Origin of the sequence: Stenotrophomonas acidaminiphila (genome assembly GCF_014109845.1) — a bacterium.
Lineage (GTDB): Bacteria > Pseudomonadota > Gammaproteobacteria > Xanthomonadales > Xanthomonadaceae > Stenotrophomonas > Stenotrophomonas acidaminiphila.
The window spans coordinates 1,924,068-2,039,410 of sequence record NZ_CP043567.1 but is presented as its reverse complement, the minus strand read 5'-3'; the positions used below and the strand labels follow the sequence as shown (position 1 = coordinate 2,039,410).

The window sequence follows — 115,343 nt, the reverse complement described above, 5'->3', positions numbered from 1 at the left end:
TGCACCGGGTACGGCTGCGGGCGTGGCGCATCGGCCGCTTCCGCGGCGCATACATAGGCGGTGTCGAGCGCACGGCCGAGGCGGCCGCTGAAAACCCGGGTGGCGCGGGTATGTTCCGGTTCCACCGCGGGCAGCGCCTGCTTCCAGGCCTCGGCGATGGTGGATTCGTCGGTGGCCAGGAACGCCGTGCCCACCTGCACCGCGCTGGCACCGAGCAGCAGCGCGGCGGCCACGCCACGGCCATCGCCGATGCCACCGGCCGCGACCACCGGCACCTCGAGGCGATCGGCCAGGCGCGGCAGCAGTGCGAACAGGCCACTCGCCTGCGCCTCGGCGCGCGCGTCCACGAACGCACCGCGATGACCACCGGCCTCCATGCCCTGCGCGACCACCGCGTCGGCCCCGGCCGCCTGCGCCTGCAAGGCCTCGTCCAGCGTGGTGGCACAGGCGAACCAGGCGATGCCGGCGGCCTTCAGGCGCGAGACCTGCGCCGCGGAGAACACGCCCATGATGGTCGAGGCCACCGCCGGCCGTGCCGCGACCAGGGCGTCGAACTGCGCATCGAAATCGGCCGGTGCGGCATCGCCGGCACTGGCCGGCACCGCCGGCCCCCAGCGTTGCAGGAACGCGCGGGTCGCCGCTTCGGCCGCTGCGTCGCGGACCGGCGGCGGATCCGGCACCCAGACATTGACCTGGGCCGGTCCGTGCGACTGCCGGCGGAAGTCGTCCATCCATTGCCCGATCTGCGCCGGCGTGGACAGCACCGCGCCCATCGCGCCCATGCCGCCGGCGCTGGCGACGGCCGCGGACAGGGCCACCGGGCAGGCGCCGGCCATCGGTGCCAGCAGGACCGGCAGCCCGACCCCGAAGCGCTGGCAGAAGCGGTCCACGCGTTGGCGGATGTCCGGGGTCATGCCGCACTCCAATCGGGAGCCGCCATCATCGCCGAGCCTTTGCGCCTGCGCCAATGGCGGCGCGCGCTGCCGGGCTCAGCGGAACGGCAGGCCGCCCTTGCCGCCCATCGCGCCGAACATGCCCTTCATGTTGCGCAGCATGCCCTTCATGCCGCCGCCGGACAGCTTGCCCATCATCTTTTCCATCTGCATGTACTGCTTCATCAGCTTGTTGACGTCGGCCGGCTGGGTGCCGGAGCCGCGTGCGATCCGCGCCCGGCGCGAGCCGTTGAGCAGGCCCGGGTTGCGGCGTTCCTTCTTGGTCATCGAATTGATGATGGCGATCATGCGCGGCACTTCCCTGCTCTGCTGCACCTGCTGCTTGAGGTGCTCGGGGATCTGCCCCAGGCCCGGCAGCTTGTCCATCAAGCCGCCGATGCCGCCCATGTTCTGCATCTGCTCGAGCTGGTCGCGCATGTCGTTGAGGTCGAATTTCTTGCCCTTGGCGACCTTCTCGGCCAGCTTCTGCGCCTTGTCCTTGTCGACCTGCTGCTCGACCTGCTCGACCAGCGTCAACACGTCGCCCATGTCCAGGATGCGGCTGGCCACGCGCTCGGGATGGAACACGTCCAGGCCGTCGACCTTCTCGCCGGTACCGGTGAACTTGATCGGCTTGCCGGTGATGTAGCGCACGCTCAGCGCGGCGCCGCCGCGGGCGTCGCCGTCGGTCTTGGTCAGCACCACGCCGGTCAACGGCAGCGCTTCGCCGAACGCCTTGGCGGTGTTGGCCGCGTCCTGGCCGGTCATCGAATCGACCACGAACAGGGTTTCGGCCGGGTTCACCGCCGCGTGCAGGGCCTTGATCTCGGCCATCATCGCTTCGTCGATGGCCAGGCGGCCGGCGGTATCGACCAGCAGCACGTCGACGAAGGACCTGCGGGCGTCGTCGATGGCGGCGCGCACGATGTCCACCGGCTTCTGCTCGGCCGACGACGGGAAGAACAGCACGCCGACCTGCTCGGCCAGCGTCTTCAGCTGCTCGATCGCGGCCGGGCGGTACACGTCCGCCGACACCACCATCACCTTCTTCTTGCGCTTTTCCTTCAGGTGCCTGGCGAGCTTGCCGACCGTGGTGGTCTTGCCCGCGCCCTGCAGGCCCGCCATCAGGATGATCGCCGGCGCCGGCACGTTGAGGTTCAGGTCGGCGGCCTGCGAGCCCATCACCGCGGTGAGCTCGTCGCGCACGACCTTGATCAGCGCCTGGCCCGGGGTCAGCGACTTGAGCACCTCCTGGCCGACCGCGCGCACCTTGATCTTCTCGATCAGCGCCTGCACCACCGGCAGCGCGACATCGGCCTCCAGCAGCGCGATGCGCACCTCGCGGGTCGCCTCGCGGATGTTCTCCTCGGTCAGGCGGCCACGGCCGCGCAGGCGCTCGATGGTGCCGGAAAGGCGCTGGGTCAGGGACTCGAACATGCGGTGCAACCTGCGGGAACGTTGGCAAAGAGGCCAAATTATAGCGGCCACCGGCGCCTGCCGCCGCCCCGTCGCGGCGCGCATCGCCAGCGGCGGGCGCGTATGCGAAACTGTGCCGATGACAATCGTTCTCATCGCGACCGCGCTGTACCTGCTGTCCACCGGACTGCTCGTCCATGGCCTGGCGGCCGAACGTGCCGCCGGGTCGCGCACCTGGCTGTGGCCGGCGGCCGCGGCGGTGGTGCTGCACGGCAGCTACCACCTGCTGGTGGCGATGCGCACCAGTGGCGGGCCGGACATGCATTTCTTCGCCGCGCTGTCGCTGGTGGCACTGGGCATGGCCGCGCTCACCACCGTGGTCGGCGCGCGCGGGCGCATGGCGGCGCTGGGCGTGCTGGTGTTCCCGATGGCCGCGCTGCTGCTGCTGGCCTACCACGGCTACGGCCACGAACCGAGCAGGGCGCTGGGCTGGCGGCTGGCCACCCATGCCTGGCTGGCGCTGCTGGCCTACGCGACGCTGAGCATCGCCGCACTGCTGGCGATCATGCTGTGGCTGCAGGAACGGGCGCTGCGCCGGCGCGACTTCCGCCCGTGGCTGCGCGCACTGCCGCCGCTGACCGACCTGGAGGCGCTGCTGTTCCGCACCATCACCGTCGGCTTCTGCCTGCTGACCCTGACCCTGGTCACCGGGGTGCTGTTCGTGGACGACCTGCTGGCGCAGAAGCTGGTGCACAAGACCGTGCTCAGCGTGCTGTCCTGGCTGGTGTTCGGCACGCTGATGATCGGCCGCCGCCGGCATGGCTGGCGCGGGGTGAAGGCCGTGCACTGGACGCTGAGCGCGATGGTGCTGCTGTTGCTGGCCTTCTTCGGCAGCCAGTTCGTGATCGAACTGGTGTTCGGGCACCCACGCTGACCCTGGCGCCGATGCCGCCCCGGCGGCCTCAGGGAAACGGCCGCGCCAGCAGCGCGCGCATGGATTGCCCGCGGTGGGTGACCAGGTCCTCCAGCCGCCAGCAGCCATCGGCCTGGCGGCGCATCGCCAACCGCGTCAGGTGCGGCTCGCCCCATACCGGGAAGCGCACTTCCACCGTGCCGGCTGCCGGCGACTGCGCCCGCCACCGGTAGCCGGGTTCGGCATCCACCTCGCCATCCTGGCCGTCCAGCCAGGGGTCATGGTCAAGCCGGCAGATGCCCTGCTCGCGCTGCTGGCAATCACGCTCGGCCGCGATCACCCGCGCGAACCCCGGGGCCAGCAGGGCATCGGGCGTGTCGAGGAAGCGCGCGGACGTCCCGGCCTCGAACAATGCCCGTGCCACCGCCAGCGGCGCCGCGCAAGCGGGTGCGGCCAGCGCCGCCGGCGCCGACAGCAGCCCCAGCACCCCGATCCCGACCACGGCCCGGGCCATGCGCATCGATGCGCTCCCCCGGCGGCGCATCGCCGATCCTGCGCGCGCCACTCAGGCCGCCTCGATCGCTTCGGCCAGCCGCTCGACCGCGATCACCTCCATGCCCTTGACCGAACCGGCCTTGGGCGCGTTGGCGCGGGGTACGATGGCGCGCTTGAAACCATGGGTGGCCGCTTCGCGCAGGCGCTCCTCGCCATTGGGTACCGGGCGGATCTCGCCGGACAGCCCGACCTCGCCGAAGGCGATGGTCTTCTCCGCCAACGGCTGGTCGCGCAGCGACGACAGCACCGCCAGCAGCACCGGCAGGTCGACCGCGGTCTCCTGCACGCGGATGCCGCCGACCACGTTGATGAACACGTCCTGGTCGCCGACCATCACCCCGCCATGGCGGTGCAGCACCGCCAGCAGCATCGCCAGGCGGTTCTGCTCCAGTCCCACCGCGACCCGGCGCGGGTTGGACAGCGGCGAGGAATCGACCAGCGCCTGCACCTCCACCAGCAGCGGCCGGGTGCCCTCGCGGGTGACCATCACGCAGCTGCCGGGCTGGCGCGTGCTGCCGCCGGACAGGAAGATGGCCGAGGGGTTGGGCACTTCCTTCAGCCCTTTCTCGCCCATCGCGAACACGCCCAGTTCGTTGACCGCGCCGAAGCGGTTCTTGAACGCGCGCAGCACCCGGAAGCGGCTGCCGCTCTCGCCCTCGAAGTACAGCACCGCGTCGACCATGTGCTCGAGCACGCGCGGGCCGGCGATGCCGCCCTCCTTGGTGACGTGGCCGACCAGGAACACCGCGGTGCCGGTCTCCTTGGCAAAGCGCACCAGCCGTGCCGCGCTCTCGCGCACCTGGCTGACCGAGCCCGGCGCGGCGGTCAGCGTCTCGGTCCACAGCGTCTGCACCGAGTCGGCGACGATCAGCCTGGGGCGCGCCGCGGCGGCGTGCTGCAGGATCAGTTCGACGCCGGTCTCGGCCAGCGCGTCCAGCCCGTCCAGCGGCAGGTCCAGGCGCACCGCGCGCCCGGCCACCTGCGCCAGGGATTCCTCGCCGGTCACGTACAGCACCGGCAGGCTGCCGGCCATCCTCGCCAGCGCCTGCAGCAGCAGGGTCGATTTGCCGATGCCGGGGTCGCCGCCGACCAGCACCACCGCGCCTTCGACCAGGCCGCCGCCCAGCACCCGGTCGAACTCGCCGATGCCGGTGGACACCCGCGCATGCTCGCTCTGCTGCACGTCCTTGAGCGCGGTGATCTTCGGCGGCTCGAGCTTGCCGGCCCAGCCGCCGCGGCGCGCGGCCGGCGCCTTCACCGCGGCCGCGCTTTCCAGCACCACCTCGGCCAGGACGTTCCAGGCGCCGCATTCGCCGCACTGGCCCTGCCATTTGCTGTACTCGGCGCCGCATTCGCTGCAGACATAGGCGGTGCGGTTCTTCGCCATCGGGGTTCCTTCGCTGGGGGCCGGCACAGGATACCCGCCAGCCGTCGCAGCCGATGCGACCCTCCCGACTAAAGAAGCACACCCACGCGCCGCTGTCTGGTGCACTCTTGCTTCGACGAACCGCCGGACGCTCCCCGCATGGTTGGCACCTACAACCCGACCCTGGTCGTCTTTTCCCTGCTGGTCGCCATCCTCGCCTCGTACACCGCCCTGGACATGGCCGGACGCCTGGCCACGGCACGCGGGCGCAGCCTGTATGGCTGGATGGCCGGCGGCGCCCTGGCGATGGGCCTGGGCATCTGGTCGATGCACTTCATCGCCATGCTGGCCTTCCACCTGCCGATCCCGGTCGGCTACGACCTGGCCATCACCCTGTACTCGATGGCCGCTTCGATCGGCGCATCGGCCCATGCCATGTGGCTGGCGTCGCGGCCGCACCTGCCGTTGCCGCGGCTGGCGGCCGGCGCGGTGCTGATGGGCAGCGGCATCGCCGCCATGCACTACCTGGGCATGGCGGCGATGCGCATGCAGCCGGGCATCGACTACGACCCGCTGTGGTTCGCCGCCTCGATCCTGGTCGCCATCGGCGCGTCCGGCGCGGCGCTGTGGATCGCGCTGCGGCTGCGCCGCGAGAGCCGCCATACGTGGCCGCTGCGCGTGGCCGCCTCGCTGGTGATGGGCCTGGCGATCGTCGGCATGCACTACACCGGCATGGCCGCCGCGACCTTCGCGCCCGGCAGCATCTGCGCGGCCGCGGTCGATGGCGGGCTGGAAACCCGTTGGCTGGCGGTGCTGGTGATCGTGGCCACCGTGGCCATCATCGGCATCACCCTGGTCGCCTCGCTGTTCGACCGGCGCCTGCACCACCGCACCGGCCGCCTGGCCGACTCGCTGGCGCGCGCCAACCAGGAACTGGTGGAAGCGGCGCTGCACGACCCGCTTACCCGCCTGCCCAACCGCATGCTGCTGCAGGACCGGATCGAACAGGCGATGGAGAACGCGCAACGCCACGGCACCTCGGTCGCGGTGCTGTTCTGCGACCTGGATGGCTTCAAGCTGGTCAACGACGCCTACGGCCACCAGTTCGGCGACCGCCTGCTGGCGCGCGTGGCCGAGCGGGTGCGCGGACTGCTGCAGCCGCAGGACACCCTCGCCCGCCTCGGCGGCGACGAGTTCGTCGCGGTACTCGGGGTGGAATCGACCGACGATGCGGTGGTGGTCGCCGAGCGCATCACCGCGGCGGTGGCCGAGCCGCTGCTGATCGACGGCGCCGAACTGCAGCTCAGCGCCAGCCTGGGCATCGCGCTGTACCCGGACGATGCCACCAGCGAGCGCGAACTGATGGCGCACGCCGACACGGCGATGCACCACACCAAGCAGTCGGGCCGCGACGGCTACACGTTCTTCACCCCGGCGATGCAGGCCAGCGCCAGCCGCCGCCTGCGCCTGCTGCAGGACCTGCGCCGGGCGATCGCGCGCGACGAGCTGCTGCTGCACTACCAGCCCAAGTTCCCGGCCAGCGGCCAGCCGGTGATCGGCGCCGAGGCGCTGCTGCGCTGGCAGCACCCGGAACTCGGCCTGCTGGGCCCGGATACGTTCATCCCCATCGCCGAGCGCAGCGGCCTGATCCTGGCCATCGGCGACTGGGTGCTGGACCGCGCCTGCGCCCAGCTGCGCGCCTGGCATGACGCCGGCCATCCCGGCTGGTCGATGGCGGTGAACCTGTCGCCGCTGCAGTTCGCCTCGCCGGCACTGGTGGAGACGGTGCGCGAGACGCTCCGGCGGCATGCGCTGGCCCCCGGCCACCTGACCCTGGAGGTCACCGAGACCACGGCGATGAAGGATGTCGAGGACAGCCTGCAACGGCTCAACACGCTGACCGCGATGGGGGTGAAGATCGCCATCGACGACTTCGGAACCGGTTATTCCAGCCTGCTGTACCTCAAGCGCATGCCGGCCTCGGAACTGAAGATCGACCGTGCGTTCGTGCGCGACCTGGAACACAACCCTGAGGATGCGGCCATCGTTTCGGCGATCGTCGCGCTCGGCCGCTCGCTGCAGTTGCAGGTCGTGGCCGAAGGCGTGGAGAGCGAGGCCCAGCGCGCGTTCCTGGACCAGCTCGGCTGCGACCTGCTGCAGGGCTACCACCTCGGCCGGCCGATGGATGCGGAGACCTTCCTGCACCGGGCCGGCTGAGCCCAGTCACGCACCCGGCCGGTGCCGCCCGGACACGCGCCGGCCCGGCGCCCGCGACGCACGCGCAACGAAAAGGCCGCCCCGGAGGGCGGCCCTGCTTTCGATCGCGGCGTCGTGGGACGTCAGTGCATCATGTGGTAGTTCATGTTCCACATGACCCACAGCGTGCCGGCGACGATGATACCGATCACCACCACGGTGAACAGGCCGGCATTGACGTTCCAGCGCGCGGCCGAGGAGCGGTCCAGGTGCAGGAAGAACACCAGGTGGACCAGCAGCTGCAGCAGGCCGGAGACCAGGATCACCATCGCCGTGGCGAAGGTCGAGGACAGGCCGCCGCTCATCACCACCCAGAACGGGATGATGGTCAGGATGGCCGCCAGCACGAAGCCGATCAGGTAGGACTTGACGCTGCCGTGGCTCTCGCCGCCGGCACCGTGGGCGTGGTTGTCATGTGCGGACATCAGAGGGCTCCCGACAGGTAGACGACAGAGAACACGCCGATCCAGACCAGGTCCAGGAAGTGCCAGAACAGGCTCAGGCACGCCATGCGGGTCTTGTTGGTCTGGGTCAGGCCGTTGCGCTTGAGCTGGATGAACATCACCAGCAGCCACAGCAGGCCGGCGCTGACGTGCAGGCCGTGGGTACCGACCAGGGCGAAGAACGCCGACAGGAAGGCGCTGTGGTCCGGGCCGTAGCCCTGGTGCACCAGGTGGTTGAACTCCCAGATCTCCATGGCCATGAAGCCGGCGCCCAGCAGCCAGGTGATGACCAGCCAGGTGAACATCAGGCCGACCTTCTTCTGGTGCATGGCGATCATGCCCAGGCCGAAGGTCAGCGACGAGATCAGCAGCAGCGCGGTCTCGCCGGCCACGAACTTGAGGTCGAACAGCTCCTTGGCGCCCGGGCCGCCGTTGGTACCGCCGGCCAGCACCACGTAGGTGACGAACAGCGAGGCGAAGATGAGCAGGTCGCTCATCAGGTACACCCAGAAACCGAAGATGGTCTTCTCGCCGGTGTCGTGGTGGTGCTCGTGGTCGTGGCCATGGTCCGCCGCGTGCGCGGCGTGGCCATGGTTCAGCGTGTGGGCGGTCGTGCTCATGCCTTCACCTCGGTCTTCACCAGCCCCTGCGCTTCCAGGTGGCGGCGATGTTCGTTTTCGATGCGTTCCACTTCGGCGGCCGGCACCCAGTAATCCACGTCATTGTCGAACGTGCGGTAGATGAAGGTGCCGATCATGCCGACCAGGCCGACGATGGCCAGCCACCAGATGTGCCAGATCATCGCGAAGCCGAACACCAGGCTGAAGGCGCCGATCACCACGCCGGTACCGGTGTTGCGCGGCATGTGGATGTCGCTGTAGCGGGCCGGCTTCGGCCAGGCTTCGCCACGCTGCTTGCGCTCCCAGAAATCGTCCAGTTCCTCGCCCTTGGGCAGCACGGCGAAGTTGTAGAACTGCACCGGCGAAGCGGTTTCCCACTCCAGCGTGCGCGCATCCCACGGGTCGCCGGTCAGGTCCACGTTCTTCTTGCGGTCGCGGATGGACACGATGATCTGGATCACCTGGCACAGGATGCCGGCGCCGATGATGAACGCACCGATCGCGGCGACCACGAAGTACGGCTGGTAGTCGGCGTTCGGATAGCTCTGCAGGCGGCGGGTGACGCCCATGAAGCCCAGCACGTACAGCGGCATGAAGGCCACGTAGAAGCCGATGAACCAGCACCAGAACGCGCGCTTGCCCCAGGTCTCGTCCAGCTTGAAGCCGAACATCTTCGGGAACCAGTAGGTGATGCCGGCGAACATGCCGAACACCACGCCGCCGATGATCACGTTGTGGAAGTGGGCGATCAGGAACAGCGAGTTGTGCAGCACGAAGTCGATGGCCGGGATCGCCAGCATCACGCCGGTCATGCCGCCGATGACGAAGGTGACCATGAAGCCGATGGTCCACAGCACCGGCGAGGTGAAGTGCACGCGGCCGCGGTACATCGTGAACAGCCAGTTGAAGATCTTCACGCCGGTCGGGATCGAGATGATCATCGTCGTGATGCCGAAGAAGGCATTGACGTTGGCGCCCGAACCCATGGTGAAGAAGTGGTGCAGCCACACGATGAACGACAGCACGCCGATGCAGGCGGTGGCGTACACCATGCCCTTGTAGCCGAACAGGGTCTTGCGCGAGAAGGTGGCGATGACCTCGGAGAATACGCCGAACGCCGGCAGCACCAGGATGTAGACCTCCGGGTGGCCCCAGATCCAGATCAGGTTGATGTACAGCATGGCGTTGCCGCCGCCGTCATTGGTGAAGAAGTGCATGCCCAGGTAGCGGTCCAGGGTCAGCAGCACCAGGGTGACGGTCAGCACCGGGAACGCGGCGATGATCAGCACGTTGGTCACCAGCGCGGTCCAGCTGAACACCGGCATGTGCATCAGCTTCATGCCCGGGGTGCGCATCTTGAGGATGGTGATGAAGAAGTTGATGCCGCTCAGGGTGGTACCCAGGCCGGAGACCTGCAGGCCCCAGATGTAGTAATCCACGCCGACGCCGGGACTGTATTCCTTGCCCGACAGGGGCGGGAACGCCAGCCAGCCGGTCTGCGCGAATTCACCCACGCCCAGCGAGATCATCACCAGGCCCGCACCGGCCACGAACAGCCAGAAGCTGAGCGAGTTCAGGAACGGGAAGGCGACGTCGCGCGCGCCGATCTGCAGCGGCACGACCAGGTTCATCAGGCCGGTGATCAGCGGCATCGCCACGAAGAAGATCATGATCACGCCGTGGGCGGTGAAGATCTGGTCGTAGTGATGCGGTGGCAGGTAGCCCTCGGCGCCACCGGCGGCGACGGCCTGCTGCAGGCGCATCATGACCGCGTCGGCGAAGCCGCGCAGCATCATGATGAAGGCGACGATCAGGTACATCGCGCCGATCTTCTTGTGGTCCACCGAGGTGAACCACTCGTTCCACAGGTAGCCCCACAGCCTGGCGCGGGTGATCAGGCCCAGCACCAGCAGGCCGATCAGCCCGGCCGCGCCGAGCGTGATCATGATGATCGGCTCGTGGTACGGGACCGCTTCGATAGTCAGTTTGCCCAGCATTGTCATTCTCCCGAGGCGCCGTGCCCGGCGTGGGCGGCGTGCTCGTCAGCGTTGTGTCCGGCGTCATCGGCGGCGTGCGGCCGGCTGTCGCCCGCGTCGTGGCCCTCATGGCCCTCATGGCCCGCGTGCGCGGCGGCGTCCTGCGGCACGGCCGCGTGGTCGTGCTTCTTCATGCCGAAGTGGTGGTTCTCGCCCATGTGGCGGGCCAGGATCCAGTCGAACAGGCCGGCTTCGGTGCGGCCGTAATAGGTCACCGGATACCAGTCGTGGTTCTTCTCGGCGCCCAGTTCGGTGAACGCGGCCTTGTCCAGCAGCCTGTCGCTGGCGCGGACCTTGTCCAGCCAGGCGCGGTACTGCTCGTCGCTCACCGCGTGCGCGGTGAAATGCATCTTGTTGAAGCCCGAGCCACTGTAGTGCGAGGCCATGCCCTCGAACGCGCCGGCCTCGTTGGCGATCAGGTGCAGCTTGGTCTGCATGCCCGCCATCGAATAGACCATGCTGCCCAGGCTCGGGATGAAGAACGCGCTCATCACCGTGTCGGAGGTGATCTTCAGGTTCAGCGGCGCATCGACCGGAAAGGTCAGCTCGTTGACCACGGCCACCTTCTCTTCCGGGTAGACGAACAGCCACTTCCAGTCCATCGAGATCGCCTCGACCACCACCGGGGCGTGCTCGGATTCGATCGGCCGGTACGGGTCCAGCGCGTGCGAGGAACGCCAGGTCAGCACCGCCAGCACCAGCACGATCATGCACGGGATCGACCACACCACCACTTCGATGGCGGTGGAATGCGACCACTTGGGCTCGTAGCGGGCCTTGGTGTTGGAGGCGCGGTACTTCCACGCGAACGCCAGGGTCATCACGATCACGGGGACGACGACCAGCAGCATCAGCACCGTGGCGGTGATCAGCAGGGTCTTCTCGTCCTGGCCGATCTGGCCTTTGGGGTTGAGGATGGCCGCGTCGCAGCCCGCCAGCAGCGCGGACAGGACAAGCAGCATGCCCGGACGCAGGCTGCGTCCAAGTGATTTCAACGGAATCATCGGTCGATCCAATTGCGAGGGGGGGCCTGGTCCGGCACTCCCTTGCACGCTTGCGCGAAACGACCACCCGGCGATGAACCGCCGGGGAAAACGTATACGGGACTGCCGGATTCAGCGCGGCAATTCTAGGCTTCGCCCATCACTTTAGAAAGGCATTGACAATGATCCAGCGCAGCTGGAGCCCGATTCAGCATGCGACATGTTGTCGCACCCACGCACAGGGCGTGCGTTCATGCCGCCTCCCGGTGGCCGGCGCCGGCCACCGGGGGGGCTTTGTGCATCAGAAGCGGTAACCGACGCCCAGCATGACCCCGTTCACGGTCTGGCCGTCGCGGCGTTCACCGACGTAGTCGAACATCACCGACAGGCGCTCGCTGGCACGGCTGCTGACGCCCAGGTTCCACGACAGCAGCTGCTCGCCCACGGCCTGGCTGGCCGCACCGAAGGTCAGGTCCGGCGCCGCGGCGAAGGCCGAGGTGAAGCGGGCCTGCGAATCGCCCAGCTCCTGCTGCCACAGCACGCGCGCGTGCGGGGTGATGCGCTCGCCGTTGCTGCCGTGGAAGCTCTTGAACAGCTGCAGGCCCGCGCCGACGCGCACGCTCTCCAGGCTGCCGCTGCGACCGGTCAGCGCGCCGACGGCCTGGCCTTCGTTGAAGCGGGCGTTGGACAGGCGGGTGTAGTCGACCACCGGCAGCAGCGGCTGCACCACGGTGCCACCGGCGGTGGTGAACGACAGGCCGTGCTCCAGGCGCGCCGACAGCGCGTCGCTGTCGTACTTGGCGCGCAGCGGGGCGTCCAGGCCCTCGATGCCGGCAATGCCGCGGCGGGTGTCGTGGCTCAGGTCGGTGTAGCGCACCGACGCTGCCACGTAGCCCTTGGCATAGGCCGCATCCAGGTAGCCGCCGATGTCCAGGGCACGGACGTCGCCGTGGAAATCCGAGCCGTCGCGGCCCTTGGCCGACATGTCGGCCGCGGCCACGCTCACGCCCAGCGCCACCTTGTCGTCGGCCACGCGGGTGTCGGCGCCGATCACGATGCCACCGATGTTCTGCTTCATCCCGGCAACATCGCCCTGCGCCTTGATCCGGCCCTGGGTGCTGAAGCCGCGGCCCCAGATACCGACGCCACGACGGCTGTCGCCGCCCTGCATGCCGCCCTCGCCTTCGCCATTGGCGGCCGGCTCGACCAGGTGCATGGCCAGCTGGCTGAACAGGCTGCTGCTGCCCATGCCCGGCTGCGCCGACGCCGCCTGCGCCGCACGCGCGGCCAGGCCATCGGCATCGCCACCGTTGCTGCGCATGTCGAACTGGTGGTGCTGGATGACGTTGCCGATGCTGTCGACCAGCGCGGCGTCAGCCAGCTGCAGGGTGGCGTGCGCGTCGCCGCGCAGCGCACCGGCCTGCTGCCGGATCACGTCGCGGTCGGAGAACTGCAGCGCGCCCAGCAGCGGCTTCATGCCGGCGCGACCGCTGTTGGCGGCCGCCGCCAGCGCGCGGCCCAGGCCATCGCCGGACTGCGTGTTGGCGAACAGCCCGGTCTGCTCGAAGCCGGTGTTGGCGGTCAGCCACAGGCCATCGGCGCTCTGGTGCACGTTGAAGCTGAGCAGCGAGTTGGCGCGCGGGCGGAACACCTCGCCGTCGACGATGCTGGCGCTGTAGGCGTCATCGCCCAGGCGCGCGACCTGCTGGAAGCCCTTGTAGGGACCGGCCATGTAGATCGGGCCGTCGATCAGCTCGCGGGTGTAGTCCGCGCCATAGAAGCCCTCGGCCACGTTCAGTGCCAGCTGCGCGCCCGGCGCCACGACCAGCGCGCCTTCGTTCATGCCGCCGTCGAAGAACCCGCCCACGCGCAGGCGGCCAGCCGCCGCGCCACCGGCCTCGGTCACGTCGAAGGCCACCAGCGAACCCGGCTGGATGTTGACGTAGCCGTGGGTGGTGAGGTCGCCGCCGCGCGGCATCAGCAGGCCGTTGATGACCACGCGGCTGAAGCCGTCCTCGCGCCACGACGGGCCGGTGATGCCGAGCATGGCATCCGAATCGATGGTCGCCGAGCCGATGTCGCCATGCCCGACCAGCGCGCCGTCACGCTGCACGCGCAGCTCGGTGGTGCGCAGGGCGCCGCCTTCCAGCACGATGGCGCCGCTGTCCACGCGCATCAGGTCGGCGCCGGTGGTGGCCGCGGTCCGCCATACCGCACCGTTGCCGATGCTGATCACGCCGGCCGAGTCGGCCAGGGCCGAGGCGTCGAGCTGGTCCAGGCGCAGCTTGGAGCCCAGCAGCGCCTGGATCCCCGGGTCGCTCAGGTAATCCTGGAGCGAGAACTGGCCGATGCCGTTGGGGCCGTTCTGCGCCAGGTTGTAGAGGGTGACGGCCAGGTTGATGTAGGTGGTGCCGTAGTCGGCATCGGTCCAGCGCGCGAAATCGTCGTCCACCAGCGCCTGCAGCAGCCTGCCGGTACGCAGGTAGCCGGGATTGATGTCGCCGGTCACGTTGGACGTCACCCGCAGGGTGTCGCCCGGGTTGTTGTAGTCGGCCGAGGTCATGATGTTGTTGTTGAACATGTCCTGGCCCGGGAAGGTCTCCTCCGCGCGGCCGGTACCGTCCGGATCGAAGCTGACCGAGTCGCCGCTGGTGCGCGCCGGGTCGGCGAACACCAGCAGTCCGTTGGGCTGGGTCACCTGGAACAGCGCCTTATACAGCAGTTCCTCGTCCATGCCGCCGCCGTAGTTGCCGGCGTAGATGCCGAACATGCGCGGCGACGGCCCGTAGGTCACGCGGCCGCCGGAGCTGGCGGCGTGGATCTGCACCGAGTCGACTTCGGTCGGCAGGTCACCGGCCATGTAACGCTCGACGCCACCGGACTGCATGATCGAGCAGGAGGAGATGCAGCGGCCGGAAACGATGGTGTTCAGCCCGGCGGTACGGATCACCGCCTGCAGCCATTCGCCGCTGATCAGCGCGCCGCCGTTGGACGTGCGCAGCACCACCTCGCGGAACGGCCGCCCTTCGGCCTCGGCCTTGGCCAGCATCGCCGGCAGCGCCACGATGTCGGCCAGGGTGACATCGCCGCTCAGGAAGATGCGGTCACCGTTGACGTGGACCGTCATCGCGTTCGCGTCTCCGGCCACGCCGAAGGCGGCGGTGGCCAGCAGTCCGGACAGCGCCATACTCAATACCGATCGTTTCATTCGCACTTCTCTCTCCATGGTTGCAGCGGTATCCCGCTCATCCCGCGCCTGCGGGACCACAGCAGAACGCGAGGGAGCGCCGATCACCCCCAGTCCCACCGCCCATCAATCCTGAACACGTTCACCAACGCACCCGGAATGCCCCCGGATGCTTCCCGTCGGCGCCGCGCTGCGTACACTCTCCGGCACACTTCGCTTCGGGATACTCCGACTGTCCGCTTCCCGTGCCCCGGTCGATGGCGTCACGCGCGCCCCTGCCGGCGATGGCTTCTCGCTGTTCCTGCGCACGCAGCGCGAGCCGCTGCGCGTCTTCCTGCGCGCACGCGGCGCCAGTGAGGAGGACGCCGAGGACATCGTGCAGGACTGCATGGAGCGGCTGATCCGCTACCGCGAGCATCCGCACGCAGAACTGAAACTGCTGCTGTACCGGATCGCGCGCAACCGCCTGGCCGACCGCGGCCGCTCGCCACACGCCGCGCCGCACCTGCCACTGGCCGAACAGGACCTGCCGAGCGAAGCGCCGTTCTCCACGCCCGGGCCGCTGCGCCAAGCCGAATCGGGACAGATGCTCAACGCCCTGCGCCAGGCGCTGCTGAAACTGCCCGAGCGCTGCCGCGAGGTCTACCTGCTCAACCGCATCACCGGCATGAGCTACAGCCAGATCGCCCGCCACCGCGGCATCACCGCCAAGACCGTGGAAAAGCACGTCGCGCGTGCGCTGCAGGGGCTGCGCCGGGAACTGGGGGCCGACGCGTTCGGCATGGGCGGGGACGAATGACCGGGCGCGATACACCGCCCCGCGACGCGCTGTTCGCCCGCGCCGCAGCCTGGGTGGCACGGCTGGACGCCGCCGACTGCACCCGCGCCGAACGCGCGGCCTTCGAGGAATGGCTGGCCGCCGACCCGGCGCGGGTGCGCGCCTGGGCCGAGGCCGAACGGCTGCACGCGTGCGCCGCGACGCTGCGCGATGACCCCTGGCTGCGCGCCGGCGCCCGCCACGTGGTCCGGCGGCCCCTGTACCGGAGGCCCCTGTTCGGGATGGCCGCGGCCGCCGCGCTGTGCCTGGCGGTGGGAACCGGCTGGGTACTGGCTACCGATGGCAACCCCACCCCGCATACCTACGTCAACAGCGGCTTCGCGCCCCAACGCCAGCAGCTCGAGGACGGCAGCGTCGTGGTACTCGACGCCCGCACCACCCTGACCGCGCGGTTCGGCTGGCGCCGGCGCGGCATCGAACTGCAGCAGGGCCGGATGCAACTGCAGGTGGCGCCGTCGCCGCGGGCGATGCGGGTGCAGGCGGGCAACAGCGTGCTGCGCGATATCGGCACCACCTTCCAGGTCGAACTGCTGGATGACGGGCGCATCGACATCGCCCTGCTCGACGGCGCCCTGGAAATCGACAGCCGCGGCACGCAGGGCATGCACGCCGCCCTGCGGCCGGGACAACAACTGCAGGTGCTGCCGTCGGGCCGCATCGAGCCGGCCCACCCGCTTCCGCAGCCGCAGGCCGAAGCCTGGCCACAGGGGCGGCTGCTGTTCGACGCCACGCCGTTGCCGGTGGTGATCGCCAGGATGAACCGCTACACCGCCACGCCGCTGGCCATCGGCGATCCGGCGCTGGCGCCGCTGGCCGTGAGCGGCACGTTCGCCGCCGGCGACCAGGCTGCGCTGCTGTCCGCGCTGGAACTGGGCTGGTCGGTCACCGCACGCGCGCGCGCCGACGGTACGCTCGAGCTGCGCGGCGTGCGCTGAGCACCACGATGGGCATGCTGATCGACCGCCTGCGCCCGACCCTGCTGTGTCTGGCATTGCTGGCGGCGTCGCCGGCCATGGCCGCGCCGTCAGGCAAGGCGGTGGACTACCAGGTCGCGCGCGGCCCGCTGGTACAGGCCCTGCGCGAATGGTCGCGGCAGGGCGACACCCCGTTGTTGTTCGACGCCCGCGAACTGGCCGGGCTGGACAGCGCCGGCGTCAACGGCACGCTGCCGCCCGCGGCCGCACTGGAACGGCTGCTGCAGGGGCTGCCGGTCAGGCTGGCGCGCTCGCCCGGGGGAATATTCACCGTGCGCCGCCAGCAGGCACCGCCCCGCCCCGCCCCCGGACCCACCGCTGCACCTGCGGCCGCGGCCGCGCCAGCGGTGACCGCACCGGACGTCGAACTGGCGCCGCTGCATGTCACCGGCAGCCGCCTGCCGCGCACGTCGCTGCAGGCCACGATGCAGGTGGAGGTGATCGAGCGCGAGGACATACGCCGCAGCGGCTACGGCTCGCTGTTCGACCTGCTGCGCCACCTGCCCGGCATGAACGGGCGGCCGCCGGTGGATGCCGCGCGCGACGGCGATTCGCCCTACCTGCCCGGTGGCGCCGCCGCGGCCACCAGCCTGGACGGCATGGGCCCGCGCGCCACCCTGTTCCTGGTCAACGGCCGGCGCCTGCCGCGCTACCCCATGGTGTCGCTGCAGCAGGGCGCCCTCACCGACCTGGGCGGGCTGCCGCTGAGCTTCGTCGAACGCATCGAACTGGTCCGTGGCGGCGCCTCGGCCATCTACGGCGCCGATGCCATGGCCGGCGTGGTCAACATCGTGCTGCGCGACCACGCCGACGGCCCCGAAGCCATGCTGCAGACCGGCACCAGCAACCAGGGCGACGGCGCCCAGTACCGGATGCAGGCCGCCACCGGCAATGGCGGTGCAGGCGACGACTGGTTCCTCGGCATCGACCTGCAGCAGACCGACCACGTCGCCGGCGACCGCCGCGCCTGGCACCGCGAACGGCAACGCTATCCGATCGGCCTGCTGACCCGCGACGGGTACTACCTGCCGGCCTACCTGTGCCCGTCGGGCATGCGCGAGGACAGCGGCTGCTGGTACGACAGTTCGCGCCCGCGCTCGCTGCAGCCAGCCTCCTCCTCCGCCGCCGCCTACGGCCATTGGCGGCACGACGCGGGCAACGGCCTGCACGCCCATGCCGAACTGCGCGCCAGCCTTGCCCGCCAGCGCTACGAACTGGGGCCGACGGCGGCGGCCCTGCGCCTGGCCGATGGCAGCCTGATCAACCATGTGTTCCAGGAAGGCGGCAGCGTGCGCCCGGCGATCCGCAGCCTCGAACTGGACCTTGCAGCCGGCATCGGCCGCGACCGCGGCGACGCCGGCTGGGAAGCGGGGCTGAGCCGGCAACGCAGCGAAACCACGCTGTCGACCGAGGGCGCGGTGCGTAGCGCGCGGCTGTTCGATGCCGTGGCGAACGGCTACATCCCGGGATTCACACCGCTGGACCCGGCCCTGGGCGAGCAGTTGTTCCCGCGCAGCCGCAACCGCGGCCGCACCGACCAGTGGCTGGGGTGGTGGGGCATGCGCCACGCCCTGGGCACGCTTGCAGGCGGTACCGCGCAACTGGCCACCGGCATCGACCTGCGCCACGAAACCTGGACCTCGCGCCCGGACCGGCTGCTCGAGGACGGCGAACTGGCGCTGGGCCTGCCCACCGACCGGCGCCGGCTTTCCAGCCAGAGCAATGCCGGCTATGTCGAACTGGGCCTGCCGCTGGCCGAACCGCTGCGCCTGGACCTGGCCGGCCGCCTGGACCACGATGCCGGCGAACTATCGTTCTCGCCCCGCGCCGGCCTGCGCTGGAATCCCTCGCCAGCCTGGTCGCTGCTGCTCTCCAGCGGCCGTGGCTACCGCGCGCCGAGCCTGTTCGAACGGCGCCGCCCGCCAGGCTACTTTGGCGCCGAAGCCATAGCGTGGTCGCCCGCGCTGCCGGCCTGCGCGCACCCCGCTGGCAACGCCTGCCTGGTGGACGTACAGGTGGTGGAGAACACCGGCGTGCGGGCCGAAACCTCGCGCAACCAGAGCCTGGGCGCCATCTGGAGCCCAACGCCCGCACTCAGCCTGTCGCTCACCCACAACCGCGTCGAACTGCGCAACGAGATCCTGGCCCTGCGCCCGGCCGATGCCGGCTGGAACGCGGATACCTGGCTGCTCGACGAACGCGGCCGGTTGCAGTCGCTGCGCCTGTATTTCGACAACATCGGGCGCACCGTGTCGCGCAACTGGGTGCTGCACGGCGACTACCTGCGCACCTCCGCCGCCGGCCAGTGGCGCCTGTCGCTGGACGCGGTCCACCAGCAGACGCTGCGCCGCCGCGAGCGCGCCGGCGGCCGCTGGATCGACCTGCGCGGCCACGCCACGCCCGGCACCGCGGCCAATGCCTCGCTGCACTGGCAGGGTGCGCGCTGGGGCAGTGCGCTGCATGCACGCTATGCCGCCAGCACCCGGGCCTGGCCGGCCGCCGGCAGCTGCCCCGCGGCGCAGCGCGGCAATGACCAGTGCAGCAACCCGGCGCAGCTGCGCTGGAACCTGCACCTGGATCGCCGCATCGGCACGCGCATGACCGCCGCGCTGGACGTCCTCAACCTGCTCGACACCCAGCCGGTGAACTACCTGCCCGGCAACGGCGGCCTGTCCGCAGGCCTGGACGATCCGCTGGGGCGCTATTTCCAGCTCACCCTGCAGTTCCACTGACCGCCGCCGGCCGGCACGCGCGGCAAAACAAAAGGCCAGGCGCGAACGCCTGGCCTCTGGTTCGATACTGGTGCCGGAAACAGGAGTCGAACCTGCGACCTACGCATTAAGAACCCAGCCGAGTGACCCACTAGCGAGCCGAGCAACTAACAACCGATCGGACAAGACCGACTCCGGCGGAGCGGACGGGCATGCACCGGTGCCACCGACGCGCTGTGCAAGGCCATCCTGATATTTGTTCAGAGCACCCCTAGGAATGTCCGGAAAAATACACTGCCTCGTCAATCATCTTTCTCAAGTGCGCAAGTGTAGGCAGGAAGCCAGAGAAGTCCATGTCGTTAAACGGCGATGCGCCAGCATTGACCATTGCAGCAAAGTCGGCCTTCGATAGCGTCAACGATTTGGCGGGATCCTTTGGGTCGAACACTCGGTCAGAGAGCACAAGAGCGGTCTTCTTGGGGTACTGCCGCCTCAAAGCTCCATTCGAGTGAATACCCTCAGCATCAAACTCATCCGAGAAGTACAGGCGTCTGCCCTCTGATGTGACCTTGGAGGAATCACTTCTCCTGTAAAGTGATTCGATGCAGTAATTCCCAGTTACGTGTTTTGGCCTAGAAAGGCATGCAGCAAAGACCATTCTTCCGAGTCGAACGTGCGAACCCTCGTTCAGTGAAATTTCCTTGAGGAAGCTCGGGTTGTCGTGGTCAAATATCCCAATGGTCAGCTCTTCGACGTCAACCTTATTGATCCGATGGAGCGTCTTGATCATGTCCTTATCACCGACATCTCCCTGGTAGTTGTGGAATCTCAGTGCCACATTAGAGAAATCGACCCGATCGGAACAGTGGCGCAATGCGGCCTCTAGATGTAGCAAGTCTGTTGGACCCTCCGCCATAATGCGGACCGGAAAGCTAGGATCCACCCTAGGAAGCATTGGCCGCAGTGTTGGGTATCCCCGATGCAGTGACGCGATATGTCTAGTGCCGGAGCGGGAGTCAATATAAGCCGCGAAACTAGCTTTTCCGCGGATCAGCTGATCCAGTGACTCTGTCACGCCCTTCCTTGATGCCTTAGGACGTATCCACGTATTGACGATCTCAGTAGCCTGCGCATCTTCCATCCTGCTGCGAAGATGAAGCAGTGTGCGGAGCTGTCGCTTCCACTGCCTCGGAACATTCACGTGCGAATTGACGATGAGGCCTGTGATCATTTGGCGAGAGTTGGACTTAGATAACTTAAACTTCTTCAAATTCAACTTGAAGCCATTCTTCTCAAAAATCCGGGATACTTCTGCTCCTGGCACGTCACCCAGCAAGTCATTTTGCTCGACCAAGGGGAACAAGTGCTTTCGCATGTTGGTAGAGAAGCAGACGTCATCGGCATAACGTGTGACCGTGATTCGATGCTTACGCGAAAACCCCGCGAGATCCAGATCCAGAGAGCGACAGATGATGTTTGATATGGCGGGAGAGGAAGGAGATCCCTGCGGTAATTCACCGTCTTTGCAGCAAAGTTGGGCCAGCATTGTTGCCACGTCCAGAGGCAGGCCAAATGGGGCTGCCGCAAACATGCCCCGCACCCTGCCAAAATTGATGCTGGGAAAGAATCCTTTGATATCCGCTGTAACGACGGTAGAACGTCGCCTATGTCTGTAGGCGTGATCAAAAATGCCACGACCTGGAATATAGCCTTTCGACAAGTTGCGCGGAGGCGAGATGTCATAAAGTACGCTCGCTATTTGCGTCTGAGCATACTTCAGGGCTTTACGCGGCGCTGATATCAGTCGAGATCCTCCATTTCTCTTTGGAATCAAGAAGTTCGTGTACTTCTTACTCGCGGGCAGCCGATACAGAATGTAGATCAGCGTTGACTCTTTGATGCCAATCCAGTTGGCAAGATCCGCCCTGCTTTTGATGGATCTAAACGCGATCGCGTTTGGCGAGAGCAATGAGGCCTTCTTGATAGGAGGTGGTGAGGCTGACATGGGCATCAACTTACCGCGTAATGTAACGTTAAGTGCGCAAAGTCCACATCGGGACAGCGACGACGCTCTTGGACCAGCAGGTCCGTTCAATGCCGACGAATGCATCGGCCAACAACATGTCCATGCCGCCTCACCAGCTCAGATGATAGTTCACTACAATCGCAGACGAAACAAAAACCAGCTCAGCGGTGACCCCGGGGATGCTCGATCAGTGAGGCAGTTAGGCGCTTCCATGTAAGTTGGAATGAAGCCAAGTTATCAACACAAACCCGCTCTATTCGCGTGGACGCGAACCATCCGCAAAGGACAGCATGGATGCCCACCAATGACCAGCCTGCAGCGAATCGCTCACCAACCAACGAGCTCCGACATCCGCCCAAAACAAAAAAGCCCCGACTTGGGCCGGGGCTTTTCAACAACTGGTGCCGGAAACAGGAGTCGAACCTGCGACCTACGCATTACGAATGCGCCGCTCTACCAACTGAGCTATTCCGGCGGAGCCGCCAATTGTAGGGGCTGGCCGGCGATGTGGTCAATCGACCAGGCGCAGGCGCAGTTCCTTGGGCAGCGCGAACACCATCGACTCCGGCTCGCCGGCCAGTTCGGCGACGCCGCCGGCACCGAGTTCGCGCAGGCGCTCGATCACGCCATCGACCAGCACCTGCGGCGCCGAGGCGCCGGCGGTCAGGCCGACGCGCTGCTTGCCGGCCACCCACTGCGGGTTGATCTCGTGCGCGCCGTCGATCAGGTACGACTCCACGCCCTCGCGGCGGGCCAGTTCGGCCAGGCGGTTGGAGTTGGAACTGTTCGGCGAACCGACCACCAGCACCAGGTCGCACTGCTGCGCCAGTTCGCGCACCGCGTCCTGGCGGTTCTGCGTGGCGTAGCAGATGTCGTCGTTCTTCGGCCCCTGGATGGCGGGGAACTTGGCCCGCAGCGCGGCGATCACGCTGCGGGTGTCGTCCACCGACAGCGTGGTCTGGGTGGTGTAGGCCAGGTTCTCGGGCTGGCCGACGCGCAGCGCGGCGACATCGTCCTCGTCCTCGACCAGGTAGATGGCACCGGCGCCCTCTTCACTGCGCCACTGCCCCATCGTGCCCTCGACCTCGGGGTGGCCCTCGTGGCCGATCAGCACCACGTCGCGACCCGCGCGGCAATGGCGCGCGACCTCGAAATGCACCTTGGTCACCAGCGGGCAGGTCGCGTCGAACACCTTGAGCCCGCGCCGCCCGGCCTCGTCGCGCACCGCCTGCGACACGCCGTGGGCGCTGAAGATCACCGTGTTGCCGTCCGGCACCTCGTGCAGCTCCTCGACGAAGATCGCGCCGCGCTGCTTCAGGTCGTCGACCACGAAGCGGTTGTGCACGACTTCGTGGCGCACGTAGATGGGGGCGCCCAGCGTCTCGATCGCGCGCTTGACGATCTCGATGGCGCGGTCGACGCCGGCACAGAAGCCGCGGGGGTTGGCAAGCAATACGTCCATGCGGCGATTCTAATGGCGACGGCGGGAAATAAGGGGAACGGGACCGAAACCGTGCCGCGTCATCCCGCCTTCCCGGGCCCGCGCCTGCGCCCCTCGAACAGCCCGGACAGGGCGATGCCGATGGCGCCGGCCACGATCGCCGAATCGGCGATGTTGAACGACGGCCAGTAGTGGTCGCCGACGTACCACTGGATGAAGTCCACCACGTGGCCGTGGACCTGGCGGTCGATGACGTTGCCGATGGCGCCGCCGATCACCAGCGCGTACGGCAGCGCCGCGCGCCAGTTGCCGCGCGCGGTGCGCGACAGCCAGAACGCCATCAAACCGCTGATGCCCAGCGCCAGCGCGGTGAAGAACCACAGCTGCCAGCCGCCGGCGTCGCTGAGGAAGCTGAATGCCGCGCCGGTGTTGTAGGTGCGGTACCAGTTCCAGAAGCCGTCGATCACCGGCACCGGCGTGAACTCGGGCAGGCTGGCCAGCACCCAGGCCTTGCTCCACTGGTCCAGGCCGATGACCGCCACCGACACCAGCAGCCAGATCAATGCGTTGGGTTTGACAGCCTTTGCTTGCATGTAATGCGCCTGTAGTGGAGTGCCATGGAACGGAGGTGCGCCATCGCGCCCATCCGTTCCGGGTAACGCGCGGGTCAGAACCAGCGGCGGTCTTCGCCGGCGCCATCGATGTTGCCGACGCAGCGGCCGCACAGCTCCGGGTGCGCGGGATCGCCGCCGACGTCGCCGCGATGGTGCCAGCAGCGCACGCACTTGGCCTTCTCGGTCGGCTGGGCGCTGACGAACACCTCGTCGGTGGTCGCCGGGCGCACGCTCACGTCGCCGCTGATGAACAGGAAACGCAGTTCATCGGCCAGCGGCTGCCAGCGCACCGCCTGTTCCTGGCTGGCGGCCACGGTGATCTCGGCCTCCAGCGCGGCACCGATGGCGCCATTGGCGCGCATCGGCTCCAGCACCTTGGCCACCTGCTCGCGCAGGGCCAGCAGTTGCTCGAAGTCGGCGGCGGACAACTGCGCGTCGGCCGGCAGCGGCGCCAGGCCGTCGTACCAGGTGGTGAACAGCACGTTGCCGGCATGCTCGCCCGGCAGGTAGCCCCACAGTTCGTCGGCGGTGAAGGTCAGGATCGGCGCGACCCAGCGCACGAACGCCTCGGCGATGCGGTACATCGCGCTCTGCGCCGAACGGCGGCCGCGCGAATCGGCCGGCATCGTGTACAGGCGGTCCTTGGTCACGTCCAGGTACAGCGAGCCCAGGTCGACGCTGCAGAAGTTCAGCAGCAGCTGCACGATCTCGGCCATGTTGTAGCTGGCGTAGGCGGCCTTGATCTTCTCCTGCAGCTCGAACGCGCGGTGCACGATCCAGCGGTCCAGCGCCACCATGTCCTCCAGCGGGCGCAGGTGCAGGGACGGATCGAAGCCGTCGAGGTTGCCGAGCAGGAAGCGCGCGGTGTTGCGCAGGCGCCGGTAGGCGTCGGCATTGCGCTTGAGGATTTCCTGCGACAGCGACATCTCGTTGCTGTAGTCGGCCGAGGCGATCCACAGGCGCAGGATGTCCGCGCCCAGGGTGCGCATGATTTCCTGCGGCTCGATGCCGTTGCCCAGCGACTTGGACATCTTGCGGCCGTGCTCGTCCACGGTGAAGCCGTGGGTCAGGCACTGGCGGTACGGGGCATGCCGGTCGATGGCCACGCCGGTCAGCAGCGAGGACTGGAACCAGCCGCGATGCTGGTCCGAGCCTTCCAGGTACAGGTCGGCCGGCTTGCCGAAGCCGCGCGCCAGCAGCACGCCCTCGTGGGTGACGCCCGAGTCGAACCAGACATCGAGGATGTCGGTGACCTTTTCGTACCGCGCGGCCTCGTCGCCGAGCAGCTCGGCCGGGTCCAGCGAATACCACACGTCGATGCCGCCTTCCTGCACGCGATCGGCCACCTGCTGCATCAGTTCGACGGTGCGCGGGTGCGGCAGTCCGGTTTCGCGGTGGGTGAACAGCGCGATCGGCACGCCCCAGGTGCGCTGGCGGCTGATGCACCAGTCCGGGCGGCCATCGACCATGCTGGCGATGCGCGCCTTGCCCCAGGCCGGGAACCAGCCGACGTTGTCGATGGCGGCCATCGCATCGGCGCGCAGCCCGGCCTTGTCCATCGAGATGAACCACTGCGGGGTGGCGCGGAACACCACCGGCGTCTTGTGGCGCCAGCAGTGCGGGTAGCTGTGCTGGATCTCGGCGAACGCCAGCAGCGCGCCATTGCCGCGCAGCACGTCGACGATCAGCGGCTGCGCCTTCCACAGGTGCATGCCGGCCAGCGCCACGTCGCCGGCCGGCGGCGTGGACGGCAGGTAGACGCCGCGGCCGTCGACCGGGTTGATCTGGCCGGCGGTGTACGCATCCATCACCCCGTACTGCTGGCTGACCGCGAAATCCTCCTGGCCGTGGCCGGGCGCGGTATGCACCGCGCCGGTGCCGTCGGCGTCGGACACGTGCTCGCCGTTGAGCAGCGGGATGTCGCGGTCGGCGTAGAACGGGTGCGCCAGCAGCTGGTTCTCCAGCGCTGCGCCTTTGGCATGGCCGTGCACGACCATCCCGGCCACGCCATAGCGGGCCAGCGACCGCTCGGCCAGCGCCGCGGCCAGGACCAGCCAGCGCGGCCGGCCGTCACGGGCCGGGCCTTCGACCAGCGCGTACTCGATGTCCGCGCCCAGCGACACCGCCAGCGAGGCCGGCAGGGTCCACGGGGTGGTGGTCCAGATCGGCACCGCCACTTCCACGCCGGCCGGCAGCTCGACCCCGAAGCGGGCCGCCAATGCCCTGGAATCGCGTGCGGCGTAGGCCACGTCGATCGCCGGCGAGGTCTTGTCCTGGTATTCGATCTCGGCCTCGGCCAGCGCCGAGCCGCAGTCGAAGCACCAGTGCACCGGCTTGGCGCCGCGCACCAGGTGCCCGTTGGCGACGATCTTGGCCAGCGCGCGGATCTCGTTGGCCTCGAAGTCGAAGCTCAGCGTCTTGTACGGGTTGTCCCAGTCGCCGATCACGCCCAGGCGCTTGAAATCGGCGCGCTGCAGGTTGATCTGCTCCTCGGCGTACTCGCGGCACTTCTGGCGGAACTGCTCGGCATCGAGCTTGGTACCGACCTTGCCCCACTTCTTCTCGACCGCGATCTCGATCGGCAGGCCATGGCAGTCCCAGCCCGGCACGTAGGGCGCGTCGTAGCCGTCCAGGTAGCGCGACTTGACGATGATGTCCTTGAGGATCTTGTTGACCGCATGGCCCAGGTGGATCTGGCCGTTGGCATACGGCGGGCCGTCGTGCAGCACGAACAGCGGCCGCCCCTGGGCGTTCTCGCGAAGCTGCGCGTAGATGCCCTGCTCTTCCCAGCGCGCCAGGATGCCCGGCTCGCGCTTGGGCAGGTCGCCGCGCATCGGGAATTCCGTTGCCGGCAGGTGGAGGGTAGCTTTGTAGTCTTGGGTCACGGGTACTTACCCTTGCGCGGCTGTTATTGAAGAGTCCGCACAGGGATGTGCGGGCTGTTGCGAGGGACTCGCATTTCCGGCGTCCGCACAGGGATGTGCGGGCTGTTGCGAGGGACTCGCATGTTCGTTGAGGAGGGTGCGCGCCTGTTCGGCATCGCGGTGCATCTGCGCGGTCAACGCCGGCAGATCGTTGAACTTCTCTTCGTCACGCAGTTTGGCGACGAATTCGACCTCGATGTGGCGGCCGTACAGGTCGCCCTGGAAATCGAACAGGTGGGCTTCCAGCAACGGCTCCACGCCCTGCACGGTCGGGCGCGTGCCGAAGCTGGACACCGACGGCCACGGCCCGCCGCGCCCGGAATCGCCGGACACGCCGTGCACCCAGGTGGCGTAGATCCCTGAAAGTGCGGGCGTCCGCGGGAAACGCAAGTTGGCGGTCGGGAAGCCCAGGGTGCGCCCGAGCTGCTGCCCGCGCACCACCCGGCCACCGATCGCATACGGACGGCCCAGCAGGTCGGCGGCATGCTCGAATTCGCCGGCCACCAGCAGCTCGCGGATGCGGGTACTGGAAATGCGCTCGCCGTTCAGGTGCACCGGCGCGATCTCGCCGGCAACGAAGCCCAGCTCGGCGCCCATGGCCTGCAGCAGCGCCAGGTCGCCACCGCGGCGGTGGCCGAAGTGGAACCTGGGACCGATCCATACCTCGCGCGCGCCCAGCCGGCGCACCAGCATGTCGCGCACGAAATCCTCGGCGGTGATGGCCGCCATCTTCGCGTCGAAGCGCAGCAGGCCGACGCTGTCGATGCCCAGCCCGCGCAGCGTGGCCACCTTGTCGCGGGCCAGCATCAGCCGCGGCGGCGGGGTGTCGCGGGCGAAGAACTCGCGCGGCAGCGGCTCGAAGGCCAGCGCCACCGCCGGCACGCCGAGCGCGCGCGCGCGCTCGGCCGCGTGGCGCACCAGCGCCCGGTGACCCCTGTGCAGGCCATCGAAGGCACCAATGCAGACCACGCTTCCCTGCGGGAACAACACCCCGCCTTCGACGTCTCTAAACAGCCTGCTCATTCAAACCCGGATCCGGCCCTTGCGGGCCGGCGCTTTGCCATGTGTAGCCGGGAAGTATAGCGGCGGCGCGGGCACGGCCGCCTCACTGCCCGCGCAGGTCGCGCGGGCGGAAGCCCATGGCGAGCATCGCCAGCAGGTAGGTCAGGCCACCGCCGCCGACCAGCAGCGCCAGGCCGCCGATGCGCTGCCACTTGTCCATGCCGCCGAAGCCCGGCAGCCAGTGCAGCAGCGCCAGCAGCACCGCGCTCATGGCCATGCAGGCCAGCACCAGCCGCAGCACGTAACCGCCCCACCCCGGGCGCCGCCGGTAAACCCCGGTCCTGCCCAGCCAGTACCAGAGCAGCGCCAGGTTCAGGTAGCTGGACAGCGCACTGGCGATGCCCAGCGCCAGGTGCAGGCCCGGCTGCGCCGCCAGCGCCGCCATCACGCCCTGCGCCTTCAGCACTTCGGGCACCATCACCTGGTACAGCACCGCCAGCAGGATGAAGTTGAACACCATGTTGGCCACCAGCGCGGCCACGCCGGCGCGTACCGGGGTCTTGGTGTCCTGCCGCGAATAGAACGCCGGCAGCACCACCTTCAGCAGCGCGAACGCCGGCAGGCCGAAGCTCAGGCCGTAGACCGACAGCGCGGTCATGCGGGTGTCGAAGTCGGTGAACTCGCGGTACTGGAACAGGGTGGCGATCAGCGGCTGGGCGAGCAGCAGCAGGCCGAGCATGGCCGGCACCGCGATCAGCAGGGTCATGCGCAGGCCCCAGTCCAGCGCGTTGGAGAAGCCCTCGCCGTCGGTCTTGACGTGGTGCCGGGCCAGCGCCGGCAGGATCACCGTGCCCAGCGCCACGCCGAACACCCCCAGCGGCAGCTCCAGGAAACGGTCGGCCAGCGACAGCCAGGACTGCGAGCCGTCGCTGAGCCGGGCCGCGATCACCGTGTCCAGCATCAGGTTGATCTGCGCCACCGAGGAACCGAACAGGGTCGGCACCATCAGGGTCAGCACCCTGCGCACGTCGGGATGGTTCCAGCCCCAGCGCGGCAGGGTCAGCAGGTCGATGCCCTTCAGCGACGGCAACTGGAACAGCAACTGCAGCACGCCGGCCGCCAGCACCGCCCAGCCCAGCGCCAGGATCGGCACCTCCAGCCGCGGCGCCAGCCACAGCGCGCCGGCGATCATGCACAGGTTGAGGATCACCGGGGTCAGCGCCGGCATCGCGAACTTCTGGAAGCTGTTCAGCGCCCCGCCGGCCAGCGCGGTCAGCGACACGAACAGCAGGAACGGGAAGGTCAGCCGCAGCAGGTCCACCAGCAGGCCATACTTGACCGGGTCGGCGGCATCGGCGTCGGCGAACAGCCAGGCGATCTGCGGGGTGAAGATCAGGCCCAGCGCGGTCAGCACCAGCAGGACCCCGCCCAGGGTGCCGGACACCCGCGCCATGAGCTCGCGCAGGTCGGCGTGCGGGCGGGTCTCCTTCACTTCGGTGAACACCGGCACGAAAGCGGTGGCGAACGAGCCCTCGGCGAACAGCCGGCGCAGGAAGTTGGGCACGCGGAACGCCACCCAGAACGCATCCGTCGTGGCATTGGCGCCGAAGGTGATGGAAATCGCCTGGTCGCGGACGAGTCCCAGCACCCGCGAGATCATCGTCATGCTGCTGAACGACAGCAGCCCCCGCAACATGCGCGGTGAACTCACCCACGGCCCCCTTGACAACTTGACTTGACGTTCATTCGGCCAACCATCATACTTGCGTGCTTGCTGTTCCCACCATACCGATTTTCAGGAAACCACCACCGTGGCCAATATCAAGTCCGCCAAGAAGCGCGCCAAGCAGACCGTTGTGCGCAACGCGCGTAACACGGCTCAGCGTTCGATGCTGCGCACCGCCGTCAAGAAGGTGATCAAGGCTCTGGATGCCAATGACGCCGCCGGCGCCGAGGCTGCCTTTGCTGTCGCCCAGCCGATTCTCGACCGTTTCAGCGCCCGTGGCCTGATCCACAAGAACAAGGCCGCCCGTCACAAGAGCCGCCTGACCGCCCGCATCAAGGCCCTCAAGGCCGCCTGATCGGCGCGATCACCGGGAGCCGCCTGGCCCCCGATGCGAAAAACCCGGCCGCGGCCGGGTTTTTTGTGCCCGCCCTCCAGGCTGGCCACCCTTCAAACCATCGGCAGGCGATGCCGGAAACCGCTCCCGGCGGCTTGCTTGTGCTCGCCATCCGGCGACGACCACCGTCCGGGGCCATCCCGGCCAGGAATGTCAAAGCCACTCCCGGCGGGCTTCTGTTGCCCGGCTCCGCCAGGCAGCGGCAGGAATGGCCGCCGCCGCGCGGGACCGCTTCCGGGAAGCAGCGGCACCGCAGAAACCACCGCGGAGGAACGAACGGCGCGGCGCCGGCAGCAATGAAAAACCCGGCCGTGGCCGGGTTTTCCTGTGTGCCGGAGCGGCGGTCGCCTCAGCCCTGCGCCTCGCGCGCCTCGGCCTCGAGCAGCTTCTGCTGGTCGAAGAAGGCCATGATGTCCTTCATGATCGGCCAGGTACCCTCGCGGCCCAGCGCCGAGACCAGGTACCACGGACCGGTCCAGCCCAGCTCCTTGACCACCTGTTCGGCCGCGGCCCGCGCCTCGTCCTCGAACATCAGGTCGGCCTTGTTCAGCACCAGCCAGCGCGGCTTCTCCAGCAGCTCCGGGTCATGCTTGCCCAGTTCGCGCTCGATCGCACGCACCTGCTCGACCGGGGAGACGCCTTCCACGCCCCCCTCCATCGGCGAGATGTCGACCAGGTGCAGCAGCAACCGGGTGCGCTGCAGGTGGCGCAGGAACTGCGCGCCCAGGCCGGCGCCATCGGCCGCACCTTCGATCAGGCCAGGGATGTCGGCGATCACGAAGCTGCGGTAGTTCTCCACCTTGACCACGCCCAGGTTCGGGTACAGCGTGGTGAACGGGTAGTCGGCCACCTTCGGCGTCGCCGCCGAGACCGCCCGGATCAGGGTGCTCTTGCCGGCATTCGGGAAGCCCAGCAGGCCGACGTCGGCCAGCAGCTTCAGCTCCAGCTTGAGCAGGCGCTGCTCGCCCTCCTCACCCGGCAGCGCCTGGCGCGGCGCGCGGTTGGTGGAGCTCTTGAAGTGCATGTTGCCCAGGCCGCCCTTGCCGCCCTTGGCCACCAGCAGGCGGTCGCCATGGCGGGTCATGTCGCCGATCACCTCGTCGGTGTCGACGTTGATGACCACGGTGCCGACCGGCACGGTGATGACCAGGTCTTCGCCACCCTTGCCGTAGGCCTGGCGGCCCATGCCGTTCTCGCCGCGCTGCGCCTTGAAGATGCGCTCGTGGCGGAAGTCGACCAGGGTGTTCAGGTTTTCATCGGCGCGCAGCCAGACGCTGCCGCCGTCGCCGCCATCGCCACCGTCGGGACCGCCGAGCGGAATGAACTTCTCGCGGCGGAAACCGACGCAGCCATTGCCGCCATTGCCGGCGATTACAGAGATTTCGGCTTCATCAACGAGTTTCATCTTGGTATCGCAAGGTTCTCAGAATTACTTCGGCCCGCAGCACCGGCGCGTCCTGCGCCGCGCCGGCGGCGCGGTACAGGCGCACGATGCGGCGGGGGTTGCCCCGCCCGTCGGGCAGGAAATAGTGATTGGAGACGCGGTATTCCGCACCTTCCAGCAGTTCCGCGTCGTCCAGTGGATGCCCCTGCGCATCGCGCGCCAGGACCTGGCGGCGCTTGCGGACGGGGGCGCCATCGGGCGCGACGCTGGTTGATTCTTCCAGCTCGACCCGGTTGGACGCGCCAAGGGTCAGGCTTCTTTCAAAATCTTCGCGACCCTCGATGCCCGGACGGCGTCCTTTGTAGCTCAGGGTACGCGTGGCGCCAGCATAGCGGACCGTGCCCTCGCCCATCGGCCAGTCCGGCTGCCCACTGCCTTGCGGCGCCCGCAGCCAGATCCGTACCGTGGCCGGCGGCGGGCGCTCGCCCTCGCCATAGGCCATGTGGACTTCCCAGCCGCGACTCCCGTCCCAGCTGAAGACCATCGTGCGCAGCCAGCCCCCGGCATCGAAATCGCCACGGGCACTGCTGCGCTCGACGCCTTCGGCGCCAGGCACCGGCTGCCAGCCCTGCGCATCGACCAACAGGGCCTGCAGCTGCGGCGAGCCCGGCGGAAGCACCAGGGTTTCAGCCTGCAACGAGGCCAGCGGCCCGGCAACGACCAGGGTGTCACGGTCGCTGGGAATATCGGCCGCGCATCCCGCGCAGGCCAGCAGGCCGCACAGCAGGGCCACAGCCCGGTAACGGATCACCCTTCCCTGCCTCCTGCCCACACGCGGCCTGCGGATCATCTGGAAACGAGAAGCCCCGCCGAAGCGGGGCTTTCGTCGGCGGCGCCCACGCCGTGGCCCGGGCACCCGTGCGTGCGGGAGATCAGACTTCCACGACGACGCTGACGGTGCGGCGCTTCTTCGGGCCCTTCACCGCGAACTCGACCTTGCCGTCGACCAGCGCGAACAGCGTGTGGTCACGACCCAGGCCGACGCCGGCGCCCGGATGGAACTGGGTGCCGCGCTGACGCACGATGATGTTGCCGGCTTCGATGGCCTGGCCACCGAAGATCTTGACGCCCAGGTACTTCGGGTTGGAGTCGCGGCCGTTGCGCGAGGAGCCTACGCCCTTTTTATGTGCCATGACGGATTCTCCTTGGATTAGCCGGCGATGCCGGTGATTTCGATTTCGGTGTAGTACTGGCGGTGACCCTGGCGCTTCATGTGGTGCTTGCGCCGGCGGAACTTGATGATCTTCACCTTGTCGGCGCGGCCGTGGGCCACGACCTTGGCGGTCACCGAAGCGCCCTTCAGGGCATCGCCGATCTTGATGCCATCGGCATCGCCGAGCATCAGGACGGTGTCGAACTTGATCTCGCTGCCGGCTTCGGCTTCGAGCTTCTCAACGCGGAGGGTCTCACCCTGCGCGACGCGGTACTGCTTACCGCCGGTTACCAGGACTGCATACATGGGATGTCTCTTCTGTAGTTATTCTCAGGAGCTGCCCACCATCGAGGGCGGACAGAAGCGGGATTTTACCGACACCCTGCCGTCCGGGTCAAGTCGCCCCCGGGGCGGAAAACCGTGCCTGAACAATGGCCTGCGCCGGGCCCGGGCGCGGGCATGGGCGCTGGCAATTCCGGCAATTGCCCCCAAATCCCAAGCTCGCTAGGCTGATCGACTGCCGTCAGCTGCATCCCCTGCCCCCTCCGCGCCCGGTACCCGACGTGCGCGGCCAAGAACGGACCTCCCATGGCGATGGATTTCATCCGCATCCGCGGCGCGCGGACGCACAACCTCAAGAACATCGACCTCGACCTGCCCCGCGACAAGCTGATCGTGATCACCGGCCTGTCCGGCTCGGGCAAGTCCTCGCTGGCGTTCGACACCATCTACGCCGAGGGCCAGCGCCGCTACGTCGAGTCGCTGTCGGCCTACGCGCGGCAGTTCCTGAGCGTGATGGAGAAGCCGGACCTGGACCACATCGAGGGCCTGTCGCCGGCGATCTCGATCGAGCAGAAGTCCACCAGCCACAACCCGCGCTCGACCGTGGGCACCATCACCGAGATCTACGACTACCTGCGCCTGCTCTATGCCCGCGTCGGCAGCCCGCGCTGCCCCGACCACGGCTACCCGCTGGAAGCGCAGACCGTCAGCCAGATGGTCGACCAGGTGCTGGCGCTGGACCCGGAACAACGCTACATGCTGCTGGCGCCGGTGATCCGCGAGCGCAAGGGCGAGCACGTGCAGGTGTTCGACCAGCTGCGCGCGCAGGGCTTCGTGCGCGTGCGCGTGGACGGCGAACTGCACGAAATCGACGCGGTACCGCCGCTGGCGCTGCGCCAGAAGCACACCATCGAGGCGGTGATCGACCGCTTCCGCCCGCGCGAGGACCTCAAGCAGCGCCTGGCCGAGAGCTTCGAGACCGCGCTCAAGCTGGGCGACGGCATGGCCACCGTGCAGTCGCTGGACGACGCGCAGGCGGCGCCGCAGCTGTTCTCGTCCAAGTACTCCTGCCCGGTCTGCGACTACGCGTTGCCGGAGCTGGAGCCGCGCCTGTTCTCGTTCAACTCGCCGGTCGGCGCCTGCCCCGGCTGCGACGGCCTGGGCATGGCCGAGTTCTTCGACCCCTCGCGCGTGGTGGTGCACCCGGAGCTGTCGCTGGCCGCCGGCGCGGTGCGCGGCTGGGACCGCCGCAACGCCTACTATTTCCAGCTGATCGCCTCGCTGGCCAAGCACTACAGGTTCGATGTCGACGCGCCGTGGCAATCGCTGCCCGCGGACGTGCGCCAGGCCGTGCTGTACGGCAGCGGCGAAGACCAGATCACCTTCACCTACTTCACCGAGAACGGCGGCCGCAGCCAGCGCAAGCACCGTTTCGAGGGCATCATCCCCAACCTGGAGCGCCGCTACCGCGAGACCGAATCGCCGGCGGTGCGCGAGGAACTGGCCAAATTCATCAGCGAACGGCCCTGCCCCGAGTGCGGCGGCGCGCGCCTGAACAAGGCGGCGCGCAACGTGTTCGTCGCCGACCGCCCGCTGCCGGAGCTGGCGGTATTGCCGATCGACGAGGCCAAGCGCTTCTTCGGCGAACTCAGCCTGCCGGGCTGGCGCGGCGAGATCGCCGCCAAGATCGTCAAGGAAATCAGCGAACGGCTCGGCTTCCTGGTCGACGTGGGCCTGGACTACCTCACCCTGGAGCGCAAGGCCGATACGCTGTCCGGCGGCGAGGCGCAGCGCATCCGCCTGGCCTCGCAGATCGGCGCCGGCCTGGTCGGGGTGATGTACGTGCTCGACGAGCCGTCCATCGGCCTGCACCAGCGCGACAACGAGCGCCTGCTCGGCACCCTCACCCGCCTGCGCGACCTCGGCAACACGGTGATCGTGGTCGAGCATGACGAGGATGCGATCCGCCTGGCCGACCACGTGGTGGACATCGGCCCCGGCGCCGGCGTGCACGGCGGCGAGGTGGTCGGCGAAGGCCGGCTGGAGGACATCCTCTCGGCACCGCGCTCGCTGACCGGGCAGTACCTGTCGGGCAAGCGCAGCATCGAGATCCCGACGCGGCGCCACACGCCGAACCCGAAGATGACGCTGCACCTGCGCGGCGCCAGCGGCAACAACCTCAAGGGCGTGGACCTGGACATCCCGGCCGGGTTGCTGACCTGCATCACCGGCGTGTCCGGCTCGGGCAAGTCCACGCTGATCAACGACACCCTGTTCTCGCTGGCGGCCAACGAGATCAACGGTTCCTCGCACCCGGTCGCACCGTACCGCGAGGTCGAGGGCCTGGACCTGTTCGACAAGGTGGTGGACATCGACCAGTCGCCGATCGGCCGCACCCCGCGCTCCAACCCGGCCACCTATACCGGACTGTTCACCCCGCTGCGCGAGCTGTACGCACAGGTGCCGGAAGCGCGCGCGCGCGGCTATTCGCCCGGCCGCTTCAGCTTCAACGTGCGCGGCGGTCGCTGCGAGGCCTGCCAGGGCGACGGCCTGATCAAGGTGGAGATGCACTTCCTGCCGGACGTGTACGTGCCCTGCGACGTCTGCCACGGCAAGCGCTACAACCGCGAGACGCTGGAGATCCTGTACAAGGGCTACAACATCAACGACGTGCTGGAAATGACCGTCGAGGATGCGCTGAAGCTGTTCGAGCCGGTGCCGGCCATCGCCCGCAAGCTGGAAACCCTGGTCGACGTGGGCCTGAGCTACATCAAGCTGGGCCAGAGCGCGACCACGCTGTCCGGCGGCGAGGCGCAGCGCGTGAAGCTGTCCAAGGAACTGTCGCGGCGCGATACCGGGCGCACCCTGTACATCCTCGACGAGCCGACCACCGGCCTGCACTTCCACGACATCGAAGCCCTGCTCGGCGTGCTGCACAAGCTGCGCGACGAGGGCAACACCGTGGTGGTGATCGAGCACAACCTGGACGTGATCAAGACCGCCGACTGGATCGTCGACCTCGGCCCCGAGGGCGGCCACCGCGGCGGCACCGTCCTGGTCACCGGCACGCCGGAAGACGTGGCGGCCTGCCCGCAGTCGTACACCGGCCAGTTCCTGGCCAGGCTGCTGCCCTCCACCAGTGCGCGCCCGGAGCAGCCCGCGGCCGTGGCCAACAAGCCCGACGCGCGGCCGCCGCGCAAGGAAAAGCCCGCAAAGAAAGCGACCGCGAATAAGGCCGCCGCCCCCCGCAACAGGAAGGTTTCGTGATGAGCACCGAACACAAGCAGCTGGCCCGCGTACCGATCAGCGTGCGCTGGCGCGACATGGACTCGATGGGCCACGTCAACAACGCCAAGTACGTGTCCTACCTGGAGGAGGCGCGCGTGCGCTGGATGCTGGGCGTGGAAGGCGTGTCGATGAACGACCGCATCGCCCCGGTGGTGGCCAACACCAACATCAACTACCGGCTGCCGATCGTGTGGCCCGACGACATCGTGGTCGAGCTGTTCGTCGAGCGCCTGGGCACCAGCAGCGTGACCATCGGCCACCGCATCGTCGACCAGAAGGACCCGGGCAAGCTGTACTCCGACGGCAACGTGGTGGTGGTGTGGATGGACACCCAGACCGGCCGCAGCGCGCCACTGCCCGAGGCCGTGCGCGCCGCGTCGAGCTGAGCCGCGCGCCGCGGCGGCGAAGGACCGCCAACAGGACGAAGGGGCCGCGATGCGGCCCCTTGTCGTTTCCGGCAGCGGTGCGTGGGGTCAGTCTTCCAGCAGCGGCTTGCGCGGCATCTTCTCTTCGCGCATGGCGGCGTTGTAGGCGAACGCGGCGACGATCGCCGCGGCCTGCTTCAGGTCTTCGGCCTCGGCGTGGTCCCAGGTGTCCAGGTTGCTGTGGTGGACATTGCTGAAGTAGTCCAGCCGGTCCTGGATGAACTGGAAGCCCGGCAGGCCGACCCGGTCGAAGCTGATGTGGTCGGTGCTGCCGGTGTTGCGGCTGGCCACGGTGGCGGCGCCGACGTCGTTGAACGGCTTCAGCCAGGCCTCGAAGATCGGCATCGCGGCGATGTTCTCCTGGGCGTAGATGCCGCGGAAGCGGCCCGAGCCGTTGTCCATGTTGAAGTACACCGAGAACTTCTCGTAGTCGCGCAGCTTCTGCAGCGGGCCGGTCGGCGCGCGCAGCGAGGCCGGCAGCGCCTTCTGCGCCGGATCGGTCGGCTCGGGATAGTGCGCGAAGTGCTTTGCCACATACGCCTGCGAACCGATCAGGCCCTGCTCCTCGCCACTCCACAGCGCCACGCGGATGGTGCGCCGGGGCTTGGCGCCCACCGCCTTGAGGATGCGCATGGCTTCCATCATCACCGCCACGCCGGCAGCGTTGTCGGCCGCGCCGGTGCCGGTGTGCCAGGAATCCATGTGCGCGCCGAGCATCACGATCTCGTCGGCCTTGCCGCTGCCGCGGATCTCGGCGATGGTGTTGTGGCCCGGCTGGTCGGCGTCGTCGGTGAAACGCGCATCGACGTTGACCCGCAGCTTCACCGGCTGCTTGCGCTCGAGCGCGCGCGCCAGCTGGTTGTAGTGCTCGGCGATCATCGCCAGTTCGGGGATGCCCACCGGCTCGCCGGCCTTGCGCGAACCGCCGCCGCCGACACGGATGATGCCGTTGTCCCAACCGCTGATGCTGATCGAGGCCAGCGCGCCCTCTTCGGCAAGGAAGGCGTTGGTGGCGCGCACCAGTTCCTGGCGCTCGGCGTACTCCTTGACCCGCTTGGCGCGGTCCTTGTCCGCGGACGCGGACTTGGGAATGGTGAACTCCTGCAGCCCCTCCAGCGAGGTGGCGTCATGCCGGTGCGAGTCGGCTTCGATGCCGCGCTTGTACTCGCGCGCGTCGCCCAGCAGCAGGATCTTGCCGCGCAGCTTGCCCTTGTACTTTTCCAGGTCGGCCAGCTTCTTGATGTCGACCTTGACCACCTCGCCTTCGACCGTGCCGTGGGTGCCCGGCGTCCACGCCTTGGGCAGCGCATACAGCTGGGTCAGGCGTGGCTCCAGCATCTCCACGCTGGCCGACTCGAACTCCCAGCCGCGGCCGAAGTCGTCGAACGCCTCGTCATGCGCGCTGGTCAGTCCCCATTCGCCGAACTTCTGCCGGGTCCAGGCGTTGGCCCGGGTCATGGCCGGCGAATTGGTCAGGCGCGGACCGATGCTCTCGGTGAGGTAGGAAAAGGTGTCCATCACCTGCGAGCGGTGGAACGCTTCCTGGCGGATCTTGCCCACCATGTCCAGGTCCACCTGCTCGGTCGCGCCCGCGCCACCGACGAACGCCAGCCCCATGCCCAGTACCAGCAAGCACCGCTTGATCATCATTTCCCCCGGCCCGCGGCCGATCACGACAAAGGCCCGAGTCTAGCCAGCGCCGGGAGCGGCCGAGCCGGCCAATGGTCATGGTCGCGCATGGGCCGCGGGCCTGCGCACCACCGGCGCGGGCTCAGCCCGGCGATACCACGGCGCGTTGCAGCGATGGCCGCCACTGCCCCGGCCAGTCGCGGTCGTTGGCCACCTGCGCGTGCGCGCGGCTGGCCTCGAAGGCGGCGAAATCCAGTTCTGCCAGCGCCCAGGGCTGGCCATCAGCGGTCCGCGCCAGCATGCCGTCGTCGGGGAAGCCGCGGTCCATCGGCGCATACACCGTCGCCTCCCCGGTATTGACGTCCAGCGCCGGGCTCCAGCCGGCCATGCCGGCGGTCACCGCCTGCGCGACGAACATGCGGTTCTCCAGCGCCCGCGCCAGGCAGCCCACGCGCACGCGGGTGGCGCCGGCCTCGGTGTCGGTGCAGCTGGGCACCACCAGCAGGCGCGCGCCGGCTTCGTACTGGGCACGCACCGGCAGCGGGAACTCGCTGTCGTAGCAGACCGCCACGCCGGCACGGATGCCGTCGATCTCGAACACCTTGAGCGCGTCGCCGGCCTCGATCACTCCGCTGGCCTGCTCGAAGCCGGTCAGCTGCAGCTTGTCCTGCCACAGGTGCGTACCCTGCGGGGTCAGCCAGTCGCAGCGGTTGCGGTAGCGGCCGTGGCCGGTGTCGAGCAGGAACGTGCCGGCGACCACGTGCATGTCCAGCTCGCGGGCGAGGCCGGCGAACAGCTGCAGCCACGGTTGCCGGTAGCGCTGGATCGCCGCCAGCGACGCCGCCAGGTCGCGCTGGATGCCCGCGTCGAAGGTGGCCGCCAGTTCCAGCGACAGGTATTCGGGCAGCACCGCGATGCGCGCGCCGGCCGCGGCCGCGGCCCCCAGTTCCTGGCGCTGGCGCCCGGCGAAGGCGTCGAAATCAGCCGGGGCACCGATCCGGTAGCGGGCAACGGCGATCTTCATGCGGCAGGCTCCAATGCGCGGGTCCAGAGGGTGAGGGCGTGCGACAGCTCGCCGCGACCGACCTCGTCCCAGCGCAGGTGCAGGGTCATGCCCGGCTGCCGCGCATAGCCGCGCCTGCGCCAGAACCCGTCGTTGTCGCGGTGGCCGGCGGGCCGGCGCGGGTCGTCGTGGTCGCGGTCCACCGCGCAGAACGCGGTCATCGCGAAGCGCCCGAGCGCGCGCGCATGCGCCTCGCGGGCGTCGAAGAAGGCATGGCCGATACCACGCCCGCGCCAGGCCGGCAGCAGCACCGATTCGCCGAAATAGAACACCTGCGCCGGATCGATGCCGGCCGCCTCGAACGGCGCGCGGAACGCCGGGCCTTCATCGAGCAGCGGCAGGCCGGTGGAGGCACCCACCACCTCATCGCCGGCCCGCGCCACCACGCACACCGCATCCGGCGTGGCCGCATAGGCGGCCAGGTAGTCGCGCTCGTAGTCCAGGCTGCCCTGGTACAGATACGGCCAGTCGTTGAATACCCGGATGCGCAGGCGCGCCACGTCGTCCAGTACCGGCAGCAGGTCGGTGCCGCGCAGGGCGGCGATGGTGGGAGAGGCGTCCATGGCGGAATTCTAGCGCCGCGCGTTTCCCGCGCAGCAGCGCCTCAACCGCAGCCGACCGAGGCGCCGCCATCCCCGTCGGACCGGTAGACGGTGGCGCACAGCACCGTCGTGCAGCGCAGGCTCCGGCGTTCTTCCGGCGCGAGCAGCCGTGGCATCGCCAGGGTGACATCCCATGCTGCCGAGCACCGGGATGCCACGGGCACGACGACGGCCAACGCAAGCACCATCGCGGTCAACACCGACAACACCGCGCCGCCGGCCGGGCCCCGCCTGCAGCCCGCTTCGATGGCGACCGCCGCGCCGGCCAGCAGCGGCAGCGCGACGGTCGCGGGCAGTGCCGGTCCATGCTGGAAACGCATCACGCCCCCGTGCCAGTTTCAGTAACCGCGTGCGCACCGGGCCGTTCCCGGTTCGCGCCACAACAGCCACAGCCGCTGGTGCACGGCATCGCATACCACCACCTGGCGCTCCCGCAGCACCGCCCTGAAGCGCAGGCCACGACCACCCAGCGCCTGCCAGCGGCCCGCGCCGTCCAGCGCGGGCAGGCCTTCGGCGCCGCGCTGGCGGATCCGCTCGGCCAGCGTTGCGTCCAGTTGCAGGCGCAGGCAGCCGTGGCGCGGGGCCGTACCCAGTCCCAGTGCAGCCAGCGGCGAAGCGGACCAGCCAGCGCCCTGCTCCACCCGCAGCACCGCTGCAGCCAGCCCCGGCGGCAGCCCCTGCCGCAGCCGCCGGAGCAACCGTGTACTCAGCCGCACCGGGTTCACCGCAGGCCGCCGCCGAGGTCGTACCAGTCCACCTTGCGGGTGAGCCACATGATCGCCGCGAGGATCCCGAACAGCAGCAGCGAGCCCATCAGCAGCGCATTGTTCTCCGACGCCAGCAGCAGGTACAGGACCCCGTACAGCAGGGTCAGCAGGGTGGCAAAGCCCAGCCCGTGCCTCCAGCTGCGCAATACCCCGCTGAGGTAGAAACCCTGCAGGCCGATGCACGCCACCGCCGATACCAGGTAGGCCTGCCAGAAGGCGATGTGTTCGGACAGGCTCAGCAGCAACAGGAAGAAGATCGCCAGCGCCAGCCCGACCAGCAGGTACTGCAGCGGATGGATCCTCAGCCGCCTGATCAGCTCGAACAGCGCGAAGCCGACGAAGGTCAGCAGCACGAACAGGATGCCGTACTTGCTGGCGCGGTCGACCTGCGTGTACACGTCGACCGGGTCGACCAGCGCCACCTCCAGCGCCTCGACCGCGCCGCCATCGCTGCGCAGCTCGCGGCGCAGTTGTTCCTGTGCGGCCGAGGCCAGCGAGGACACCGCCCAGTCGGCCTTGAACCCGGCATCGTCGATGTGGCGCTCGTTGGGCGCGAAGCTGCCGCCGAACAGCGGATGCGGCCAGGTCGAGGCCAGCGACACGCGGGTGTCGTCGCCCACCGGCACCACCGACAGCGAGCGGGTGCCGTCGAGCACGAACTCCAGCTCCACCCTGCGCCCCTCGGCCAGGGTGCCCTGCTGCGGGTGGTCCAACGGCGACAGCATGGCGTGCAGCCCCTTGGACGCGCCCTCCAGCGCCAGCGAACCGGCGTGCAGCGGCAGCGCACGGCCGTCCACGCGCAGGTTCGGCGTCCCCACCAGGCCGCGCACGTCGGCGATGCCCAGCGCCAGGTAGGGCTGGCCGTAGACGCGGCCCGGCACCGCGGCATGGGCGGCATCGGCGAATTCGGCCTGCACCCGCGCGTGCCAGCTGTACACCGGGACCCGGAACAGGCCCACCCGGCGCTCGTCCGGGCGCAGCTCGCCCTGTATCCGCAACTGCCGCGGCATCTGCAGGTCATAGCCGTGCTCGGTCCGCAGCTCGCTCTTGCGCACGCCCGCCTCGACCACCTCGACCTCGCGCTGCTGGGTCCACGGCAGTACCCGCACCGGGCCGATCAGCGACTGCGCGCCGGCGCGGCTCTGCGCGACCCGTTCGATGGCCTGGTCACGGTAGCGCTCGCGCTCGCCGATGGTGCCGCGGATCAACAGCAGCGGAACCAGCAGCAGCAACACCAGCCCGCCGACCACGGCGAAGCGCAACAGCAGTTTCAGGGAAGTCATGACCCGTCCTCGTGTGGAAACGGGGACAGCGTGGCGGCAGTGGATGGGCGGGGTTTGTGGCGAATTTGAAGTGGGCGTGAAGCGCCCCGCGGCGGCCGCCGCGGATCACGGCGCGCGGCCGGTTGCGGACACCGCCCGCGGCATAGTATGAATCCGCGCTGCCCCCCGCTGCCCGGCACCCTCTGGCTGCGCCGCCATTCCCCCGAAGGAACCCCACGTGCTGCATGCCAGGTCGCGCACTTCGCTGATCCACCGGCTGTCCCTGAGCATATGGGGTCTGTTCCTCGCCCTCCTCCTGCTGCTCTGCGCATTCGGCTACCTGGCCATGCGGGTGATCACCGACCGGGTGGTGCCGATGGTGGCGCAGCGCAGCGTCGACCTGCGCGCCCGCGCCAGCGAGGGCCAGTTCCTGCAGGCCGAACAGAGCGTGCAGCGGCTGCAGCGCGAGCTGCTGTGGCGGCTTGACCATACCGACCGGCAGGCCGCGCTGGAACGCTTCGACACGCTGTTCGCGCGCAGTCCCGACGGCCTGTGGCGGCTGCAGCCCGGACGGGTGGATCCCGAGCGCGCGCCCACCCTGTACCTGCACCAGCCGCCGCACGGACTGGACGCCTCGGCGCGCCTGCGCGCGGTGGTCGCCTACGACCTGCTGCGCGAACAGGGCCCCGCGCTGGTGCCGCCGTTCTTCTCGGTCTACATGGACTTCGTCGAAGACGGCCTGATGGTCTACGCGCACGGCATGGACTGGGGCAGCGCCGCCGATGCCAGCGCCACCAACGCCGGCTACCCGACCATGCGCGGCTCGGACCCGCGGCGCAACCCGCAGCGCAAGGTGTTCTGGACACCGGTCTACCTGGACCGGCAGGCCAACACCTGGATGGTGTCGGTGATCAAGCCACTGGACTGGCAGGGACGATGGGTCGGCACGCTCGGCCACGACGTGCTGGTGCAGAGCCTGATCGACCGGACCACCGAGAACGACAGCGCCGGGGTGCAGCTGGTCATGGCCGCCGACGGTGCGCTGATCGCGCACCCGCAGTTCAGCCGGCGCATCGCCGCCGCCGACGGGCAACTGGAGCTGTCCGCGCTCGACGATCCGCTGCTGGCCCAGGTGCACGGGATGATCGCCTATGGCCGCGGCGACCACGGCGTGGGCCGCTCGCCGGATGGCAGCCACTGGGTGGCATGGTCGAAGATCCACGGCCCGGGCTGGTACCAGGTGTTCCTGCTGCCGCAGGCACGGGTGGACCGGGTGCTGATGTGGGGCCTGCTGGCGGTGTCCAGCTTCGGCATCCTCGGCCTGCTGCCGGCGATGTGGCTGCTGCGCCGGCGGGTCGGCCTGCTGTTCGCGGTACCGCTCACGCGCCTGACCCAGGCGGTGGACGAGTTGAGCCAGGGCCGCGAACCCCGGCCGATCGCGATGCAGGGCAACGACGAGCTGGGGCACCTGGCCGATGCGTTCGACGACATGGTCGAGGAGCTGGTGCAGCAGCGCGCCCTGCAGTTCGCGCACGCGCAGGCGCTGCAGACCGAGATCGACGAGCGCCGCCAGTTCATGACCCGGCTGGAGGAGGAGCGCGCGCGCCTGCTGGCCCTGCTCGGCGCGATGAACCTGGGCATCCTGTTCGTCGGCCACGAGAACCGCGCCACCTACTGCAATGCCGCCTTCCTGGCCATGTGGGATTTCCCGGAGGGCACCAGCGTGGTCGGCAACACCACCGGGCAGTGGCTGGAAGCGTCGCAGCGGCTGATGATCGACCCACAGGAGTTCCGCCGGCACATGGACGAGGCCACGGCCTCGCCCGAACTGCACAAGCGGCTGGAAATCCGCCTGCACGACGGTCGTATCGTCATGCACGACGCCTACCCGGTGCGCGACGCGCAGGAACACTTCATCGGCCGGCTGTGGGTACAGGAAGACGTCACCCACGAGCGCCAGACCGCCGAGCAACTGGTGCGGCTGGCCCAGCACGACCCGTTGACCAGCCTGTACAACCGGCGCCGCTTCGAGGACGAGCTGGCGCGCTTCTTCCACGCCGCCGAACGCATTCCCAGCCAGGCCGCGCTGCTGTTCTTCGACCTGGACGAATTCAAGTACATCAACGACACCTTCGGCCATCGCGCCGGCGACTCGGTGCTCAACCGCATGGCGGTCGAGATCCGCACCCTGGTGCGCAGCGGCGAGACCCTGTTCCGGCTCGGCGGCGACGAGTTCGCCGTGCTGATGCCGCATGCGAGCCTGGATGACGCCCAGCACCTGGCCGAACGCATCGTGCTGCGGATCTCGCAGACGCCGCTGTGCCTGCACGAACACACCGTGCGCCTGACCACCAGCCTGGGCATCGCCCACTTCCCGGCCCATGCCGACAACGCCGAGGACCTGGTGGCCCACGCCGACGCGGCGATGTACCAGGCCAAGCACACCGGCAAGAACCGCTGGAACGTGTATCGCCCGGACCGCGACAGCTCGCGCGAGATGGCGACCCGGCTGGCCTGGAACGACCGCATCGCGCACGCGCTGGAGAACGACCTGCTGCGCCTGCATTTCCAGGGCGTGCACCATGCCGCCGACGGCCGCCTGGCGCACCTGGAGGCGCTGATCCGGATGGAGGACGAGGCCAACCCCGGCCAGCTGATCATGCCGGCGCAGTTCGTCGAACCTGCCGAAAAGAGCGGCAAGATCCTGGAGATCGACCGCTGGGTGATCGGCCGCAGCATCAGCCTGCTGGCCACTCACCCCAACCTGCCGGCCATCGCCGTCAACATTTCCGGGCGCTCGTTCGACGACCCCGAGCTGCCGGCATGGATCGGCGGCCAGCTGCGCCAGCAGCACGTCGCCCCGCGGCGCCTGCTGGTGGAACTGACCGAAACCTCGGCGGTCTCGGACATGGGCGACGCGGCGCGCTTCATCGCCGCGCTGCGCGACACCGGCTGCCCGATCTGCCTGGACGACTTCGGCACCGGCTTCTCCTCGTTCGCCTACCTCAAGAACCTGCAGGCCGACGTGCTCAAGATCGATGGCATGTTCATCCGCGACCTGCCCAGCGAGCGCGACAACCAGGTGTTCGTGCGCGCCATCATCGAAGTGGCGCACGGCATGGGCAAGCTGACCGTGGCCGAGTTCGTCGAGGACGAGGCGACGCTGCAGATGCTGCGCGCGATGGGCGTTGACATGGTGCAGGGCTACCACCTGGACCGGCCGCGCGCCGACCATCCGGCGCTGGCCGATTGAGCGCAGCCGGCGCGTGACCGCCTAGGCGGATGGCAGCCACAGCGTGGCCTGCGCACCGCCGGCCGGGCCGTTGCGCAGGCGCGCGTGGCCGCCGTGCAGGCGCGCGACCTCGGCCACGAACGGCAGGCCCAGCCCGGAACTGCGCTGGCCGCTGCCGGGACGGGCCAGCGAATAGAAGCGCTCGAACACCCGCTCCAGCGCGTAATCCGGCACCCCTGGCCCCTGGTCGGACAGCACCACCTCCCAGCCGCCCTGCCCGGCCTCCAGCCGCAGCCCGATCCGTCCGTCCGCCGGCGAGAATGCGATGGCGTTGTCCAGCAGGTTGTCCAGCGCCTGCCGCAGCAGGAACGCATCGCCCTGCACGTTGGCGTGCCCGGGCAGTTCGCAGTGCAGCGACAGGTGCGCCGCCTGCAGGCGCGGCGCCGCGTCCTCGGCGAGCTGCCGGCACAGCATCGACAGGTCCACCACGGTGCGCCGCTGCAGCCAGCCATGCTGCTCCACCTCGGCCAGCCGCAGCAGCTGGTCGATGGTTTCGGTCAGGCGCCGTTCCTGCTGCGCGATGTTGGCCGCGAAGCGCTGCCGGTCGGCTTCGGGCAGCGGCTCCTGCAGCAATTCGGCGGCACCGCGGATCGCCGCCAGTGGGCTCTTCATCTCGTGGGTGAGCGACTGCACGTACTGCTCGACGTAGGCCTTGCCTTCGAGCTTGCGGCGCATGGTCTCCAGGGCCTGGCCGAGGTCGCCGATCTCGTCGCCGCGCGGTTTCGGCGGCGGCACCGGCTCGCCGGCGCTGACCGCCTTCGCATAGCGGCTCAGGCTGCCGATGCCGCGCGCCAGCCACCAGGTCATCAGCAGGCCGATCAATGCCGCCGAGCCGATCAGCCACGCACCGCGCGCGACGATGGCGCGCTGGCTGGCGGTGATGAACGGATCGATGCTGTCGTTGGGCTGGGCCAGGGTCAGCACCCCGATCAGGGTGCGGCCGTCATCCGGATCGTAGACCGGCGCGGCCACGTGCATGACGGTGCTGTCCGCATCGCCCGGCGCGCCCGGGCTGGAACGCGCGCCGTACTGGCCGCGCAGGGTGCGGTAGACATCGTTCCAGCGCGAGTTGTCGCGGCCCACGTCCTGCCCGCGCGAATCGTAGACGACGATGCCGCGGGCATCGGTCACCGTGACCCGGTAATCGATACTGCGCTTGGGAAAGCGCCACACCATCGCCCGCGGGTCGCGCCGCTGCGCGGTCGCCATGTGCGCGGCGAAGCGGCCGTCGGCGATGCGCCCGGCCTTCAGGTCCGGCGCGGCCATCACCGCCAGCACGTTGGCCGAGTCGACCAGGGTGGACTCCATCGCCTGGCGCACGCCCGGCTTGACCTCGTCGACGAACACCCGCATCACGAAGAACGCGGCGATGCCGACGATCAGGAAGAAACCGAGGAAGAGTTTCAGGCCGAGGCGCACGCCCACCCCACAGGGTCAAACCTGCTGCAGCTCGTGACTTCGCCCTTGCCTTGGCCTTTGGCCTTCCGGGTTCCCTTCCGTAGCGACGGAGCCGACGGAACCGACGGAAAAGACCCGAAGGGCGACGTGCATGGGTTCGGCGGAAAAAGGCGAAGCACTGCTTCGCCCCGCCGGACGGGCAGGCGCCTGGCGGCGCCTGCCCCGGACTCGATCGCGAAGCGGGCGAGCACGTCGTTTTTCGACGAGACATGCATGTCTCTTCGAAAAATCCCGGCGCCGGAGTGGACCCGGTGCGCGCAGCGCGTCGGGCGCGGAGGCAGGGCGTGCTTTCTTTGGGTTACTTTTTCTTTGCACGGGCAAGGAAAAGCAACCCGCTCACGCGAAGCGGGAGCGAAAGCTCTTGCTTCATCCCGACGCCACCGCCGCTCAACCCGACTTCCGCTCACTGCCCCACCCCATGCCAGCGGCGCAGGTACTTCAAGGCACGCGCGCCAGCGGCGCGCCAGCCATGCCTTCCCGCCCCGCAGGGAGATGGGCCTCAAAGGCGGTCGCATCGCCTGCGCCAGGCTCACGGCGATGTCAGACATCCAGCGCATACCCCACGCCCCTATGCGTACGGATCGGATCCTCCTCCGCCCCGGCCGCGCGCAGCTTGGCGCGCAATGTCTTGACGTGCGTATCCACCGTACGGTCGGCGCTGTCGCTGGCATGGTCCCAGCCGCGCTCCATCAGCTGCGCGCGGCTGAGGATCGCCCCCGGCCGCTGCAGCAGCGCCGCCAGCAGCGCGTACTCGTAGCGGGTCAGGTCCAGCGGCGCCTCGCGGTAGCGCACCCGCCGGCCCTCGCGGTCGATCGCGAACGCGCCCTGCAGCACCCAGCCGGCTTCGGCCGGCAGCGCCTGCGCCGGGCGCCGCAGCCGTGCGCGCACCCGCGCCACCAGTTCGCGCGGCGAAAACGGCTTGCCGACGTAGTCGTCCGCGCCCAGCTCCAGGCCCAGCACCCGGTCGAATTCGTCGTTGCGCGCGGTGAGGAAGATCACCGGCACCTGGCTGAAGGTACGCAGCTGGCGGCATACCTCGAAGCCGCCCAGGTCGGGCAGGCCCACGTCCAGCACCACCACGTCGATGCCGCCGGCGCGCACCCGGTCCAGCGCCAGCCGCCCCAGCGCGCAGTGCTCGGCCGCATGGCCCTCGCTGCGCAGCGCATACAGGACGGTATCGGCGATGGCGGCCTCGTCTTCGACGACGAGTACCCGGGCGGGCTGTTCGGACATGCTGCCAGCATAGCCGCCCCCGGGCGGCACCCGTACACTGCACCGATGAACTACCGCCACGCCTTCCATGCCGGCAACCACGCCGACGTGCTCAAGCACATCGTCCTGCTCGCGCTGATCGATGCGCTCAAGCGCAAGGACGCGCCGTTCTTCGTGCTCGACACCCATGCCGGCCGCGGCCGCTACCTGCTGTCGGCCGAGGAAAGCCGCAAGACCGCCGAGGCCGACGAAGGCATCCTGCAGCTGATGGCGTCGCCGACCCTGCCGGACGTGGTCGAGCGCTACCTGCGCGCGATCCAGGCCAACAATCCGGTCGGCGGGCTGATCGCCTACCCGGGCTCGCCGCTGCTGGCCGCCCAGGCCATGCGCGAGCAGGACCGGCTGGCCGCCTGCGAACTGCAGCCGGAAGAGGCCGCGGCGCTGAAGGAACTGTTCGCCCGCGACCGCCGCGTGCAGGTGCTGGCCGCCAACGGCTACGACAGCATCCGCGCCCTGCTGCCGCCCAAAGCCGGCGCCGCGAAGATCGGCCGCGCCCTGGTGCTGGTCGATCCGCCCTACGAGGTGCAGGACGCCGAGTACCCGCAGATCATCGCCACCCTGCGCGAGATCCTGACGCGCATGCCACAGGCCCAATGCGCGGTGTGGTACCCGATCAAGCAGCGCCGCAGCCTGCTGCCCTTCTTTCGCAAGGCCGCCGCGCTGCCGGCGAAATCGGCGCTGGTGGCCGAACTGATGGTGCGCCCGGACGATTCGCCGCTGCGCCTGAACGGCAGCGGCATGCTGCTGCTCAATCCGCCCTGGCAGTTCGACCAGGTGCTGGCGCCGGCCTTGCCGGTGCTGCAGCGCGAACTGGGCGAAACCGGCGCATCGACACGGCTGGAGTGGATCAAAAACGGGGATTGAGCCCCACGATCGCAGCGCCCGGCACCGCGCTCCACGCCACGACGGCCCCTGCCCGGCAGGGCCCGCGCAGCACGCTTGCGCTGGACAGCGCCGCGTTCCCACGGTTGAATCACGTTCACAGAACCTCACGCCACAGGTGCAAGAATCGGCGGACTCTCGAGGAACCGAAGTCATGGCTACCCGCAACCGCATGCCCCCGTGGCATGAAAACTTCAAGGCGCCCAGTGGCCGGGAACTGCTCATCCGCCCCATCCGCCCCGAGGACGGCGCCCCGCTGCAGGGCGCATTCGCGCTGTTCGGACCGGAAGAAGTCCGCGACCGCTTCCTGCAGGCCGTCGACGTGTTGTCGGACGAAACCGCCCAGCGCCTGACCCATCCCAATCCCAAGACCGAGATCTCGCTGGTCGCGGCCGAGCCGCTGCCGCCGGGCGAAGCCGTGGTCGGCGCGGTGGCGCGTGCCTCGATCATCCCCGGCACCCGCGACGCCGAGTACGCCATCCTCGTCAGCCGCTTCCTTGCCGGCCAGGGCCTGGGCCGGCAACTGATGCGCAAGCTGGTCAAATGGGCGCGCGGCAAGTACCTGGACCGCATGTACGGCGACATCGCCCAGGACAACGAACCGATGCTGCAACTGGCCGCCTCACTGGGTTTCAAGCAGGTGCCGCACCCGTCCGGCACCCCGGGCCTGGTGCGCATGGTGCTGGAGCTGGCCAGCTGACGGCATGCCAGCGCGACGCCCGGCCGCCGGTGGGCTGCCCCGGTCGGCCGGCCCCGTGCCCGCGCCGCCTGGCGCCCGCCGGCCCATGCCCCGCACCTGGCGATGCGCCGGTTGGCGGCATCGGCGGTGACGATGACGTCCGGGCCTGACGGCCGGGCCCCGGCACTGCGGTAAAATCGGCGGTCTCATGCCGCATCACGCCTCCTACCCCGTTCCGCCGCTGCCCCGCACGGGCCAGCTCCGCGCCTGGTGGCGCGCCCCCGCATCGACCAGCGCGCTGGCCTGGTACGTGGCCCGCGCCGCGCAGGCCCATGCCGGGCCGTTGCTGCTGGTCACCCGCGACAACCACGGCGCGCACCAGACGGTCGCCGACCTGCAGACCCTGCTGGGCGACGACGCAACGCTGCCGGTGGTGCCGTTCCCGGACTGGGAAACCCTGCCCTACGACCAGTTCAGTCCGCACCCGGACATCATTTCCCAGCGCCTGGCCGCGCTGCACCGCCTGCCCGGGCTCGCCCACGGCATCGTGGTGGTGCCGGTACAGACCCTGCTGCAACGGCTGGCGCCACTGAGTTACATCGTCGGCGGCAGCTTCGACCTGCAGGTCGGCCAGCGCCTGGACATGGACGCGGAGAAGCGCCGCCTGGAAAGCGCCGGCTACCGCAACGTGCCGCAGGTGATGGACCCGGGCGATTTCGCCGTGCGCGGTGGCCTGCTCGATGTCTACCCGATGGGCGCCGACGCGCCGCTGCGCATCGAGCTGCTGGACGAGGACATCGACTCCATCCGCGAATTCGACCCCGAATCGCAGCGCTCGCTGGACAAGGTCGCGGCGGTGAAGATGCTGCCCGGCCGCGAAGTGCCGATGGACGAGGCCAGCCTGGCGAAGGTACTGGCCACGCTGCGCGAGCGCTTCGACGTGGACACGCGCCGCAGCCCGCTCTACCAGGACCTCAAGGCCGGGGTGCTGCCCTCGGGCATCGAGTACTTCCTGCCGCTGTTCTTCGAACGCACCGCGACCCTGTTCGACTACCTGCCGGCCGGCTTCCTGAGCGTGGTCGCGCCCGGCGTGGGCGAAGCCGCCGATGCGTTCTGGGCACAGACCGGCAGCCGCTACGAACAGCGCCGCCACGACATCGAACGGCCGCTGCTGCCGCCGGAGGAGATCTACCAGACGCCGGACAGCCTGCGCGAGCAGTTCAACCGGCTGCCGCGGGTGGACGTGTGGCCGGCCGGGCACCCGCGCATCGCCGAGGCGCAGGCGCTGGGCGACCAGCCGCTGCCGCCGTTGCCGGTCGCGGCCAAGGACGCGCCGGCCGGGCAGGCGCTGAAGTCCTTCCTCGACCATTACCCCGGCCGGGTGCTGATTGCCGCCGATTCGCCGGGCCGCCGCGAGGCGCTGCTGGAAGTGCTGCAGGCCGCCGACCTGCGGCCGCCGGTGGTGCCCGGGCTGCCGGCGTTCCTGGCCGCCGACGCACCGCGCTTCGCCATCACCGTGGCGCCGCTGGACGACGGCTTCGCCCTGGCCGAGCCGCCGCTGGCGGTGCTCACCGAGCGCCAGCTGTTCCCCGAGCGCGCCGGCCAGCCGCGCCGCAGCCGCCGCGCCGGGCGCGAGCCGGAGGCGATCATCCGCGACCTCGGCGAGCTGACCGAAGGCGCGCCCATCGTCCACGAGGACCACGGCGTCGGCCGCTACCGCGGGCTGATCGCGATGGACGTCGGCGGCATGCCCGGCGAGTTCCTGGAGATCGAGTACGCCAAGGGCGACCGCCTGTACGTGCCGGTCGCGCAGCTGCACCTGATCAGCCGCTACTCCGGCGCCTCGCCGGAAACCGCGCCGCTGCACTCGCTCGGCGGCGAGCAGTGGGCCAAGGCCAAGCGCAAGGCCGCCGAGAAGGTGCGCGACGTCGCCGCCGAACTGCTGGAAATCCAGGCCCGGCGCCAGGCCCGCGCCGGGCTGGCGCTGGACATCGACCGCGCCATGTACGAACCGTTCGCCGCCGGCTTCCCGTTCGAGGAAACGCCGGACCAGCTGGCCGCGATCGAAGCCACCCTGCGCGACCTGCAGTCGTCGCAGCCGATGGACCGCGTGGTCTGCGGCGACGTCGGCTTCGGCAAGACCGAGGTAGCGGTGCGCGCCGCCTTCGCCGCCGCCAGCGGCGGCAAGCAGGTGGCGGTGCTGGTGCCCACCACGCTGCTGGCCGAGCAGCATTACCGCAACTTCCGCGACCGCTTCGCCGACTACCCGCTCAAGGTCGAAGTGCTGTCGCGCTTCAAGTCCACCAAGGAGATCAAGGCCGAGCTGGACAAGGTGGCCGACGGCAGCATCGACGTGATCGTCGGTACCCACCGCCTGCTGCAGCCGGACGTGAAGTTCAAGGACCTGGGCCTGGTCATCGTCGACGAGGAACAGCGCTTCGGCGTGCGCCAGAAGGAAGCGCTCAAGGCCATGCGCGCCAACGTGCACCTGCTCACGCTCACCGCCACGCCGATCCCGCGCACGCTGAACATGGCCATGGCCGGGCTGCGCGACCTGTCGATCATCGCCACCCCGCCGCCTAACCGGCTGGCGGTGCAGACCTTCGTCACCCAGTGGGACAACGCGCAACTGCGCGAGGCGTTCCAGCGCGAGCTCGCGCGCGGCGGCCAGCTGTATTTCCTGCACAACGACGTGGAAAGCATGGGCCGGATGCAGCGCGAGCTGTCCGAACTGGTGCCCGAAGCGCGCATCGGCATGGCCCATGGCCAGATGCCCGAGCGCGAGCTGGAAAAGGTGATGCTGGATTTCCAGAAGCAGCGCTTCAACGTGCTGCTGGCCAGCACCATCATCGAGTCGGGCATCGACATCCCCAACGCCAACACCATCATCATCAACCGCGCCGACCGCTTCGGCCTGGCCCAGCTGCACCAGCTGCGCGGCCGCGTCGGCCGCTCGCACCACCGCGCCTATGCGTATCTGGTGGTGCCGGACAAGCGCTCGATCACCCCCGATGCGCAGAAGCGGCTGGATGCCATCGCCTCGATGGACGAACTCGGCGCCGGCTTCACCCTGGCCACCCACGACCTGGAGATCCGCGGTGCCGGCGAACTGCTCGGCGAGGACCAGAGCGGGCAGATGGCCGAAGTCGGCTTCAGCCTCTACACCGAGCTGCTGGAGCGGGCGGTGCGCTCGATCAGGTCCGGCAAACTGCCCGACCTGGACGCCGGCGAGGAAGTGCGCGGCGCCGAGGTCGAGCTGCACGTGCCGGCGCTGATCCCGGAGGATTACCTGCCCGACGTGCATACGCGCCTGACCCTGTACAAGCGCATTTCCAGCGCGCGCGACAGCGCCGCCCTGCGCGAACTGCAGGTGGAGATGATCGACCGCTTCGGCCTGCTGCCGGATCCGGTCAAGCACCTGTTCGCCATCGCCGAGCTCAAGCTGCAGGCCAATGCGCTGGGCATCCGCAAACTGGAACTGGGCGAGAACGGCGGCCGCATCGTGTTCGAGGCCAAGCCCGACATCGACCCGATGGCGGTGATCCAGCTGATCCAGAAGCAGCCCAGGCTCTACCAGATGGACGGCCCGGACAAGCTGCGCATCCGCCACCCGTTGCCGGAAGGCGCGGACCGCTTCAACGCCGCCCGGGCGCTGCTGGCCACCCTGCGCCCGGGGTGAGCGGATGAGAGGTTTGCCAGGAACAGGGGCGGCGAGGACAATAGCCGCCCTCCTCCCGGCCAGGCCGTTTTGCCACTACGGTGCGGCGCTCCATGTCTTCGACCTTCTCGGCCCCGGGCCTGTCCATCCCCCCTGAAAACGAAAGCTGCGGCATCTCCGTGCTGGCCGCCGCGCTGGACGAGCGCGACAGCTACACCGACCAGCATTGCGACCGGGTTTCGCTGCTCGCGCACGGCCTCGGCGAGCGCTGCGGCCTGTCCGGCGCGCAACTCGAGCAGCTGGCGTTGGCGGCGCGTTTCCACGACGTGGGCAAGATCGGCATCCGCGACGACGTGCTGCTGCACCCCGGCCGCCTGGACGAGCCGCGGATGGAGAAGATGCGCACCCATCCCGAGCGCGGCGCGCGCCTGTTCGCGGCCACCGGCCGCGACGACGCCGCCGCCGTGGCGCGGCTGATCCTGCACCACCATGAAGCCTGGGACGGCAGCGGCTACCCGCACGGCCTGCAGGGCGAGGAAATCCCGCTGGAAGCGCGCATCCTGACCATCGCCGACGGCTACGACGCGCTGACCTCGCGCCGCCCCTACCGCGGCCCGCTGCACACCGACGACGCCCTGGCCATCCTCAACCGCGAGAAGAACCGGCTGGTCGATGCGCGCCTGCTCGGCGAGTTCCGCGGCCTGCTGCGCGCGCGGGCGCGCGGGCGACCGGCCAGCTGATCCCGCGGGCCGGCACGCTCACAGCACCGGCGACATCATCGCCACCGCGTTCTGCACCAGCCGCGTGGCGAACGACCAGCCCTGCACCTGCTGCACGGTCACCGGCACGGACACCGACAGGTACCGGTCCTGGCGCCGCCGGATCGCCGCCGTCACCCGCGGGTCGGCGACCAGCAGGCTGTTCTCGAAATTCAGCTCCAGGCTGCGCCGGTCGATGTTGGCCGACCCGACCAGCGCGACCTGCCCGTCGACGGTCAGGGATTTGGCGTGCAGCAGGCCGAGCGGATACTCGTGGACCTCGACCCCGCTGCGCAGCAGGTCGCCATAGGTGCTGCGGCTGGCCTGCCCGACCAGCCACGAGTCGTTGCGCCGCGGCAGCACCAGCGTGGTGCGCACGCCGCGCCGCGGTGCCGCGCAGATCGCGCGCAGGATCGATTCGTCGGGCACGAAGTACGGCGTGGTGATCACCAGCTCGCGCCGCGCCGCGTAGATGCAGGCCACGTACATGTCGGCCATGACGTTGTGGCGCGCGACCGGGCCGGTCTCGAAGGCCATGGCCACGCAGCCGTCGTCATGCCACTCTGGCGCCGCCGCGGCGGCATAGCCGTCCAGCCCGGCTTCGCCGGTCTCCGGGATCCAGCCGCTGAGGAACAGGAACTGGATCTGCGCCACCACCGGCCCCTGGCAGCGCAGCAGCAGGTCGATCCACGGCGCCTGCGCCGGCTTCACCCGGAACTCGGGATCGGCAAGGTTCTGGCTGCCGCAGTAGCCGATGCGGTTGTCGATGACCACGATCTTGCGGTGGTCGCGCAGGTCCATGCGGCTGAACACCACGTGCTGCAGGCGGTGGATGTCGTCCAGCGTCTTGAGCTGCCTGACCCCGGCCCGGGCCAGTTGTTTCCAGCGCGGCCCGTCGATGAAGGCACGCGAGCCCAGCGCATCGACCATCACCCGGCACGCCACGCCGCGTCGCGCGGCGGCGGCCACCGCGTCGGCCAGGCGGCCGCCGGCGCCGTCGTCGAGCCAGATGTAGACGGCGATGTGCACGCTCTCGCGGGCCTGTTCGATATCGGCGACCAGCGCATCCAGCGCGCGGCGGCAATCGCGCTCGGGCGCATCGGCCGGGCTGCCCTCCTCGCCCAGCAGCTCCACCCGGTTGCCGCCCACCGCCGGCAGGCCGTTGATGGTGCGCGCCAGTTCCAGCAGCGGCACCGCGCCGTCCACCACCGTGACCGGTGCGGCCGGCGGCGCCATGGCCGCGACCGCCGTCATCCGCCGCAGCACCTGTTCCACCCGGCGGAACCGCGCACGGCCGATGCTGGTCTCGCCCAGCAGCAGGTACGCGAGCATCCCCACCCCCGGCGCCAGCATCACCACCGCCACCCAGGCCGCGCGCGAGGCCGGGGTGCGGTTGGCGCGGGTCAGCGCACGCGCCGCGACCAGCAGGTGCGCGGCGAACGCCAGCGCGGCGATTGTCCACTGCAGCGGCGCGTGCGCCCCGCCTGCTTCCGGCACCATGCGTGCCTCCCGTTGATCGATGATCCGCCATCCCGTGGCGTGGTCGATCAATACCACGGCCGCCCGCCGCCGGCATCTCCGGGGCAGCGTCGCAGTGTCGTATCGCCGCGGTCCCGGTGGCCGGCTGCATGCCGCACAATATGCGCTGCGGCGGCGGTGACCGACCGCGGCGGGTCGCAACCGGGCCGCCGGACTGCCAGGGAGAGCAATGAACAACGTGCTGGGGTCGACCCCGTGGCTGCTGCCGCTGCCGGTTCTGGCGGGCGGTGGCAGGGTGGCCGTACCGGAGCGCATCACCGGGCATTGGGCCGCACGCCCAGGCGCCTGCGCGCCGGACGCGGACGACCTTGTCCTGCGCATCGCGCCCCGCCACTTCGCCTGCCGGGAGAGCGACGGCCCGATAACGGCGGTCGTGCTCCGCGGGGACACCGGGATGGCGCTGATCGCCGGACTGCCCGGCGAGGGTGGAACCTGGCTCTCCACCGCGGGTTTCCGGCGTTCCGCGGACGGGCGCCGGCGCGTCGCCCCCCGCACCGGCCGGCAACGCCCGCGCTACCGGCGTCGTGCACCGGCGGGCACGCCGTCCCACTCCCCATCCATGCCGGCAGCGCCCAGCGGCGTGACGCATTCCCCACGTCAGGAGACATCGTGAAGTTCATCTACCTCCTTCTCTGCATCGCCGGTACGGTCCTGCCGCTGTCGCAGTTCGTTCCGTGGCTGTCCACGCACGGCCTCGACCTGCCGCTGCTGGTGCAGCAGGCCACCTCGGCCCACATCGCGGCATTCGCCTGGTCGGACGTGCTGGTCTCGGGCATCGCCGTGGCCGCGTTCGTGGTCGCCGAGGGACGCAGGCTGGCGATGCCGCGGCTGTGGCTGCCGCTTTCATGCCTGGCGGTCGGTCCGTCGCTGGCCCTGCCGCTGTTCCTGTACCTGCGCGAACGGCATCGCGCGGCGGCGCCGCTTCGCCGGGCGGACTGAGTCGCCCTCGACGGACGCCAGCACGGCTGCAGGCCGGCGCTTCGGCCACCGTCGGCAGGACACCGCCATTGCCGCAGCGGGCCCGCCACGCGGGCGTACACGGCACCAGGCGCCTGAACGCAAAGGCCCGGCATGCGCCGGGCCCTGCGTCGGTTGCCAGCCGGACTACCGGCGGTTTACCAGATGACCACGCGCTTGTCGTCGCCACGCACCATCGCATCGCCCGCCTTGCACTGGAACGCCGTGGCGAAGGACGGCATGTTCGACGGCGCGCCGTTGGCGCGGAAGTTGGCCGGTGCGTGCGGGTCGGTGTTCAGGCGCACGCGCAGTTCGCCCTCGGTGAAGTTGCGGCGCCACACCGTGGCCCAGTTCATGAAGAAGCGCTGATCCTGGCTGTAGCCGTCGACGGCCACGTTCTTCGACGGGTCTTCCTTGAGCGCCATCTGCAGCGCGTCGTACGCCACGGTCAGGCCACCGAGGTCGCCGATGTTCTCGCCCAGGGTCAGCTTGCCCTTGACGTTCACGCCCGGCAGCGCCTCATAGCCGTCGAACTGCGCGACCAGCTGGTCGGTGCGGCCGTTGAAGGCGCTGCGGTCGGCGTCGGTCCACCAGTTGTCGAAGTTGCCGTTGGCGGCGAACTGGCTGCCCGAGTCGTCGTAGCCGTGCATCATCTCGTGGCCGATCACCGCGCCGATGCCGCCGTAGTTCAGTGCCGGATCGGCCTTGGCGTCGAAGAACGGCGGCTGCAGGATCGCGGCCGGGAACACGATCTCGTTCTTGGTCGCGTTGTAGTAGGCGTTGACCGTCTGCGGGGTCATGCCCCATTCGGTCTTGTCCACCGGCTTGCCGATCTTATCGAGCATGTAGCGGTAATTGAAGGCGCGCGCGGCCTGCATGTTGCCCAGGTAGCTGTCGCCATGGGTGGCCAGGCCCGACCAGTCGCGCCACTTGTCCGGGTAGCCGATCTTCGGGGTGAAGCTGGCCCACTTCTCCAGCGCCTTCTTCTTGGTCTCCTCGCCCATCCACGGCAGGCCTTCCAGGCGCGTCTTCAGCGCCGCCGACAGGTTCTCCACCAGATGCTGCATGGCCACCTTCGACTCGGCCGGGAACACCGCGTCCACGTACAGCTGGCCGAGCGCCTCGCCCATCGCGCCGTTCACCGACTCCAGCACGCGCTTCCAGCGCGGCTGCATTTCCTGCTGGCCACGCAGGGTCTTGCTGAAGAAATCGAAGTTGGCCTGCTCGAAGGCACTGCTCAGGTACGGTGCCGCGTTGTCCACGGTGTGGAAGCGCAGGTAGGCCTGCCAGGTCGTGGCCGGCACCTCGGCCAGCATCGTGTCGACCTCGGCGAAGAAGCCCGGCTGCGCCAGCGAGAACTTGTCCTTGGCCGGCACCTTCAGGGTGTCGAACAACGCGGTCCAGCTGAAGTTCGGGGTCTGCCTGTCGGCGTCGGCGGCGCTGACCGGGTTGTAGCGCTTGGCCGGGTCGCGCAGTTCGATGCGCGACAGCGAGGCCTTGGCCAGGCGGGTTTCCAGCGCCATCACCGCCTTGGCCTGCTCCTTCGCCTGCGCGGCATCGACGCCGGACAGCGCCAGCATCTGTTCGATGTAGGCGACATAGGCCTCGCGGATCCTGGCCTGCGATTCGTCGAAGTAGTAGCCCTTTTCCGGCAGGCCCAGGCCGCCCTGGCCGACGTAGGCGATGACGTTGGCCGAATCCTTGAAGTCCGGGCTGGCATACAGCGAGAACAGGAAGCCCTGGCCGCGCGCATAGGCGTCGCGCAGGTAGCCGGCGATGGCGGCACCGTCGCCGAGCGCGGCGATCTTGTCCAGTTCCGGCTGCAGCGGCGCGATGCCGGCCGCTTCGATGGCGGCTTCGTCCGAACCGGTCTTCCAGATGTCGCCGATCTGCGCCTGCACGCTGCCGGCCTTGGCGTTGGCCGCCGCGGCCTGCTGCACCAGCGCGTGCTGCACTTCCAGCGAGCGCTCGCGCAGGATCTCGAAGCTGCCCCAGGTCACCTGGTCGCCCGGCACCGGGTTGGCCCGGAGCCACTTGCCGTTGACGAAGCCATTGAGATCGCTGCACGCGGCAACCGCCGGATCCAGGTCGGCGACGTTGAACGACACCGACGGCGTCTTGATCTGCGACAGGTCGAACGCCGGCTTGGCGGGCGTGTCGGCGGCGGGCGCCGTGGCTTCGCCCTTGCCGCCGCAGGCGGCCAGCGAGGCGGCGATGGCGACGGTCAGGGACAACGGGACGAGCTTGGAAAGGGTCATGCGGATCTCCGGCCTTGCAGGGAACGCCGCGCCTGCGCGCGGCCAATCCACGAGCGTAGGCGATGGCGTCGTGCCGCGGATAGGCCGAAGGTCATGCCACGGCGCCCGCAGCACGCCGGTGCGCGGCTCAACCGCGCCGCGCGGCCTCGATCGCGGCGATGTCGATCCTGCGCATGCCCATCATCGCCTCGAACGCGCGCCTGGCCGCGGCCGGGTCGGGATCGCTGATCGCCGCGGTCAGCGCGCGCGGCGTGATCTGCCACGACAGTCCCCACTTGTCGCGGCACCAGCCACAGGCGCTTTCCTCGCCGCCGTTGCCGACGATCGCATCCCACAGGCGGTCGGTCTCGGCCTGGTCATCGGTGGCGACCTGGAACGAGAACGCCTCGCTGTGACGGAACGCAGGGCCGCCGTTCAGGCCCAGGCACGGAATGCCGAGCACCGTGAACTCGACCGTCAGCACATCGCCCTGGCGTCCGGCGGGATAGTCGCCGGGCGCACGATGCACGGCCCCCACGCGGCTGTCGGGAAAAGTCGCCGCATAGAACGTGGCCGCCTCCAGGGCGGTACCGTCGTACCACAGGCAGATCGTGTTCTTGCCGGTCATCGCGCGGGTCCTCGTCGGGAAAGGCCTGCCGGCGGCGCAACGCGCACGCGCGATGGCGCCGGGCCGGTGCAGCGTAGCGCAGCGCCACGCCCCCTGCCGTCATGATCCGGCGAGCCGACGCGGTGAGTACCTCGGGGCCCCTTCGCAACCGGCAACCCGCACATCGCGCGGCCCCGGGGGCGGCGCGGCTCAGCCGTACCGCACCAGCGCGCCCAGTTCGCGCTCCAGCAGCGCCGGATCGGCGGCATTGAGTTCGATCAGGCGACGCAACGCGGTGATGCTGTCCAGGTCGATCTCGTCGCAGCGCAGCCCGATGGCGCGCCCGTCCACGTGCACCACGGTGGCCTGCATGCGGATCGGCGTGTCCTGCGACAGCTCGACCTGCAACTGGCAGGGTTCGTCCAGCCTGCAGTCGCCACCGGCATCGAATTCGAACAACGCGCCCTTGAGCGACACGTCGTGCACCTGCCCGGCGTGGATGCTGCCATCGGCGCGCACCAGCCAGGCCGGTGAATGGAAGGGTGCACGCCAGAAATGGCGCCGTTCCGTGGACGTGTTCATGCGCTCCCCCGTGCATTGGATGGAAAAGCCGGCTGCGTGGCCGTGGCCGTGGCCATGGCCGTGGCCCAAGCATAGCCCGGCTGGCGGACACCGGCGCGACGCCCGGCCGACGGTCCCGCAAGACCTTGATCGGCAAGGCCTGTCGTGAATCTGGCGTAGCGCTGTCGTGGTCCAACGCGGCGCGTCGCGGCAGCGTGCCGGCTCCCTTACCATCGCCGGGCAGTCACAGTGGACGAGGAACCGATGAAGATCGACGCCAACCGGATCCGGTCATTGCGCGAGGCGCGCGGCTGGTCGCAGGAGCACCTGGCCGCCGTGGCCGGGCTCAGCCCGCGCACCGTGCAGCGGCTGGAAGCCGAAGGCAGGGCCGCGCATGAATCGCGGATGGCGGTGGCGGCCGCGCTGGGTATCGAACCAACGCAACTGGCCGGTTTCCAGGCCGCTCCACCGGTGCCCACTTCCGGCATCGGCACGGCAGAGCGCAGCAAGATCACCCTGTGGATCGTAAGCATCGTGCTGGCGGTGATCATGTTCCAAGGGGTCGCCGGCTACGTCCTCGGCAAGAACGCGGCCGAACGCGACAACCGGATCGACGAAGCATGCAAGGCCGCGCCGGCCAGCTGCGACCGCTGACGCCGCCCTGTCCCCTGGCCACAAACGAAACACCCGGCCGGAGCCGGGTGTCCCGCTGCGCCCAGCAGGCCGGCTTTACTTCGCCTTGCCCTGGTTGGCCACGGCCTCGGCCGCCTTCTTCGCCGCTTCAGGGTCGCCCAGGTAACGGAACGACTGCACGGTCAGGTCATCGTTCAGTTCGAACAGCAGCGGGATGCCGGTGGGAATGTTGAGCTCGAGGATGTCCTCGCGGCTGACATTGTTGAGGTACTTGTACAGCGCGCGCAGCGAGTTGCCGTGGGCGGTGACCAGCACGGTCCTGCCGTCCTTCAGCTGCGGGGCGATGGCGTCGTGCCAGTACGGCAGCACCCGCTCCAGGGTGGTGGCCAGCGATTCGGTGCCCGGCAGCGCGTTGCGGTCCAGGCCGGCATAGCGGCGGTCGTGGATCGGGTGGCCCGGATCCTCCAGGTCCATCGGCGGCGGCGGGATGTCGTAGGAACGGCGCCACACCTTGACCTGCTCCTCGCCATGCCTGGCGGCGGTCTCGGCCTTGTCCAGGCCCTGCAGGCCGCCGTAGTGGCGCTCGTTGAGGCGCCAGGACTTGTTCACCGGCAGCCAGTCCTGGCCCAGTTCGGCCAGCGCGCCCTGCAGGGTGTGGATGGCGCGCTTGAGCACCGAGGTATGGGCGACGTCGAACTGCAGCCCTTCCTCCTTCATCAGGCGGCCGGCGGCGGCGGCTTCGCGGCGGCCCTGCTCGGTCAGGTCCACGTCCACCCAGCCGGTGAAACGGTTGTCGAGGTTCCACTGGCTCTGGCCATGGCGCAACAGCACGAGTTTGCGGGTCACTGCGAAAGTCTCCGGTCGGGGGAAGCAACCCGCCGATTGTAGCCGCATCGCTCCGCGCGCCCTGCACTGCGCGCCCACGGTGGTGTGGCAGGCTTGGACCATGCGCTTCCCGCCTCCCGCCGACATCGCTCCCGCCGCCCTGGCCGAGCTGCGCCGCCAGCAGGTCGAACTGGCCGCGCGGGTGCAGCTGGACGACCGCCTGTCGACGCTGCCGGCGCGCGTGGCCGGGGTGGACAGCGGCTTCGAGGACGAAGGCCGCACCACCCGCTCGGTGGCGGTCCGGGTCGATGGCATCAGCCTGCAGCCGCTCGAATCGACCCTGGCGCGACTGCCCACCGCCCTGCCTTACATCCCCGGCCTGCTCAGCTTCCGCGAGCTGCCGGCAGTGCTGCTGGCCCTGCGGCAACTGCGCGAGCCACCGCAGCTGGTACTGGTCGACGGCCATGGCATCGCCCATCCGCGCGGGCTGGGCATCGCCGCGCACCTCGGGGTACTGACCGGCCTGCCCAGCATCGGCGTGGGCAAAAGCCGGCTGGTCGGCGACTACACCGAACCCGGTCCGGAGCGTGGCGACCACGCGCCGCTGCTGCACAAGGGCCGCCAGGTCGGCTGGGTGCTGCGCAGCAAGCCGCGCTGCAACCCGCTGTTCATCTCCCCGGGCCACCACGTCTCGGTCGAGGCCAGCCTGCCACTGGTGCTGGCCTGCCTCACCCGCTACCGGCTGCCCGAACCCACGCGCCTGGCCGACCGCCTCGCCTCGCGCCGCGACGGCGGCGCCTGATCCACCGCGGCAACAGTCCGTCATGGCCGCGCCGCAGAAAACCCGCGCGGCGCATGCCATCCTGCCGGTACCCGCAATGGAGCCCGTGCATGACCACGATCATCAGTCCCCGCGTCCATGACCTCGGCGGTTTCCAGGTACGCCGCGCCGTGCCCACCCTGCAGGCGCGCAGCGTCGGGCCGTTCGTGTTCGTCGACCACATGGGTCCGGCCGTGTTCACGCCCGGCCAGGGCATCGACGTGCGCCCGCATCCGCACATCGGCCTGGCGACGGTCACCTTCCTGTGGTCCGGGCGGATCGGCCACCGCGACACGCTCGGCTCGGAGCAGGTGATCGAACCCGGCGACGTCAACTGGATGACCGCCGGCCGCGGCATCGCCCATTCCGAGCGCACCCCGTTGGACGAACGCGGCCACGCGCACCCGCTGCACGGCATGCAGACTTGGGTGGCGCTGCCGCGCACGCACGAGGAGACCGCGCCGGCGTTCTACCATTTCACCGCCGCGCAGTTGCCGCAGCAGCGCCGCGATGGCGCCTGGCTGCGGGTGATCGCCGGCCGCGCCTACGGCGAGGAATCGCCGGTGCGGGTATTCGCCGACACCCTCAATGTCGCCATCGACCTGGAACCGGGCGCCGAGATCGACCTGGATGCCTCGCATGCCGAACGCGCGCTCTACGTACTGGAGGGCCAGGCCCAGCTCGATGGCGTCGACATCCCGGTCCAGCACCTGGTGATCCCCGGACCGGGGGGCCGCGCGCGCCTGCGCGCCATGACCCCGCTCAAGGCGATGCTGATGGGTGGCGAACCGCTCGATGGCCCGCGCCACCTGTGGTGGAACTTCGTCTCCAGCTCGAAGGAACGCATCGAACAGGCCAAGGACGACTGGCGCCAGGGCCGCTTCGGCACCATTCCCGGCGACGACAAGGAGTTCATCCCGCTGCCGGGCTGAGGGCCGGGTTAACGCTTTGAATACGCCGCGGTCCCGGTTCTTGGGTATGTTCCCGGTGCCCATTCCGGGTCATTGCGGGGGAGCACACGATGAGCATGGGGAAACGACTGGCGGCCGAGTTCCTCGGCACCTTCTGGCTGGTGCTGGGCGGTTGCGGCAGCGCGGTGCTGGCGGCCAAGTTCGGCGGTGACGGCAATCCACTGGGAATCGGTTTCCATGGCGTGGCGCTGGCGTTCGGCCTGACCGTGCTGACCGGCGCGTATGCGTTCGGGCACGTCTCCGGCGCCCACTTCAATCCGGCGGTCAGCCTCGGCCTGTGGGCCGGCGGCCGCTTCGCCGGCAAGGACCTGGTGCCCTATGTCGTGGCCCAGGTGCTGGGCGGCATCCTCGCCGCCTTCATCCTGCTGCAGATCGCGCAGGGCCAGGCCGGGTTCGCCATTGACGGCAGCCAGGCCGGCGCGTTCGCCAGCAACGGCTACGGCGCCTTGTCGCCGGGCGGCTACGGCGTGGCCGCCGCGTTCCTGTGCGAAGTGGTGATGACCGCGATGTTCCTGGTGGTGATCATGGGCGCCACCCATGGCAAGGCACCGGCGGGCTTCGCGCCGATCGCGATCGGCCTGGCGCTGACCCTGATCCACCTGATCAGCATCCCGGTCACCAACACCTCGGTGAACCCGGCGCGCTCCACCGCCGTGGCGCTGTTCGCCGGGCCCGGCGCGATGGGCCAGCTGTGGCTGTTCTGGGTGGCGCCGCTGCTCGGCGCGGTGATCGGCGGCCTGGCCTACAAGTGGGTGGGCAGCGACGCGCGTTGAAGCGGCCTGCGGCACGCACCGGCGACGGCCCCCACGCGGGGCCGTCGCTGTTCCGGCCACCGCCCGGTTTGCGACGGCCGGTGTTTTTGTAATACCGTGGAAACACAGCTGGCGCGCAACGGGGACGCGCGCATCGGGCAGGGGCAACACCGCCCGCAGGTGTATTCGGTTCCAGACAGACAACACTGCCGTCGCGCCCGCGGTGGCCGGCGTCCGGGGGAAAACGCATGCTCAAACACGTCCGTATCGTTGCTTGCGCGCTGCTGCTGGCCGGCAGCGCCGGCGCATCCGCGCAACAGGCCGGGCAGTGCCCGATACTGCCGTCCGGTAGCGGCCTGCAGTGGCAGGAGCAGGTCCAGAGCGATTTCATCGTCTGCAAGGCCACCACCGGCGATGGCCGTACCGTGTTGAACGTGATGCTGACCGCGCGCGACCCGGGGCTGAGCCTGGTGCGCGCGCTGCGTGCCGAGAAGGGCAGCTTCGCCGGCGAGGAACTGTACTGGTACAAGCTGGACATGGGCGGACGCGACATGCCCGGCCTGGAAACGCGGCGCATCACCGCGGTCAAGCTCAGCCGCAACCGCTACGCGCAGATCTGGATCGATGCCGGCGACGTCGCCGAGCTGGCCAGCCTGCAGCAGTTGACCGGCACGCTCGGCGACGCGACCGCCAACTTCGCCGGCAAGTAAGGCGCCCTGGCAGGCGGCGCGCCGGAGCCCACTGCGGCGCGCACGGCCCTCAGAAGCGGCCTTCCTGGTAGTCGATGAAGGCCTGCATCAGCTGCTCGCGGGTATTCATCACGAACGGCCCGTGGCGCGCCACCGGTTCGCGCAGCGGGCGCCCGGCCACCACGATCAGCCGTGCGCCCTGCGCGCCGGCCTGCAGGTGCAGCAGGCGGCCACCGCCGAGCACCGCCAGCTCATGCCGCGCCACTTCGCGTGCGGCCTCGCCGCCGCCCAGGGTCAACGCACCCTCGAACACGTAGGCGAAGGCGTTGTGCCCGTCCGGCAGGTCATAGGCCCAGTCACGGCCCGGCGCCAGCTCCACGTCCAGGTACAGCGGATCGGTGGCCGGCTGCACGATCGGGCCCCGGACATCGCCCACCTGCCCGGCAATGACCCGGACACCGACCCCATCGGCCGGCATCACCTGCGGAATGCGTTCCGGGGCGAATTCCTGGTACTTCGGCTCGGTCATCTTGTCGCGCGCGGGCAGGTTCACCCATAGCTGGAACCCGCGCATGCGCCCGGACTCCTGTTCGGGCATCTCCGAATGCACCAGGCCGCGGCCGGCGGTCATCCACTGCACGCTGCCGGGCGTGAGCAGGCCTTCGTTGCCGTGGTTGTCGCGATGCCGCATGCGCCCGTCGAGCATGTAGGTCACGGTCTCGAAGCCGCGGTGCGGGTGCTCGGGGAAGCCGGCGATATAGTCCTCGGGGCGGTCGGTGCCGAATTCGTCGAGCATCAGGAACGGGTCGAGATCGGGCAGCGCCGGGGTCCCGATCACCCGGGTCAGGCGCACGCCGGCACCGTCGGACGTGGGCATGCCGCGGATGCTGCGCAGCACCCGCGCGAGGTTCTGGTCGCTCATGGTCAAGCCTCCCTTGGAATCTCCCGACAATGGGCGCCGCGCCTGGCCGCGCCAATCGCCATCACCGCAACCGATTGTTCCAGAGCCGGTGTCGGTGGCGTGTTGCCGGGCCATCGCGTCCGGGCGGCCGCGCCGCCTAAGACCAAAGTCGCACGCCGGCGGGCCGCCGGAGCGTTGACCCCCGGCCGCGGCGGGAGGACTCTTGCAACGGTCTTCCCGCGAGGTGACTCGATGAAAGGTTTCTCCAAGGCCGGCTGGGCGTTGCTGTCCCTGATCGGCGCGTTCTGCCTGGGTGTCGTGGCGCTGCGCCGCGGCGAACACATCAACGCACTGTGGATCGTGGCCGCGGCGGTCTCGCTGTACCTGGTCGCGTTCCGCTACTACGGGCTGTTCATCGCCAACAAGGTGCTGGGCGTGGACCCGACCCGCGCCACCCCGGCGGTGATCCACAACGACGGCCTGGACTACGTGCCGACCAACAAGCACGTGCTGTTCGGCCACCACTTCGCCGCGATCGCCGGCGCCGGCCCGCTGGTGGGCCCGGTGCTCGCCGCGCAGATGGGCTACCTGCCGGGCACGCTGTGGCTGATCGCCGGCGTGGTGCTGGCCGGCGCGGTGCAGGATTTCATGATCCTGTTCATTTCCAGCCGCCGCAACGGCCGCTCGCTCGGCGACCTGGTGCGCGAGGAAATGGGGCCGGTACCCGGCACCATCGCCCTGTTCGGCGTGTTCATGATCATGATCATCATCCTCGCGGTGCTGGCGATGATCGTGGTCAAGGCGCTGGCCGACAGCCCCTGGGGCATGTTCACGGTCATGGCCACGATGCCCATCGCCATCCTGATGGGCCTGTACATGCGCTACATCCGCCCGGGCAAGATCGGCGAGATCTCCATCGTCGGCCTGGTCCTGCTGCTGGCGGCGATCTGGTACGGCGGCAAGGTCGCCGCCGACCCGGTGCTGGGGCCGATGTTCACCTTCACCGGCGTGCAGATCACCTGGATGCTGATCGGCTACGGCTTCGTCGCCGCGGTGTTGCCGGTGTGGCTGCTGCTGGCGCCGCGCGACTACCTGTCCACCTTCCTCAAGATCGGCACCATCGTCGGCCTGGCGATCGGCATCCTGATCGTGATGCCGGAACTGAAGATGCCGGCGCTGACCCAGTTCACCGACGGCAGCGGTCCGGTGTGGAAGGGCGGCATGTTCCCGTTCCTGTTCATCACCATCGCCTGCGGTGCGGTATCGGGCTTCCATGCGCTGATCTCCTCCGGCACCACGCCCAAGCTGCTGGCCAACGAAGGCCACGCCGCCTACATCGGCTACGGCGGCATGCTGATGGAATCGTTCGTGGCGATCATGGCGATGGTCGCGGCCTCGATCATCGAGCCGGGCATTTACTTCGCCATGAACAGCCCGGCAGCGGTGATCGGCACCGATGTGGCCAACGCCGCGCAGGTGGTCAGCAGCTGGGGCTTCACCATCTCGCCCGAGCAGTTGACCGCCACCGCCGCCGAGATCGGCGAGAACACCATCCTCTCGCGCGCTGGCGGCGCGCCGACGCTGGCGGTGGGCATCGCCCAGATCCTGCATGCGGTGCTGCCGGGCGACGGCATGATGGCGTTCTGGTACCACTTCGCCATCCTGTTCGAGGCGCTGTTCATCCTCACCGCGGTGGACGCCGGCACCCGCTCGGGCCGCTTCATGCTGCAGGACCTGCTCGGCAATTTCGTGCCGGCGCTGCGCCGCACCGACTCGTGGGTGGCCAGTTTCATCGCCACCGGTGGCTGCGTCGCGCTGTGGGGCTACTTCCTGTACCAGGGTGTGACCGATCCGCTGGGCGGCATCAACATGCTGTGGCCGCTGTTCGGCATCGCCAACCAGATGCTGGCCGGCGTCGCCCTGCTGCTGTGCGCGGTGGTGCTGTTCAAGGCCAAGAAGGAAAGGTACGCCTGGGTGCCGGTGCTGCCGGCGGTCTGGCTGCTGGTGTGCACCACCGCGGCCGGCTTCATCAAGATCTTCTCCGCCGAGCCGGCGGTGGGCTTCATGGCGCAGGCGCACAAGTACCGCGACGCCATCGCCGCCGGCAACCTGCTGCCACCGTCCAAGGACTTCGGGCAGATGCACCAGGTGATGGTCAACAACTACATCAACGCCGGCCTCACCGCGCTGTTCCTGTTCGTGGTGTTCGCGGTGCTGGTGTATTCGATCAGGACCATCGCCGCGGCGCGCCGCTCGCCGGTGCGCACCGACCATGAAACCCCGTACGTGGCGCTCAAGCCGCACGAGGTGGACCTGTAATGGGTACCGCGCTGGTCCCGGCCGGCCAGCACCAGGCGTTCCGCCGTACCTGGCGGCGCCTGGTGCAGACCGCACGCCTGTGCTGCGGCGTGCCGGACTACGACAACTACGTGCGGCACATGCGCGAGAAGCACCCCGAGCGCGAGGTCATGGACTACAAGACCTTCTTCCGGGAACGCCAGGAAGCGCGCTTCGGCGGCGGCAAGGGCTTCCGCTGCTGCTGAAGCCCGGGTCCCGGGGCAGGAAGACGGAAGGCCGCCGCGAGGCGGCCTTCTTCATGCCCGGTGCGGTGGCGCCGCCGGAGGCCGCGCCGGGCCGTCAGGCACCGGCCATCCACTTGAGCATCAGGCCGGTGATGTAGGCCAGCACCGTGCCGGTGGCGTAGCCGACCGTGCCCAGCAGCACGCCGACCGGCGCCAGGCTGGGATGGAACGCCGCCGCCACCACCGGTGCCGACGCCGCCGCGCCGACGTTGCCCTGCGAGCCGATGGCCAGGAAGAACACCGGCGCCTTGAGCAGGCGGCCGACCACGTACAGCAGCAGCACGTGGGTGCCCATCCAGATCGCGCCCAGCAGGAACAGCCACGGGCGCTCGAGCAGCGACAGCAGGTCCATCTGCATGCCGATGCAGGCGATCAGGAAGTACAGGAACAGGGTGCCGACCCGGGAGGCGCCGACCGCTTCCAGTTCGCGCGCGCGGGTGAAGCTCAGCGCCAGCCCGGCGAACGTGGACAGCATCACCACCCACACGAACTGGTTGTCCAGCGAGGCCTGCCTGGCGAAGCTGATGTTCGCCGCGCACCACGCCGCCAGCGGCGCGGCCAGCGCGTGGGCGGCGCCGACCACGCCCAGGCCGACGCCGACGATGATCATCAGGTCGGTCAGGGTGGGAATGCGCGCGCTGCGCGCTTGGTAATCGGCGATCCGCCGCTTCATGTCGTCGATGGCCGAGGTATCGGCGCCGTTGCGCGCATCGATGGCCTGCGCGCGCCCGGCCAGCCAGATCAGTGCCGGCATCAGCAGGATGCTGGCGCAGACCACGTCCACCACCGCGAACTGGCCGAAGGTGGTGGCATCGACATTGAAGGTTTCGCGCATCGCGGCCATGTTGGCGCCGCCGCCGATCCAGCTGCCGGCCAGCGCCGCCATGCCGGCCCAGGTATCCCCGGCCACGGTGGCCGGATGGATCAGCTTCATCGCCTGGAACGAGACCAGCGCGCCGAGCATGATGCCCACGGTGCCGGTGACGAACATCACCAGCAGCTTCGGGCCGAGCCGGGCGATGCCCTTCAGGTCGATCGACAGGGTCAGCAGCACCAGCGCCGCCGGCAGCAGCACGTCGCGGGCGATCGGGTTGTAGAGCTTGGTGCCATGGCCGTCGATCAGGCCGGTGGTGTTGTAGATCGCCGGTATGAAGTAGCACAGCAGCAGGGCCGGCACCCAGGTGAAGACCTTCCTCCAGAACGGGGTCGGCCCACTGGCCAGCCAGAAGATCAGTGCCAGGGTCGCGGCGATCAGCCCGAGGCCGACGATGTCGTTGCTGATGAGGGCGGGAGTGCTTTCGGTCGGCATATGGCCAGTTCCTGTCGATCGAAGGGAAACAAAAACGCCACGTTGATGACGTGGCGTGGGGGAGCGAAGCCTAGCATGCCGGCAATGCCGTTGGACCCGGCGGCGGGACGATGCCGGTTTGCCGCCACCGGGCGGTGGCGGCAAACCGGCCGGAGCGTTCAGCCCGCTCCCGCCATCGCGCGCAGGGTGATGCCGACCACGTAGGCCGCGCCGGTACCCACCGCGTAGCCCAGGGTGCCGAGCAGCACGCCCACCGGGGCCAGCGCCGGATGGAACGCCGAGGCCAGCACCGGCGCCGAGGCCGGGCCACCGATGTTGCTCTGCGAGGCGATGGCGAAATAGAAGAACGGCACCCGCAGCAGCCTGCCGGCCAGCCACAGCAGCACGATGTGCACGCCGATCCACAACACGCCCAGGGCGAACAGCCACGGCTTCTCCAGCAGCGCCAGCAGGTCCATCTGCATGCCGATGCAGGCGATCAGGAAGTACAGGAACATCGAGCCCCACTTGGAGGCGCCGACGCCTTCGAGCTCGCGCGCGCGGGTGAAGCTCAGGCCCAGCCCGATGAGCGTCGCCAGCAGCACCACCCAGACGAACGGCTTGTCCAGGCTCACCGAGGCCGCCCAGCCGACATGGGCGGCGAACCAGGCCGACAGCGGCCCGGCCACCGCGTGCGAGATCGCCACCGCGCCGAACGCCACGCCGGCCATCACCATCAGGTCGCCCAGCGCCGGGATGCGCGCATGCCGCGCCTGGTAGCTGGCGACGCGGTCGCGCAGGTCGTCCAGGGCGGTGGTATCCGCACCGCTGTGCCGGTCCAGCGCCGGGGCCCGCGAGGCGAAGAAGATCAGCACCGCCATCCACACGTAGCCGACGCCGACGTCCACCACCGCGAACTGGCCGAAGGTGGTCGCGTCGACTTCGAAGATCTCCTTCATCGCCAGCATGTTGGCGCCGCCGCCGATCCAGCTGCCGGCCAGCGCGGCCATGCCGCCCCAGGTGCTGCCGGCCACCGTGTCGGGATGGATGATGCCCATCAGCCAGAACGCCACCAGCGCGCCGAGCATGATGCTCAGCACCGCCGCCACGTACATGGCCAGCATCTTCCAGCCCAGCCCGAGGATGCCCTTCAGGTCGATGGACAGGGTCAGCAGCACCAGCGCCGCCGGCAGGAACACGTCGCGCGCGATCGGGTTGTAGAGCCGCGTGGTCTCGCCGTCGATCAGGCCGAAGGTGTTGTAGATGCCGGGAATGAAGTAGCACAGCAGCAGCGCCGGCACGAAGCCGTAGAACTTCTTCAGCAGCGGGTTGCTGCTGGACGACGTCCAGAAAATGGCGCCCAGCGTGGCGGCGATCAGGCCGAACACGATGATGTCGTTGCTGATGAGTGCGCCGGATGCGGCTGCCGTCATCGTCTCTCCCCTCGATGCGTGAGTGTCGGGAACCGCGGTTCCCGTGTCTTCCCCCGGATCACGGATGAAGGGCCTGGGCGCGCGCGGCCATGTCGGGCCGCCGTTCCCCGCTGCCTGCGGGGAGGGACCGGTGGATCGCAACCGTCCTGGTCGCCCCCTTCCAACGCGTGCGGTGGAAGGGGCGAAGGCCGGGCGCGGACAGCATCCCGCTGCCGCCGCCCGGCCGTGGGCGGGCATGCCGGCGGCATGCCCTTGCCTGCGTTACCGGCCGATGTGCTGCTTCAGCCAGGCATTGACCGTGTCATGCCACTGCACGCTGTTGTGCGGCTTGAGCACCCAGTGGTTCTCGTCCGGGAAGTACAGGAACCTGGATTCGATGCCCTTGCGCTGCAGCGCGGTGAACGTGGCCAGGCCCTGCTCCACCGGGATGCGGTAGTCCAGCTGGCCCTGTACCACCAGCATCGGCTTGCTCCAGTTGGCGACATGGTTGACCGGGTTGAACTTCTCGTAGTTCTGCGGGACGTCGTACGGGGTACCGCCCTGCTCCCACTCGGTGAACCACAGTTCCTCGGTGGCATAGCCCATCGCACGCTGGTCGAACACGCCGTCGTGGTTGACCAGGCACTTCCACGGCTCGTTCCAGTTGCCGGCGATCCAGTTGACCATGAAGCCGCCGTAGCTGGCGCCCAGCGCACAGGCCTTGTCGCCGTCGAGGAAGCCGTACTTGTGCTGCGCCGCGGCCCAGCCCTTCTGCAGGTCTTCCAGCGGGCGGTCGCCCCAGTGCTGGCTGATCGCATCGGTGAAGGCCTGGCCGTAGCCGGTGGAGCCATGGAAATCGATCATCACCACCGCATAGCCCTGCCCGGCATAGGTCTGCGGATTCCAGCGGTAGCTCCAGCCGTTGCCGAAGCTGCCCTGGGGGCCACCGTGGATCAGGAATGCGACCGGGTACTTCCGGCCTTCCTGGTAGTCGTGCGGCTTGACCACGTAGCCGTGCACGGTCTCGTCGTTCCAGCCCTTGAACGAGAACTGCTCGAAGCCGCCGAAATCGACCCCGGGCAGCATCTCGCCGGCGCTCGGGGTGATCGCGCGCTGCGGGGTACCGGCCGCGGTGCCGGTGGTGAACACCTGGTCGCCGCTCTTGAGCGAGTTGCGGGTGAAGGCCAGCGTGTCGCCGGCGAGGTCGAAGGCGGAGATGCTGCCCTCGCCCGCCACCTTGGCGACCGCACCATCGGCGACCTTGACCGCGAACAGCGGGTGCTCGCCCATGTCCTGCGCGGTGGTGTAGATGGTGCTGCCATCGGCCGACAGGGTGATGCCGTCGGCCGAGCGGTCCCACTGCGGGGCGATCTCGCGCAGCGTGCCGCTGGCCAGGTCCAGCGCCATCAGGCCGAAGCGGTCGGCCTCGAAGCCCGGGCGCTTCATCGCGCGGTAGTACAGGGTCTTCCCGTCGGCACTGAACACCGGGCCGGCATCCCATGCCGGGTTGGCGGCGGTCAGGTTGACCGGCGCGGCCTTGCCGGCGGCATCGAGCCGGTACAGGTCGAAGTTGGTCGACCACGGCTCCTGCGGGCCCTGCACGCGGATGCTGGCGACCACCGACGTTCCATCCGGCGACCACACGAAATCCTCGTTGCCGCCGAACGGCTTGGACGGTGCGTCGCCGGCCAGGCCGGCGCTGATCGCCGTGGCGGTCTTGCCGGCGGCGGCGCCGGCGGCCGGCAGCGGCGCCACGAACAGGGTGTTGCGGCGGCCGTCGGCCCAGGTATCCCAGTGGCGCACGAACATGCTGTCGAACACCACGCCGCTGCTCCTGGATTTTTCCCGCTCCTTCAGCCGGGTGGCGGTGCAGGCCAGGTCCGAACCGCAGTCCTGGAACGCACCGGCGCTGAACAGCACGCGGTCGCCCTGTGGCGAGACCCGGTAGCTGTCCACGTCCAGCGCGAAATCGGTCAGCTGGCGCGGCGCGCCGCCGGCCACCGGCATCGCGTAGAGCTGCTGGCTGCCGTTCTTGGCGCTGAGGAAGTACACGGTGCGGCCATCGGCCGACAGTGCGGCCGAGTTGACGTTCCAGCCGTCCGGCGAGAGCCGCTTCGGCGGTGCCAGGTCGCGGGTGCGCAGGTCGCGGATCCACAGGCTGCTGCTGGCCTTCAGGTCGGCGTCGACCACGCGCTTGGCGAAGATCACCTGCGCGCCATCGGCGGTGAGCAGCGGCGCGGACACGCGGTCCAGCTTCACCATGTCGCGGACTTCGAAGCCGCGTGCGCTGGCCAGCGAGGGCAGCGCGGCAAGCAGGCACAACGGCAGCAGGGCGTGACGGAGCTTCATGGGATTCTCCCGGAACAAGGCAGGCAAAGCATGGATGGTAGGCGCGGCCGGGCGCCGCGCGCAAAGGCTTGAAGTCATGCCCGGCCTCCCGCAACGACAAGGCCCCGCCGGAGCGGGGCCTTGCGCGGTGGATCATCGCGCGGGCATCAACCCTTGGCCGGCGACGCCTGCTCGCCCTTGCGGCCGACCCGGTACAGCAGCCAGCCGACCAGGAACAGCACTGCCAGCCCCACCCACTGCGCCGCGGCGCCCAGGCTGAGCGGCAGCGCCAGCACGTCCGGGTTCTGGGTGATGACGATCGGCAGCGCGATGGCGATGCCCATCAGCGCCTCGCCAGTGATCAGGCCGGCGGAGAACAGCACCCCGGGGCGATGCACGCGGTCCAGCGCCTCTTCGTCGTCTGCGCGCACCTTGTGGAAGCGCGCGACCAGGTGGGCCAGCAGGCCGCCGAGGAAGATCGGCACCATCAGCTCCAGCGGCAGGTAGATGCCGATGGCCGCCGCCAGCACCGGCACGCGGAAGCGCTTGCCGGTCTTCTTCAGCCAGCCATCGATGGCGATCACCACCGCGCCGATGCCGCCGCCGATGATGATCATGGTCCAGGGCAGGTCGCCGCCGAACAGGCCCTTGGCGACCGACGCCATCAGGTTGGCCTGCGGCGCCGGCAGGGTCTTGGAGCCGATGCCATAGGCCTCCTGCAGCAGGTTCAGCACCGGCGCCATGATCAGCGCGCAGGAGAACGCGCCGATGCCCAGCATCAGCTGCTGCTTCCACGGCGTGGCACCGACCAGGTAGCCGGTCTTGAGATCCTGCAGGTTGTCGCCGCCGACCGCGGCCGCACAGCACACGACCGCGCCGATCATGATCGCCGCCACCGCGCCCAGCGGCGCGCCGCCGACCTGCACCTTGCCGTCGTCGCCCAGCAGCATCAGCAGCACCACCGAGGCGAACAGGATGGTGGCGATGGTGATGCCCGAGACCGGGTTGTTGGACGAGCCGACCAGGCCGGCCAGGTAGCCGGACACCGAAACGAACAGGAAGCCGGCCACGATCATGATGATCGTCATCGGCACGCTGACCAGCCACTGGCCGACGATGGCCTGGTACAGCGCCAGCAGCGGCAGCACGAACAGCACCAGCGCCACCAGCATCCACTTCATCGGCAGGTCGCGCTCGGTCTCGGCCAGCGGCGTGGCGCCGGCGCTCTTGCGCGCGGCGGCGAAGCCGCTCTTGATCCCGGCCAGCAGCGACTTGCGCAGCGAGAACAGCGTCCACACCCCGCCCACCAGCATCGCACCGACGCCGAGGAAGCGGATCTTGGACGACCAGATGGCGAACGCCGCATCGGCCGCCGGCGCGCCGGCGATGCCGGCGGCCAGTTGCGGATCGCTGCCCAGGAACAGCGCGTGGTACAGCGGGATGGCGATGTGCCAGGACAGGATCGCGCCGGACAGCACCACGATGCCGACGTTCAGGCCGACGATGTAGCCCACGCCCAGCAGCGCCGGCGACAGCCCGGTGCCGAGGTAGCCGATCACCTTGTTGTTGGCGAAATAGCCGGCGACCGCCCAACTGTCTGGAATGACCTTCAGGCCATTGGCCGCGGCCAGCTTGACCACGCCGCCGATGGCGGCCGACAGGCCGAGGATCTTCAGCCCCGGCCCGGGGTTCTCGCCGGCCTTGAGCACTTCGGCCGCGGCCTTGCCTTCCGGGAACGGCAGCGGCTCTTCGACGATCATCGAGCGCCGCAGCGGCACCGAGAACAGCACGCCGAGCAGGCCGCCGAGGCCGGCGATGCCCAGCACCCACCAGTATTTGAAGTCGGGCCAGTAGCCCATCAGGATCAGCGCCGGGATGGTGAAGATCACGCCCGCGGCGATCGACGAACCGGCGGACGCGCCGGTCTGGACGATGTTGTTCTCGAGGATGGTGCCGCCGCCGAGCAGGCGCAGCACGCCCATCGAGACGACCGCGGCGGGAATGGCCGTGGCCACGGTCAGGCCCGCGAACAGGCCCAGGTAGGCGTTGGCGGCGGACAGCACCACCGCCAGCACGATGGCCAGGACCACCGCGCGGAAGGTGAGCTGCGGGGGTGCAGCATTGTTCATGGAAGTTTCCGGCTGGCAAAAAACGCTGCCACGCTAACGTCCGCTTAACGGCAAGTCCAGCCGTACCGCAGCATGCGCCCCATGCCATGCGGCCCGTCGCGCCCCGGCACAGGGCCACGGCGATACCCGCATCCGCGCCGCGTCCGCCGGCAGGGCAACCGCATGCGCCGGGCGGGCGCCACCGGGCCCGTCTCCCGCCCGGCTCCTATACTTGCCGCCGACTCCGCAGCCGGCGCCCCGATGCACGCACCCCCCGCCTCCCCGTCCAGCGACTTCCTCGGCCACCCCAAGGGGGTCTACATCTGCTTCTTCACCGAAATGTGGGAGCGCTTCTCCTTCTACGGGATGAAGGCGCTGCTGCTGCTGTACCTGACCAAGTACCACCTGTTCGGCGACAAGGCCGGGCTGGACCTGCTCGGCGCCTACGGCGGGCTGGTGTACTGCGTGCCGGTGTTCGGCGGCCTGCTCGCCGACCGCTGGCTGGGCATGCGCAAGGCGGTGGTGTTCGGCGGCATCCTGCTGGTGCTCGGCCACCTGGGCATGGCCTTCGAGGGCCACGCCGCGCACCGCGTCGGCGGCGAGGTGGTGCGCGACGACACCGCGCTGGGCGCGACCTACCTGTCGCTGGCGCTGATCGTGATGGGCGTGGGCTTCCTCAAGCCCAACATCTCCACCATCGTCGGCAAGCTCTATCCCGACCGTGCCGATGGAAGCGCTGACCCGCGCCGCGACTCGGGCTTCTCGCTGTTCTACGCCGGCATCAACCTCGGCGCGCTGTTCGCCTCGCTGGTCTGCGGCTTCCTCGGCGAGGTCTATGGCTGGAAGTACGGCTTCGGTGCCGCCGGCATCGGCATGCTGGTCGGCCTGGGAATGTTCCTGTGGGGACAGAAGTACCTGCAGGGGCACGCCGAGCCGCCGCAGCCGGCCGCGCTGCGCCAGCGCATCGCCGGGCTGCCGCGCGAGTGGCTGATCTACGCCGTCGCCGTCGCCGGGGTGGTGCCGGTGGCGGCGCTGCTGTGGGCCGCGGCCAACGGCGCCTTCGCCCTCGGCGGCGAGATCAGCCTGGCGCTGATGCTGATGATCGTGGTGCTGGGCGGCGTGCTGCTGTGGTTCGCCTGGTTCACCGGCACCCGCTGCACCCCGGTGCAGCGCCAGCAGATGATCGCGCTGATGGTGCTGATCTTCATGGCGCTGGTGTTCTTCACCCTGTACGAGCAGACCTACGGCTCGTGGGTCACTTTCACCGACCGCCTGCTGACCAAGGACCTGGTGCCGTCGCTGGTGATCCGCGACGGTACCCCGCTGCCGTGGTCGATCGCCTCGCTGCTGCTGGCCCCGCTGGGTTTCGTGTTCGCCGCGCGCCTGTCCGAACGCACCCCGGGTTCGGGCGCGCCGCGCCTGCTGTTCGCCGTCATCGTCGCGGCGATGCTGGTGATGCTGGTGCGCGATTGCCTGGTACTGCCGCAGACCGCCGGGTCGCTGACCTACCTCGGCGCGCTGTTCCTGGTGCTGCTCGCACCGCTGTTCGCCGCGCTGTGGGCATGGCTGGACCGGCGCAGGCTGGATCCCTCCAAGCCGGTGAAGTCCTCGTTCGGGCTGCTGTTCGGCGCGCTGTCGTTCGTGCCGCTGGCACTGGCCGCGCAGCATGTCGGCGCCACCGGGCAGATGGCCAGCGTGTGGTGGCTGGTACTGGCTTACCTGGTCCTGGAGATCGGCGAGATGTGCCTGTCGCCGGTGGGACTGTCGGCCGTCACCCAGCTGGCCGCCCCGCGCGTGGTCAGCCTGATGATGGGCACGTGGTTCCTGGCCACCGCCTTTTCCGAAACCCTGGCCGCGCTGTTCGGCAAGCTCGCCGCCATCGACGTGCCCGAAGGCGGGGTGATGGACATCGCCGAGGCCGCGGCCCGCTACGAACACCTGTTCTGGCTGCTGATGTGGATCGGCCTGGGCTGCGCCGTGCTCGCCCTGCTCGCCTCGCCGCTGCTGAAGCGGATGATGCACGGGGTGCGCTGAGCCTGCCCGGCGGAAACGACAACGGCGCCTTCCGGCGCCGTTGTCGTTTCCACGCAGGCGCATGCCGCGCCTACTTCGCGGTGTCGCCGCCCAGGTGCCGCGACAGGAACGCCAGCAGCCGGGTGTAGTACTCGCGCTGGTGCGGCTCGGTGTAGAAGCCGTGGCCTTCGGTGTCGTAGTACAGCGATTCGACCGGCACCCCGGCCTTCTTCAGCGCCGCTTCCATCATCCGGGTGTGTTCGACCGGGGCGATCTCGTCCTCGCCGCCCGCCGCCAGGAACACCGGGACCCTGATCCGCTCGGCCAACCGGTTGGGCGAAGCCGCCGCCAGCGCGGCCATGTCCTCGCCCACCCAGTCCCTGGACCAGTTGCCCAGGCTGCGGCGCTTGCGGCCATCCTGGCGCTGCATCATCGGCAGGTCGTAGACGCCGACGTACCCGGCGGCGCAGCGGTACAGCGAGGGCTCCTTCGCCACCCCCATCAATGCCGCATACCCGCCGTAGCTGGCCCCGTAGATGCAGATCCTCGACGCATCGGCATGGCCCTGTTCGACCGCCCAGCGCGTAGCGTCGGTCAGGTCGTCCTGCATGGCGCCGCCCCACTGCCGCGCACCGGCGGTCTGGAATGCCCAGCCGTAATTGCCGGAACCGCGATAGTTGACCTGCATGACGGTATAGCCGGCCGCCGCCAGCAGCTGCGCATCGCGGTCGTACTGCCACCCGTCGAAGATGCCGAACGGGCCGCCGTGCGGCATCAGCACCATCGGCCGCGCACCCGCGGCGCCGCGCGGCCGGGTCAGATAGCCGTGGATGGCGAGACCGTCGCGGGCCTTGAAGGTGATGGGTTCGACGCTGGCGGCCTTGTCCGGGTCGATCCAGCTGCCGCTGCTGACCACGTGCTCCACCTTTTTCTGCGCGACATCGAACAGATAGAAATCGCCGGGGCTGCTGCCGGACCACACCCGGACCAGCAGCAGCGCGCCGTCGCGGGTACTGGAGGTGATGCGCACCGACTGGTCCGGGAACGCCGCTTCCAGGCTGCGGTACTGGCGTGCCTCCGGCGAGGCATCGTCGAAGAACAGGTTGCGGTGCCGGCCATCCATCACCTGCGCGCCAACCGGGATCGACGTGCCATGGCGATGGATGATCGACAGCGGGTCGGCAACCGGGTGATGCAGCACGGTGGTGCGCGTGTCGCTGGCCGGATCCCAGGCGACGATGCGGTCGGTGCCGTCATCCCCGCCGCGCACCTGCAGGTAGGCGAGCCGGTTGTCCGCCGAGAACCCCAGGGGAACCTCGATCCGCTTGCTGGCGTTCTGGTCGTTGACCAGGCGCCAGTCCGAGCCCGCGGCATCGCGGTAGTACAGCTTGCTGGCGTTGTCCGCGTCGGCGCCATACGCCAGCCGCACCTCGCCGCCATTGTCGGTGACGAAGCTCGCGCGCCGTACCGGCGCCCGTGCCAGGGTGGTCCGGCGGCCGCTGGCCACATCCATCCGCTCGGCGCGGGTGAACGGCTCGTCGCCCATCAGCGGCCAGACCGAAATCACCGCATTGCGATCGTCCCCGGGCAGCCCGTCGATCAGGAACGCGGCCACGTCCTCGACCTTCTTCGGCTGGATGCGGGTACCGGCACCGTTGCCCTGCACCCGGAATCCGACCAGCAGATCGGGCCGACCGCCAAGGGCGTCGAGCGTGTAGATCTCGCCGGTCGGCTGGGGCTGGTCGAGCATGCCGAACTTCTCGGCGATGCTGATGAGCACGCGGTCGTCGCTGACCCACTCGAAGCCATTCACATGCGCGTCGCGCCGCGGCCTGAACCCGCCGACTCCCTTGAGGTCGGCACGCCGGAACAGCGTCAGCGCGGTACCGTTCTCCAGCGGCACGGTGGCCGCGTAGTACTCCCCGGAGGGCGAGATCTTGATCTCGTTGAACTCATCCTTGCGGACGAACTGCCCGAGGTCCACCGCCGCGACCGCCGGCAGTGATGCCATCGAAAGGGCCAGCAACAGCCCCCATTTGCCTGCCTTCATCCCGTTCCTCCCTGTCGGTGCCATCCTTAGTGGCCGATTCTAGCCATGCGACGGGATGGGATGCACGCGACCCGGCGGTATCGGTTCCCGCGCGGGCGCGGCGTTCGCATGGCAGGGCCAGGAGCAGGGACATGTGCCGCCGCACGTCGCGGCAGCACATCCGCGGCGGCCGTCCGGCCGCCGCGCGGATCAGAAATCGATGTCCAGGTTCACGTACACCGCGCGGCCCTGGATGCCATAGATGTTCTGGTAGAACGGATACCAGGTCATGCTCGCGTCCTTCGGCCCGTAGCGGTCGAACAGGTTGGTCACGTCCACGCCCAGGCGCATGTTGCCGGTGATCTTCTTCGACAGGCTGGCGTTCCACTGCACGTACGACGGCAGCTGCGCGCTGGCCTGGTAGTTGACCCGCGCGCCGTTGCGGTAGCCATACAGGCTCGCCGACCAGTCGCCGCGGTTCCAGCCCAGCGTCCAGTTGCTGCGCGAGCGGAACGCCAGCGGCTGGTTGCCGCAGCTGTAGGTCGCCGAGTAGGAGCAGCCCATGTAGTCCTGCCACGGATCACCGGCGGCGACCTGCACGTCGTAGCCGAGGGTGCGGCTGTACCCGGCATTCAGGCTGAAATCGCCAAGCGCGCCGCCGCTCCAGGCGTACTTCAGGCTCGCGTCCACGCCGCGGGTGCGCACGCCGGCCTGGTTGATCGCGTCCAGGAAATACTCGGTGACCTTGCCCGCCGCATCGCGCTGCACATAGGCCAGGTAGACCGCGCACGCTCCGGAGTTCGGATCGACCGGCGTGCCATCGACGCGCCGCCCGAGCAGGCAGCTGGCGTTCTCGCTCATCAGCGTGGCGGTGTCCAGGTACTGGCTCTTGCCCTTGAGGTCGATCTCCCAGTAGTCGGCGCTCAGCGACAGCCGTTCGCTGACGTCCCAGACGATGCCCAGTCCATTGGACGTGGCGGTCTCCTCGTGCAGACGGCTGTTGTTGCCGCCTTCCACGTACCAGGCGCTCTCGTGGTGGTCGGCACCGCACTGCGCCAGCCCGGCCGTGGTGGTCAGGTCCAGGCCGTCGAGGCGGCACAGGTAGTAGTTGGTGATGTAGTCGTCGTAACCGGTCACCGGTTCGCCATACAACCACATGATGTTCGGCGCCATGAAGCTGGTCTGCCGGCTTGCGCGCACCAGCAGGTTGTCGAACGGCCGCCATTCCAGGCTGGCCTGCCAGGTGATCGCGTCGCCGACGTCGGAGATGTCGTCGTACTTGTCCCAGCGCCCGGCGACATTGGCCACCAGGCGCTGCAGCAGCGGGATGCGGAACTCGACGCCGGCACCGTAACGGTCGCGCGGCCCGCCGCCGGATACGCCGGTATGGTTGAAGGTCTTGTCGGCGCCCGCATACGTGCCCAGGCTGCGACGATCCGGGCGCAGTTCGTACCTGGAGTGCGATGCCTCGAACACCGACGCCATCTCCACGTCGCCGGCCGGCAGCGCGAACAGCGTGCCGCCGAGGACGAACTGCGCCTGCGCGGTCTGCGACAGGTTGCGGTTGCGGATGGTATCCACCATCGACGCATACTGCTGCGGGGTGATCGGCCCGAACAGCACCGATGGATCGATGCGGTACAACGGAGCGCCGTCGACCTGGCTTAGCGCCTCGCCGAACAGGTAGCGGTGCACGCGGTCGGTGATCAGCTGCTTCCAGCTGCTCTTCATCTCGTCGCGCGACAGGCTGAGGCTGGCATCCCAGTCGAAACGCGCGCCGATGGTTCCGCGCACCCCGGCATTGGCGCTCAGGGTGGTCTCGTCCCACAGCCGCATCGGCGCGCCGCCGATGTCGTTGGGGTCGAGCGCGCGCCAGTATTCGAACTGGCCGATGTCCACGTCGTACGCGCTGCCCGCGTTGTACAGGTACATGCTGGTGCGGTGCGCGGCCTCGCTGCGCGAGCGCTGCACCAGCACCTGACCATAGCCCTGCAGCGCGTCGCTGAAGCGGAAGTTGCCCGACACGTAGGCCGAGGTCTTGTCGTACTTGTTGGCCAGGGTGTCGCCGTCGTAGTAGTTGGCGTTGCCGCAGGCATAGGGCCGTGCGGCACTGGCCGAGCCGTACATCGGGAAGTAATTGCGCCCCAGGCTGCGGCAGGTGTGCTCCAGCGCCGCGGTGGCCGTCGCCGGATCGACATCGCCGGCGTACAGCAGGCGGCCATCCTGGCCCAGCCAGTAATAATCGTTGTAGCCGGCATCCATCAGCGCGGTATCCAGCCCGAAGGTCGGGCGGCTGGTTCCGGCGTTGCCCGGGGCGTTCATGCCGGTGCGGATGATGTTGCCGCGCTGCCAGGAGAAGATCGGCTCGCGGTTGAGCTGCTCGAACGCGTAGGTGATGCTGCCACGGTCCCAGGCCTTGCCGCCGCTGAACTGGAACTGGGCGGTATCGCCGCCGCCACGGGTGGTGGCGCCGCCGCGCACGCGCAGGTGATCGCCCTCCCAGTTGTCACGGGTGACGATGTTGACCACGCCGGCCACCGCATCGGAACCGTAGATCGCCGAGGCACCGCCGTTGAGCACCTCGATGCGTTCCACCACCACCGCCGGAATGCTGCCGACGCTGACGCCGGTGGAGGCCGCGCCGGAACTGGCCGCGTACTCGGTCATGCGCTTGCCGTTGAGCAGGATCAGCTGATAGCCCACGCCCAGTCCGCGCAGGTTGAGGAACGCGGCATCCGGTTGCGAGGCGCTGGCGTTGAACTCGCCACCGACGACATCGCCGTTGAACTGGGTCAGCGTCTGCAGCGTTTCGGCCACGGTGCTGTAGCCCTGCTTGCGGATGTCCTCACTGGTGATCACCACCACCGGCGACGGGCCTTCGACCGCGGCGCGCTTGATGCGCGAACCGGTGACCTCGACCTTGTCCAGCGTACGCGCGGCATCGCCGCCATCGGCCGGGTCGCCGGCCGCTGCCGGCGCCGCCTGCTGCGCTTGTGCGGCACCTGCGGCCGATGCCACGGCCGGCAGCGCCAGGGCCATGAGGACCGCCATTGACAGGCGGCGGTGCTGCGGTTGTTGCGGGCCAATGGACATCATGGTTCGTCTCCCCGTTGCTCGGCATGGTTCGGCTGGAAGGCACTGCGGCGATGGCGATCTGTCGCGATGGACGGTGTTGCCTGCGGTCCGGGCACGGCAGCGGATCGCGGCGCTGCGACAGGCAGCGCCGGGAAGCAGTACCGGACCCGGATGCGTTCCGGTCGCATGGCGGCCCTGCGGGCACGCTTCCCCGGAACATGCCAGCGATCCTAGGCGCGACATCGCCTGCCACGCATCGGGAGAAACCCCGATTGTTCGCATGCCGCGGCCGCTTCGATGGAAGCTGTCCCACCCGGTTCGGGGCAACGACGAAAGCGCCTGGAAAAAGACGTCGCGCAGTGCCTGGATGCGCTCGCGGATGCGGTATCGTTGCCGCGGCCCGCGCATGTCGCAGCAGCGCGCGGGCTCCCGATGCGCTTCTGCGCTTCGCCCTGCAGATCGCGGCATCCGCGGACATCGCCGCGCACGATGCACACCACCACCTTCTCGAACAGACCGGGGAAAAGATGAAGATCCAGGCACCACGCATGGCCGTTCTCGCACTCGCACTGTTTTCCACCGGAACCGCGCCGCCGCTGCGCGCCGCGCCCGGCGCCGGCGACCGGCACGGTTGCGATGCGGCTGCGGTATCGGCCAGCACGCAGGCTCAGGCCAGGCGCGAGGCGTTCGACGCGGCGATGCGCGCGCATGGCATTCCCGGCGCGCAGCTGATCCACACCCGCGATGGAATCTCCGAGGCGTACTGCCATGGCGTGCTCAACGCCCGCGCGGCGGCCACGGTCGGCGACGACACCGTGTTCCAGGCCGCTTCGCTGTCCAAGGTCGTGGCCGCCTACATCGCGCTGCGCCTGGTCGACGCCGGAAAGCTCGATCTCGATACGCCGCTGTGGGACTACTGGCAATCGCCCAGGACCAGGGACAACCCGCTGGCACGGCGGATCACCACGCGCATGGTGCTGGCCCACACCAGCGGCCTGCCCAACTGGCAGATATCACCGTCGAACCCGGCCATCGATGGCACGCCGTTGGAGAGCCGGTTCGCGCCCGGCGAGCACTACGCCTACTCCGGCGAAGGCTTCTACCTGCTGCAGCGCACGCTCGAGCACATCACCGGCAGCAGCTGGAATGCGCTGGCCTCGCGCGAGGTGTTCTCGCGGTTCGACATGCCCAGCAGCAGTTACCTCACCGACCCGGCGATGCGCGCGCGCAACGCCACCGGCCACGGCAAGGACGGCACGCCCGCAGCGGAGCGGGTGTTCGGCTGGGAGAACACCGCATGGACCCTGGTCAGCAATGCGCATGACTACGACAACTTCATCCACAAAGCGCTGTACCGCGGCGAAGGACTGAAGCCGGCCACGCATGCGTTGCTGTTCACACCGGCCAGCGATGCCGACGATCCGGCGTCGCCGGGCCCGGCCGATGCGTTCATCGCCTGGGGCCTGGGCGTGGGACTGCAGGACGCCGATGGCCGGCGCCTGGCCTGGCACTGGGGCGACAACCCCGGCTTCAAGGCCTTCTTCATGCTCGACCCGGCCAGCGGCGAAAGCCTGGTGCTGTTCACCAACAGCGAGAACGGGCCCGCGACCTACAAGCAGGTACTGCGCGCGTTCATGGGCCCGGGCAGCTACCCGGCCGTCGACTGGTCCAGCGCGCAGGATTGACCGCAGGCACCGGGCCGGTTGCAGGCGTACGCCGCGACCGGCCCGTGCGTGGCGATCAGGCGTCGTTCAACCCCACACGGCAGGCGCAGGCATCGACATGCGCCCATGCTGGTAGACAATGCCGCCCGGCCAGTCCTCGGCCTGCAGCCAGGGACCATCCAGGTCGCAGACTTCGCACAGCTGTGCGAGCACCATGCCCGGCGCGACCGATACCGATCCGCCCAGCATGCATCCCACCATCAGCCGGAAGCCCGCCGCGCGCGCCGCCGCGGCCAGTTCCAGCGCGGCGGTCAGGCCACCGGTCTTGTCCAGCTTGATGTTGACGAACTGATAGCACCCGACCAGGCCGGCAAGGTCCTCGCGCGTGGACAGCGCCTCGTCGGCGCAGACCGGGATCGCACCGTCATAGCCGCGCAGCCCGTCGCCATGCGCCACCGCCACCGGCTGCTCCAGCAGGTCCACCGCGAACGGCTGCAGGGCCGGCACGTAGGCCCGCAGCTCCTCCACGCTCCACGACTGGTTGGCGTCGACGATCAGCCGCGCCCGCGGCGCGCCGCGACGCACCGCGGCCACCGCCTCCAGCGGCGAGCCCTTGCCCACCTTGATCTTGAGCCAGGGGTAACCGGCATGCGCGCGCGCGGTAGCCTCGTAGGCGGCGATGTCGCGGATGCCGATGGTCACTGCGCTGTCGACCGGCCGCCAGTCGGCAATGCCGGCGCGGGTCCATGCCGGCACCCCGCTTTGCTTTGCCTCCAGGTCCCACAGCGCCGCATCCAGCGCATGCCGGGCACCGCCGGCAGGCAGCAACCGCAGCAGTTCGTGGCGGTCGCAGCCCCGTTCCAGCGCCGGGCGCACCTGCTCGATCTGCGCGAGCATGCTTTCCGGGGTTTCGCCGTGGTAGCCGACGCCACCGGCCTCGCCACGGCCGACCCGGCCGTCCTCGTGCAGTTCGACGATGACCACGCGCGCCTCGCTGCGCACGCCGCGGGCGATGGCGAACGGCTCCCTCAGTTTCCAGGCATGCGGCCTGGCATGCAGCGTGCGCATGGCCACGGCCTCAGCCCATGATCGAGGCCAGCGCCCGGTCCAGGGGGCTGCGCATCGGGTCGAAAGCCGGCACGCCCAGCTCGCGCTCGGCACGCTCCAGAGCCTCCTGCGCGGCAGCGTCGTCCATCGCCGAGGTATTCAGGCTCACCCCGACCAGGCGCGCGCCGGGATTGGTCAGGCGCGCGGCCTGCAGGTACAGGTCGCGTGCCACCGCCAGCCCCGGCACCGGGTAATCCGGCCAGCTGACCAGGTGCGTGCGCAGCGGGTCGTGGCACAGCACCAGGCCGTCGGCCTGCGAACCATGCAGCAGGCCCAGGGTCACGCCGGCATAGGCCGGATGGAACAGCGAGCCCTGGCCTTCGATCAGGTCCCAGTGGTCGGGCGCGGCGTCGGGCGAAATGCACTCGGCCGCGCCGGCGATGAAATCGGCGATCACCGCATCCACCGCGATGCCGGCGCCGGCGATCATGATGCCGGTCTGCCCGGTCGCACGGAAATCGGCATCCACGCCCTGCCCACGCATCGCCCGGGCCAGCGCCAGCGCGGTGTACTTCTTGCCCAGCGCGCAGTCGGTACCGACCATGGCCACGCGCTTGCCGCTGCGCCGCTTGCCGGTGGCGCGCGGCAGGTTGTCCGGGGGCCGGCGCACGTCCACCAGGCGCACGCCCGAACGCAGTGCCGCCTGCGCCAGGCCGGGCACCGATTCCAGCGGCGTGTGCAGGCCGCTGACGATGTCCAGGCCCGCCTCCACCGCGGCGATCAACAGCGGGCTCCAGTGCGCGGGAATGCGCCCGCCGACCGGGGTGACGCCGATCACCAGCGAGCGCGCGCCGGTGGCGGCCGCGGCAGCCGGGTCCAGTTCCGCCAGGCCAAGGTCGATGGTGCCGCCAGGCAGTCGCGTCTGGCCGATGCAGTCCTGCGCGCTCCAGTCGCGCAGGCCGAAGGCGGTCTTGGCCTTGAGCGGATTGGTTTCCTCGCCCAGGAACAACAGGTAAGGCATGTGCAGGACCACCCTGGCCGGCGTCGCGCTCATGGCCGGGCCTCCACGGGTACCTGCTGCCGCTCGTTCGTATGTCGCATGCTTGCCACCTTTTTCCCGGGCCGGAACTGATCGTCGCCATTCGACCATACCGGGTGTCGCGCCGAATCGGGAAAAACCCGCATATTCCCGGCCGGGCACCGCCGTCGCCAGCGCGCGATGCGCGCCGCTTGCCAGCACCACGGGCCGCTGCTACATAGCCACGATGCCATTCGCCGCCTGCCTGCGGGCGAGGCCGCCGCCACGCCGTCCGCACCTTCCCGGAGACGCCATGCTGATGCTCGATGCCCCACCCTGCGCGCGCGCCGATGGCCTGGCGTCCGCGCGCGCGGCGCTGGTGAAGGCGCTGGACATGGCGTCGCTGTGGCAGGCCTGCGCGGCGCTGATCAACGCGACACTGCCGTGCCATTCGTGCAGCCTGCTGTTCGATATCGACGGCTACCAGCCGCTGCAGGGCCGGCACCACCTGGCCACGGCCGGCGACGACGGGGCCCGCCTGGTCACCAGCCTGGAAGTGGCCGCGCCCTACCTGGATGCCAATCCGCGGATCCGCTGGTACACGTTCTCGCAGATCGCATCGCAGGACGCGCTTGCGCCCGAACGGCTCAAGGCGCAGAACCCGGCGCCGGCCTGGCGCGAGTTCATCCACCTGGCATTCTGGGACGGCACCCGGCTGGAAGCGGTACTGAGCATCCGCATCCTCACCGCCCACACCGAGCTGTCCGACGCCGAACTGGCGTTCCTGGCCGAGCTGTATCCGTTGCTGGATGCCAGCCTGCAGCGCGTGCGCATGCTCGAATCCGACCGGTTGCGGCACAAGGCCGTGGAAGACCTGCTGTACGAACTGCCGCTGGCCGCACTGCTGGTGGACGGCAACCTGGCACCGTCGTACATGTCGCGCGAAGCCAAGCGCATCTGCCGGCGCTGGAGCGCCGATACGGAACGCGACGGCTGCCTGCCGCGCGCGATCGAGGCGCCGCTGCGCCGCTGGATGGAGGGGGCCGCAGGCACCGCCGCGGCGCCCGGCCAACGCGCCAGCTTCATCCTGGCGCATCCGCAGCGCCCGGCGCAGACCCTGCGCGTGGAGATCAGCTCGGCGCCCGGCAATTCATTCCGCCACGCCCAGCACCTGCTTGTCCTGGCCCCGGACGGGGACACCGACGACGTCGCCGAGGCCGCCGCCGCGCGCGCCCTGCCCCTGCTCAAGTGCCTGTCGCCAAGCGAGCGCAAGGTGGCCGGGCTGGTCGCCTCGGGGCTGCGCAACGACGCCATCGCCGAACGCCTGTGCCGCTCGCGCAAGACCATCGAATCGCAGATCAGCTCGATCTTCCGCAAGTTGAACGTCAGCAACCGCACGCAGCTGGCGCGGCTGCTCAACTGAATCATCGCGGCCGCGCGCCCACTCCGGCGCGCAGGCGGCCGCAGCGGCGGGTCAGCGTGGCGCCGGCGCCGCCAGCTGCGCGCGTCGCACCGCCTCCAGCACCGGTGCCAGCGGCAGCGCCGCCGCGGTGCCGCGGTGTCCGTGCACGGTGTGGGCGCGGAACAGCGAGTTGACGATGGCTTCCTCGGTCGCTTCGGCAGCGGCCTGGAACAGCGGCGACATGGCTTCGCCGGCCAGGCTGCGCGCCGGCTGCAGCGCCCGGTCCGGATCGCGCAGGTTCTCCTTCGCGGTGGAGAAGGCGATGACGTAGTCGCCCGAGCCGTTGGACATCACCGAACCGGTGCGCGCCAACCCGACCAGCGCCCGTTTCGCCAGGCGCTGCAGCTGCGCCGCATCCAGCGGCGCATCGGTGGCCACCACCAGCATGATGCTGCCGTCGCCGGTGCTCGGCGGCGGCACCGCCAGGCTGCGCGCATACGCGGCCGGGTCCGGCAACACCTTCCACACCGGCACGCCGGCGATGGTCAGCTCGCCGCCGAAATTGCTCTGCACCAGCACGCCGACCGTGTAGCCGCCATCGCCGGCAGGCAGCTGCCGCGAACTGGTACCGATGCCGCCCTTCCAGCCGAAGGCGACCGTACCGGCGCCGGCGCCGACATCGCCTTCCTCGACCGCGGCATGCGACGGCGTGGTCAGCGCGCGCTCCACCAGCGCCGGGGTCAGCGGCCGCGCACGGATGTCGCTGAGGTAACCATCGTTGGTCTCGCCCACCACCGGGTTGATCGAGCGCACCTGCTCCATGCCCGGCTGCCGCAACAGCCAGTCCGCCGTCGCGTCGGCGACCTTCCAGGTGCTCAGCGTGCCGGTCAGCAGGATCGGCGTTTCCAGCTCGCCCAGTTCCTGCACCTGGGTGATGCCGGCCAGCTTGCCGTAGCCGTTGCCGACCACGATCGCCGCCGGCACCCGCTGCCGGTACAGGTTGCCGGGATGCGGCAGGATCGCGGTGACCCCGGTATGCAGGCGCGTGCCCTCGCGCAGGGTGGCGTGGCCGACGCCGACCCCGGCCACGTCGGTGATCGCATTGTGCGGCCCGGTCGCCAGCGTACCGATGACCACGCCGGCCTCGCGCGCACGTGGCCGCTGTTCGGCGGCGGGCGTGGCCGATGCGGCGCCGGCGGCGACCAGGGCGAACAGCAGGGGGGACCAGCGCTTGATCATTCGACGGCTCCAGCAGGACACGGGGACATGGCGGCACGGTACAGGAAGCCTCCCGCCTGCGGTCACGCATGGCAGGCAGGGCCGGGTTCGCCGGCCGCACCGGTGCGATGCTGGCGCCGGAACGACGCCGGCGCATCGGGAAAAATCCTGATTCTTCCCTGGCAGGGCGCCGCGCCTGCCGCCGCGCGTCAGTGCGTGCGGCGATGCTCGTACCAGCCGCGCGAGCGATTGACGATGTGGACCACGGACAGCATCACCGGCACTTCGATCAGCACGCCGACCACCGTGGCCAGTGCCGCCCCCGAATGGACGCCGAACACGCTTACCGCGGTGGCCACCGCCAGCTCGAAGAAGTTGCTGGCGCCGATCAGCGCCGAGGGGCCGGCCACGCAGTGGGCCACGCCCAGGCGGCGGTTGAGCAGATAGGCCAGCCCCGAGTTGAAATAGACCTGGATGAGGATGGGCACGGCCAGCATCGCGATCACCAGCGGCTGGGCCAGGATCTGCCGGCCCTGGAACCCGAACAGCAGCACCAGCATCAGCAGCAGCGCTGCCAGCGACAGCGGGCCGAGCCGGGCCAGCCAGCCGTCGAGCCGCCGTTGCCCGCCGTTGCGCATCACCCAGGCGCGCAGGCCGGTGGCGATGATCACCGGCACCACGATGTACAGCCCCACGGAGATGGCCAGCGTCGCCCACGGCACCGTGATCGAGGAAATGCCGAGCAGCAGCGCGACCAGCGGCGCGAACGCCACCACCATGATGGCGTCGTTCAAGGCCACCTGGCTGAGGGTGAACGCCGCGTCGCCGCGGCACAGGTTGCTCCACACGAACACCATCGCGGTGCACGGCGCGGCCGCCAGCAGGATCAGCCCGGCGATGTAGGAGTCCACCTGGTCGGCCGGCAGCCAGGGGCCGAAGACGTGGCGCAGGAAGAACCACCCCAGCAGGGCCATCGAGAACGGCTTCACCGCCCAGTTGATGAACAACGTGGTGCCGATGCCGCGCCAGTGCCGGTCGACCTGGCGCAGCGCGCCGAAGTCGATCTTCATCAGCATGGGCACGATCATCACCCAGATGAGCGCGGCCACGGGCAGGTTCACCTGCGCCCACTCGATGCTGCCCAGGTGAGCGAACGCCGATGGCCAGCGATGGCCCAGCAGCGTGCCGGCCACGATGCACAATGCCACCCACAGGGTCAGGTAGCGCTCGAAGAACCCCATGCGGGGTGCAGCGTCACTCACCGGCTTCGTCCTCGGCCTCGACAAAGCCAATCTTGTCCAGCGCGATCCTGAGCTGCGCACGGTCCTCCCAGACCGACGAAGGAAGCGCCAGGAAGGCCATCAGCCGGGCCTGGATGACACGATGGGCCTGCCTGAACGCCGCACGCTTGTCGTCGTCGCTGCCCGCGGCCGCCGCCGGGTCAGGCAGCCCCCAATGGGTGCGCAGGAAATCCCCGAACACCACCGGGCAGGTTTCGGCTGCTGCCGAATCGCACACCGTCACCACCAGGTCCATGCGCGGCGCCCCCGGCGTGGTGAACTCGTCCCAGGATTTGCTCCGCAGCCCGGCGGTGGAAATGCCCTCGGCCTGCAGTTGGGTCAAGGCGAACGGATTCACGGTGCCGGTGGGCTGGCTGCCGGCGCTGAACACCTTGAATCGGTTGCCGGCCCAGGCGCGCAGCGTGGCTTCGGCCAGAACGCTGCGGGCGCTGTTGCCGGTGCACAGGAAGAGGACGTTATGGGTCATGGCGAGGACGTCATGTGGAGGAAGGCGGTGCGTTGCAGGAGAACGGCCGCCCGGTCAGCAGCCGCAGGCAGGATCGGTCACCGGTGCGCATTCGGCATTGCCCGAACCCGCGCAGCAGTTGTGGGTGAGGTACTGGATCAGGCCATTCATTGCCTGGAAGTTGGCGCGATAACAGACGTAGCGGCCCTGGCTCTCGCTCTCCACCAGGCCGGCATGCACCAGTTCCTTCAGGTGGAAGGACAGCGTCGCGCCGGGGACCTCCAGCGCCTGGCCGATATCCCCGGCCATGCGGCCTGCAGGACCGGCTTCGACCAGCAGGCGGAAGGCCGCCAGCCGGGTGGCGTGGCCCAGGGCGGTGAGCGCGGCGATTGCATCTTTTGTTTCCATTTTTCTAGAATAATGGAATGAATGAATCCGGACAATCCCCCTTCGACCTTCCCGCGCACCTGGACACGCGCCTGCTGCCGCCGCCCGCGCCACCGCTGGCCGACGGCCACGGCGAGGCACGGCGCCCGCGCATCCTCATCCTGTACGGCTCGCTGCGGCCGCAGTCGTACAGCCGCAAGCTGGCCCTGGAAGCCGAACGCATCCTGCGGTATCTCGGCGCCGAGACCCGGGTGTTCGATCCGCACGACCTGCCCATGCTCGACAGCGTGGACAAGCAGCACCCCAGGGTGCGGCAACTGCGCGAGTGGTCGCAGTGGTCCGAGGGCCACGTCTGGGTGTCGCCCGAACGCCATGGCACGATCACCGGCGTGTTCAAGAACCAGATCGACTGGCTGCCACTGGAAGACGGCAGCGTGCGGCCGACCCAGGGCAAGACCCTGGCGGTGATGCAGGTCAGCGGCGGCTCGCAGTCGTTCAACGTGGTCAACACGCTGCGCGTGCTGGGGCGCTGGATGCGCATGCTCACCATCCCCAACCAGTCATCGGTGGCCAAGGCCTGGCAGGAGTTCGACGACGACGGCCGCATGAAGCCCTCGCCCTACTACGACCGCGTGGTGGACGTCATGGAAGAGCTGGTGAAGTTCACCCTGCTGGTGCGCGGCCACGGCGAGCATCTGGTGGACCGCTACAGCGAGCGCAAGGGCGCGGAGGAAGCGCGACGCATCTCGCGGGCGGCCGCGGTGACGGAATAACGCCGCGCTTCGGCGGCGCGCCGACCGTACCACCTGCATATCGCGCCGCAGCGCGCGGCGCAGGGCGTATGAAAAAAGGAAAAGCCCCCGGCAACGAGGGCTTTTCTCGAGAACGAGCAGGCGATCTAGCGCCTGGGTCAGAACGGAATATCGTCGTCGGCGAAGTCGTCCATCGGCGGCGGGGCCGGCTGCTGGGCGGGCGCCTGGCGCTGCGGGCGCTGGCCGTAACCGCCGCCGCCCTGGTCCTGGTTGCCATAGCCACCGCCCTGCGGGCGCGGGGCCGACTGGCGCTGCGGGCGTTCGCCGCCGCCGTAACCGCCACCCCCACCGCCGCCACCCTCGCCACGGCCGCCGAGCATCTGCATCTCGTTGGCGACGATGTCGGTGGTGTACTTCTCCACGCCGTCCTGGCCGGTGAACTTGTCGTAGCGGATCTCGCCCTCGACGTAGACCTGCGAACCCTTGCGCAGGTACTCGCCGGCGATCTCGCCGAGCTTGCCGAAGAACACCACGCGGTGCCATTCGGTGCGTTCCTGGTTGTTGCCGTCGCGGTCCTTGCGCACGCTGGTGGTGGCCAGGCTGATGCGGGTCACGGCCATGCCGCTCTGGGTGTACTTCACGTCCGGGTCGTTGCCGAGGTTGCCGACCAGGATGACTTTGTTGATGCCGCGGGCCATGGGATTCGCTCTTTGCGTTGTGTGCCGGGATATGTGCCGGCTGCAGCCGGCATCCGTGGGTCCCGGTGCAGGCGCCGGGAGGGAACGGGACATGGGATGGTAACAACCCATCCCGTTCCCGCCCACCCTGCCGCCTCAGCCGGCGTCGTTTGCCGACAGGCTGGCGAGGTAGTTGCCTACATCGCCGGGCCATTGCCGGAAGTGCATGGCAAGGGCGGCGGTGTCACCCGCGAACAGCGCGCGGCTGGCCTCCTCGAAGCCCGGCAGGTCCCCGGCCAGCACCCGCATCGCCTGGTACTGCGCCTCGCGGCGCTGGCGCAGGTCGCCGGCCCCGTCGTCCGCCCGGCGCGCCTGCTCCACCAGCCGGCGCAGGGCCGCAGAGGCCCCGCCGGGCTGCGCAGCCAGCCATTCCCAGTGGCGCGGCAACAGAGTGACTTCGCGCGCCACCACGCCCAGCCGCGGGCGCCCGCGCTCCCGCGTGGCGGGCACTCCGGCGGCATCGGCCGGCGGGAAGCGCGCCCGCAGCCGTTCCAGCACCTGCGCGACGTCGCCGCGCAGGTCCAGGTCCACGCTCTGCCCGCTGCGGTCGTCCAGCAGCAGCAGCGGGCGCCCGTCCGCGCCGGTGCCCGCGCGCGCGACAGCCTCACGCACCACGTCGCGCAGCTCACCGCGGACCAGCAGCCGACGGCCTTCGAACAGGGCATGGGGGGCCTTCAGGGGATCGTTCATGCATCGGCTCCATATTTGACCCGGGTAATATTGCCATCGTATTTTTACCCGGGCAATATCATCCACTCCTTCAGGACCCGCATCCCATGGACAAGCTCCAGCGCCGGCAGCAGATCGCCGACTACAAACGCCGCGCGATCCGCAGCGGCATCTACCACGTGCGCTGCACCACCAGCGGCGAGCGCTGGGCCGGGCCGGCCCCGGATCTGTCCACCATCGGCAACCGGCTGTGGTTCACCCTGCGCATGGGCAACCACCCGCACCGGCAACTGCAGCAGGCCTGGAACCAGCACGGCGCCGGCGCGTTCGAGTGGCACGAGGCGCACGTGCTGCAACACGACCCGGACCTGCACGACTTCGAGCGCACGCGCCTGCTGCAGGACGCGCTGGCCGAGGTCTGCCGGCGGACCGGCGCCACGGCGCTGCGCTGATCCGGCGCGGCGGGCGCGGCCGCCGGTGGCACATGGCATGATGGCCGGCACCTTCACCTTGCCGGTCATGATGGTCATCAAGGGCAAAGCCACGTCACTGGATATCGCGCACATGGCCGGCGTTTCGCAACCGACGGTGTCGCGCGCCCTGCGTGGCAGCCCGATGGTCAACGCCGACACCCGCCGGCGCATCCTGGAGATCGCCCGCCAGCTCAACTACAAGGTCGACAAAAACGCTTCCAGCCTGCGCTGCCAGCAGTCCGGCACGCTGGCGCTGCTGTTCTTCGAGGACCCGACCCCGGACGACTCGCTAATCAACCCGTTCTTCCACTCGATGCTGGGCTCGATCACCCGCGCCTGCGCGTTGAGGGGGCAGGACCTGCTGGTGTCGTTCCAGCAGCTGTCCAGCGACTGGCACGCCGATTTCGAGGACAGCAACAAGGCCGACGGCATCATCCTGCTCGGCTACGGCGACTACCACCAATCGGTCGAGCGGCTGCAGCGGCTGGTCGAACAGGGCACGCATTTCGTGCGCTGGGGCGCGGCCCTGCCCGGCCAGCCCGGGGTGTCGGTGGGCAGCGACAACTTCCAGGGCGGTTTCGACATCACCGCGCACCTGCTCGACCAGGGCCGGCGCCGGATCGCCTTCCTCGGCCATGCCTCCAGCCATTACCCGGAATTCCAGGAACGCTACCGCGGCCACGCGCAGGCGCTGCGCGCGCGCGGCCTGGAGCCGGAGCCGGCGCTGCAGCACGACGCCATCACCACCGAAGAATCCGGCCACGCCGCCTGCGCCGCCCTGCTGGCCGGTGGGCAGCGTTTCGATGCGGTGTGCGCGGCCAGCGACCTGATCGCCATCGGCGCATTGCGCGCGCTGCGCGAGCACGGCCTGCACATTCCGCGGGACGTGGCGGTCACCGGCTTCGACGACATCCCGCTGGCGGCGTCGGTGTCGCCGGCGCTGACCACGGTGCAGCAGGACACGAAACTGGCCGGGCACCTGCTGGTGGAGAAGCTGCTGGCGCTGATCGCGGGCGAGCCGGTGGACAGCCAGAGCATCGCGGTGAAGCTGGCCCTGCGCGAGTCGTCGCAGGCGCGTCGGTGACCTGATCGTGGCCGGGCCACCCGGGCATTGCCTAGGCAGCCGGCCCGGATCTCAGCCGAAGTCCCTGAGCAGCTCGCCCACGCCCGAAGGCGCTATCTCGAAGCCCAGCGACGTGCCCGGGTTCACCACCACGCCGTAGCCGCCCGGCACCCGGCGCAGCACGTCCAGCATCAGCCAGCGCAGCGTGTGCGGCGCCTGCTGGGTATGGATGCCGACCCGCGCCATGTCGGTGAACACCGCCACGTGCAGCACGCCCTGCTTGTCGAACAGCAGCGGATCGAAGCCGCTGCCGTCGGGGGTGACCCGGCTGCCGGTGAGCAGCACCACTTCCGAGGCGACGAAGCCCTGCATGAAGGCCTTGATCGGCAGCGTGCCCTCCATGGCCGCCTTGAGCAGCGTTTCGAGCGGGTTCTGCGGGGCAGGCGTGTCCATGGCGGCAGGCATCGGGCGGGGCCGGGATTGTACCGTCGCAGCGCCCCCTGCCGGCCCCTGCCGGCGCCAATACCGGCGCCGGCACCGCGTGTCAGCGGGCCAGGCGTGCGTCGCGCGCGGCCTGGTCGGCCATCGCCGCGTCCAGCCGTGCCTGCAGCGCCGGCTGCCGCACCCCGGCGTCGAGCACGAACACCTTGACCCCATGTGCCGGCAGCGTCGCCTTCAGCACATCGCGCACCACCTGGGTGCCGCCATCGAGCGCATCGCGCCAGGTGCCGGCCTGCAGGTAGCGGCGCACTTCGAAGGCCTGCGCGGTGTCGCCCTTGTTGAGCAGCACCAGTGCGGTCTGCGCGGTCCGGCCATGCTGCAGCACGCGGTAGAACACGGCCTGGTCGCCCTGCAGGCGTTCGTTGACCTGCAGGCCGCGCTGCAGTGCCGGCATGGCCTCGCGCAGGCGTGCGATGCGCTGCAGCGGGGCGAATATCGGGCTGCGTGGCGCCGTGGCGATGCGTTCCTGGCCGAAGTAGGCGCGGTTGCCGGCGTGTTCGGCGCGGCCGCGCATGAAGCCGGTTTCCGAACCGTAGTAGAGCACCGGGATGCCGCGTGCGGTGAACAGCCAGTTGTGCGCATCGATGAAGCCGGTGTCGCTGGCGTCCAGCCGCGCCATGTCATGGTTGTCGTAGAACGTCATCAGCGCGTATGGGTTGGCATACGGGCCGCCTTCCAGATGCAGCGGTCCGGCCAGCGCCTCGTAGCCCTTCCCTTCCCTGCCGAACACCGCCGACACCGCACCGCGCAGCGGGAAATCGAGCACGCTGACGTTGGCATTGGCCGGCCAGGTGTGCTCGGCGATGCGCGCGGCGTCGTAGTCGAAGGCCTCGCCGAACATGAACATGCCCGGGTGCGCGGTGCGGATGCGCTGGACGAAGGCATGCCACCACGGATGCGGCAGCCAGCCGATGGTGTCGATGCGCAGCGCGTCCACGCCCTGTGCCGTCCACTGCAGGTAGGCACCGACCAGGTAGTCCATCACCGCCGGGTTGTCCTGGTTGAAATCGGACAGCTCGGCCAGGTTGCCGTCGAAGATCGACCCCTTTTCGCCATCGACCGGGCCGATGGTGTTGTAGAAGGCATGCAGCGGGTTGTGCCGCGGGTCCAGCTGCTGCGGCGGCAGGTTCTGGTGGTCGGCCACCAGCCGGCCCTGCGCGTCGAACAACTGGCCGAACTGCGGCTGCCGCACCGGCATCGTCCATGCCGGCGAGCCGTGGTTGCCGACGATGTCCAGCACCACCTTCAGGCCGGCATCGTGCAGGCCGCGGGTGAGCCCGGAAAAATCCAGGTCCGCGCTGGGCAGGTGTTCGTCCAGCCGGTAGAAATCGATGCCCCAGTAACCGTGGTAGCCGGTCTTTCCGCGGTCGGTCAGGCTGCTGCTGCAGGTGACCGGGCGGCTGCCGGTGAACGCCTGGTCGGGGTTGTCGACGATCGGCGTGATCCACACCGCGCCGAAGCCGAGGTTGCGGATGTACTGCGCATTGTCGAGCACGCCACGGAAATCGCCGCCCAGGTAGCCGATGTTGCCGTCGATGCCGTCCGCGCAATGCACCGGGATGTCGAAGGTCGGGTGCGCGCCACCCTGGTCGCGGTGGTCGTTGGCCGGGTCGCCATTGACGAAGCGGTCGGTGACCACGAAGTACACCGCGTCGCTGGCGAACGGCTCGGTGGTGCCGACATAGTCCGGGCGCGAGGCGGCTGCCGCGGCACCGGCCAGCAGCACGAGGGAAAGGGCCGCGGCAAGCCGGGCCATCGACAGACACGCATGCATCACACCACCTCCGGACGCGACGGAACCCGCAGCACGCACAGGCCGGCCACGAACAGGCTGCAGCCGCCCAGCACCAGCACGTGCATCGGCACACCCCCCAGCCACGCGCGCAGGGCGAAACCGAGCGCGCTGGCGGCCACCAGCTGCGGGATCACGATGAAGAAATTGAAGATGCCCATGTACACGCCCATCTTCGCCGCCGGCACGCTGTCGGACAGCAGCGCGTACGGCAGCGACAGGATCGAGGCCCAGGCGAAGCCGACCCCGACCATCGACAGCAGCAGCCACTTCGGGTCGCTGATGAACATCAGCGAGACCAGCCCGGCGCCGCCCAGCCACAGGTTGAGCAGGTGGCTCCCGCGCAGGCCGAGGACGCGCACCATGGGCGGAATGGCCAGCGCCGCCAGCGCGGCGAAGCCGTTGTAGGCACCGAACAGCACGCCGACCCAGTTGGCGCCTTCGTTGTAGGCGGCCGATTGCGGATCGGTGGAGCCGAAATGGGTGCCGGCCACTGCCGCGGTGGTGTAGATCCACATCGCGAACAGCGCGAACCACGAGAAGAACTGCACCCACGCCAGGCGCCGCATGGTGGCCGGCATCGCACGCAGGTCGCCGACGATGGCCGCCAGCATGTGCGTGCCCGGCAGCAGCCGCGCCAGCGCCAGCAACACGCCGTAGGCGGCGCACAGCCCGGCCAGCACGTACAGCATTCTGTCGCCCTGGCGCCAGGCGATCAGCATCGCCAGCGCGGTGCCGAGCAGCAGCCAGGCCGCGGCCTGCGCCCACGACGGCGCGCCACCGGCCGCGGCGCTGCGGTGTGCGCCGGCCGGCTCGGCATCGTCGAACGCCGCCAGCTCCGCCGGCGTGTACTCGCGGGTACTGAACACCGTCCAGGCGATCGCCGCCAGCAGCACCACCGCGCCGAAATAGAACGCGTAGCGCACCGTGTCCGGCACCTCGCCCGGCGCGGCAGTGTTGGCCACGCCCCAGCGCGCCAGCAGAAACGGCAGCAGGCTGGCGACGATGGCGCCGACGCCGATGAAGAAGCTCTGCATCGCGTACCCGGCCGGGCGCTGGCGCGGCGCCAGCTGGTCGCCGACGAAGGCGCGGAACGGCTCCATCGACACGTTGATCGAGGCATCCAGCACCCACAGCGTGCCGGCGGCGATCCACAGCGTCGGCGAGTTGGGCATCACCAGCAGCGCCAGCGTGGTCAGTACCGCGCCGAGCATGAAGAACGGCCGGCGCCGCCCCCAGCGTGTCCAGGTGCGGTCGGACAGGTAACCGACCACCGGCTGCACCAGCAGCCCGGTCAGCGGCGCGGCGATCCACAACCCCGGCACCGCGTCCATCGACGCGCCCAGCGTTTCGAAGATGCGGCTGGCATTGGCGTTCTGCAGCGCAAAGCCGAACTGGATGCCCAGGAACCCGAAACACATGTTCCATATCTGCCAGAACGACAGCTGCGGTTTGCTTTTCATCAAGCGCTTCCCCCTCCGGGAATCACGGATGCGATGTACGCCGCCACGGCGCCCGGGCCATGGTAGAGGCCGCCCGTGGGATGCGCACCGCCGGTGCATACGTATTCAATGCAGGTACCGGCGATGACGCTGTGCACCAACTGGAATAGTGGCGGCACCTGCCTGCCGTTCCCGCACTCCGGAGTCGATACCCGCCATGGCCCTGCCACGCCCATCCTCCCGCCTGTCGCGCATCGTGCCCGCCCTGGCCCTGCTGCTGGCCGGCATGCCCGCCGCGCAGGCGGCCGATCTGGCGCGCGTCGCCTCGCCCGGCGAGGTGCTCGCGGTCACCCTCGAAGCGCAGCACGAAGGTCGCATCGCCTACCGCGTGGAGCGCCGCGGCCAGGCAGTGATCGCGCCCTCGCGGCTAGGCTTCCTGCTCGGCGACGGGCGCCTGGAACGCAACCTCGAACTGGTCGGGCAATCGCGCCGCAGCTTCGACGAAACCTGGGAGCAGCCCTGGGGCGAGCGCCGCCTGACCCGCAACCACTACAACGAGCTGCGCGCCCGTTTCGCCGAAAAACCCGTGGACGCCGCCCATCCCGGGCGTCGCTTCGACGTGGTGTTGCGGGTCTACGACGACGGCGTCGGCCTGCGCTACGAGTTCCCGGAACAGGCCGGGATGAGCGAGGCGCGGATCCGCGCCGAGCTGACCGAATTCGCGCTCGCCCGCCCGGCCACCGCCTGGTGGATCCCGGCGTTCGAGTGGAACCGTGAGGAGTACCTGTACCGTCACACTCCGTTGCGCGAGATCGGCACCGCGCAGACCCCGCTCACCCTGCGCGACGACAGCGGCCTGCACATCTCCCTGCACGAGGCCGCGCTGGTGGACTACGCCGGCATGAACCTGGCACGCGGTGACGGCGACGTGCTGCGTGCCGCGCTCACGCCCGGCAGCGGCGACGCCGCGGTGGTGCGCACGCTGCCGTTCGCCACGCCGTGGCGCACGATCCAGATCGGCGAGCGCGCCGGCGACCTGGCCGAATCCAGCCTGGTCCTCAACCTCAACGAGCCCAACTCCATCGGCGACGTGAGCTGGTTCAGGCCGGCCAAGTACGTCGGCGTGTGGTGGTCGCTGCACCTGGAAACCGAGACCTGGGCGACCGGCCCCCGGCACGGCGCCACCACCACCAACACCCGGCGCTACATCGACTTCGCCGCGGCCAACGGCTTCCGCGGCGTGCTGGTGGAAGGCTGGAACCCGGGCTGGGACGGCAACTGGTTCGCCAACGGCTGGGGCTTCGACTTCACCCGCGCCACCGCCGACTTCGACCTGCCGGCACTGGCGCGGTATGCCGCCGGCAAGGGCGTGCACCTGGTCGGCCACCACGAGACCGCCTGCGCGGTCAGCCACTACGAGCGGCAGCTGCCCGCCGCGCTCGACCTGTACGCGCGCAACGGCGTGGACGTGGTCAAGACCGGCTATGTCTGCGACGCCGGCGACATCCAGCGCCAGGACGACGCCGGCGGCCCGGTGGTGCGCGAATGGCACGAGGGCCAGTGGATGAGCAACCACCACCTGCGCGTGGTCCAGCAGGCGGCGCAGCGACACATCGCGGTCAACGCGCACGAACCGATCAAGGACACCGGCCTGCGTCGCACCTACCCCAACTGGGTCTCGCGCGAGGGCGCGCGCGGCATGGAATACAACGCGTGGGGCGCGCCGCCGAACCCGCCGGAACACGAAGCCACGCTGGTGTTCACGCGCATGCTGGCCGGGCCGATGGACTTCACCCCCGGCATCGTCAGCCTGAAGGGCCGCAACGGGCTGCCGCTGCGCAGCACCCTAGCCAAACAGCTGGCGCTTTACGTGGTGCTGTACAGCCCGATCCAGATGGTGGCCGACCTGCCCGAGCACTACGCGCAGCATCCCGAGGCCTTCCGCTTCATCCGGGATGTCGCGGTGGATTGGGAGCAGAGCCGCGTGCTGGATGGCGAGGTCGGGCAGTTCGCGACCATCGCACGCAAGGCGCGCGGCGGCGGCGAGTGGTTTCTGGGCAGCGTCGGCGACGACCAGCCGCGCGAACTGGACACGCCATTGGCCTTCCTGGAGCCGGGCCGACGCTATCGCGCCGAGATCTACCGCGATGGCGACGGTGCGGACTGGCAGCAACGCCCGTTCGCCTTCGTGCGCGAAATCCGCCAGGTCGACAGCGGCGACCGCATCACCCTGAAGCTCGCGCGCGGGGGTGGCGCGGCGATCCGTTTCGTGCCGCTGGAATGATCCGCCGGGTGGCGGCGAGCCGGCGATTGCCATGGACGGCGCCCGCGAGGCGCCGTTGCCATCGTTGTCATGCGGAAACCCGGCGGGCGTGCCGCTTGCCGGCGCATTGAATACGTATGCAGGCCGATTCCACGCCGTTGCCTGCTGATTACCATGCATGACAGTCGCAACCAGACCGCATCGCATCGGCGACCAGAGCCCTGGATCCAATCCGGGCGCACGCACAGAACAATCCAACGACATCACCTGGGAGAGGGGAGAATGTTGAACACCAAGCGCAACCTGTTGAGCGCGGCGCTCGCATCGGCGCTGGCGCTGCAGGCCAGTGGCGCATATGCGCAGAGCACCGGTGGCGAGGGCCAGAAGAAGGCCGATGCCGTCGACCTGGACACCGTCACCGTCACCGGCATCCGCCGCGGCATCGAGAGCGCGATCTCGGTCAAGCGCGACGCCACCTCGATCGTCGAGGCGGTCTCGGCCGAGGACATCGGCAAGCTGCCGGACGTGAGCATCGCCGAATCGATCGCGCGCCTGCCCGGCCTGGCCGCCCAGCGCGTGGCCGGTCGCGCCCAGGTGATCAGCGTGCGCGGGTTGTCGCCGGACTTCGCCACCACCCTGCTCAACGGCCGCGAGATGGTCAGCACCGGCGACAACCGCAGCGTTGAATTCGACCAGTACCCGTCCGAGCTGATCAGCGGCGTGACCGTGTACAAGACCCCCGACGCCGGCCTGGTCGGCCAGGGCCTGTCCGGCACGCTGGACATGCAGACGGTGCGTCCGCTCAGCTATGGCGGCCGGGTGATCGCCGTCAGCGGCCGTTACCAGAAGAACTCGCTGGGCGAAGCCGCCGGCGTCGACCCGTACGGCAACCGCTTCAACGTCAGCTTCGTGGACAAGTTCGCCGACGACACCCTCGGCCTGGCCATCGGCTACTCGCACTCGGACATGCCCAAGCAGGAGAACCAGGTCGGCCTGTACGAGCCATGGCAGGCGCTGGGCGGCAACGACTGGCGCCCCGGCGTGGCCGCCGGCACGTTCTACTCCGACGGCATCAAGGCGCTGCGCCGTACCGGCAACGCCAAGCGCGACGGGGTCATGGCCACCGTGCAGTTCCGCCCGAACAATGCCTGGACCAGCACGCTCGACGCGTTCTATACCAAGGCCAAGGAATACGACACCGCCAACCAGCTGGAAATCCACCTGGGCGGTTACAACGGTGGCTACGACCCGCTGTACCTGACCGACGTGGTGACCCGCAACGGCAGCTTCGCCAGCGGCGTCGCGCACAACGTCTATCCGCTGGTGCGCGGCATGTACAACCACCGCGAGGACAGCATCAAGGCCTTCGGCTGGAACAACGAGTTCGCCTTCGGCGAGGTGCGCCTGGTGGCCGACGTCAGCTGGTCCAAGGCCGTGCGCGACGAGACCAACCTGGAAAACAACCTGCAGCTGCTGCCCGCCCCGCAACTGGATTCGGTGCGCCTGGACTTCGCCGGCGGCAACTTCCCGCGGTTCACCCCGGGCCTGGACTACTCCGACCCCGGCAAGCTGTTCCTGACCAACACCATCTACGGGTCGGGCTACGGCAAGACCCCGCACGTGGACGACGAGCTGAAGGGCTTCAAGCTGGCGCTCAACTTCCCGGCGCCGGAAGCCCTGGGCTGGTTCAGCGATATCGACGTGGGCGCCAACTACGCCGACCGCAGCAAGGACAAGACCCAGGCCGAAGGCAACATCAACCTCGGCGCGCAGGGCATCACCGCCATCGCCTCCGACCTGCAGTACGCACCGGTCGACCTGGGCTTCGCCGGCGCCGGCCGCATCCCGGCCTGGAACGTCCCGGCCGCGGTCGCCAGGTACATGGTGTTCAGGCCCACCACCACCGAAAGCTACCTGATTCCCAAGCAGTGGACGGTGGACGAGGAGATCACCACCCTGTTCCTGCGCGCCAACATCAGCACCGAGATCGGCTCGATCCCGGTGCGCGGCAACATCGGCCTGCAGGGCCAGCGCGTGGACCAGTCCTCGCACTCCAACTACTGGGACGGCTCGCAGCCGGTCGGCAGCCGGGTGATCCCGATCAACGAGGGCAGCAAGTACTTCAAGCTCCTGCCGAGCATGAACCTGGCGTTCGAACTGCCGGCCGAGAACACCGTGCGCTTCGCCCTGGCCCGCCAGGTGGCGCGCCCGCGGGTGGACGAGATGCGCGCGTCGATGGAATTCGGCGTGGACACCAACACCGGCAAGCCCGGTGCCAGCGGCGGCAACCCGCGGCTGGACCCGTGGCTGGCCGACGCGGTCGACCTGTCCTGGGAGAAGTACTTCGGCAACAAGGCCTATGTGGCCGCCGCGGTGTTCTACAAGGACCTGAAGACCTACATCTACACCGAAAAGCGCGACGGCTACGACTTCACCCAGCAGGTGGATGCATGGCTGCAGGCCAACGGCGTCACCCTGCCGCCGGGCATCGTGGTGGACAAGACCGGCTACTACACCGCGCCATTCAACGGCAGCGGCGGCAGCCTGCGCGGCGCGGAGCTGACTGCCTCGCTGCCACTGGACCTGTTCGCCGACGCCCTGCGCGGCTTCGGCGTGGTCGCCAGCGCCAGCTTCAACGACAGCAGCATCACCATCCCGCCGGATCCGGGCACCATCTCCAGCGTCGGCAGCGCCCCGATCATGCTGCCGGGCCTGTCCAGGCGCGTGTACAACTTCACCGCCTACTACGAAAACGACGGCTTCGAAGTACGCCTGAACCAGCGCAAGCGCTCGGACTTCATCGGCGAGATCGGAAACTTCAACGGCAACCGCACCCTGCGCTACGTCAAGGGCGAGAACGTGCTCGATGCGCAGCTGGGCTACAGCTTCGGCAGTGACACGATGTTCAGCGGGTTGAGCCTGTACCTGCAGGCCAGCAACCTGACCAATTCCAGGTATGAAACCTATGCCGGCAGCAAGGACCGCCCGCTGGAGACCGTTGAGTGGGGCCGCAGCTACCAGATCGGCGTGAACTACAAGTTCTGATCCCTCTCCGGTTCCCGCATTCCGGACCCGCTGCCCTGGCAGCGGGTTTTTTTTTGCGCGTCGCGCAGTATGGCTCGGCTTGCCGGTCTGCATGGCGGCGTTGCCCGGGACGCGGCAGCAACCACGCCTGCCATGCCGGGATGGCAGGCGGCAGCCATCGTCACGCGCGCCCCGGATGACGGCGGATGCGGGACACGAACGGGTGCCGGCGCACCACGCCGGGCGGTACATGCCGGCATCGCCCATGCCCTGCGTCGACCCGCGGCATCAACCGTCGTGGCGCTCCGTCACCCGGACATCGCCCATGGGCATGCGGCCGGTGGATGCGGAAAGGGCGGAGATCGCTCTCCGCCCTGCCTGGCTGCATCGTGGACTGGAACGCTCAGCCGCGCCGTGCGCAGTACACCGCGTGGGCCGGCAATGCCAGTTCGCCGTCTTCGCACCGGCCCGCGACCGGGCCGGGCATGTCCAGCGCCTGCCAGTGACCGCCGGGCAGCGGATGCCGCACCGGCGCGGCCGACAGGTTGAACGCGAGCAGCAGGGTTTCGCCCTGCGATTCGCGCTCGAACATCAGTACCGGCTCGGCGCTGTCGAGGAAGCGGATCGCGCCGCCGGTCAATGCCGGGCGGGCATGGCGCCAGGCCAGGAACGCGCGGAAGGCGTTGAGCACCGAATCGGCTGCGGCCTCCTGCGCCTGCACCGACAGCGCGCGGTGTTCGGCCGGGATCGGCAGCCACGGCCTGGCGCTGCTGAAGCCGGCCAGCGCCTCGCCGTTCCATGGCATCGGCGTGCGGCAGCCATCGCGGCCCTTGAAGTTGGGCCAGAAGGTGATGCCGTAGGGATCGCGCAGCGCCTCGAACGGCACGTCGGCCTCGCCCAGGCCCAGTTCCTCGCCCTGGTAGATGCAGACCGAGCCGCGCAGCGAGCACACCAGCACGGCCAGCATCCTGGCCATCGCCGGGTCGGCCGGGCGCCCGCCCCAGCGGGTCACCGCACGCTGCACGTCGTGGTTGGACACCGCCCAGCACGGCCAGCCGTCGCGCATCGTCGCTTCCAGCTTCTCCACCGTGGCGCGGATGTAGCCGGCGCTGTAGTCGTCCACCAGCAGTTCGAAGCTGTAGCCCATGTGCAGGCGGCCCGGCGCGGTGTACTCGGCGGTGGTCGCCAGCGAATCCTCGGAGGAGATCTCGCCCAGCGTCACCGCACCCGGGTACTGGTCCAGCAGCGCGCGCAGGCGCTCGAGGAAGCCCACGTTCTCCGGCCGGGTGTTGTTGTAGTAGTGGTACTGGAACGCATACGGGTTGTCCGGGCTGAAGCCGCGGCCCACGCGCTCGCTTTCCGGCTTGGCCGGGTTGTCGCGCAGCTGCGCGTCGTGGAAGCAGAAATTGATCGAATCCAGGCGGAAACCATCGACCCCGCGGTCCAGCCAGAACTTCACGTAGTCCAGCGTGGCCTGCTGCACCGCCGGGTTGTGGAAGTTCAGGTCCGGCTGCGACGACAGGAAATTGTGCAGGTAGTACTGGCGCCGGCGCGGCTCCCACTTCCAGGCCACGCCACCGAAGATCGACAGCCAGTTGTTGGGCGGGGTGCCATCCTCACGCGCGTCGGCCCACACGTACCAGTCGGCCCGGGGGTTGTCGCGGCTCTGCCGGCTTTCGCGGAACCAGGCGTGCTGGTCGGAGGTGTGGCTGAACACCTGGTCGATCATCACCTTCAGGCCCAGCGCATGCGCCCTGGCCAGCAGCCGGTCGAAGTCGTCCAGGGTGCCGAACAGCGGGTCGACGTCGCGCTGGTCGGCGATGTCGTAGCCGAAGTCGGCCATCGGCGAGCGGAAGAACGGCGACACCCAGATCGCATCCACGCCCAGCGAGGCGATGTAGTCCAGCCGCTCGATGATGCCCGGCAGGTCGCCGACGCCATCGCCATTGGTGTCCAGGAAGCTGCGCGGATAGATCTGGTAGATGACGGCGCCCCGCCACCAGGGAGTGTTCGACATCGAGCGCCCCTCCGGGCTTGTGCGTGCCCGCGGCCGGGCATGGATGAACCACGCCAGCTTAGCGGCGGCACCGGAGCCATGGCGCGCAGTGCATACGTATTCACGGGCGTGCCGGCGGCGGCGCCCGGTCACCGGCGGCACCGCCTATAATTGCCCAACGCCCCCCGACGCCATCGCATGAGCATCGCCGAAGACCTCCGCCCCGCGCTGGGCCTGCCCGCCATCCAGACCCTCGCCGCCCCGGACATGGCCGCCGTCGATGCCCTGATCCGCAACCGCCTGTCGTCCGATGTCGTGCTGATCAACCAGATCGCCGACCACATCATTTCCGCCGGCGGCAAGCGCCTGCGGCCGATGCTGGTGATGCTGGCCGGCCATGCCGCCGGCGGCGCCGGACCCGAGCACCACCAGCTGGCGGCGATCATCGAGTTCATCCATACCTCCACCCTGCTGCACGACGACGTGGTGGACGAGTCGGACCTGCGCCGCGGGCGCAGCACCGCCAACGCGCTGTGGGGCAACGCGCCCAGCGTGCTGGTCGGCGACTTCCTGTACTCGCGCAGCTTCCAGCTGATGGTCGAGCTGGACCGCATGCCGGTCATGCGGATCCTGGCCGACACCACCAACCGCATCGCCGAGGGCGAAGTGCTGCAGCTGCTGCACGTCCACAACCCGGATACCGACGAAGCGGCCTACCTGCGCGTGATCGAGCGCAAGACCGCGGTGCTGTTCGCCGCCGGCACCCGCCTGGGCGCGCTGGCCAGCGGCGCCGGCGAGGCCGTGCAGCAGCGGTTGTACGACTACGGCATGGCGCTGGGCTACGCGTTCCAGATCGCCGACGACGTGCTGGACTATTCGGCCAATGCCGAGGAGCTGGGCAAGAACCTGGGCGACGACCTGGCCGAAGGCAAGGCCACGCTGCCGCTGATCCACGCCATGGCGCATGCGGACGCGGCCGTGCGCGAACGCCTGCGCGGGATCGTGCAGGACGGCGATGCCGCCGCGATGCCCGAGGTGCTGGCCGCGATCCGCGCCACCGGCGGGCTGGAATACAGCCGCCAGCGCGCGGTCGAGTACGCCGACGCCGCCGAACGCGCGCTGGACGGCCTGCCCGAGAGCGATGCCGTCGCCGCCCTGCGGGGCCTGGCCCGCTACGCGGTCGAACGCAGCCACTGAGCCCCGCGCGGCCGGGTCGCCGGCCGCGCCCGGGACCGGCGCGGCCGGAACGGGCGCCGGCTCAGCGGTGCAGCCGCTCCTCCAGGAAATCGTCCATCATCTTCCACGCACGCCTGGCCGCACGCGGGTCGTACAGGCAGCCCGGCGGGCTGTTGGCGTCGGATTCGGCGAAGCAATGCACCGCGCCGCTGAAATTGACGAACTGCCAGTCGGCACCGGCGCCATCCATTTCCTTGCCGAAGGCGGCGATGTCCTCGGCCGTCACCCCGCGGTCGGCGGCACCGTTGAGTACCAGCATCGGCACCTTGGCGCTGCCCGCGGCGGCCGGGCTGGGCGTGGACAGGCCGCCGTGCAGGCTCACCACGCCGGCCAGCGGCATGCCCGCGCGCGCCATTTCCAGCACGGTGCTGCCGCCAAAACAGAAGCCGACCGCGGCGATGCGCGAGGCATCCAGCGGCGCCTTGCCGGCCTGCGCCTTCAGCGCGTCCAGCGCGGCGCGGGCGCGCGCGCGCAGCACGGCGCGGTTCTCGCGCAGCTGCCTGGAGGCCGCGGCGGCTTCGGCATCGTCCTTCGGCCGCACTGCACTGCCGTACACGTCGGCCACCAGCACCACGTAGTCGTCGCCGGCGATACGCCCGGCCTTGTCGATCGCCGAAGCGTTCACCCCGCGCCAGTTCGGCACCATCACCACGCCCGGACGACGCGCGTCGCCCTCGTCATCGAAGACCAGCACGCCGCTGTAGCGGGTGCCGTCCAGCTGCCATTCCACCGGCCGCTGCTGCAGCTTGGCCAGCGCCGGCATTGCCGCCGACGCGCACGCCACCAGCAACGCCACCTGCCACTTGCGCATGGTTCGCATGGGAGTACTCCGGTTGGGTCACCGCTCCGAGTCTATGCCCGGCGGGCGTGAAAAGGGCCGCACCGGCACCACGCCGGGCACCCCGCGGCCTGTGCCGCCCGGCGGATGCGCGGCGGCCCGGGGCCTCAGGCCACGCCCAGTCCCGGGATCGCGCTGATGCTGTCCGGGTCGAAGCCGGCCAGTTCGGCGAAGTGGCGGCCACGCGCCACGTAGTCGCGGTAGGCGCCGAAGCTGGGCGCGCCCGGCGACAGCAGCACCACCCCGCCCTGCCCGCCCAGCGCGGCGCGCGCCTGTTCGACCGCGTGCGGCAGGTCGCCGGCCGCATGCAGGCCGAACCGGCCGGCATCGGCCAGCGGCTGCAGCAGAGCATGGATGCGCGGCCCGTTGGCGCCCATGGTGACGATCTCCAGCGGCGCGTTGTCGCGCATGTGCGCGGCGAAATCGTGCCAGTCCACGCCGCGGTCGTGGCCGCCGACCAGCAGCGCGATGCGCTGCCCGGCAAAGCAGTCCAGCGCGGCCAGCGACGCATGCGGCGTGGTGCTGATCGAGTCGTTGACCCAGCGCACGCCGTCGCGCTCGCCCAGCAGCTGCAGGCGGTTGGGCAACGGGCGGAAGCTGCGCACCGCCGGCGCCAGCGCCACCGCGTCCAGCCCCAGTGCTTCCAGCGCCGCCAGTACCGCGCACAGGTTGCCGCGGTTGTGGCGCCCCGGCAGCGGCGTGTCGGAGGTATCGAATACCGGCTGCGCGCCGCGGTGCACCACCTCGCCGACCATGTGCCAGCCGGCGGGCTGGTTGAACCACACCACCTGGCTGTGCGGCAGCTGCAGCGCGCGCAGGTGCGCGTCGGCGGCGTTGAGCACCGCCACCCGCGGGTGGCCGGCGGTCACCAGCGCCAGCTTGTCGTCGATGTAGCGCTGCTCGCTGCCGTGCCAGTCCAGGTGTTCGGGAAAAATGTTCAGCACGACGGCCACGTCCGGGCGCGCGCCACTGCGCGCGACCTCGCCGGTCTGGTAGCTGGACAGTTCCACCGCCCAGTACTCCGGCGCCGGCTGCGGGTCGAGCACCTCCAGCAGCGGCAGGCCGATGTTCCCGGCCAGCCCGGTACGGTGCCCGGCCGCGCGCAGCAGATGCGCCAGCAGCGATGTGGTGGTGCTCTTGCCCTTGGTGCCGGTCACGCACACCGTGTCCGGCAGGCGGCCGTCGGCCCGGGCGTGCTCGCTGAACCACAGCGAGGTGCCACCGATGAACTGCGTGCCCTGTGCCTGCGCCTGCAGCGCCTCGGGCGTGTAGGGGCTGATGCCGGGCGACTTCACCACCACGTCGAAGCGCGCCAGCGCCTCGCCGGTGACCGCACTTTCCACCCGCAGCGCGCCCGCGCTTTCAGCGTGCGCGGCGGCGGCTTCGGCCTGCGGGCAGAACAGCGTCAGTGGCAGGCCGGGCAGGCGTTCGCGCAGCGCGTGGAAGGCGGCGCGGCCCTCGCGGCCCCACCCCCACAGCGCCACGCGCTTGCCCTCAAGCTGCGAAATCCGCACGCAGGCGCTCCCACAGGGCGGCCGGGATGCGGTGCTCGCCGTCGATGACCAGCAGCGGCTCGAGCTTCAGCTCGTCGGCCGCCAGGGTGGGCTGGATCACGCTGGCGAAGCGCTTGACCAGCACGTCCTCCTTCCACTCCGGGCGCGCCGCCAGCGTTGCCATCGCCGCCCGTGACTCCCGGCCCTCGCCCACGCACTCGAACGGTTTGTGGTCCTGGAACTCCAGCAGCGCGTCGAAGCCGCCGGCCTGCTCGCCGTCGTCGAGCAGGTTGCGGCCGAAGATGCGTACCAGCCGGGTCTTGGGCATGAACGGGGCCAACGCCAGGAACACGAAGTGGCACTTCGGGCAGACCCCGCACCAGCGGTTCACCGGACGCTCGCCGAGGATGTGGAAATTGCGGTTGCAGCTGGAGAAATGCGCGTCGTAGTAGTCGGTCCGGGCGAACTGCCGCGCCACCGCCAGCTCCGACAGCGGCCGCAGCAGCGAGTAGTAGTGCAGGTCGGCGGCGACGTGCCGCTGCACGTGCTCGCCGAACGCCTTCTCGAACGCCCAGCCCTTGGACCATTGGTGGTTGACCTCGCCAGTGCCGGCGATCTGGCTGCCGTAGCTGGCCGAGCGTTCGTTGGAGAACACCACCTGGTCCACGCCCTGCGCCAGCGCCGCCAGCACCATGATCGCCGAGTTCACCGCGGTCACCGGGATATGCCCGTTCCACGCACCCTGGCGGTTGAGTTCGAACAGCTCCGGCGCCAGCGTGCGGCCGATGTTGAGCATCGGCAGGCCGGTGCGCTCGGCGCAGGCGCGGATCAGCTGCGAACCGCCGATCCAGGTGACGGTCGCGGCGACGCCGGCATGGCGCAGCGCCTCGATGCTGACCAGCGAATCCTTGCCGCCGCCGATGGCGACCAGCGCGTGTTCGCGCAGGCCCAGCGGCTGCGCCGCCGGTTCGGCCTGCGCCTCCACCGGCAGCCGGAACCGGCCGCGCAGGTTCAGGCCGTTGCGGTAGGCGAACTCGCCCAGGCCGTTGAGATAGACCGTTTCCACCAGCGCCGCGGTTGCGGCGTCGATGGCGTAGCCGTCGATGGCCACCTGCGCCGGCACCGCCGCCTTGTAGTAGCTCACGCCGGCGATCAGGTGCAGCAGGCGCAACGCGCGCTGCACCGCCGCCGCGCGCGCGCCGTCCAGCTGGAACGGCGCGCCCGGCACGGTGACGGTTTCGGTCATCTCCGGGCCGTCGTCGAAGGCGTAAACCAGTTGCGCCACGCCGGTGTCCGCGGCGAAGTCGCAGCGGACGAAACGGAAGCGGGTAACCTGGTCTTTGTCGAAAGCTGTCATGGCGTATCCGGAATCAAGCGGGGTGCCGCGTGGGGCGCAAGCCCGGTACGGCGGAACGAAAGGAAATGCGGGGCATGCCGGTCAACGCGCATCGTCGATGATGTCCTCGTGCGGCAGCGCGCGGTGGTTGTAGCGGCTGGCCATGCTGAAGCCGTAGGCGCCGGCGTCGGCGATCAGCATGACGTCGTCCGGGGCGGTGGTGGACGGCAGCTTGACCCGCTGCGCGAACACGTCGCTGGATTCGCAGATCGGGCCGACCACGCTGAAATCGAGATCGCGCGCGTCGTCCAGCCGCGACAGGTTGGCGATGTCGTGCCAGGCGTCGTACAGCGCCGGGCGCAGCAGCGCGTTCATGCCCGCGTCCAGGCCGACACGGCGCACGCCGTCCTTCTCAACCACCTGGGTGGCATGGGCCAGCAGCACGCCGGCCTCGGCGACCAGGAAGCGCCCCGGCTCGACCGCCAGCTGGAACGCCGGGTGCACCGCCTTGACCTCGGCCAGGCCGGCGGCCCAGGCATCCAGGTCGAACGGCTCGTCGTCGTCGCTGTACGGCACCGGCAGGCCGCCGCCGATGTCCAGGATCTCCACGCTGCCGATGCGGCGCGCGAAACCGGCCAGTTCGTCGACCACCTGCTTCCAGTGGCCGCTGCTCTCAACGCCGCTGCCCAGGTGTGCGTGGATGCCGGTCACGCGCACGCCGATGCCGCGCGCCACGTCCATGAATTCGTCCACCCGCTGCGCCGACAGGCCGAACTTGGCTTCCTTGCCGCCGGTGTTGACCTTGCGGTGGTGGCCATCGCCATGGCCCAGGTCGATGCGCAGCCACAGCACGCGGTCGCGGAACACCCCGGGCCAGCGCCGCAGCAGCTCGACGTTGTCGACGGTGACGTTGACGCCCCGCGCCAGCGCTGCGGCGTACTCGCCGATCGGGGCGAAGCTGGGGGTGAACAGCACCCGCGAAGGCGCCAGTTCCGGCAGCGCCTCGAACACGTGCTCGACCTCGCCCAGCGAGACGCACTCCAGGCCGAAGCCTTCCGCGGCCAGCGCGCGCAGGATGGCCGGATGCGGGTTGGCCTTGATCGCGTAGTAGCGCCGGTCCAGCGCCGCCACCGCCTGCAGCTGGCGCGCGCGCGCGCGTACCGTCGGCAGGTGGTAGACGTAGCGCGGTGTGCCCTGCGCGGCCAGTTCCAGCAGTTGCACGCGCGACTGTGGCGCGCGCCACCACGGCGTCGGGCGCGGGCGCACGCTGCCGCTGATCTCGCGCCAGCGCGGGCCGAACACCTGCTCCTCGTAGACCGGCATGGCGCCGCTGTCGATCAGCTCTTCGTGCAGGATCGGCAGCAGGCCGTCGGCGTCGGCCTCGTCGATCACGAAGGTCAGGTTCAGGTCGTTGGACGACTGCGAGATCATGTGCACGCGCTCCTTGCCGAACGTGGCCCACACGTCCGAGAGCTTGTACAGCAGCGAGCGCATGCCGCGGCCGACCAGGGTGATCGCCGCGCACGGCACGATCACCTTGACCTTGCAGATCTGCGACAGGTCGGCCGACAACGCCGCCAGCACGTCAGTACTGACCAGGTTCTCGGACGGATCCAGCGACACGGTGACGTTGGTCTCGGCCGAGCCGATCAGGTCCACCGACAGGCCGTGCCTGCGGAACAGGTCGAACACGTCGGCGAGGAAGCCGACCTGCTGCCACATGCCGATGCCTTCCATCGACACCAGCACGATGCCGTTGCGGCGGCTGATCGCCTTGACTCCCGGGACCGGCTCGGCGCTGCCGTCGATGCTGGTACCGGGCATGTGCGGACGCTCGGTATCGAGGATCGCCATCGGCACGCCGGCGTCGCGGCACGGCTTGATCGAGCGCGGGTGCAGCACCTTGGCGCCGGTGGTGGCGATTTCCTGGGCTTCGTAATAGTCCAGCCGGGTCAGCAGGCGCGCATCGGGCACGTCCTTCGGGTTGGCGCTGAACATGCCCGGCACGTCGGTCCAGATCTCCACCCGGCTGGCGCCCAGCAGCGCGCCGAAGTACGCGGCCGAGGTGTCCGAGCCGCCGCGGCCGAGGATCGCCGTGCCGCCGTCGCCGTGGCGGGCGATGAAGCCCTGGGTGATCAGCATGCGCGGGGACTGGGCCGCGAAGCGCTGCCGGAAACCGGCGTCGCCCTGCCACTGGCAGTTCACCGACAGCCGCTGCGACCAGGCGCTCTGGTTCGGCGCCGGCGGCTGCGCGTGCAGCCACTGCCGGGCGTCCATCCAGCCGAAATCCAGGCCATTGCCATGCAGGTAGGCCGCGCCGATGGTGGAGGACAGCAGTTCGCCCTGGCCCAGCACCTCGGCCTGCCAGTCCAGCGGGCGCTGCGCCGCGCGCGGGTCGTCGAGCAGCGCCTGCAGTGCCGCCAGCCGTGCGGCCAGCACCTCCTCGCCCAGCTCCAGCTCGGCCAGGAATGCGTTGTGGCGCGCGACCAGCGCGGCCACCCGCTCGCGGCTGTCGGCGGCGCCATCGGCGATCGCGGTCAGCTCATTGGTCACGCCCGACAGCGCGGACACCACCACCAGCACGCGGCCACCGGTCTCGTCCGCACGTTTTTTCGCCAGTTCCCCGATCGTGTTCCAACGATGACGACGCGACACCGAGGTGCCACCGAACTTGAGGACGATCCAGCGATCGACGAGGGGGGAAGAGGACATTGGCGTGGGGGTTCACGGTGGGGAAAGACCCGACAGGCGGGCGGAACCGTCGATTCTATAGCCATGCCCCGCCCCGCGCCGCCGACGGTTGTGGGCGACGGCATCGCATCGACGCCGGTCCCGGCGTGCACGGACGGCATGCCGCGACCGGCCGGGCGCTCGCGATGCGGGCGCGACCGCCCTATGCTGGCCGGCCCCCGTCCCGGCCGTAACCATGAACGCACGCCGCTATCTGCAACTGGATGTCTTCGCCGCGCGCCCGGGTGCCGGCAACCCGCTGGGCGTCGTGCTCGATGCCGACGGCCTGGACGATGCCGCCATGCAGGCCATCGCCGCCTGGCTGAACCTGTCCGAGACGGTGTTCTTCCTGCCACCGGAAGCCGGCGCCGACTACCGTATCCGCATCTTCACGCCGAAGATGGAACTGCCCTTCGCCGGCCACCCCAGCGTCGGCGCGGCCTGGGCGGCGGTGGAGTACGGCCTGGCCACCCCCGACGACCAGGGCGGTCTGCTCCAGCAGTGTGCCGCCGGCCTGCTGCCGGTGCGCGTGCAGGGCGGCGGCCGTTTCCGCCTGCTGCACGTGCGCAGCCCGCGCGCGCAGCAGCGCGACCTGGCCGCGCCGCCATTGCCGCCCGGGCTGGCCGCGCTGGCGCATCCGGGCGCGGCACCGGCACTGTGGAACAACGGCCCGGACTGGTGGCTGCTGGAGGCCGGCGACGAAGCCGCGCTGCGCCGCTACCGGCCGGAACTGGCGGCCATCGCCGCCCTGCCCGGCAACGGCAAGCTCGCCGTGTTCGCCGCCGCGGCGCGGCCGGATGTCGGCTACCAGTACGTGGTGCGCGCCTTCGCCCCCGGCGTCGGCGTCGACGAGGACCCGGTGACCGGCAGCGCCAACGCGCTGGTCGCCGCGCACCTGCTGGCGCAGGGCCGGCTCGGGCCGGGGCAGCAGTACCGCGCCAGCCAGGGCCGCGAGCGCGGCCGCAACGGCGAGGTGCACGTGCAGCTGGACGCCGAGGGCCATGTCTGGATCGGCGGCGAAGTGCAGCCGGTCATCGACGGCCGCCTCGACTGGTAACCCCCTTCACCACGGAAACACCGCATGACCACCCGCCGCTTCCTGCAACTGGACGTCTTCGCCCCGCGCCCCGGCACCGGCAATCCGCTGGCCGTGGTGCTCGACGCCGACGGCCTGGACGACGCCGCCATGCAGGCCATCGCCCGCTGGACCCGCCTGCCCGAGACCACCTTCGTGTTCCCGCCCACCACGCCGGGCAGCAGCTACCGCATCCGCATGTTCGCGCCGCAGAAGGAAGTGCCGTTCGCCGGCCACCCCAGCGTCGGCAGCGCCCACGCGGTACTGGAGTGCGGCCTGGCCACGCCGGTCGACGGCCTGCTGGTGCAGGACGGCATCGCCGGCCAGCTGCCGCTGCGGGTGGACACGATCGACGGCGTCCGCCGCATCGCCATCCGCACCCCGCGCGCGTCGGTGATGGACGTCGTGGATGCCACCGATGCGCGGCTGCGCCCGGCCATCGCCGGCTGGGCGCTGGGCACGCTGCCGCCGGTGCTGATGGACGGCGGCCGCCGCTGGTGGCTGGTGGAGCTGGCCGACGAGGCCACCCTGCGTGCCCTGGCCCCGGACTGGGACGCCATCGCCACCCTGGCCGAAGCCACGGGCGCGATGGGCGTGTTCGCCTACGCCCGCAGCCATGGCCAGCCGCACGACCTGGCGGTGCGTGCCTTCGTCGGCAACGGCCGTCGCTTCGAGGACGCCGCCTCCGGCGCCGCCAATGCGGTGCTCGCCGCGTGGCTGGACGAACGCGGCGCGCTGCCCGGCCACGGCGGCCGCTACAGCGCCAGCCAGGGCCGCGAGGTCGGCCACGACGCGCTGCTGGAACTGCGTGTCGACGAACACGGCGACGTGTGGTCCGGTGGACAGGTGCAGACGGTGATCCGCGGAACCATCGACTGGTAGCCCGGTCGAACCGGCACACCCCGGGCGGATCGTCCCCATGCGTCGATGGATGCTGCTGTTGTCCCTGCTCGTCGCCGGCATGCAGGTACCTGCGGGTGCCACGCAGCCGGCAGCCCCGCAACGCGTGCTGTTCGTCGGCAACAGCCTGACCTATGTCGCCAACCTGCCGGCCACGTTCGCCGCGCTGGCCAATGCCAACGACCAGCGCGTGCACAGCGCGATGATCGTCCAGGGCGGCGCCACGCTCGCACAGCGGGTGGCCGACGGCAGCGTGCGGCAGGCACTGGCCAGCTACCGGCCGGCGGTGCTGGTGCTGCAGGAACGCGGCGGCGAGCTGCTCTGCGGCGCCGGCGAGGCTGCCTGCCGGGCGTCCCGGCAGGCCGTGCAGGCACTGGCCGCGGCGGGCCGCCAATCCGGCGCGCGGGTACTGCTGCTGGGCAGCTACCAGGCCCATCCCCGCGCGTCGGCGGCGATTGTCGAAGCCGAACGCGCCGCCGCCCTGCAGGCCGGCATCGGCTACGTGGAGATTTCCGAAAGCCTGCGCCGGCTTTCCACCGAGGCCGGCGCGCTCGCCTGGTACGACGCGGACGGCATGCATCCCGGGCCGGCACTGACCCTGCTCGACGCCATGCAACTGTACCGGGCGCAGTTCGGCGTGCCGCCCGCGCGTGGCTTCGAGGTCGCCGCCCCGGTCTACGCCGTCCGCAGCGGGCTGCATGCCGAACTGCGCGATGCCGATGCACCCGCCCCGCTGCCGGCGGCGACGGCGCAGGGCACCCGTTACACGGACGCACTCGTCATGCAGCTCAATGCGCTGCTCGATGGCGAGCGCAGATGATCCAGGGCCAGCAGCCACGGCGCCAGGCCGGCCGCCATGACGGGAACGCGGTCACGGCGGGCACCGTCCGCGCCGGCGCCCTCAGCGCGAAGCGCGCAGCGCCTGCTGTTCGACCAGCGTGAG

General features: G+C 69.6%; 90 protein-coding genes and 1 tRNA gene (2 of these 91 cut by a window edge). 34 read left to right on the top strand and 57 right to left on the bottom strand.

Annotation, left to right across the window (positions count from 1 at the left end; translation table 11 throughout):
- Both F0P95_RS09220 and ffh read right to left on the bottom strand, forming a co-directional pair.
- Nucleotides 1-914, bottom strand: the 5' portion of a protein-coding gene (locus tag F0P95_RS09220) for an NAD(P)H-dependent flavin oxidoreductase (RefSeq protein WP_182333862.1). Its footprint begins 157 nt before the window's first position; the window shows 914 of its 1,071 coding nt (coding positions 1-914); its start codon is at nucleotides 912-914; the stop codon falls past the left edge of the window.
- Between the two features lie 75 nt (nucleotides 915-989).
- A complete protein-coding gene (gene ffh, locus F0P95_RS09215) occupies nucleotides 990-2,369 on the bottom strand; it encodes a signal recognition particle protein (protein ID WP_182333860.1) in 1,380 nt (459 codons plus the stop codon).
- Nucleotides 2,370-2,487: 118 nt separating this feature from the next.
- On the opposite strand from ffh, the gene F0P95_RS09210 reads away from it, so the two are divergent.
- Complete coding sequence (locus tag F0P95_RS09210; protein ID WP_182333857.1) at nucleotides 2,488-3,282, top strand: cytochrome C assembly family protein; 795 nt, start codon at nucleotides 2,488-2,490, stop codon at nucleotides 3,280-3,282.
- Between the two features lie 28 nt (nucleotides 3,283-3,310).
- Here the strand turns inward: F0P95_RS09210 and F0P95_RS09205 are convergent, their stop codons facing one another.
- Together F0P95_RS09205 and radA are read right to left on the bottom strand one after the other, a co-directional pair.
- Nucleotides 3,311-3,781: a hypothetical protein gene (locus F0P95_RS09205; RefSeq protein WP_226050101.1), complete on the bottom strand. Its 471-nt coding sequence runs from the start codon at nucleotides 3,779-3,781 to the stop codon at nucleotides 3,311-3,313.
- 45 nt (nucleotides 3,782-3,826) lie between these two features.
- Nucleotides 3,827-5,203 (bottom strand): DNA repair protein RadA, encoded by a 1,377-nt coding sequence (gene radA, locus F0P95_RS09200; RefSeq protein ID WP_182333849.1) that lies wholly within the window; start codon nucleotides 5,201-5,203, stop codon nucleotides 3,827-3,829.
- Nucleotides 5,204-5,341: 138 nt separating this feature from the next.
- On the opposite strand from radA, the gene F0P95_RS09195 reads away from it, so the two are divergent.
- Complete coding sequence (locus tag F0P95_RS09195; protein WP_182333847.1) at nucleotides 5,342-7,399, top strand: putative bifunctional diguanylate cyclase/phosphodiesterase; 2,058 nt, start codon at nucleotides 5,342-5,344, stop codon at nucleotides 7,397-7,399.
- Nucleotides 7,400-7,521: 122 nt separating this feature from the next.
- Here F0P95_RS09195 and cyoD read toward each other — a convergent pair whose 3' ends face one another.
- The 5 genes from cyoD to F0P95_RS09170 form a co-directional block, all read right to left on the bottom strand.
- Complete coding sequence (cyoD, locus tag F0P95_RS09190; RefSeq protein ID WP_054664221.1) at nucleotides 7,522-7,863, bottom strand: cytochrome o ubiquinol oxidase subunit IV; 342 nt, start codon at nucleotides 7,861-7,863, stop codon at nucleotides 7,522-7,524.
- Nucleotides 7,863-8,501: a cytochrome o ubiquinol oxidase subunit III gene (gene cyoC, locus F0P95_RS09185; protein ID WP_054664219.1), complete on the bottom strand. Its 639-nt coding sequence runs from the start codon at nucleotides 8,499-8,501 to the stop codon at nucleotides 7,863-7,865. The genes cyoD and cyoC overlap by 1 nt, the downstream gene beginning before the upstream one ends.
- The gene (gene cyoB, locus F0P95_RS09180; protein WP_182333838.1) at nucleotides 8,498-10,498 is read right to left on the bottom strand and encodes a cytochrome o ubiquinol oxidase subunit I; all 2,001 of its coding nucleotides are present in this window, start codon (nucleotides 10,496-10,498) and stop codon (nucleotides 8,498-8,500) included. Before cyoB ends, cyoC begins: the two co-directional genes overlap by 4 nt.
- Before the next feature lie 2 nt (nucleotides 10,499-10,500).
- A complete protein-coding gene (gene cyoA, locus F0P95_RS09175) occupies nucleotides 10,501-11,541 on the bottom strand; it encodes a ubiquinol oxidase subunit II (protein ID WP_182333836.1) in 1,041 nt (346 codons plus the stop codon).
- A gap of 280 nt (nucleotides 11,542-11,821) precedes the next feature.
- Entirely contained in the window at nucleotides 11,822-14,728 is a 2,907-nt protein-coding gene (locus tag F0P95_RS09170) for an autotransporter outer membrane beta-barrel domain-containing protein (RefSeq protein ID WP_182333833.1), read from the bottom strand.
- A gap of 148 nt (nucleotides 14,729-14,876) precedes the next feature.
- On the opposite strand from F0P95_RS09170, the gene F0P95_RS09165 reads away from it, so the two are divergent.
- The 3 genes from F0P95_RS09165 to F0P95_RS09155 are packed head-to-tail and all read left to right on the top strand — an operon-like array spanning nucleotide 14,877 to nucleotide 19,251.
- Nucleotides 14,877-15,506, top strand: coding sequence for an RNA polymerase sigma factor (locus F0P95_RS09165; RefSeq protein WP_182333831.1), 630 nt, complete (start codon nucleotides 14,877-14,879; stop codon nucleotides 15,504-15,506).
- Nucleotides 15,503-16,480: a FecR family protein gene (locus F0P95_RS09160; RefSeq protein ID WP_182333829.1), complete on the top strand. Its 978-nt coding sequence runs from the start codon at nucleotides 15,503-15,505 to the stop codon at nucleotides 16,478-16,480. Before F0P95_RS09165 ends, F0P95_RS09160 begins: the two co-directional genes overlap by 4 nt.
- Nucleotides 16,481-16,488: 8 nt before the next feature.
- Nucleotides 16,489-19,251 (top strand): TonB-dependent receptor, encoded by a 2,763-nt coding sequence (locus F0P95_RS09155; RefSeq protein ID WP_182333827.1) that lies wholly within the window; start codon nucleotides 16,489-16,491, stop codon nucleotides 19,249-19,251.
- Between the two features lie 250 nt (nucleotides 19,252-19,501).
- Here the strand turns inward: F0P95_RS09155 and F0P95_RS09150 are convergent, their stop codons facing one another.
- The 7 genes from F0P95_RS09150 to murJ form a co-directional block, all read right to left on the bottom strand.
- Complete coding sequence (locus F0P95_RS09150; protein WP_182333825.1) at nucleotides 19,502-21,235, bottom strand: reverse transcriptase domain-containing protein; 1,734 nt, start codon at nucleotides 21,233-21,235, stop codon at nucleotides 19,502-19,504.
- Between the two features lie 420 nt (nucleotides 21,236-21,655).
- Nucleotides 21,656-21,731: transfer RNA gene (locus F0P95_RS09145), tRNA-Thr, on the bottom strand.
- Nucleotides 21,732-21,767: 36 nt separating this feature from the next.
- Nucleotides 21,768-22,718 carry a 4-hydroxy-3-methylbut-2-enyl diphosphate reductase gene (ispH, locus tag F0P95_RS09140; protein ID WP_182333823.1) on the bottom strand — a complete coding sequence of 317 codons (951 nt, stop codon included), beginning with the start codon at nucleotides 22,716-22,718 and terminating at the stop codon, nucleotides 21,768-21,770.
- 59 nt (nucleotides 22,719-22,777) lie between these two features.
- Nucleotides 22,778-23,290 carry a signal peptidase II gene (lspA, locus tag F0P95_RS09135; RefSeq protein ID WP_182333821.1) on the bottom strand — a complete coding sequence of 171 codons (513 nt, stop codon included), beginning with the start codon at nucleotides 23,288-23,290 and terminating at the stop codon, nucleotides 22,778-22,780.
- A gap of 74 nt (nucleotides 23,291-23,364) precedes the next feature.
- Nucleotides 23,365-26,196, bottom strand: a complete 2,832-nt coding sequence (ileS, locus tag F0P95_RS09130) for an isoleucine--tRNA ligase (protein ID WP_182333818.1) — start codon at nucleotides 26,194-26,196, stop codon at nucleotides 23,365-23,367.
- A 6-nt stretch (nucleotides 26,197-26,202) separates the two neighbouring features.
- On the bottom strand, nucleotides 26,203-27,258 hold the full coding sequence (locus F0P95_RS09125; protein WP_182333816.1) for a bifunctional riboflavin kinase/FAD synthetase: 1,056 nt from the start codon (nucleotides 27,256-27,258) through the stop codon (nucleotides 26,203-26,205).
- An 82-nt stretch (nucleotides 27,259-27,340) separates the two neighbouring features.
- Nucleotides 27,341-28,933 (bottom strand): murein biosynthesis integral membrane protein MurJ, encoded by a 1,593-nt coding sequence (murJ, locus tag F0P95_RS09120; RefSeq protein WP_182336897.1) that lies wholly within the window; start codon nucleotides 28,931-28,933, stop codon nucleotides 27,341-27,343.
- 115 nt (nucleotides 28,934-29,048) lie between these two features.
- Between murJ and rpsT the strand changes: the two genes are divergently transcribed.
- On the top strand, nucleotides 29,049-29,318 hold the full coding sequence (gene rpsT, locus F0P95_RS09115) for a 30S ribosomal protein S20 (RefSeq protein ID WP_054664179.1): 270 nt from the start codon (nucleotides 29,049-29,051) through the stop codon (nucleotides 29,316-29,318).
- A 388-nt stretch (nucleotides 29,319-29,706) separates the two neighbouring features.
- On the opposite strand, the gene obgE is transcribed toward rpsT, so the two are convergent.
- The 4 genes from obgE to rplU form a co-directional block, all read right to left on the bottom strand.
- A complete protein-coding gene (gene obgE / locus F0P95_RS09110) occupies nucleotides 29,707-30,762 on the bottom strand; it encodes a GTPase ObgE (RefSeq protein WP_054664174.1) in 1,056 nt (351 codons plus the stop codon).
- Entirely contained in the window at nucleotides 30,749-31,534 is a 786-nt protein-coding gene (locus tag F0P95_RS09105) for a hypothetical protein (RefSeq protein WP_182333815.1), read from the bottom strand. The genes obgE and F0P95_RS09105 overlap by 14 nt, the downstream gene beginning before the upstream one ends.
- 139 nt (nucleotides 31,535-31,673) lie before the next feature.
- Entirely contained in the window at nucleotides 31,674-31,934 is a 261-nt protein-coding gene (rpmA, locus tag F0P95_RS09100; protein WP_182333813.1) for a 50S ribosomal protein L27, read from the bottom strand.
- 17 nt (nucleotides 31,935-31,951) lie between these two features.
- Entirely contained in the window at nucleotides 31,952-32,260 is a 309-nt protein-coding gene (gene rplU / locus F0P95_RS09095; RefSeq protein WP_054664165.1) for a 50S ribosomal protein L21, read from the bottom strand.
- A 282-nt stretch (nucleotides 32,261-32,542) separates the two neighbouring features.
- Here rplU and uvrA point away from each other — a divergent pair, with 282 nt between their 5' ends.
- Together uvrA and F0P95_RS09085 are read left to right on the top strand one after the other, a co-directional pair.
- Nucleotides 32,543-35,503, top strand: coding sequence for an excinuclease ABC subunit UvrA (uvrA, locus tag F0P95_RS09090; RefSeq protein WP_182333811.1), 2,961 nt, complete (start codon nucleotides 32,543-32,545; stop codon nucleotides 35,501-35,503).
- Nucleotides 35,503-35,910, top strand: a complete 408-nt coding sequence (locus F0P95_RS09085) for an acyl-CoA thioesterase (RefSeq protein ID WP_054664159.1) — start codon at nucleotides 35,503-35,505, stop codon at nucleotides 35,908-35,910. The genes uvrA and F0P95_RS09085 overlap by 1 nt, the downstream gene beginning before the upstream one ends.
- Nucleotides 35,911-35,997: 87 nt before the next feature.
- Here F0P95_RS09085 and F0P95_RS09080 read toward each other — a convergent pair whose 3' ends face one another.
- From F0P95_RS09080 to creD, 6 genes are all read right to left on the bottom strand, one after another.
- Nucleotides 35,998-37,596: a M20/M25/M40 family metallo-hydrolase gene (locus tag F0P95_RS09080; RefSeq protein WP_182333809.1), complete on the bottom strand. Its 1,599-nt coding sequence runs from the start codon at nucleotides 37,594-37,596 to the stop codon at nucleotides 35,998-36,000.
- Nucleotides 37,597-37,720: 124 nt separating this feature from the next.
- Nucleotides 37,721-38,602 (bottom strand): carbon-nitrogen hydrolase family protein, encoded by an 882-nt coding sequence (locus F0P95_RS09075; protein WP_182333807.1) that lies wholly within the window; start codon nucleotides 38,600-38,602, stop codon nucleotides 37,721-37,723.
- Nucleotides 38,599-39,204 (bottom strand): GNAT family N-acetyltransferase, encoded by a 606-nt coding sequence (locus tag F0P95_RS09070; protein ID WP_182333805.1) that lies wholly within the window; start codon nucleotides 39,202-39,204, stop codon nucleotides 38,599-38,601. The genes F0P95_RS09075 and F0P95_RS09070 overlap by 4 nt, the downstream gene beginning before the upstream one ends.
- A 41-nt stretch (nucleotides 39,205-39,245) precedes the next feature.
- Nucleotides 39,246-39,566 carry a hypothetical protein gene (locus tag F0P95_RS09065; RefSeq protein WP_182333803.1) on the bottom strand — a complete coding sequence of 107 codons (321 nt, stop codon included), beginning with the start codon at nucleotides 39,564-39,566 and terminating at the stop codon, nucleotides 39,246-39,248.
- Nucleotides 39,567-39,581: 15 nt separating this feature from the next.
- Nucleotides 39,582-39,941 (bottom strand): hypothetical protein, encoded by a 360-nt coding sequence (locus tag F0P95_RS09060; RefSeq protein ID WP_182333801.1) that lies wholly within the window; start codon nucleotides 39,939-39,941, stop codon nucleotides 39,582-39,584.
- Between the two features lie 23 nt (nucleotides 39,942-39,964).
- Nucleotides 39,965-41,293, bottom strand: coding sequence for a cell envelope integrity protein CreD (creD, locus tag F0P95_RS09055; RefSeq protein ID WP_182333799.1), 1,329 nt, complete (start codon nucleotides 41,291-41,293; stop codon nucleotides 39,965-39,967).
- A 217-nt stretch (nucleotides 41,294-41,510) separates the two neighbouring features.
- Between creD and F0P95_RS09050 the strand changes: the two genes are divergently transcribed.
- Nucleotides 41,511-44,525 (top strand): bifunctional diguanylate cyclase/phosphodiesterase, encoded by a 3,015-nt coding sequence (locus tag F0P95_RS09050; protein ID WP_182333798.1) that lies wholly within the window; start codon nucleotides 41,511-41,513, stop codon nucleotides 44,523-44,525.
- A gap of 21 nt (nucleotides 44,526-44,546) precedes the next feature.
- Here F0P95_RS09050 and creC read toward each other — a convergent pair whose 3' ends face one another.
- Nucleotides 44,547-45,983: a two-component system sensor histidine kinase CreC gene (creC, locus tag F0P95_RS09045; protein WP_182336894.1), complete on the bottom strand. Its 1,437-nt coding sequence runs from the start codon at nucleotides 45,981-45,983 to the stop codon at nucleotides 44,547-44,549.
- A gap of 579 nt (nucleotides 45,984-46,562) precedes the next feature.
- Nucleotides 46,563-47,255: a two-component system response regulator CreB gene (gene creB / locus F0P95_RS09040; protein ID WP_182333796.1), complete on the bottom strand. Its 693-nt coding sequence runs from the start codon at nucleotides 47,253-47,255 to the stop codon at nucleotides 46,563-46,565.
- 45 nt (nucleotides 47,256-47,300) lie between these two features.
- Here creB and F0P95_RS09035 point away from each other — a divergent pair, with 45 nt between their 5' ends.
- From F0P95_RS09035 to F0P95_RS09020, 4 genes are all read left to right on the top strand, one after another.
- A complete protein-coding gene (locus tag F0P95_RS09035; RefSeq protein WP_056932349.1) occupies nucleotides 47,301-48,158 on the top strand; it encodes a 23S rRNA (adenine(2030)-N(6))-methyltransferase RlmJ in 858 nt (285 codons plus the stop codon).
- A gap of 172 nt (nucleotides 48,159-48,330) precedes the next feature.
- On the top strand, nucleotides 48,331-48,876 hold the full coding sequence (locus F0P95_RS09030; RefSeq protein ID WP_054664133.1) for a GNAT family N-acetyltransferase: 546 nt from the start codon (nucleotides 48,331-48,333) through the stop codon (nucleotides 48,874-48,876).
- Nucleotides 48,877-49,063: 187 nt separating this feature from the next.
- Nucleotides 49,064-52,534 carry a transcription-repair coupling factor gene (gene mfd / locus F0P95_RS09025; RefSeq protein WP_182333794.1) on the top strand — a complete coding sequence of 1,157 codons (3,471 nt, stop codon included), beginning with the start codon at nucleotides 49,064-49,066 and terminating at the stop codon, nucleotides 52,532-52,534.
- A gap of 92 nt (nucleotides 52,535-52,626) precedes the next feature.
- Complete coding sequence (locus tag F0P95_RS09020; RefSeq protein WP_182333792.1) at nucleotides 52,627-53,253, top strand: HD-GYP domain-containing protein; 627 nt, start codon at nucleotides 52,627-52,629, stop codon at nucleotides 53,251-53,253.
- 18 nt (nucleotides 53,254-53,271) lie between these two features.
- On the opposite strand, the gene F0P95_RS09015 is transcribed toward F0P95_RS09020, so the two are convergent.
- On the bottom strand, nucleotides 53,272-54,771 hold the full coding sequence (locus tag F0P95_RS09015) for a phospholipase D-like domain-containing protein (protein ID WP_182333790.1): 1,500 nt from the start codon (nucleotides 54,769-54,771) through the stop codon (nucleotides 53,272-53,274).
- Between the two features lie 208 nt (nucleotides 54,772-54,979).
- Here F0P95_RS09015 and F0P95_RS09010 point away from each other — a divergent pair, with 208 nt between their 5' ends.
- The gene (locus tag F0P95_RS09010) at nucleotides 54,980-55,423 is read left to right on the top strand and encodes a hypothetical protein (RefSeq protein ID WP_182333788.1); all 444 of its coding nucleotides are present in this window, start codon (nucleotides 54,980-54,982) and stop codon (nucleotides 55,421-55,423) included.
- On the top strand, nucleotides 55,420-55,749 hold the full coding sequence (locus tag F0P95_RS09005) for a DUF2834 domain-containing protein (RefSeq protein ID WP_182333786.1): 330 nt from the start codon (nucleotides 55,420-55,422) through the stop codon (nucleotides 55,747-55,749). Before F0P95_RS09010 ends, F0P95_RS09005 begins: the two co-directional genes overlap by 4 nt.
- 176 nt (nucleotides 55,750-55,925) lie before the next feature.
- Here the strand turns inward: F0P95_RS09005 and F0P95_RS09000 are convergent, their stop codons facing one another.
- The 3 genes from F0P95_RS09000 to F0P95_RS08990 form a co-directional block, all read right to left on the bottom strand.
- On the bottom strand, nucleotides 55,926-58,025 hold the full coding sequence (locus F0P95_RS09000) for a M13 family metallopeptidase (protein WP_182333784.1): 2,100 nt from the start codon (nucleotides 58,023-58,025) through the stop codon (nucleotides 55,926-55,928).
- Nucleotides 58,026-58,152: 127 nt separating this feature from the next.
- Complete coding sequence (locus F0P95_RS08995; protein WP_182333783.1) at nucleotides 58,153-58,632, bottom strand: VOC family protein; 480 nt, start codon at nucleotides 58,630-58,632, stop codon at nucleotides 58,153-58,155.
- Nucleotides 58,633-58,821: 189 nt separating this feature from the next.
- Nucleotides 58,822-59,193 carry a PilZ domain-containing protein gene (locus F0P95_RS08990; RefSeq protein ID WP_182333781.1) on the bottom strand — a complete coding sequence of 124 codons (372 nt, stop codon included), beginning with the start codon at nucleotides 59,191-59,193 and terminating at the stop codon, nucleotides 58,822-58,824.
- A gap of 243 nt (nucleotides 59,194-59,436) precedes the next feature.
- Here F0P95_RS08990 and F0P95_RS08985 point away from each other — a divergent pair, with 243 nt between their 5' ends.
- Complete coding sequence (locus tag F0P95_RS08985) at nucleotides 59,437-59,826, top strand: helix-turn-helix domain-containing protein (protein WP_182333779.1); 390 nt, start codon at nucleotides 59,437-59,439, stop codon at nucleotides 59,824-59,826.
- Between the two features lie 75 nt (nucleotides 59,827-59,901).
- Here the strand turns inward: F0P95_RS08985 and gpmA are convergent, their stop codons facing one another.
- On the bottom strand, nucleotides 59,902-60,651 hold the full coding sequence (gene gpmA / locus F0P95_RS08980; RefSeq protein ID WP_054664103.1) for a 2,3-diphosphoglycerate-dependent phosphoglycerate mutase: 750 nt from the start codon (nucleotides 60,649-60,651) through the stop codon (nucleotides 59,902-59,904).
- A gap of 100 nt (nucleotides 60,652-60,751) precedes the next feature.
- On the opposite strand from gpmA, the gene nfi reads away from it, so the two are divergent.
- The 4 genes from nfi to F0P95_RS08960 all read left to right on the top strand — a co-directional run bounded on the left by nfi (nucleotide 60,752) and on the right by F0P95_RS08960 (nucleotide 63,883).
- Nucleotides 60,752-61,432 (top strand): deoxyribonuclease V, encoded by a 681-nt coding sequence (gene nfi, locus F0P95_RS08975; protein ID WP_182333777.1) that lies wholly within the window; start codon nucleotides 60,752-60,754, stop codon nucleotides 61,430-61,432.
- Between the two features lie 89 nt (nucleotides 61,433-61,521).
- A complete protein-coding gene (locus F0P95_RS08970; RefSeq protein ID WP_182333775.1) occupies nucleotides 61,522-62,382 on the top strand; it encodes a pirin family protein in 861 nt (286 codons plus the stop codon).
- An 89-nt stretch (nucleotides 62,383-62,471) separates the two neighbouring features.
- Entirely contained in the window at nucleotides 62,472-63,194 is a 723-nt protein-coding gene (aqpZ, locus tag F0P95_RS08965) for an aquaporin Z (RefSeq protein ID WP_182333774.1), read from the top strand.
- Between the two features lie 227 nt (nucleotides 63,195-63,421).
- Nucleotides 63,422-63,883 carry a hypothetical protein gene (locus tag F0P95_RS08960; protein ID WP_182333772.1) on the top strand — a complete coding sequence of 154 codons (462 nt, stop codon included), beginning with the start codon at nucleotides 63,422-63,424 and terminating at the stop codon, nucleotides 63,881-63,883.
- Nucleotides 63,884-63,932: 49 nt separating this feature from the next.
- Here the strand turns inward: F0P95_RS08960 and F0P95_RS08955 are convergent, their stop codons facing one another.
- Nucleotides 63,933-64,784 (bottom strand): pirin family protein, encoded by an 852-nt coding sequence (locus F0P95_RS08955; RefSeq protein WP_182333770.1) that lies wholly within the window; start codon nucleotides 64,782-64,784, stop codon nucleotides 63,933-63,935.
- A 231-nt stretch (nucleotides 64,785-65,015) separates the two neighbouring features.
- On the opposite strand from F0P95_RS08955, the gene F0P95_RS08950 reads away from it, so the two are divergent.
- Nucleotides 65,016-67,082 (top strand): carbon starvation CstA family protein, encoded by a 2,067-nt coding sequence (locus tag F0P95_RS08950; protein ID WP_182333769.1) that lies wholly within the window; start codon nucleotides 65,016-65,018, stop codon nucleotides 67,080-67,082.
- Nucleotides 67,082-67,306 (top strand): YbdD/YjiX family protein, encoded by a 225-nt coding sequence (locus tag F0P95_RS08945; RefSeq protein WP_054664081.1) that lies wholly within the window; start codon nucleotides 67,082-67,084, stop codon nucleotides 67,304-67,306. Before F0P95_RS08950 ends, F0P95_RS08945 begins: the two co-directional genes overlap by 1 nt.
- 94 nt (nucleotides 67,307-67,400) lie before the next feature.
- On the opposite strand, the gene F0P95_RS08940 is transcribed toward F0P95_RS08945, so the two are convergent.
- The 4 genes from F0P95_RS08940 to F0P95_RS08925 all read right to left on the bottom strand — a co-directional run bounded on the left by F0P95_RS08940 (nucleotide 67,401) and on the right by F0P95_RS08925 (nucleotide 74,502).
- On the bottom strand, nucleotides 67,401-68,654 hold the full coding sequence (locus F0P95_RS08940) for a DUF819 family protein (protein WP_182333767.1): 1,254 nt from the start codon (nucleotides 68,652-68,654) through the stop codon (nucleotides 67,401-67,403).
- A 158-nt stretch (nucleotides 68,655-68,812) separates the two neighbouring features.
- Nucleotides 68,813-70,066, bottom strand: coding sequence for a DUF819 family protein (locus F0P95_RS08935; RefSeq protein ID WP_182333765.1), 1,254 nt, complete (start codon nucleotides 70,064-70,066; stop codon nucleotides 68,813-68,815).
- 261 nt (nucleotides 70,067-70,327) lie between these two features.
- Entirely contained in the window at nucleotides 70,328-72,394 is a 2,067-nt protein-coding gene (locus F0P95_RS08930; RefSeq protein WP_182333764.1) for a S9 family peptidase, read from the bottom strand.
- Nucleotides 72,395-72,540: 146 nt separating this feature from the next.
- Nucleotides 72,541-74,502 (bottom strand): OPT family oligopeptide transporter, encoded by a 1,962-nt coding sequence (locus tag F0P95_RS08925; protein WP_182333762.1) that lies wholly within the window; start codon nucleotides 74,500-74,502, stop codon nucleotides 72,541-72,543.
- A 240-nt stretch (nucleotides 74,503-74,742) separates the two neighbouring features.
- On the opposite strand from F0P95_RS08925, the gene F0P95_RS08920 reads away from it, so the two are divergent.
- Nucleotides 74,743-76,515, top strand: coding sequence for a peptide MFS transporter (locus tag F0P95_RS08920; RefSeq protein ID WP_182333760.1), 1,773 nt, complete (start codon nucleotides 74,743-74,745; stop codon nucleotides 76,513-76,515).
- Between the two features lie 70 nt (nucleotides 76,516-76,585).
- On the opposite strand, the gene F0P95_RS08915 is transcribed toward F0P95_RS08920, so the two are convergent.
- Both F0P95_RS08915 and F0P95_RS08910 read right to left on the bottom strand, forming a co-directional pair.
- The gene (locus tag F0P95_RS08915; protein ID WP_182333759.1) at nucleotides 76,586-78,544 is read right to left on the bottom strand and encodes an alpha/beta hydrolase family protein; all 1,959 of its coding nucleotides are present in this window, start codon (nucleotides 78,542-78,544) and stop codon (nucleotides 76,586-76,588) included.
- Between the two features lie 189 nt (nucleotides 78,545-78,733).
- On the bottom strand, nucleotides 78,734-81,562 hold the full coding sequence (locus tag F0P95_RS08910) for a TonB-dependent receptor plug domain-containing protein (protein WP_182333757.1): 2,829 nt from the start codon (nucleotides 81,560-81,562) through the stop codon (nucleotides 78,734-78,736).
- A 584-nt stretch (nucleotides 81,563-82,146) separates the two neighbouring features.
- Between F0P95_RS08910 and F0P95_RS08905 the strand changes: the two genes are divergently transcribed.
- Nucleotides 82,147-83,283, top strand: a complete 1,137-nt coding sequence (locus tag F0P95_RS08905; RefSeq protein WP_182333755.1) for a serine hydrolase domain-containing protein — start codon at nucleotides 82,147-82,149, stop codon at nucleotides 83,281-83,283.
- 66 nt (nucleotides 83,284-83,349) lie between these two features.
- Here F0P95_RS08905 and dgcA read toward each other — a convergent pair whose 3' ends face one another.
- Together dgcA and F0P95_RS08895 are read right to left on the bottom strand one after the other, a co-directional pair.
- On the bottom strand, nucleotides 83,350-84,330 hold the full coding sequence (gene dgcA, locus F0P95_RS08900; RefSeq protein ID WP_182333753.1) for an N-acetyl-D-Glu racemase DgcA: 981 nt from the start codon (nucleotides 84,328-84,330) through the stop codon (nucleotides 83,350-83,352).
- Nucleotides 84,331-84,340: 10 nt separating this feature from the next.
- Nucleotides 84,341-85,363: an N-acetyltransferase DgcN family protein gene (locus F0P95_RS08895; RefSeq protein ID WP_182333751.1), complete on the bottom strand. Its 1,023-nt coding sequence runs from the start codon at nucleotides 85,361-85,363 to the stop codon at nucleotides 84,341-84,343.
- Between the two features lie 277 nt (nucleotides 85,364-85,640).
- On the opposite strand from F0P95_RS08895, the gene F0P95_RS08890 reads away from it, so the two are divergent.
- A complete protein-coding gene (locus tag F0P95_RS08890) occupies nucleotides 85,641-86,750 on the top strand; it encodes a helix-turn-helix transcriptional regulator (protein ID WP_182333749.1) in 1,110 nt (369 codons plus the stop codon).
- Nucleotides 86,751-86,801: 51 nt separating this feature from the next.
- On the opposite strand, the gene F0P95_RS08885 is transcribed toward F0P95_RS08890, so the two are convergent.
- The 4 genes from F0P95_RS08885 to F0P95_RS08870 form a co-directional block, all read right to left on the bottom strand.
- Nucleotides 86,802-87,968 carry a DmpA family aminopeptidase gene (locus F0P95_RS08885; RefSeq protein ID WP_182333747.1) on the bottom strand — a complete coding sequence of 389 codons (1,167 nt, stop codon included), beginning with the start codon at nucleotides 87,966-87,968 and terminating at the stop codon, nucleotides 86,802-86,804.
- Between the two features lie 188 nt (nucleotides 87,969-88,156).
- Entirely contained in the window at nucleotides 88,157-89,188 is a 1,032-nt protein-coding gene (gene arsB, locus F0P95_RS08880) for an ACR3 family arsenite efflux transporter (RefSeq protein WP_182336892.1), read from the bottom strand.
- A 13-nt stretch (nucleotides 89,189-89,201) separates the two neighbouring features.
- Nucleotides 89,202-89,714, bottom strand: coding sequence for an arsenate reductase ArsC (locus F0P95_RS08875; protein ID WP_182333745.1), 513 nt, complete (start codon nucleotides 89,712-89,714; stop codon nucleotides 89,202-89,204).
- Nucleotides 89,715-89,768: 54 nt separating this feature from the next.
- A complete protein-coding gene (locus F0P95_RS08870) occupies nucleotides 89,769-90,101 on the bottom strand; it encodes an ArsR/SmtB family transcription factor (protein WP_182333743.1) in 333 nt (110 codons plus the stop codon).
- 17 nt (nucleotides 90,102-90,118) lie between these two features.
- Between F0P95_RS08870 and arsH the strand changes: the two genes are divergently transcribed.
- On the top strand, nucleotides 90,119-90,853 hold the full coding sequence (arsH, locus tag F0P95_RS08865; RefSeq protein WP_182333741.1) for an arsenical resistance protein ArsH: 735 nt from the start codon (nucleotides 90,119-90,121) through the stop codon (nucleotides 90,851-90,853).
- A gap of 137 nt (nucleotides 90,854-90,990) precedes the next feature.
- Here the strand turns inward: arsH and F0P95_RS08860 are convergent, their stop codons facing one another.
- Together F0P95_RS08860 and F0P95_RS08855 are read right to left on the bottom strand one after the other, a co-directional pair.
- Entirely contained in the window at nucleotides 90,991-91,530 is a 540-nt protein-coding gene (locus F0P95_RS08860) for a single-stranded DNA-binding protein (RefSeq protein ID WP_054664025.1), read from the bottom strand.
- A 135-nt stretch (nucleotides 91,531-91,665) separates the two neighbouring features.
- Complete coding sequence (locus F0P95_RS08855) at nucleotides 91,666-92,259, bottom strand: DUF2239 family protein (protein ID WP_182333739.1); 594 nt, start codon at nucleotides 92,257-92,259, stop codon at nucleotides 91,666-91,668.
- Nucleotides 92,260-92,345: 86 nt separating this feature from the next.
- Here F0P95_RS08855 and F0P95_RS08850 point away from each other — a divergent pair, with 86 nt between their 5' ends.
- A complete protein-coding gene (locus F0P95_RS08850) occupies nucleotides 92,346-92,690 on the top strand; it encodes a GIY-YIG nuclease family protein (RefSeq protein ID WP_182333737.1) in 345 nt (114 codons plus the stop codon).
- Between the two features lie 70 nt (nucleotides 92,691-92,760).
- Nucleotides 92,761-93,795 (top strand): LacI family DNA-binding transcriptional regulator, encoded by a 1,035-nt coding sequence (locus tag F0P95_RS08845; protein WP_182336890.1) that lies wholly within the window; start codon nucleotides 92,761-92,763, stop codon nucleotides 93,793-93,795.
- 51 nt (nucleotides 93,796-93,846) lie between these two features.
- Here F0P95_RS08845 and F0P95_RS08840 read toward each other — a convergent pair whose 3' ends face one another.
- The 3 genes from F0P95_RS08840 to F0P95_RS08830 form a co-directional block, all read right to left on the bottom strand.
- Complete coding sequence (locus F0P95_RS08840; RefSeq protein WP_182333735.1) at nucleotides 93,847-94,227, bottom strand: SseB family protein; 381 nt, start codon at nucleotides 94,225-94,227, stop codon at nucleotides 93,847-93,849.
- Between the two features lie 91 nt (nucleotides 94,228-94,318).
- The gene (locus tag F0P95_RS08835) at nucleotides 94,319-96,049 is read right to left on the bottom strand and encodes an alpha-amylase family glycosyl hydrolase (RefSeq protein WP_232528662.1); all 1,731 of its coding nucleotides are present in this window, start codon (nucleotides 96,047-96,049) and stop codon (nucleotides 94,319-94,321) included.
- Complete coding sequence (locus tag F0P95_RS08830) at nucleotides 96,049-97,530, bottom strand: MFS transporter (protein ID WP_182333733.1); 1,482 nt, start codon at nucleotides 97,528-97,530, stop codon at nucleotides 96,049-96,051. Before F0P95_RS08830 ends, F0P95_RS08835 begins: the two co-directional genes overlap by 1 nt.
- A gap of 196 nt (nucleotides 97,531-97,726) precedes the next feature.
- On the opposite strand from F0P95_RS08830, the gene F0P95_RS08825 reads away from it, so the two are divergent.
- Both F0P95_RS08825 and F0P95_RS08820 read left to right on the top strand, forming a co-directional pair.
- Nucleotides 97,727-99,793 carry a glycoside hydrolase family 97 protein gene (locus tag F0P95_RS08825; RefSeq protein ID WP_182333731.1) on the top strand — a complete coding sequence of 689 codons (2,067 nt, stop codon included), beginning with the start codon at nucleotides 97,727-97,729 and terminating at the stop codon, nucleotides 99,791-99,793.
- 261 nt (nucleotides 99,794-100,054) lie between these two features.
- Nucleotides 100,055-102,817: a TonB-dependent receptor gene (locus F0P95_RS08820; protein ID WP_182333729.1), complete on the top strand. Its 2,763-nt coding sequence runs from the start codon at nucleotides 100,055-100,057 to the stop codon at nucleotides 102,815-102,817.
- A gap of 382 nt (nucleotides 102,818-103,199) precedes the next feature.
- On the opposite strand, the gene F0P95_RS08815 is transcribed toward F0P95_RS08820, so the two are convergent.
- Nucleotides 103,200-104,813, bottom strand: coding sequence for an alpha-glucosidase family protein (locus F0P95_RS08815; protein ID WP_182333727.1), 1,614 nt, complete (start codon nucleotides 104,811-104,813; stop codon nucleotides 103,200-103,202).
- A gap of 177 nt (nucleotides 104,814-104,990) precedes the next feature.
- Here F0P95_RS08815 and F0P95_RS08810 point away from each other — a divergent pair, with 177 nt between their 5' ends.
- Nucleotides 104,991-105,989 carry a polyprenyl synthetase family protein gene (locus tag F0P95_RS08810; RefSeq protein WP_182333725.1) on the top strand — a complete coding sequence of 333 codons (999 nt, stop codon included), beginning with the start codon at nucleotides 104,991-104,993 and terminating at the stop codon, nucleotides 105,987-105,989.
- 61 nt (nucleotides 105,990-106,050) lie between these two features.
- Here the strand turns inward: F0P95_RS08810 and F0P95_RS08805 are convergent, their stop codons facing one another.
- The 4 genes from F0P95_RS08805 to F0P95_RS08790 all read right to left on the bottom strand — a co-directional run bounded on the left by F0P95_RS08805 (nucleotide 106,051) and on the right by F0P95_RS08790 (nucleotide 112,407).
- Complete coding sequence (locus F0P95_RS08805) at nucleotides 106,051-106,848, bottom strand: dienelactone hydrolase family protein (protein WP_182333723.1); 798 nt, start codon at nucleotides 106,846-106,848, stop codon at nucleotides 106,051-106,053.
- Between the two features lie 125 nt (nucleotides 106,849-106,973).
- A complete protein-coding gene (gene murD / locus F0P95_RS08800; RefSeq protein WP_182333721.1) occupies nucleotides 106,974-108,380 on the bottom strand; it encodes a UDP-N-acetylmuramoyl-L-alanine--D-glutamate ligase in 1,407 nt (468 codons plus the stop codon).
- Complete coding sequence (murL, locus tag F0P95_RS08795; RefSeq protein WP_182333719.1) at nucleotides 108,361-109,716, bottom strand: UDP-N-acetyl-alpha-D-muramoyl-L-alanyl-L-glutamate epimerase; 1,356 nt, start codon at nucleotides 109,714-109,716, stop codon at nucleotides 108,361-108,363. The genes murD and murL overlap by 20 nt, the downstream gene beginning before the upstream one ends.
- Nucleotides 109,717-109,797: 81 nt before the next feature.
- A complete protein-coding gene (locus tag F0P95_RS08790; RefSeq protein ID WP_182333717.1) occupies nucleotides 109,798-112,407 on the bottom strand; it encodes a bifunctional aspartate kinase/diaminopimelate decarboxylase in 2,610 nt (869 codons plus the stop codon).
- A 214-nt stretch (nucleotides 112,408-112,621) separates the two neighbouring features.
- Here F0P95_RS08790 and F0P95_RS08785 point away from each other — a divergent pair, with 214 nt between their 5' ends.
- The 3 genes from F0P95_RS08785 to F0P95_RS08775 are packed head-to-tail and all read left to right on the top strand — an operon-like array spanning nucleotide 112,622 to nucleotide 115,220.
- Nucleotides 112,622-113,482, top strand: a complete 861-nt coding sequence (locus F0P95_RS08785) for a PhzF family phenazine biosynthesis protein (protein WP_182333715.1) — start codon at nucleotides 112,622-112,624, stop codon at nucleotides 113,480-113,482.
- Between the two features lie 24 nt (nucleotides 113,483-113,506).
- Nucleotides 113,507-114,382, top strand: coding sequence for a PhzF family phenazine biosynthesis protein (locus F0P95_RS08780; protein ID WP_182333713.1), 876 nt, complete (start codon nucleotides 113,507-113,509; stop codon nucleotides 114,380-114,382).
- 37 nt (nucleotides 114,383-114,419) lie between these two features.
- Nucleotides 114,420-115,220 carry an SGNH/GDSL hydrolase family protein gene (locus F0P95_RS08775; protein WP_182333711.1) on the top strand — a complete coding sequence of 267 codons (801 nt, stop codon included), beginning with the start codon at nucleotides 114,420-114,422 and terminating at the stop codon, nucleotides 115,218-115,220.
- An 81-nt stretch (nucleotides 115,221-115,301) separates the two neighbouring features.
- On the opposite strand, the gene tsaB is transcribed toward F0P95_RS08775, so the two are convergent.
- Nucleotides 115,302-115,343, bottom strand: partial view of a tRNA (adenosine(37)-N6)-threonylcarbamoyltransferase complex dimerization subunit type 1 TsaB gene (tsaB, locus tag F0P95_RS08770; RefSeq protein ID WP_182333709.1) — the 3' end only. Its footprint extends 663 nt past the window's final position; 42 of the gene's 705 nt are visible here — the last part of the coding sequence; its start codon lies off the right edge, out of view; the stop codon is at nucleotides 115,302-115,304.

Bases quoted from the DNA above. Each gene is read 5' to 3' on its own strand.
- dgcA (WP_182333753.1), bottom strand. From the start codon at position 84,330: ATGCGCACGCTGCATGCCAGGCCGCATGCCTGGAAACTGAGGGAGCCG.
- F0P95_RS09170 (WP_182333833.1), bottom strand. From the start codon at position 14,728: ATGAAACGATCGGTATTGAGTATGGCGCTGTCCGGACTGCTGGCCACC.
- F0P95_RS08820 (WP_182333729.1), top strand. From the start codon at position 100,055: ATGTTGAACACCAAGCGCAACCTGTTGAGCGCGGCGCTCGCATCGGCG.
- ffh (WP_182333860.1), bottom strand. From the start codon at position 2,369: ATGTTCGAGTCCCTGACCCAGCGCCTTTCCGGCACCATCGAGCGCCTG.
- F0P95_RS08890 (WP_182333749.1), top strand. From the start codon at position 85,641: ATGCTGATGCTCGATGCCCCACCCTGCGCGCGCGCCGATGGCCTGGCG.
- F0P95_RS08970 (WP_182333775.1), top strand. From the start codon at position 61,522: ATGACCACGATCATCAGTCCCCGCGTCCATGACCTCGGCGGTTTCCAG.
- F0P95_RS08870 (WP_182333743.1), bottom strand. From the start codon at position 90,101: ATGGAAACAAAAGATGCAATCGCCGCGCTCACCGCCCTGGGCCACGCC.
- F0P95_RS09020 (WP_182333792.1), top strand. From the start codon at position 52,627: ATGTCTTCGACCTTCTCGGCCCCGGGCCTGTCCATCCCCCCTGAAAAC.
- F0P95_RS08955 (WP_182333770.1), bottom strand. From the start codon at position 64,784: ATGAGCGACCAGAACCTCGCGCGGGTGCTGCGCAGCATCCGCGGCATG.
- F0P95_RS09080 (WP_182333809.1), bottom strand. From the start codon at position 37,596: ATGATCAAGCGGTGCTTGCTGGTACTGGGCATGGGGCTGGCGTTCGTC.
- F0P95_RS08875 (WP_182333745.1), bottom strand. From the start codon at position 89,714: ATGACCCATAACGTCCTCTTCCTGTGCACCGGCAACAGCGCCCGCAGC.
- F0P95_RS09205 (WP_226050101.1), bottom strand. From the start codon at position 3,781: ATGCGCATGGCCCGGGCCGTGGTCGGGATCGGGGTGCTGGGGCTGCTG.
- arsB (WP_182336892.1), bottom strand. From the start codon at position 89,188: ATGGGGTTCTTCGAGCGCTACCTGACCCTGTGGGTGGCATTGTGCATC.
- murL (WP_182333719.1), bottom strand. From the start codon at position 109,716: ATGACAGCTTTCGACAAAGACCAGGTTACCCGCTTCCGTTTCGTCCGC.
- F0P95_RS08910 (WP_182333757.1), bottom strand. From the start codon at position 81,562: ATGGCCCTGGCGCTGCCGGCCGTGGCATCGGCCGCAGGTGCCGCACAA.
- F0P95_RS09070 (WP_182333805.1), bottom strand. From the start codon at position 39,204: ATGGACGCCTCTCCCACCATCGCCGCCCTGCGCGGCACCGACCTGCTG.
- F0P95_RS09195 (WP_182333847.1), top strand. From the start codon at position 5,342: ATGGTTGGCACCTACAACCCGACCCTGGTCGTCTTTTCCCTGCTGGTC.
- F0P95_RS09015 (WP_182333790.1), bottom strand. From the start codon at position 54,771: ATGGTGCCGGAAGCAGGCGGGGCGCACGCGCCGCTGCAGTGGACAATC.
- F0P95_RS09075 (WP_182333807.1), bottom strand. From the start codon at position 38,602: ATGAAGATCGCCGTTGCCCGCTACCGGATCGGTGCCCCGGCTGATTTC.
- F0P95_RS08940 (WP_182333767.1), bottom strand. From the start codon at position 68,654: ATGCCGACCGAAAGCACTCCCGCCCTCATCAGCAACGACATCGTCGGC.
- F0P95_RS08850 (WP_182333737.1), top strand. From the start codon at position 92,346: ATGGACAAGCTCCAGCGCCGGCAGCAGATCGCCGACTACAAACGCCGC.
- F0P95_RS08785 (WP_182333715.1), top strand. From the start codon at position 112,622: ATGAACGCACGCCGCTATCTGCAACTGGATGTCTTCGCCGCGCGCCCG.
- creD (WP_182333799.1), bottom strand. From the start codon at position 41,293: ATGACTTCCCTGAAACTGCTGTTGCGCTTCGCCGTGGTCGGCGGGCTG.
- F0P95_RS09010 (WP_182333788.1), top strand. From the start codon at position 54,980: ATGAACAACGTGCTGGGGTCGACCCCGTGGCTGCTGCCGCTGCCGGTT.
- creB (WP_182333796.1), bottom strand. From the start codon at position 47,255: ATGTCCGAACAGCCCGCCCGGGTACTCGTCGTCGAAGACGAGGCCGCC.
- F0P95_RS09155 (WP_182333827.1), top strand. From the start codon at position 16,489: ATGGGCATGCTGATCGACCGCCTGCGCCCGACCCTGCTGTGTCTGGCA.
- radA (WP_182333849.1), bottom strand. From the start codon at position 5,203: ATGGCGAAGAACCGCACCGCCTATGTCTGCAGCGAATGCGGCGCCGAG.
- F0P95_RS08855 (WP_182333739.1), bottom strand. From the start codon at position 92,259: ATGAACGATCCCCTGAAGGCCCCCCATGCCCTGTTCGAAGGCCGTCGG.
- F0P95_RS08780 (WP_182333713.1), top strand. From the start codon at position 113,507: ATGACCACCCGCCGCTTCCTGCAACTGGACGTCTTCGCCCCGCGCCCC.
- F0P95_RS08945 (WP_054664081.1), top strand. From the start codon at position 67,082: ATGGGTACCGCGCTGGTCCCGGCCGGCCAGCACCAGGCGTTCCGCCGT.
- F0P95_RS08835 (WP_232528662.1), bottom strand. From the start codon at position 96,049: ATGCATGCGTGTCTGTCGATGGCCCGGCTTGCCGCGGCCCTTTCCCTC.
- rplU (WP_054664165.1), bottom strand. From the start codon at position 32,260: ATGTATGCAGTCCTGGTAACCGGCGGTAAGCAGTACCGCGTCGCGCAG.
- F0P95_RS08830 (WP_182333733.1), bottom strand. From the start codon at position 97,530: ATGAAAAGCAAACCGCAGCTGTCGTTCTGGCAGATATGGAACATGTGT.
- F0P95_RS08985 (WP_182333779.1), top strand. From the start codon at position 59,437: ATGAAGATCGACGCCAACCGGATCCGGTCATTGCGCGAGGCGCGCGGC.
- lspA (WP_182333821.1), bottom strand. From the start codon at position 23,290: ATGCAAGCAAAGGCTGTCAAACCCAACGCATTGATCTGGCTGCTGGTG.
- F0P95_RS08920 (WP_182333760.1), top strand. From the start codon at position 74,743: ATGCACGCACCCCCCGCCTCCCCGTCCAGCGACTTCCTCGGCCACCCC.
- mfd (WP_182333794.1), top strand. From the start codon at position 49,064: ATGCCGCATCACGCCTCCTACCCCGTTCCGCCGCTGCCCCGCACGGGC.
- F0P95_RS08905 (WP_182333755.1), top strand. From the start codon at position 82,147: ATGGCCGTTCTCGCACTCGCACTGTTTTCCACCGGAACCGCGCCGCCG.
- F0P95_RS09000 (WP_182333784.1), bottom strand. From the start codon at position 58,025: ATGACCCTTTCCAAGCTCGTCCCGTTGTCCCTGACCGTCGCCATCGCC.
- F0P95_RS09030 (WP_054664133.1), top strand. From the start codon at position 48,331: ATGGCTACCCGCAACCGCATGCCCCCGTGGCATGAAAACTTCAAGGCG.
- cyoD (WP_054664221.1), bottom strand. From the start codon at position 7,863: ATGTCCGCACATGACAACCACGCCCACGGTGCCGGCGGCGAGAGCCAC.
- arsH (WP_182333741.1), top strand. From the start codon at position 90,119: ATGAATGAATCCGGACAATCCCCCTTCGACCTTCCCGCGCACCTGGAC.
- F0P95_RS08845 (WP_182336890.1), top strand. From the start codon at position 92,761: ATGGTCATCAAGGGCAAAGCCACGTCACTGGATATCGCGCACATGGCC.
- uvrA (WP_182333811.1), top strand. From the start codon at position 32,543: ATGGCGATGGATTTCATCCGCATCCGCGGCGCGCGGACGCACAACCTC.
- F0P95_RS08810 (WP_182333725.1), top strand. From the start codon at position 104,991: ATGAGCATCGCCGAAGACCTCCGCCCCGCGCTGGGCCTGCCCGCCATC.
- F0P95_RS08995 (WP_182333783.1), bottom strand. From the start codon at position 58,632: ATGACCGGCAAGAACACGATCTGCCTGTGGTACGACGGTACCGCCCTG.
- F0P95_RS08960 (WP_182333772.1), top strand. From the start codon at position 63,422: ATGCTCAAACACGTCCGTATCGTTGCTTGCGCGCTGCTGCTGGCCGGC.
- cyoA (WP_182333836.1), bottom strand. From the start codon at position 11,541: ATGATTCCGTTGAAATCACTTGGACGCAGCCTGCGTCCGGGCATGCTG.
- F0P95_RS08805 (WP_182333723.1), bottom strand. From the start codon at position 106,848: ATGCGAACCATGCGCAAGTGGCAGGTGGCGTTGCTGGTGGCGTGCGCG.
- rpmA (WP_182333813.1), bottom strand. From the start codon at position 31,934: ATGGCACATAAAAAGGGCGTAGGCTCCTCGCGCAACGGCCGCGACTCC.
- aqpZ (WP_182333774.1), top strand. From the start codon at position 62,472: ATGAGCATGGGGAAACGACTGGCGGCCGAGTTCCTCGGCACCTTCTGG.
- F0P95_RS08790 (WP_182333717.1), bottom strand. From the start codon at position 112,407: ATGTCCTCTTCCCCCCTCGTCGATCGCTGGATCGTCCTCAAGTTCGGT.
- F0P95_RS08860 (WP_054664025.1), bottom strand. From the start codon at position 91,530: ATGGCCCGCGGCATCAACAAAGTCATCCTGGTCGGCAACCTCGGCAAC.
- F0P95_RS08815 (WP_182333727.1), bottom strand. From the start codon at position 104,813: ATGTCGAACACTCCCTGGTGGCGGGGCGCCGTCATCTACCAGATCTAT.
- ispH (WP_182333823.1), bottom strand. From the start codon at position 22,718: ATGGACGTATTGCTTGCCAACCCCCGCGGCTTCTGTGCCGGCGTCGAC.
- F0P95_RS08930 (WP_182333764.1), bottom strand. From the start codon at position 72,394: ATGAAGCTCCGTCACGCCCTGCTGCCGTTGTGCCTGCTTGCCGCGCTG.
- nfi (WP_182333777.1), top strand. From the start codon at position 60,752: ATGCGCTTCCCGCCTCCCGCCGACATCGCTCCCGCCGCCCTGGCCGAG.
- F0P95_RS08925 (WP_182333762.1), bottom strand. From the start codon at position 74,502: ATGAACAATGCTGCACCCCCGCAGCTCACCTTCCGCGCGGTGGTCCTG.
- F0P95_RS08895 (WP_182333751.1), bottom strand. From the start codon at position 85,363: ATGAGCGCGACGCCGGCCAGGGTGGTCCTGCACATGCCTTACCTGTTG.
- F0P95_RS08990 (WP_182333781.1), bottom strand. From the start codon at position 59,193: ATGAACACGTCCACGGAACGGCGCCATTTCTGGCGTGCACCCTTCCAT.
- F0P95_RS08950 (WP_182333769.1), top strand. From the start codon at position 65,016: ATGAAAGGTTTCTCCAAGGCCGGCTGGGCGTTGCTGTCCCTGATCGGC.
- cyoC (WP_054664219.1), bottom strand. From the start codon at position 8,501: ATGAGCACGACCGCCCACACGCTGAACCATGGCCACGCCGCGCACGCG.
- F0P95_RS08885 (WP_182333747.1), bottom strand. From the start codon at position 87,968: ATGATCAAGCGCTGGTCCCCCCTGCTGTTCGCCCTGGTCGCCGCCGGC.
- murJ (WP_182336897.1), bottom strand. From the start codon at position 28,933: ATGTTGCGGGGGCTGCTGTCGTTCAGCAGCATGACGATGATCTCGCGG.
- obgE (WP_054664174.1), bottom strand. From the start codon at position 30,762: ATGAAACTCGTTGATGAAGCCGAAATCTCTGTAATCGCCGGCAATGGC.
- F0P95_RS09160 (WP_182333829.1), top strand. From the start codon at position 15,503: ATGACCGGGCGCGATACACCGCCCCGCGACGCGCTGTTCGCCCGCGCC.
- F0P95_RS09150 (WP_182333825.1), bottom strand. From the start codon at position 21,235: ATGTCAGCCTCACCACCTCCTATCAAGAAGGCCTCATTGCTCTCGCCA.
- F0P95_RS09165 (WP_182333831.1), top strand. From the start codon at position 14,877: ATGCTTCCCGTCGGCGCCGCGCTGCGTACACTCTCCGGCACACTTCGC.
- F0P95_RS08915 (WP_182333759.1), bottom strand. From the start codon at position 78,544: ATGAAGGCAGGCAAATGGGGGCTGTTGCTGGCCCTTTCGATGGCATCA.
- F0P95_RS08935 (WP_182333765.1), bottom strand. From the start codon at position 70,066: ATGACGGCAGCCGCATCCGGCGCACTCATCAGCAACGACATCATCGTG.
- F0P95_RS09125 (WP_182333816.1), bottom strand. From the start codon at position 27,258: ATGAGCAGGCTGTTTAGAGACGTCGAAGGCGGGGTGTTGTTCCCGCAG.
- F0P95_RS08825 (WP_182333731.1), top strand. From the start codon at position 97,727: ATGGCCCTGCCACGCCCATCCTCCCGCCTGTCGCGCATCGTGCCCGCC.
- F0P95_RS08775 (WP_182333711.1), top strand. From the start codon at position 114,420: ATGCGTCGATGGATGCTGCTGTTGTCCCTGCTCGTCGCCGGCATGCAG.
- F0P95_RS09085 (WP_054664159.1), top strand. From the start codon at position 35,503: ATGAGCACCGAACACAAGCAGCTGGCCCGCGTACCGATCAGCGTGCGC.
- F0P95_RS08840 (WP_182333735.1), bottom strand. From the start codon at position 94,227: ATGGACACGCCTGCCCCGCAGAACCCGCTCGAAACGCTGCTCAAGGCG.
- F0P95_RS09210 (WP_182333857.1), top strand. From the start codon at position 2,488: ATGACAATCGTTCTCATCGCGACCGCGCTGTACCTGCTGTCCACCGGA.
- F0P95_RS09035 (WP_056932349.1), top strand. From the start codon at position 47,301: ATGAACTACCGCCACGCCTTCCATGCCGGCAACCACGCCGACGTGCTC.
- cyoB (WP_182333838.1), bottom strand. From the start codon at position 10,498: ATGCTGGGCAAACTGACTATCGAAGCGGTCCCGTACCACGAGCCGATC.